Annotated in this window: 84 protein-coding genes, 1 tRNA gene and 2 pseudogenes; 52 read left to right on the top strand and 35 right to left on the bottom strand. The window is 62.1% G+C overall.

Features of this window, described 5'->3' with window-relative positions; genetic code table 11:
• The first annotated feature begins 474 nt into the window (after positions 1-474).
• The 4 genes from KHP60_RS15655 to KHP60_RS15670 all read left to right on the top strand — a co-directional run bounded on the left by KHP60_RS15655 (position 475) and on the right by KHP60_RS15670 (position 3,880).
• Positions 475-948, top strand: a complete 474-nt coding sequence (locus KHP60_RS15655) for a DUF4145 domain-containing protein (protein WP_213565259.1) — start codon at positions 475-477, stop codon at positions 946-948.
• Positions 949-1,075: 127 nt separating this feature from the next.
• Positions 1,076-1,711: a recombinase family protein gene (locus KHP60_RS15660; RefSeq protein WP_213565260.1), complete on the top strand. Its 636-nt coding sequence runs from the start codon at positions 1,076-1,078 to the stop codon at positions 1,709-1,711.
• Between the two features lie 316 nt (positions 1,712-2,027).
• Complete coding sequence (locus tag KHP60_RS15665) at positions 2,028-2,552, top strand: hypothetical protein (protein ID WP_311925041.1); 525 nt, start codon at positions 2,028-2,030, stop codon at positions 2,550-2,552.
• Positions 2,552-3,880: a hypothetical protein gene (locus KHP60_RS15670; RefSeq protein WP_213565262.1), complete on the top strand. Its 1,329-nt coding sequence runs from the start codon at positions 2,552-2,554 to the stop codon at positions 3,878-3,880. Before KHP60_RS15665 ends, KHP60_RS15670 begins: the two co-directional genes overlap by 1 nt.
• Positions 3,881-3,968: 88 nt before the next feature.
• On the opposite strand, the gene arsH is transcribed toward KHP60_RS15670, so the two are convergent.
• The 4 genes from arsH to KHP60_RS15690 all read right to left on the bottom strand — a co-directional run bounded on the left by arsH (position 3,969) and on the right by KHP60_RS15690 (position 6,954).
• The gene (arsH, locus tag KHP60_RS15675) at positions 3,969-4,721 is read right to left on the bottom strand and encodes an arsenical resistance protein ArsH (RefSeq protein ID WP_213565263.1); all 753 of its coding nucleotides are present in this window, start codon (positions 4,719-4,721) and stop codon (positions 3,969-3,971) included.
• Positions 4,693-5,760 carry an ACR3 family arsenite efflux transporter gene (gene arsB, locus KHP60_RS15680; protein WP_213565264.1) on the bottom strand — a complete coding sequence of 356 codons (1,068 nt, stop codon included), beginning with the start codon at positions 5,758-5,760 and terminating at the stop codon, positions 4,693-4,695. Before arsB ends, arsH begins: the two co-directional genes overlap by 29 nt.
• Before the next feature lie 80 nt (positions 5,761-5,840).
• A complete protein-coding gene (gene arsC / locus KHP60_RS25865; protein ID WP_213565265.1) occupies positions 5,841-6,605 on the bottom strand; it encodes an arsenate reductase (glutaredoxin) in 765 nt (254 codons plus the stop codon).
• Entirely contained in the window at positions 6,598-6,954 is a 357-nt protein-coding gene (locus tag KHP60_RS15690; protein ID WP_213565266.1) for a helix-turn-helix transcriptional regulator, read from the bottom strand. The genes arsC (KHP60_RS25865) and KHP60_RS15690 overlap by 8 nt, the downstream gene beginning before the upstream one ends.
• 86 nt (positions 6,955-7,040) lie before the next feature.
• Between KHP60_RS15690 and KHP60_RS15695 the strand changes: the two are divergent.
• Both KHP60_RS15695 and KHP60_RS15700 read left to right on the top strand, forming a co-directional pair.
• Positions 7,041-7,943 (top strand): annotated as a pseudogene (locus tag KHP60_RS15695) (YifB family Mg chelatase-like AAA ATPase); the annotation flags it as partial.
• A 290-nt stretch (positions 7,944-8,233) separates the two neighbouring features.
• Positions 8,234-9,166 (top strand): GNAT family N-acetyltransferase, encoded by a 933-nt coding sequence (locus KHP60_RS15700; protein ID WP_213565268.1) that lies wholly within the window; start codon positions 8,234-8,236, stop codon positions 9,164-9,166.
• A 4-nt stretch (positions 9,167-9,170) separates the two neighbouring features.
• On the opposite strand, the gene queG is transcribed toward KHP60_RS15700, so the two are convergent.
• Positions 9,171-10,415 (bottom strand): tRNA epoxyqueuosine(34) reductase QueG, encoded by a 1,245-nt coding sequence (gene queG / locus KHP60_RS15705; protein WP_249688829.1) that lies wholly within the window; start codon positions 10,413-10,415, stop codon positions 9,171-9,173.
• Positions 10,313-11,005 carry a glutathione S-transferase family protein gene (locus KHP60_RS15710; RefSeq protein WP_213565269.1) on the bottom strand — a complete coding sequence of 231 codons (693 nt, stop codon included), beginning with the start codon at positions 11,003-11,005 and terminating at the stop codon, positions 10,313-10,315. Before KHP60_RS15710 ends, queG begins: the two co-directional genes overlap by 103 nt.
• Positions 11,006-11,184: 179 nt before the next feature.
• On the opposite strand from KHP60_RS15710, the gene KHP60_RS15715 reads away from it, so the two are divergent.
• Complete coding sequence (locus KHP60_RS15715) at positions 11,185-11,982, top strand: undecaprenyl-diphosphate phosphatase (protein WP_213565270.1); 798 nt, start codon at positions 11,185-11,187, stop codon at positions 11,980-11,982.
• Here KHP60_RS15715 and KHP60_RS15720 read toward each other — a convergent pair.
• Positions 11,973-12,275 (bottom strand): hypothetical protein, encoded by a 303-nt coding sequence (locus KHP60_RS15720; protein ID WP_213565271.1) that lies wholly within the window; start codon positions 12,273-12,275, stop codon positions 11,973-11,975. The genes KHP60_RS15715 and KHP60_RS15720 overlap by 10 nt on opposite strands.
• A 111-nt stretch (positions 12,276-12,386) precedes the next feature.
• Complete coding sequence (gene nth / locus KHP60_RS15725; protein ID WP_213565272.1) at positions 12,387-13,130, bottom strand: endonuclease III; 744 nt, start codon at positions 13,128-13,130, stop codon at positions 12,387-12,389.
• 20 nt (positions 13,131-13,150) lie between these two features.
• On the opposite strand from nth, the gene KHP60_RS15730 reads away from it, so the two are divergent.
• Complete coding sequence (locus KHP60_RS15730) at positions 13,151-13,660, top strand: DUF2244 domain-containing protein (RefSeq protein WP_213565273.1); 510 nt, start codon at positions 13,151-13,153, stop codon at positions 13,658-13,660.
• Between the two features lie 723 nt (positions 13,661-14,383).
• Positions 14,384-15,289 carry a bifunctional helix-turn-helix domain-containing protein/methylated-DNA--[protein]-cysteine S-methyltransferase gene (locus KHP60_RS15735; RefSeq protein WP_213565274.1) on the top strand — a complete coding sequence of 302 codons (906 nt, stop codon included), beginning with the start codon at positions 14,384-14,386 and terminating at the stop codon, positions 15,287-15,289.
• A 264-nt stretch (positions 15,290-15,553) separates the two neighbouring features.
• On the opposite strand, the gene KHP60_RS15740 is transcribed toward KHP60_RS15735, so the two are convergent.
• Entirely contained in the window at positions 15,554-15,958 is a 405-nt protein-coding gene (locus KHP60_RS15740) for a hypothetical protein (RefSeq protein WP_213565275.1), read from the bottom strand.
• 309 nt (positions 15,959-16,267) lie between these two features.
• Here KHP60_RS15740 and KHP60_RS15745 point away from each other — a divergent pair, with 309 nt between their 5' ends.
• Complete coding sequence (locus tag KHP60_RS15745) at positions 16,268-17,071, top strand: phytanoyl-CoA dioxygenase family protein (protein ID WP_213565276.1); 804 nt, start codon at positions 16,268-16,270, stop codon at positions 17,069-17,071.
• 72 nt (positions 17,072-17,143) lie between these two features.
• On the opposite strand, the gene KHP60_RS15750 is transcribed toward KHP60_RS15745, so the two are convergent.
• Positions 17,144-17,572: a GFA family protein gene (locus tag KHP60_RS15750; RefSeq protein WP_213565277.1), complete on the bottom strand. Its 429-nt coding sequence runs from the start codon at positions 17,570-17,572 to the stop codon at positions 17,144-17,146.
• Between the two features lie 341 nt (positions 17,573-17,913).
• Between KHP60_RS15750 and dnaK the strand changes: the two genes are divergently transcribed.
• The 10 genes from dnaK to KHP60_RS15800 all read left to right on the top strand — a co-directional run bounded on the left by dnaK (position 17,914) and on the right by KHP60_RS15800 (position 26,913).
• Positions 17,914-19,836 (top strand): molecular chaperone DnaK, encoded by a 1,923-nt coding sequence (gene dnaK / locus KHP60_RS15755; protein ID WP_213565278.1) that lies wholly within the window; start codon positions 17,914-17,916, stop codon positions 19,834-19,836.
• Positions 19,837-20,041: 205 nt separating this feature from the next.
• Positions 20,042-21,193: a molecular chaperone DnaJ gene (gene dnaJ, locus KHP60_RS15760; protein ID WP_213565279.1), complete on the top strand. Its 1,152-nt coding sequence runs from the start codon at positions 20,042-20,044 to the stop codon at positions 21,191-21,193.
• Between the two features lie 182 nt (positions 21,194-21,375).
• Positions 21,376-21,999, top strand: a complete 624-nt coding sequence (locus KHP60_RS15765; RefSeq protein ID WP_213565280.1) for a methyltransferase domain-containing protein — start codon at positions 21,376-21,378, stop codon at positions 21,997-21,999.
• Between the two features lie 8 nt (positions 22,000-22,007).
• On the top strand, positions 22,008-22,736 hold the full coding sequence (gene pyrF, locus KHP60_RS15770; RefSeq protein WP_249688830.1) for an orotidine-5'-phosphate decarboxylase: 729 nt from the start codon (positions 22,008-22,010) through the stop codon (positions 22,734-22,736).
• Positions 22,737-22,790: 54 nt separating this feature from the next.
• The gene (locus KHP60_RS15775; RefSeq protein WP_213565282.1) at positions 22,791-23,078 is read left to right on the top strand and encodes a DUF1330 domain-containing protein; all 288 of its coding nucleotides are present in this window, start codon (positions 22,791-22,793) and stop codon (positions 23,076-23,078) included.
• Between the two features lie 4 nt (positions 23,079-23,082).
• Positions 23,083-23,385 (top strand): DUF1330 domain-containing protein, encoded by a 303-nt coding sequence (locus KHP60_RS15780; protein ID WP_213565283.1) that lies wholly within the window; start codon positions 23,083-23,085, stop codon positions 23,383-23,385.
• 314 nt (positions 23,386-23,699) lie between these two features.
• Complete coding sequence (dapB, locus tag KHP60_RS15785; RefSeq protein WP_213565333.1) at positions 23,700-24,506, top strand: 4-hydroxy-tetrahydrodipicolinate reductase; 807 nt, start codon at positions 23,700-23,702, stop codon at positions 24,504-24,506.
• A 39-nt stretch (positions 24,507-24,545) separates the two neighbouring features.
• Positions 24,546-25,166 carry a 2,3-bisphosphoglycerate-dependent phosphoglycerate mutase gene (locus KHP60_RS15790; RefSeq protein WP_213565284.1) on the top strand — a complete coding sequence of 207 codons (621 nt, stop codon included), beginning with the start codon at positions 24,546-24,548 and terminating at the stop codon, positions 25,164-25,166.
• Positions 25,167-25,308: 142 nt separating this feature from the next.
• On the top strand, positions 25,309-25,929 hold the full coding sequence (locus KHP60_RS15795) for an alpha-ketoglutarate-dependent dioxygenase AlkB (RefSeq protein ID WP_213565285.1): 621 nt from the start codon (positions 25,309-25,311) through the stop codon (positions 25,927-25,929).
• Positions 25,930-25,974: 45 nt separating this feature from the next.
• On the top strand, positions 25,975-26,913 hold the full coding sequence (locus tag KHP60_RS15800) for a hypothetical protein (RefSeq protein ID WP_213565286.1): 939 nt from the start codon (positions 25,975-25,977) through the stop codon (positions 26,911-26,913).
• Here KHP60_RS15800 and KHP60_RS15805 read toward each other — a convergent pair.
• From KHP60_RS15805 to KHP60_RS15815, 3 genes are all read right to left on the bottom strand, one after another.
• The gene (locus KHP60_RS15805; protein ID WP_311925042.1) at positions 26,910-27,545 is read right to left on the bottom strand and encodes a trimeric intracellular cation channel family protein; all 636 of its coding nucleotides are present in this window, start codon (positions 27,543-27,545) and stop codon (positions 26,910-26,912) included. The genes KHP60_RS15800 and KHP60_RS15805 overlap by 4 nt on opposite strands.
• Positions 27,546-27,753: 208 nt before the next feature.
• On the bottom strand, positions 27,754-28,377 hold the full coding sequence (gene grpE / locus KHP60_RS15810; RefSeq protein ID WP_213565287.1) for a nucleotide exchange factor GrpE: 624 nt from the start codon (positions 28,375-28,377) through the stop codon (positions 27,754-27,756).
• 64 nt (positions 28,378-28,441) lie between these two features.
• Positions 28,442-31,192: a [protein-PII] uridylyltransferase gene (locus tag KHP60_RS15815; RefSeq protein WP_213565288.1), complete on the bottom strand. Its 2,751-nt coding sequence runs from the start codon at positions 31,190-31,192 to the stop codon at positions 28,442-28,444.
• A 263-nt stretch (positions 31,193-31,455) separates the two neighbouring features.
• On the opposite strand from KHP60_RS15815, the gene KHP60_RS15820 reads away from it, so the two are divergent.
• Genes KHP60_RS15820 through KHP60_RS15835 form a run of 4 tightly spaced genes read left to right on the top strand, consistent with a single transcriptional unit; the run spans position 31,456 to position 34,619 of the window.
• Complete coding sequence (locus KHP60_RS15820) at positions 31,456-32,424, top strand: aliphatic sulfonate ABC transporter substrate-binding protein (protein ID WP_213565335.1); 969 nt, start codon at positions 31,456-31,458, stop codon at positions 32,422-32,424.
• A 23-nt stretch (positions 32,425-32,447) separates the two neighbouring features.
• Complete coding sequence (locus KHP60_RS15825; protein ID WP_213565289.1) at positions 32,448-33,302, top strand: ABC transporter permease; 855 nt, start codon at positions 32,448-32,450, stop codon at positions 33,300-33,302.
• Complete coding sequence (locus KHP60_RS15830; RefSeq protein ID WP_213565290.1) at positions 33,302-34,090, top strand: ABC transporter ATP-binding protein; 789 nt, start codon at positions 33,302-33,304, stop codon at positions 34,088-34,090. Before KHP60_RS15825 ends, KHP60_RS15830 begins: the two co-directional genes overlap by 1 nt.
• A 19-nt stretch (positions 34,091-34,109) precedes the next feature.
• Complete coding sequence (locus KHP60_RS15835) at positions 34,110-34,619, top strand: OsmC family protein (RefSeq protein WP_213565291.1); 510 nt, start codon at positions 34,110-34,112, stop codon at positions 34,617-34,619.
• A gap of 167 nt (positions 34,620-34,786) precedes the next feature.
• Here KHP60_RS15835 and KHP60_RS15840 read toward each other — a convergent pair whose 3' ends face one another.
• Positions 34,787-36,070 carry a penicillin-binding protein activator gene (locus KHP60_RS15840; protein ID WP_213565292.1) on the bottom strand — a complete coding sequence of 428 codons (1,284 nt, stop codon included), beginning with the start codon at positions 36,068-36,070 and terminating at the stop codon, positions 34,787-34,789.
• A gap of 139 nt (positions 36,071-36,209) precedes the next feature.
• Here KHP60_RS15840 and rsmI point away from each other — a divergent pair, with 139 nt between their 5' ends.
• A complete protein-coding gene (gene rsmI, locus KHP60_RS15845; protein WP_213565293.1) occupies positions 36,210-37,148 on the top strand; it encodes a 16S rRNA (cytidine(1402)-2'-O)-methyltransferase in 939 nt (312 codons plus the stop codon).
• A complete protein-coding gene (locus KHP60_RS15850; RefSeq protein WP_213565294.1) occupies positions 37,145-37,522 on the top strand; it encodes a YraN family protein in 378 nt (125 codons plus the stop codon). The genes rsmI and KHP60_RS15850 overlap by 4 nt, the downstream gene beginning before the upstream one ends.
• Here KHP60_RS15850 and KHP60_RS15855 read toward each other — a convergent pair.
• A complete protein-coding gene (locus KHP60_RS15855; RefSeq protein ID WP_213565295.1) occupies positions 37,519-38,391 on the bottom strand; it encodes a LysR substrate-binding domain-containing protein in 873 nt (290 codons plus the stop codon). The genes KHP60_RS15850 and KHP60_RS15855 overlap by 4 nt on opposite strands.
• A 104-nt stretch (positions 38,392-38,495) precedes the next feature.
• Between KHP60_RS15855 and KHP60_RS15860 the strand changes: the two genes are divergently transcribed.
• Positions 38,496-38,705, top strand: a complete 210-nt coding sequence (locus KHP60_RS15860; protein WP_213565296.1) for a DUF1127 domain-containing protein — start codon at positions 38,496-38,498, stop codon at positions 38,703-38,705.
• Positions 38,706-38,776: 71 nt separating this feature from the next.
• On the opposite strand, the gene KHP60_RS15865 is transcribed toward KHP60_RS15860, so the two are convergent.
• Positions 38,777-39,658, bottom strand: coding sequence for a lipid kinase (locus KHP60_RS15865; protein ID WP_213565297.1), 882 nt, complete (start codon positions 39,656-39,658; stop codon positions 38,777-38,779).
• Between the two features lie 163 nt (positions 39,659-39,821).
• Between KHP60_RS15865 and gshB the strand changes: the two genes are divergently transcribed.
• The gene (gshB, locus tag KHP60_RS15870; protein WP_213565298.1) at positions 39,822-40,766 is read left to right on the top strand and encodes a glutathione synthase; all 945 of its coding nucleotides are present in this window, start codon (positions 39,822-39,824) and stop codon (positions 40,764-40,766) included.
• A gap of 243 nt (positions 40,767-41,009) precedes the next feature.
• On the opposite strand, the gene hemW is transcribed toward gshB, so the two are convergent.
• Entirely contained in the window at positions 41,010-42,170 is a 1,161-nt protein-coding gene (hemW, locus tag KHP60_RS15875; RefSeq protein WP_213565336.1) for a radical SAM family heme chaperone HemW, read from the bottom strand.
• 313 nt (positions 42,171-42,483) lie between these two features.
• Here hemW and KHP60_RS15880 point away from each other — a divergent pair, with 313 nt between their 5' ends.
• Together KHP60_RS15880 and KHP60_RS15885 are read left to right on the top strand one after the other, a co-directional pair.
• Complete coding sequence (locus KHP60_RS15880) at positions 42,484-43,152, top strand: TetR/AcrR family transcriptional regulator (RefSeq protein ID WP_213565299.1); 669 nt, start codon at positions 42,484-42,486, stop codon at positions 43,150-43,152.
• A gap of 74 nt (positions 43,153-43,226) precedes the next feature.
• Positions 43,227-43,703, top strand: a complete 477-nt coding sequence (locus tag KHP60_RS15885) for a DUF2852 domain-containing protein (protein ID WP_213565300.1) — start codon at positions 43,227-43,229, stop codon at positions 43,701-43,703.
• Between the two features lie 627 nt (positions 43,704-44,330).
• On the opposite strand, the gene KHP60_RS15890 is transcribed toward KHP60_RS15885, so the two are convergent.
• The gene (locus tag KHP60_RS15890) at positions 44,331-44,972 is read right to left on the bottom strand and encodes a non-canonical purine NTP pyrophosphatase (RefSeq protein WP_213565301.1); all 642 of its coding nucleotides are present in this window, start codon (positions 44,970-44,972) and stop codon (positions 44,331-44,333) included.
• Positions 44,969-45,682 carry a ribonuclease PH gene (gene rph / locus KHP60_RS15895; RefSeq protein ID WP_213565302.1) on the bottom strand — a complete coding sequence of 238 codons (714 nt, stop codon included), beginning with the start codon at positions 45,680-45,682 and terminating at the stop codon, positions 44,969-44,971. Before rph ends, KHP60_RS15890 begins: the two co-directional genes overlap by 4 nt.
• A gap of 148 nt (positions 45,683-45,830) precedes the next feature.
• On the opposite strand from rph, the gene hrcA reads away from it, so the two are divergent.
• The 3 genes from hrcA (at position 45,831) to KHP60_RS15910 (ending at position 49,723) form a co-directional block, all read left to right on the top strand.
• Entirely contained in the window at positions 45,831-46,922 is a 1,092-nt protein-coding gene (gene hrcA, locus KHP60_RS15900; protein WP_213565303.1) for a heat-inducible transcriptional repressor HrcA, read from the top strand.
• Between the two features lie 86 nt (positions 46,923-47,008).
• The gene (locus tag KHP60_RS15905; protein ID WP_213565304.1) at positions 47,009-49,141 is read left to right on the top strand and encodes a sensor histidine kinase; all 2,133 of its coding nucleotides are present in this window, start codon (positions 47,009-47,011) and stop codon (positions 49,139-49,141) included.
• Positions 49,142-49,264: 123 nt separating this feature from the next.
• On the top strand, positions 49,265-49,723 hold the full coding sequence (locus KHP60_RS15910) for a hypothetical protein (RefSeq protein WP_249688833.1): 459 nt from the start codon (positions 49,265-49,267) through the stop codon (positions 49,721-49,723).
• Positions 49,724-49,815: 92 nt separating this feature from the next.
• On the opposite strand, the gene KHP60_RS15915 is transcribed toward KHP60_RS15910, so the two are convergent.
• Positions 49,816-51,183 carry an APC family permease gene (locus tag KHP60_RS15915; protein WP_213565305.1) on the bottom strand — a complete coding sequence of 456 codons (1,368 nt, stop codon included), beginning with the start codon at positions 51,181-51,183 and terminating at the stop codon, positions 49,816-49,818.
• Between the two features lie 165 nt (positions 51,184-51,348).
• On the opposite strand from KHP60_RS15915, the gene lepA reads away from it, so the two are divergent.
• Both lepA and KHP60_RS15925 read left to right on the top strand, forming a co-directional pair.
• Positions 51,349-53,154 carry a translation elongation factor 4 gene (gene lepA / locus KHP60_RS15920; RefSeq protein ID WP_213565306.1) on the top strand — a complete coding sequence of 602 codons (1,806 nt, stop codon included), beginning with the start codon at positions 51,349-51,351 and terminating at the stop codon, positions 53,152-53,154.
• 276 nt (positions 53,155-53,430) lie between these two features.
• The gene (locus KHP60_RS15925) at positions 53,431-54,666 is read left to right on the top strand and encodes an MFS transporter (RefSeq protein WP_213565307.1); all 1,236 of its coding nucleotides are present in this window, start codon (positions 53,431-53,433) and stop codon (positions 54,664-54,666) included.
• A gap of 23 nt (positions 54,667-54,689) precedes the next feature.
• On the opposite strand, the gene KHP60_RS15930 is transcribed toward KHP60_RS15925, so the two are convergent.
• The 9 genes from KHP60_RS15930 to KHP60_RS15970 form a co-directional block, all read right to left on the bottom strand.
• A complete protein-coding gene (locus KHP60_RS15930) occupies positions 54,690-55,469 on the bottom strand; it encodes an SDR family NAD(P)-dependent oxidoreductase (RefSeq protein ID WP_213565308.1) in 780 nt (259 codons plus the stop codon).
• A gap of 72 nt (positions 55,470-55,541) precedes the next feature.
• Positions 55,542-55,967: an arsenate reductase (glutaredoxin) gene (gene arsC, locus KHP60_RS15935; RefSeq protein ID WP_213565309.1), complete on the bottom strand. Its 426-nt coding sequence runs from the start codon at positions 55,965-55,967 to the stop codon at positions 55,542-55,544.
• 86 nt (positions 55,968-56,053) lie between these two features.
• Complete coding sequence (locus KHP60_RS15940; RefSeq protein WP_213565310.1) at positions 56,054-56,677, bottom strand: hypothetical protein; 624 nt, start codon at positions 56,675-56,677, stop codon at positions 56,054-56,056.
• Between the two features lie 181 nt (positions 56,678-56,858).
• Complete coding sequence (locus KHP60_RS15945) at positions 56,859-57,947, bottom strand: TRAP transporter substrate-binding protein (protein WP_213565311.1); 1,089 nt, start codon at positions 57,945-57,947, stop codon at positions 56,859-56,861.
• A gap of 223 nt (positions 57,948-58,170) precedes the next feature.
• On the bottom strand, positions 58,171-58,344 hold the full coding sequence (locus KHP60_RS15950) for a DUF1328 domain-containing protein (RefSeq protein WP_213565338.1): 174 nt from the start codon (positions 58,342-58,344) through the stop codon (positions 58,171-58,173).
• Between the two features lie 74 nt (positions 58,345-58,418).
• Positions 58,419-59,510: an ATP-dependent RecD-like DNA helicase gene (locus tag KHP60_RS15955; protein ID WP_213565312.1), complete on the bottom strand. Its 1,092-nt coding sequence runs from the start codon at positions 59,508-59,510 to the stop codon at positions 58,419-58,421.
• The gene (locus tag KHP60_RS15960; RefSeq protein ID WP_213565313.1) at positions 59,507-60,373 is read right to left on the bottom strand and encodes a DMT family transporter; all 867 of its coding nucleotides are present in this window, start codon (positions 60,371-60,373) and stop codon (positions 59,507-59,509) included. The genes KHP60_RS15955 and KHP60_RS15960 overlap by 4 nt, the downstream gene beginning before the upstream one ends.
• 359 nt (positions 60,374-60,732) lie before the next feature.
• The gene (locus KHP60_RS15965) at positions 60,733-61,662 is read right to left on the bottom strand and encodes a hypothetical protein (protein ID WP_213565314.1); all 930 of its coding nucleotides are present in this window, start codon (positions 61,660-61,662) and stop codon (positions 60,733-60,735) included.
• Positions 61,663-61,804: 142 nt separating this feature from the next.
• Positions 61,805-62,215: a PRC-barrel domain-containing protein gene (locus KHP60_RS15970; RefSeq protein ID WP_213565339.1), complete on the bottom strand. Its 411-nt coding sequence runs from the start codon at positions 62,213-62,215 to the stop codon at positions 61,805-61,807.
• Between the two features lie 193 nt (positions 62,216-62,408).
• Here KHP60_RS15970 and KHP60_RS15975 point away from each other — a divergent pair, with 193 nt between their 5' ends.
• Positions 62,409-63,575, top strand: a complete 1,167-nt coding sequence (locus KHP60_RS15975) for an SDR family oxidoreductase (RefSeq protein ID WP_213565315.1) — start codon at positions 62,409-62,411, stop codon at positions 63,573-63,575.
• A gap of 408 nt (positions 63,576-63,983) precedes the next feature.
• On the top strand, positions 63,984-64,895 hold the full coding sequence (mepA, locus tag KHP60_RS15980; RefSeq protein WP_213565316.1) for a penicillin-insensitive murein endopeptidase: 912 nt from the start codon (positions 63,984-63,986) through the stop codon (positions 64,893-64,895).
• An 80-nt stretch (positions 64,896-64,975) separates the two neighbouring features.
• Here the strand turns inward: mepA and msrA are convergent, their stop codons facing one another.
• Together msrA and KHP60_RS15990 are read right to left on the bottom strand one after the other, a co-directional pair.
• Positions 64,976-65,635: a peptide-methionine (S)-S-oxide reductase MsrA gene (gene msrA, locus KHP60_RS15985; protein ID WP_213565317.1), complete on the bottom strand. Its 660-nt coding sequence runs from the start codon at positions 65,633-65,635 to the stop codon at positions 64,976-64,978.
• 84 nt (positions 65,636-65,719) lie between these two features.
• The gene (locus KHP60_RS15990; RefSeq protein WP_213565318.1) at positions 65,720-66,040 is read right to left on the bottom strand and encodes a PetM family of cytochrome b6f complex subunit 7; all 321 of its coding nucleotides are present in this window, start codon (positions 66,038-66,040) and stop codon (positions 65,720-65,722) included.
• A gap of 208 nt (positions 66,041-66,248) precedes the next feature.
• On the opposite strand from KHP60_RS15990, the gene KHP60_RS15995 reads away from it, so the two are divergent.
• The 12 genes and pseudogenes from KHP60_RS15995 to KHP60_RS16045 all read left to right on the top strand — a co-directional run bounded on the left by KHP60_RS15995 (position 66,249) and on the right by KHP60_RS16045 (position 79,459).
• Positions 66,249-66,338: transfer RNA gene (locus KHP60_RS15995), tRNA-Ser, on the top strand.
• 98 nt (positions 66,339-66,436) lie between these two features.
• Positions 66,437-66,601 (top strand): annotated as a pseudogene (locus KHP60_RS25870) (DUF6538 domain-containing protein); the annotation flags it as partial.
• 207 nt (positions 66,602-66,808) lie between these two features.
• The gene (locus tag KHP60_RS16000) at positions 66,809-67,759 is read left to right on the top strand and encodes a tyrosine-type recombinase/integrase (RefSeq protein ID WP_213565319.1); all 951 of its coding nucleotides are present in this window, start codon (positions 66,809-66,811) and stop codon (positions 67,757-67,759) included.
• A gap of 178 nt (positions 67,760-67,937) precedes the next feature.
• A complete protein-coding gene (locus KHP60_RS16005) occupies positions 67,938-69,377 on the top strand; it encodes a hypothetical protein (protein ID WP_213565320.1) in 1,440 nt (479 codons plus the stop codon).
• A complete protein-coding gene (locus tag KHP60_RS16010) occupies positions 69,374-69,970 on the top strand; it encodes a hypothetical protein (protein WP_213565321.1) in 597 nt (198 codons plus the stop codon). Before KHP60_RS16005 ends, KHP60_RS16010 begins: the two co-directional genes overlap by 4 nt.
• Positions 69,971-70,185: 215 nt before the next feature.
• Positions 70,186-70,650: a thermonuclease family protein gene (locus tag KHP60_RS16015; protein ID WP_249688834.1), complete on the top strand. Its 465-nt coding sequence runs from the start codon at positions 70,186-70,188 to the stop codon at positions 70,648-70,650.
• Positions 70,651-71,096: 446 nt separating this feature from the next.
• Entirely contained in the window at positions 71,097-72,173 is a 1,077-nt protein-coding gene (locus KHP60_RS16020; RefSeq protein WP_213565322.1) for an ATPase, read from the top strand.
• Positions 72,174-72,184: 11 nt separating this feature from the next.
• On the top strand, positions 72,185-73,246 hold the full coding sequence (locus tag KHP60_RS16025; RefSeq protein ID WP_213565323.1) for a hypothetical protein: 1,062 nt from the start codon (positions 72,185-72,187) through the stop codon (positions 73,244-73,246).
• A 35-nt stretch (positions 73,247-73,281) separates the two neighbouring features.
• Positions 73,282-74,811 carry a serine protease gene (locus tag KHP60_RS16030; protein ID WP_249688836.1) on the top strand — a complete coding sequence of 510 codons (1,530 nt, stop codon included), beginning with the start codon at positions 73,282-73,284 and terminating at the stop codon, positions 74,809-74,811.
• A gap of 11 nt (positions 74,812-74,822) precedes the next feature.
• Positions 74,823-75,080 carry a hypothetical protein gene (locus KHP60_RS16035; protein ID WP_213565324.1) on the top strand — a complete coding sequence of 86 codons (258 nt, stop codon included), beginning with the start codon at positions 74,823-74,825 and terminating at the stop codon, positions 75,078-75,080.
• A 34-nt stretch (positions 75,081-75,114) separates the two neighbouring features.
• Entirely contained in the window at positions 75,115-75,414 is a 300-nt protein-coding gene (locus KHP60_RS16040; protein WP_213565325.1) for an SH3 domain-containing protein, read from the top strand.
• A 310-nt stretch (positions 75,415-75,724) separates the two neighbouring features.
• Positions 75,725-79,459 (top strand): EAL domain-containing protein, encoded by a 3,735-nt coding sequence (locus tag KHP60_RS16045; RefSeq protein WP_213565326.1) that lies wholly within the window; start codon positions 75,725-75,727, stop codon positions 79,457-79,459.
• Positions 79,460-79,738: 279 nt separating this feature from the next.
• On the opposite strand, the gene KHP60_RS25515 is transcribed toward KHP60_RS16045, so the two are convergent.
• Positions 79,739-82,741 (bottom strand): calcium-binding protein, encoded by a 3,003-nt coding sequence (locus KHP60_RS25515; protein WP_213565327.1) that lies wholly within the window; start codon positions 82,739-82,741, stop codon positions 79,739-79,741.
• Between the two features lie 588 nt (positions 82,742-83,329).
• Between KHP60_RS25515 and KHP60_RS16055 the strand changes: the two genes are divergently transcribed.
• Positions 83,330-84,019, top strand: a complete 690-nt coding sequence (locus tag KHP60_RS16055; protein WP_213565328.1) for a hypothetical protein — start codon at positions 83,330-83,332, stop codon at positions 84,017-84,019.
• 1,009 nt (positions 84,020-85,028) lie between these two features.
• Here the strand turns inward: KHP60_RS16055 and KHP60_RS25520 are convergent.
• Positions 85,029-86,195, bottom strand: a complete 1,167-nt coding sequence (locus KHP60_RS25520) for a calcium-binding protein (protein WP_283770716.1) — start codon at positions 86,193-86,195, stop codon at positions 85,029-85,031.
• A gap of 157 nt (positions 86,196-86,352) precedes the next feature.
• Between KHP60_RS25520 and KHP60_RS16065 the strand changes: the two genes are divergently transcribed.
• Entirely contained in the window at positions 86,353-87,093 is a 741-nt protein-coding gene (locus tag KHP60_RS16065) for a M48 family metallopeptidase (protein ID WP_213565343.1), read from the top strand.
• Positions 87,094-87,192: 99 nt separating this feature from the next.
• A complete protein-coding gene (locus KHP60_RS16070; protein WP_213565329.1) occupies positions 87,193-87,708 on the top strand; it encodes a hypothetical protein in 516 nt (171 codons plus the stop codon).
• Between the two features lie 108 nt (positions 87,709-87,816).
• Here the strand turns inward: KHP60_RS16070 and KHP60_RS16075 are convergent, their stop codons facing one another.
• Both KHP60_RS16075 and KHP60_RS16080 read right to left on the bottom strand, forming a co-directional pair.
• The gene (locus KHP60_RS16075; protein ID WP_213565330.1) at positions 87,817-88,239 is read right to left on the bottom strand and encodes a hypothetical protein; all 423 of its coding nucleotides are present in this window, start codon (positions 88,237-88,239) and stop codon (positions 87,817-87,819) included.
• A 145-nt stretch (positions 88,240-88,384) separates the two neighbouring features.
• Positions 88,385-89,797 (bottom strand): tetratricopeptide repeat protein, encoded by a 1,413-nt coding sequence (locus KHP60_RS16080; protein ID WP_213565331.1) that lies wholly within the window; start codon positions 89,795-89,797, stop codon positions 88,385-88,387.
• Between the last annotated feature and the right edge of the window lie 1,122 nt (positions 89,798-90,919).

Consider the following 90,919-nt stretch of genomic DNA (forward strand, 5'->3'; position numbering starts at 1 on the left):
TCTCAACTTGAGGAAGGTCGCCGCGCGCACCGGCGACCAGAACACGCGCACGCAGATCAGCGGAATAGGGCTGGGGCATGGCTTGCCTCCCGGGCCATATGCCTGTCAACGCACAGCCCACCCGAATGGATTCAAGTCCAGATCAAAAGCGCTTTAGCTCCTCACAAGCAGCCGAGCCCTTCGAAGCTGCCTCCCAAAGGAACAAGGTGAATGTCCACACCCATACCTCCTGGCCCGAAGAAGGAGACGACAACAGGAAGCAGCGGCTTGCGGACGACATCAACTCTTCGAGCAGTCCATCCAAAATACCGAGCCCCCTTCTTCACCTGCCCGCACTGCGGGGTCGCGTCAACGCAGTGGTGGATCGACCTCTACAGGATCGAGACGACGGTGAAAGATGGTCGCAGAACAGAGGTCTCCACGAAGTTCGATGACCTCGCGCTGAGCCGGTGCCAAGCCTGCGACGGTAGAGCATTGTGGTTCGAGAAGCAGCTTGTCCATCCTGAGGACAATGATGCTCCGCCGGTATCACCTGACATGCCTGCTGAACTGCGTCGCGACTACGAGGAGGCTGCTGCGATCTTTTCGAAAAGTCCTCGGGCGGCAGCCGCACTACTCAGGATGTGTGTCGAGGGGCTCATCAAGAAGGTCACAGAGAAGGACAGTTTCGACAAGGCCATCACCGCTTTGCAAGCAAGGGGTCTTCCGTCTCAAATCCAGTTGGCATTGGACGTCATTCGGCAGAACGGCAACGAAGTTCTTCATGCCGGTCAGCTCTACGGCGAGGACGATGAGGCGACCGTTGCGATGCTCTTCAAGCTCGTGAACTCCGTCGTGACTTGGTCGATCACCGAGCAGCGACAGCTCCAGGAACTCTACGAGCAAATCCCGGAAGCGAAGCGCAAACACCTTGAGGATCGGCGGGCAAAGGATGCTGCCAAAGGCTGAGGTGTCCGTAGGAGTATGCTCTAACGGTCAGACGATACGGTGTACTAAAGGGCGTCCGTAAGGGTTGACCTCGATCAACGGACAGGCTTATGTACGGACAGGTCCCTAACGGACACCCGAGAAAGCCATGACCAAGACCATCCTTTATGCCCGCGTCTCCACCGCCGACCAGACCCTCGCCCACCAGAAGACCCAGGCAGAGGCCGCAGGGTTCACCATCGACGAGGTAGTGGCCGACAACGGGGTCTCAGGGGTCAGCACCGCACTGGCAGATAGGCCCGAGGGGAAGCGCCTGTTCGACATCCTGCGCCGTGGCGACACCCTCGTGGTCCGCTGGGTGGACCGGCTGGGCCGCGACTACCGCGATGTGAGCGATACCATCGGTGAGTTCATGCGGCGCGGGGTCGTCGTGAAGACGGTCATCAACGGCATGACGTTCGACGGTGCGACTACGGACCCGATGCAGCAGGCTGTGCGGGACGCTCTGATCGCCTTCATGGCGGCAACCGCACAGGCCCAAGCGGAGGCGACGAAAGAAGCCCAGCGGGCCGGGATCGAACACGCGAAGGCGCAAGGAGGCCGCTACAGGGGCCGCAAGCCGTCCTATAACCGCGAGCAACTCCAGGCCGTGCAGAACCTCCTCGGACAGGGCGTGGGAACGAGCGAGATTGGAAGGGCAACCGAGTTGTCCAGGCAGACCGTACTGCGGATCAAGGCCGATCCCGTCGAGGCCGAGGCGAACCTCGCAGCGTGGGGGCTGTGACGTACGATCAGGTGAAGCCGATAGGTGTCGTCGAAGACACCAATCATCGGTGCAGTGACTGCACTTGCTGTACTAACCGGCCAATCCCGCACCTCCACGCCAACGCCTTCGCGTCTCCCCGCCGCATTTCTTTTCGTGTCTGTCCGTGGGAGGACGGGCGCAATAAACGGAGCATAAGTTGAGAACCTGCCGCGTCCCTGGATGCACCGAGCCCACCACGAGGTTCGGGGCCCACTGCACGACCCACAAAGCAGCCATGAGGCGTCATGGCGATCCCCGCCAAGAGGGCGTTACGAAAGCTCAGTTGGAGCCCTACGTGAAACTCGTTGAGGCGCGGATCGCGAAGAACGCAGCCAACCCCGTATGGACGCAGTTGGATGACCGCTGGCAGGCGTTGACCCGGTCAGCAGAGGCAATCCTCGCCGCGTACCACAACGGGCGTCCTGGGCTTCGCCAGGAGGTCAGAGCGGCGAGCGAGGTCAAGAAGCTCGGTCAGGCCGTCGAGCCCCGCGAGGTGATCGTGACGGCTCTCGCCATGTACCTCATGCTGTACCAGGAGCCGAGGAGGTTCCGGTCAGATGATGCGTTCTCCACCCAGCTCGTCCGCCGTGTTCGCGGTCTGTCGGATGTCAATGTGGGGGTGTGGCACGACAACAAGACCAACAAGATGCGTCGTGTTTATCGCGAACTTCCTCCTCGGGTCGTTCAGGTCATCGCAGGCTGGATTGTCCCTGTCCTCGGCGGCGTCGGAATGAAGCTCGTCGAGTTGGAGAAGGCTGACTGGGAAGCCCAACAGCAGAAGGTCAAATCGTTTCATCAAGCCGTGTCGGACCTCACTTGATGACCGCAGCACATCAGGCCAAGACCGCTGACGCCCAGAGTGTGAGTGGCCAAATCGAGCTGGACGATGATCGCTTCTTCGACCCCTGGAGGATGTCGCGTACCCCGAACGCGCAGGCGCTTGTCGCGGACGTGATCCGGCAGGTGGAGAGCTACGAGCGACACGGCAAAATGCGGGCGCGGAAGAGGCGACCAGTAGACCAAGCGATCTTCGAGGAGACCATCGCAGCCATCATCTGCGACCTAACCCACGCCTACTTGTCCGGCCACGAGGACGGCATTGCCATCACACGGTCGAACCGTGACCTCGCGAAGAAGTCGCGGTATCACCCGAAGGCGCTCGGTATGACCCTGCCACGGGTTCTCGACCACTTGGCGTCCCGTGAGATGGAGTTCATCGGGCAGCAACTCGGCTTCAAACACGAGTTCGCTGACCGACACCAGCGGACCCTCATCTGGCCTGGGGCTCGGCTCACAACGAGGATCAAGGAACGGAAGCTCGATCTGAGTGACTTCGGGCGTTCATCATCTGAGGAAGTCATCATCCTCAAGGCCGACAAGGAAGACTTCTGGGACAAAGGCGAGTGGATCGAGTACGACGAGACCGACGCGACTGCCCTTCTTCGCTCTCGCCTCCGCCAGATCAACGAGTGGCTCAAGCAAGCGGACATCCACCACGACGATGAGCGCAATGGCACCTACGGTGACCTTGATCATGGGGAACGCCGTCTTCGTCGCGTGTTCACCCAAAGCTCCTTCGAGAGCGGCGGTCGCCTCTTCGGGGGCCTCTGGCAGCGCATGAAGAAGGAGCAGCGGCTGGAGAGCCTCTGGATCAGGGAGGAGCGGGTGATCGAACTCGACTTCGGCCAGATGGCCCCTCGGATGCTCTACGGGATGGTCGGGGTGACGCCTCCGATGGCGGACGCCTACCTGGTTCCTGGTTTCGGAGACCCGCAAGGTTTCAGGGACGGCTTCAAGAAGCTGTTCAGCTCCCTGCTATTCGCCGAGAAGCCCCTGGAGCGGAAGCCGCAGGGCACCAAGGAGTTGCTTCCGAACGAGCCCGTGCAGGTCCTTGTTCAGCGGCTACAAGACCATCACCCGCAGATCGCACACTTCTTCGGGTCGGGTCGTGGTCACGAACTTCAGTTCCGCGAGAGCGAGATGATGGTCGAGATACTCTTGCGTCTCCAGGCCAAGGACATCGTTGCCCTTCCGGTGCATGATGCTGTGATCATTCCTTCCTATGCGGAGGAGGTCACGAGGAAGGTGATGAGCGAGGTGTTCCTTGAGAAGGTTGGTATTGAAGCTCTCATCACCACTACCTCATAGCGTCATCTCTATCAGGTAATCTTCACCCTCTCCTTTATAGGGACCCGTAAGTATAGGGACCCGTAAGCCCTGACGAGAGGAGGAGATGTCATGTCCCCTCCACTTCATGGCTCATGGCGAGGGCTGCCAGCCGCTTGGCCTCCTTCTGGGCGGTTTCCTTTCGCTCGCTGTAGCGGTCCGTGAGGTAGGCCGAGCGGTCTCGGGTCAGGAGCGTGAACTTCATCAGCTCCTCCATCACGTCCACTACGCGGTCGTAGTACGATGAGGGCTTCATCCGGCCCTCCTCATCGAACTCCTGGAAAGCCTTGGCGACCGAGGACTGGTTGGGGATCGTGATCATCCTCATCCACCGGCCCAGCACTCGCAACTGGTTGACCGCGTTGAACGACTGCGACCCACCGGACACCTGCATGACCGCCAGGGTGCGTCCCTGCGTCGGACGGATTGACCCAACCGCCAAGGGTATCCAGTCAATCTGGGCTTTCATGACTGCGCTCATCGACCCATGACGCTCAGGACTGCACCACACCTGCCCCTCGGACCATTGGGACAGCTCCCGTAGTTCCTGGACCTTGGGGTGGTCGCTCGCGGTTGCATCCGGCAAGGGGAGCCCGTGCGGGTCGAATACGCGCGTCTCGGCTCCGAAGTGCTGCAACAGGCGCTCGGCCTCCAACGTCAGGAAGCGGCTGTAGGAACGCTGGCGCAATGACCCGTAGAGGAGAAGGATGCGAGGCTTGTGGGTCGAGACCTGACCGACTTCGAGGCGCTGGAGGTCTGGCATACGAAGCTGATCGTGGTCGATGTTCGGGAGGTCACTCACCTGCTGCAATCCTTTCGACATCTTGCGGGGCGTGTTTCGTCCCTTGCTCGTACCAATGCTGGCTCCTGTTCACGATCCACACGACAGAGAGCATCACGGGCACCTCCACCAGGACACCCACGACCGTCGCCAGGGCGGCACCGGACTGGAACCCGAAGAGGCTGATGGCTGCCGCTACGGCCAACTCGAAGAAGTTCGATGCGCCGATCAGGGCTGATGGACCGGCGACGCAGTGCTTCTCGCCCACCAAGCGGTTCAGGACGTAGGCCAGACCTGAGTTGAAATAGACCTGGATGAGGATCGGCACGGCCAGAAGGGCAATGACCAGCGGCTGCGCCAGGATTTGTTCGCCTTGGAAGCCGAAGAGAAGCACCAGGGTCGTCAGGAGCGCCACCAGGGACACAGGCCCCATGACTTCAAGCAAGCGGCCCAGGGCGGGCTCCCCACCGGACGCCAGGACACGCCTGCGGAGAACCTGCGCCACGACCACGGGAATGACGATGTAGAGGACGACCGACAGGACGAGCGTTCCCCACGGCACCGTGATGGCGGACAGGCCGAGCAGCAGGGCCACGATGGGAGCAAAGGCGATGACCATGATCGCGTCGTTGAGCGCGACTTGGCTCAAGGTGAAGTGAGGCTCCCCCTTTGTCAGGTTGCTCCAGACGAAAACCATCGCGGTACAAGGAGCGGCGGCCAGGATGATGAGCCCCGCGATGTAGGAGTTGATCTGGTCGGCAGGTAGGTACGGCCTGAACAAGTAGCCCACGAAGAACCACCCGAGGGCAGCCATCGAGAACGGCTTGACGGCCCAGTTGATGAAGAGGGTCACGCCAATCCCGCGCCAGTGCTTGCCGACTTGGCCCAGGGCTGCGAAGTCGATCTTGAGGAGCATCGGGATGATCATCAGCCAGATCAGGACCGCCACCGGCAGGTTTACATTGGCGACCTCGGCTGACGCGATAACGTGGAAGACACCGGGCATGAGGTGCCCCAAGGCGATCCCCGCGATGATGCACAGGGCCACCCACACGGTCAGAAACCGCTCGAACGTGGACATCGTGTTGAACCCTCAGAAGGTGATGCGGCGGGCCAGCAGGGTGGCGCTGGACGGGCAGAGGCTGGACGCCTGACGGGTCGTTAGGATCGACCCAGGGGCCTCCTCGCGGTTGATTGCCTTGAAGCCCTGGGCCTCAAAGAACGGACGAGCAGAGGTGGTCGGACGTAGGCGGTACGAGCGCCCTGGTCGAAGGCACGGCGCATCAGCAGGAGGGCCATGTTCCGACCAATGCCCTGGCCCCGCATCTCAGGCAGGACTACCATCGACCGGAGAAGAACATCGGAGCCGTATCGCTCGAAGCCCCCGTAGCCGACCGGGGAGCCGCCCAGGGTTGTGTATTGGAAGAAGGTCCGTTCGGCCTCCTCCAGGTCGTCCGTCGGCAGTCCCTCGGCCTGGAGCGCGTCGCTCATCTCCGTTGGGGATTGGACCTGCTTGTCGGCGAGGAACGGGGCTCCCTCCTCCTTGGCGAGGTCTGGGAGCGATCCCAGCGGCAGGAGGTCGAGAACCAACTCGGAGGGGCGGCAGAGCTTCACGCCTTGCGCAGTCGAGACGATGGGCCGGTTGATCAGGATCGGGTGGGCGATCATGGCGTCCAGGAGGTCATCATCGGTCACGCCAAGAGCATCGAGGCCCAGTTCCTTGAATGGGGTGCCCTTCTCACGCACGACCTCCCGAACGGGGACCCCCATCGCGTCGATCAGCTCGCGAAGCTCGGTCTTCGTTGGTGGCGTCTTCAAGTACTCGACCACTACCGGCTCAATACCGGTACCCCTGATGAGGCTCAGGGTGTTCCTGGACGTGCCGCAGGCGGGGTTGTGCAGGATCGTGACGCTGTCGTCAGCCATTTGCGGTTTCCTTTGGGGGGCAGCAGGGGGTGAGCGCGTCCAGTAGGGGCGCACAAACACCAGGGTGGCCACCGCAGCAGTCCTTGAGGAGGTACGTTACGACCTCCTGCAGTTGACCGAGATTGGCCCTGTAGATGATGGAGCGGCTATGGCGTTCCGAGGTGACCAGTCCAGCGCGGGAGAGGATGTTGAGATGGCTGGACATCGTGTTGTGCGGGACTGCGAGTTCCCGCGCGATGTCCCCTGCTGGCATCCCGTGGGGTTCGTGCTTCACGAGCGCCCGAAATACATCCAAGCGCGTGGGCTGGGCCAGAGCTGCGAGAGCGAGAATGACATCTGTTTGTTCCATGTGTCGAGACTTATGGACATTTCACTGGAGGGTCAAGGGGGAGCGGATGCGGGGGTAAGATCACTCGGGGTCTTGACGTACTCATCATGCTGATGAACGGCCCTCCCGGGGCCGGCAAATCCATGCTCGCCCAGCGCCTCCCGTCCATCCTGCCGCCGCTCTCGCCGCGGGAATTGCTGGAAGTCTCGATGATCCAGTCGGTCGCGGGGTTCCTGGCGGATGGCGCTCTCTCCGATCGCCGCCCGTTTCGAGCCCCGCACCATTCGGCCTCGATGGCGGCACTTGTCGGCGGCGGCCTCAATGCCCGTCCCGGCGAGGCCTCTTTGGCGCATCACGGCGTGCTCTTCCTCGACGAACTGCCGGAGTTCCAGCCCCAGGTGCTCGATTCGCTGCGCCAGCCATTGGAGGCCGGTGAGATCCTGATCGCCCGGGCCAATCATCGCGTCACCTATCCGGCCCGGTTCCAGCTCGTCGCCGCCATGAACCCCTGCCGCTGCGGGCAAGCCACCGAGCCCGGCTATGTCTGCCGCCGTCAGCCGAACGAGCGCTGCATCGCGCAGTATCAGGCGCGTCTGTCCGGACCGCTCCTCGACCGCATCGATCTCGCCATCGACGTTCCGGCGGTCACGGCGGCCGACCTGATCCTGCCGCCGCCCGCGGAAGGGTCGGCCGAGGTGGCGGCGCGTGTCGCCCGAGCCCGCCAGCGGCAGGCGAAGCGCTATGCAGCCCTGAATCTGGACGGTGTCACGACCAATGCGGCCTGCCCGCCGGCGCTCCTGGAGGAGGTCGCCCAACCCGACCCGGAAGGCCTGACCCTCATCCGCGATGCTGCCAACGCCATGCGCCTTTCGGCGCGCGGCTTTCATCGTGTGCTGAAGGTCGGACGCACGCTCGCAGATCTCGACGGGGAGGATCGCGTGCGGCGCATCCATGTGGCCGAAGCCCTGTCCTATCGCGCCCATGCGGATCGGCGCCCGGCGGCTGCGTAAGAGCAAGCCCTGGTCCGCCCCTGCTTCCTCTTGGACGCTTCGCCACTCTCGATATTTTCCATCAGGATATTTATGTTTTCTGTCACAAAACAGTTTGAAATGGGTTTTATGTCATGGTGGAGGCGGGACGGCACCGAGGCTGTCCCGTCGCTAGCGCATCGTGCGGAAAGGTGGATCCCGTTTTTCGCGCCCAACGATGTGCCGCTTGAGGGATTGATCGTAGGATCGATCCCGAAAGTGCATCCCGCTTTGGGTCCGATGCTCTGGAGACACGGCTCGGTGAGGCAGCGATGAATCCTTCCCCGTTGAATGAGGCGGCTGCTCGTCCCGCTTCGCTGGGTGCGCGCCCACACGGCCTCGGCAGGCTCATTCCGGGGACGGCCAAAACCGTCCGCGATTACGGCAGTCTCGATCCTGTGCTCGGCCGGATCGGTTCGCTCGAGGTGCGCCTCGCGACGACGACCCGCGAGATCCGAAAAGCTCAGCGCCTGCGCTTCAAGGTCTTCTACGGCGAGATGTCGGCATCCCCCAATGGCGCTGCCCTGATCTCGCGCCGCGACGTGGATGCCTATGACGCCATCTGCGACCATCTTCTCGTGCTCGACCATGACGTGAAGCCCAAAGCCTTCCGGCCCGCAAAGCCGAAGGTGGTGGGGACCTATCGCCTGCTGCGCCAGAACGTAGCCGACCGCCATGGCGGCTTCTACACCCGGGGCGAATACGACATCGGTCCCCTGCTCAAGGCACACCCGAATCTGCGATTCCTTGAGCTTGGACGATCCTGCGTCCTCGAAGCCTATCGCAACAAGCGTACGGTCGAACTGCTCTGGCACGGCATCTGGGCCTATGTCCTGCATCACCGCATCGATGTGATGATGGGCTGCGCGAGCCTCGAGGGCACGGAACCGCAGGACTTGGCACTCCCTCTAAGCTTCCTGCACCACTACGCCGCGGCGCCCGCCGAGTGGCAGGCCCGAGCGCTGCCGCAGCGCTTCACGGCGATGGACATGCTGCCCAAGGAGGCCGTCGATCCCAAGGCCGCGCTCCATGCCCTGCCGCCCCTGATCAAGGGCTATCTGCGCCTGGGGGCGACCTTTGGCACGGGAGCGGTGATCGACCGGCAGTTCGGCACCACGGACGTACTCGTCCTCCTGCCCGTCTCGGCGATCAACCCGCGCTATATCGACCATTTCGGACAGACGGCGAATCGCCACGCGGCCTGAAGGCTCAGGCCACGACGTCGGCAGGCGTGTCCATGGCGCGGCGCCATTCCTCGCGCACGTCCGGATCGTCCTCGCGCTCCAGCCGCTCGGCAGCGTGACGGGCAACCGCGTCCGGGGAAAGCAGGCGACCGATGGCCCAGACCGCCATGGCCCGCACGAGCGGCGAGGCATCGTCGAGGAGGCGCAATGCTTCGTCGGCCAAGGCGACATCGCCCGAATTGCCGATGGCGATGAGCACGTTGCGGATGAACCGGTCGCGCCCGGTGCGCTTGACCGGCGTGCCGGCGAACCGGACGCGGAAGGCGGGATCGTCGAGTTGCGCCAGCTCCCTGAGCGGCAGCACCGCCAGATCCTCCCGCTGCACGAGCCGCGCCTCACGTCCCGCCTGAGCGAATTTGTTCCAGGGACAGACGGCGAGACAATCGTCGCAGCCGAAGATCCGGTTGCCGATGCCCGGACGCAGCTCCTCTGGGATATGTCCCTTGTGCTCGATGGTGAGATACGAGATGCAGCGCCTCGCATCGAGCTGGTAGGGCGCGGGAAAAGCGTTCGTCGGGCAGATGTCCAGGCAGCGGCGGCATGAGCCGCAGCGGTCGCGCTCGGGCTCGTCGGCGGGAAGCTCTGCCGTCGTGAAGATGGCGCCCAAAAACAGCCAGTCGCCGAACTCGCGCGAGACGACGACCGTATGCTTGCCCTGCCAGCCGAGCCCTGCGGCCTCCGCGAGCGGCTTTTCCATGATCGGCGCCGTGTCGACGAAGACCTTCACGTCGGAGGACGCCTTCGACGCGAGGAAGCCCGCCGCCTCCTTGAGCTTACCCTTGATGACGTCGTGATAGTCGCGGTTGCGGGCATAGATCGAGATGTAACCGCGATCCGTCCGCGCCAGATCGACCAGCGGATCCTCCGTGGGGCCGTAGTTCAGTCCGAGCAGAATGATGCTGCGCACCTCCGGCCAGAGCGTGCGCGGATCGGCACGCCGCTCGGCCGTCTCGGCCATCCACTCCATGGTTCCGTGATGGCCGGCCTCGAGCCAGGCCTTGAGCCGCTCCGGTGCGAGCGGGATTGCGTCAGGTCTGGCGACGCGGATCGTATCGAAGCCGAGCGTCTTGGCGCGTTCGACGACAGCTTGCTTCAGAGCGTCGCCGTCTAGAAGTCCAGGTCGCCGTAATGCTCCGCCGGCGCCATCCCCGGCACCCGGTCCGCGAGGAGCGCGCGAAAGGACGGCCGGGACTTGATCCTGGCATACCAATGCTTCGCTGTTTCGTCCTCGTCCCATGGCACGTCGCCGAGATAATCCACCACCGACAGATGGGCTGCCGCCGCCAGATCCGCATAGGTCATCTGGTCGCCGGCGAGCCAATTCCGCTTGGAAATCAGAAAACCGATATATTTGAGATGGTATCGCACATTGGTCTGGGCTGCGCGAATCGCGCCCATATCCGGCGACCCGCCCCCCAGTTCGATGGGCATGAACCGCTTGTAGATCTTTTCTGCGGCCAGGTAATCCGAGACCTCGCCGTGAAACTTGACCAGAAACCAGTCGAGCAGGCGGCGGACCTCGACTCTCTGCGCGAGATCCCGCGGCAGGAAGCGTCGATCCCTCAGATCCTCGCCCCGGGTCTCGTCGAGATATTCCGCAAGACTTACGGGCCCCGCCACCGCAAGGCCGTTATCGTCGATGAAGAGCGGCAGGTTTCCGGCCGGGTTGATCTCGAGATAGGGAATGCGCCGATCCCACGGTTTCTCCTCGACCATATCCGGCTCGTGGCCGAGCTCCGCGAAGATGAGACGCGCGAACCGCGACTGCGGACAAAACGGATAGGAATGCAGGATGGCCATGAATCTATGTGTGACGCGAAACAGGCGGCGAGAATAAGGCCGTGCTTCGTTAAGGGTTGGTAAGGAATATTGGTGAATCTCATGTCTATGATGCAGAAGGGTTACGCCGTCAGCGCAAACCTTGCTTGACAGACTTGCGATCGCCCCCGCATCTGGCGCCGTTTTCAGGATTTTCAACGATGTCGCAAATCATCGAGGCGCTCTTTCTCGGCCTCATCGAAGGACTGACGGAATTTCTTCCGGTCTCCTCCACGGGCCACCTGCTCCTCGTCGGCCACTTCCTCGGCTTCGAGTCGACGGGCAAGACCTTCGAGGTCCTGATCCAGCTCGGTGCGATCCTGGCGATCCTGTCGATTTACTTCAACAAGCTCTGGTCCATCGCCAAGGCCCTGCCGCACGATCCGATGGCGCGCCATTTCGTCATCGGCGTCCTCATCGCGTTCCTGCCTGCTGCCGTGATCGGCGCCTTGCTGCACGGCTTCATCAAGGAGGTGCTGTTCGATCCCTGGATCGTGTGCACGACCCTGATCGTCGGCGGCTTCGTGCTTCTCGCCATCGACCGCATGCCGCTGGAGGCGACCAAGACCGACGCGACCCGATTTCCCCTGTCGATGTATTTCAAGATCGGCCTCATCCAATGCGCCGCCATGGTTCCCGGCGTCTCCCGCTCGGGTGCGACCATCGTCGGCGCCATGCTGATGGGTGCATCGAAGCGGGCCGCAGCGGAATTCTCGTTCTTCCTCGCCATGCCGACCATGGCGGGCGCCTTCACCTACGATCTGCTGAAGAACTACAAGATCCTCTCCGCCAACGATGCGGCGATCATCGTGGCGGGTTTCCTCTCCGCCTTCGTCGCGGCGCTCCTCGTGGTGAAGCTGCTCCTGGACTACGTCTCCCGCCACGGGTTCACGCCGTTCGCCTATTGGCGCATCCTCGTCGGTGCCGCGGGCCTCGCCGGCCTGATCGTCTACGGCTGACCGATGCTCTCGCGCGACGAGGCTCTCGCAGTCGTTCTCTCCGTCGCGGTCGCCCTGCTGATGGTGGTCGTCGCCGTCATCGCGGGTGCAAGCGCCGGTCCGCCGCCTGCGACCGAGGGCGGGCCTCCGGATCCCGCCTGCGTCGAGTGGACCGACAGCTGCGTGGTCTGCTCTCGCACGGCGGAAGGCCTTGCCTGCTCGACGCCCGGCATCGCCTGCACCAAAGGTGCGCCGCGCTGTTTGAGGCGATAGAGGATCTCGACGGATCCACCGACCTTCAACCTCTCTGTCATGGCTGGCCTTGTGCCGGCCATCCCGATTCGAAGCGCGTTGTGCCTTTCGCGTCGAGATCACCGGCACGAGGCCGGTGATGACGGGGAAGGGACCGAGACGTCGGTATGGGCCTAGGGAATCGTCTTGTCCGGATAGCGGCACAGGTCGTTCACAGGGCAGCGCCAGCATTCGGGTCGGCGCGCCTTGCAGATGTAGCGGCCGTGCAGGATCAGCCAGTGATGGGCGTGGAGCCGGAACTCGTCGGGGATCAGGGCTTCGAGCGCAACTTGCGTGTCCAGCGGCGTCTTTGTGATCGCCAGCGGCAACCGGTTGGTGACGCGGAAGATATGGGTGTCGACGGCGACACGCGGATCGCCGAAGGCGATGTTGACCACGACGCTTGCGGTCTTGCGCCCGACACCCGGCAGGGTCTCCAGGATCTCGACGGAATTGGGCACCGCGCCACCGAACTCCTCGACGAGGCGCCGCGCGGCCGCCATGACGTTCTTCGCCTTGGTGTTGAAGAAGTTCAGGGTCCTGATGTGCTGGCGCAGGCCTTCCTCGCCGAGATCGAGCATCTTCTGCGGCGTGTCGGCGATCGGGAAGAGGTTCCGGGTCGCCTTGTTGACGCCGACATCGGTCGATTGCGCCGAGAGCGCCACGGCCACGAGCAGGGTGTAGGGATTGGTGTAGTCGAGCTCGCCCTTGGGCTCGGGATTGGCCGCGTGCAGACGGCGGAAGATCTCGACCATCGTCGCCCGGTCGACGGGCTTCGGGGTGCGGGCCCGCAGGGCCTTCCCGACTTTCTTCGCCGGGACGGCAGGCTTGGCTTTCGGCTTGGCGGTGCGGCGGGAGGACGGCTTCAGATCGGACATTTCTGCGTTATACTTAAGGCATGGCAAGCGGCAAAGCGACATGTGGCGAGATCGACCGGTGCGAGCAGCCGGTGTTCTCGGCCGTGATCCGACCGCACAGGTCCCTGAGCCCGCAGGGCTTCAGGATCCTCATGGTGCTGGTCTGCCTCACCTCGGTGGTGGCGAGCCTGCCCTTCGTCATCATGGGCTTCTGGCCGGTGGCCGGCTTCTTCGGCCTCGACTTCCTCGGCCTCTACATCGCGTTCCGCCTCAGCTACCGCCAGGGCGAGGGGTTCGAGCTCCTGGAGCTGACGCCGATCCGCCTCCTGTTCCGCAAGGTGAGCCCCCGGGGCGAGGTGAAGGACTGGCAGTTCAACCCGCTCTGGACCCGTCTCGACCGGCAGGTCGACGACGAATACGGCATGCAGGAACTCGCACTCACCTCCCGCAACGAGCACGTGGTCATCGCCCGCGACCTCTCCCCGCCGGAGCGGGAGACGCTCGCGGAGGCTCTGAGTCGGGCCCTGGCGGATGTGAAGCGGGGTCATTGAGAACTTTCCAGCACCTGTAGGCCCAGGGCTTGGGAGCCCTGAGCCGTCAGGTTGATCGAGGGAGGTGCGACGGGCCACCCGGCTCGATGTGTATGGGAATGGGAAGAGCCGGACGGCGCTTCGCACGCGGTACTTTTCAGGCGGACCTCCTGCGCTGTCAGCCCAGGGTCGGCCTCCCGCGATCACAGGCGTGCGAGGCCTGCGGCGGGACCGCTCCCCGCCCCACATCTGCGACGCCTCGCGAGCGCGCCCCCGTCGGGCCGGGATGAGCACGGGTATAGCCCAGGTGATACACTGTGTCAAGAACAAAGTGAGAACATAGCGTTACATCCGCTCTCCCCCGTCATCACCGGCCTTGTGCCGGTGATCCCGATAAAGAGAAGCGCCNGTCGGGCCGGGATGAGCACGGGTATAGCCCAGGTGATACACTGTGTCAAGAACAAAGTGAGAACATAGCGTTACATCCGCTCTCCCCCGTCATCACCGGCCTTGTGCCGGTGATCCCGATAAAGAGAAGCGCCGCGCCTCACCTGACCGTCATGGCCGGGACAGGCCCGGCCATGACGGTCAGGTGAGGTGAGGAGCGTCGCATCTGGGGGACATATTCCGCAAGCAATGAGAATGCTCTCTTCCGCCCAGCACTTAAGATAATCCTGTCACAGAAATCGGGTGTCTCCGCCCTCCCCGGCTCGCTAGGATGATCGCCAATAAGGATTCAGAGTCATGCTCAATACCTTGCGCGACATCACCATCGAACCGGGCGCGATCACCGTGCCGGACGAGCCCCATTCGGATTACGAGCGGGTGCGCCGGATCATCGCGTTCATCTCGGAGCGCTGGCGCGACCAGCCCTCCCTGGAGGCGATCGCCGACCATGTGGGGCTGTCCACCACCCATGTGCACCATCTCTTCCGGCGCTGGGCGGGCCTGAGCCCGAAGGCGTTCCTGCAGGCGCTGACCCTCGACAACGCCAAGGCGCTGCTCTCCGATTCCGCCAGCGTGCTCGACGCCACCTACGAGGTCGGGTTGTCGGGACCTGCCCGGCTGCACGACCTCTTCGTGACCCACGAGGCCATGACCCCGGGGGATTACAAGGCGGGCGGCCAGGGTTTGACCATGCGCTTCGGCTTCCACCCCTCCCCCTTTGGCGAGGCGGTGCTGATCGCCACCGACCGGGGCCTGGCGGGCCTGGGCTTCGTGGACGACGGCGACCGGCAGGCGGCGCTCTCGGACCTGATTCGCCGCTGGCCGAAAGCTGAGTATGTGGAGGATGAAGCCGCCACCGCCCCGCTCGCGAGGCGCATCTTCAGCCCGTCGCAATGGCAGGCGGAGCAGCCCCTGCGGGTGGTCCTGATCGGCACCGATTTCGAGGTCCGGGTCTGGCAGACCCTGCTGCGCATCCCCCGCGACAAGGCGACCACCTATTCCGACATCGCCCGCCATATCGGCAGGCCCGCCGCCTGCCGGGCGGTGGGCGCGGCGGTGGGCAAGAATCCGGTCTCCTTCGTGGTCCCCTGCCACCGTGTGCTCGGCCGCTCCGGGGCGCTCACCGGCTACCATTGGGGGCTGACCCGCAAGCAGGCCATTCTGGGCTGGGAGGCCGGGCAGGCTTTCGGGGCCGCCGCCTAGGGATTCGATTGCCCGGCACAACGCGATCGCTGCCGCTTCACCTCGTCATGGCCGCGCTTGTTGCGGCCATCCACGTCTTCAAACCTCGGCGCCGTCAGACGTGGATCCCCGGCACGGGGCGGACATGACGGCGGAGGGTGTCGTTATGTTGAGCGTGCGCAATGTAAGGGAGAGCGGCGGGCACCCCGGACCCGAAACGGCTTCCGGGCATCCTTAGGAATCCCGACAATCGGATTTAAAGAACCAGGAGTCGGGCGGTCGCGATTACGGTTCACTCTCAAGTGGATCCGGCGAACCATCCGAGGGCCCCGGCGATCCCGACAGCGCCGCGGTGCTCGGTGGCAGCACCGCACATTGCGTGACGTGGAACACGCTGTTGTCGACCTTCTGATAGCTGCGCCCGCACCAGTGTCCCCCGCCCGTCCGACCGGCATCGCCGCTCAGCGCACGGTACTGGATCGTGTAGCCGGGCACCTCGACCCACTCCCCGTCGACAAGCATCTGCACGCCCATCGGGGTGACCCGGTAGGGTGCCGGCCGGCAATCCTCGTCGTTGCAGCAGCTGTTGCCCCACGAGTCCCTGAGATGCGAGTAGATGTCGTGGGCTTCGGCCGGGAGGGGGAACCCCAGCGGGAAAAAAATCGCGGAAAGGATAAGCCTGATCCACATGGGCCGCTCTCGCAGGTGACCTTCAACGGCGCTCGTCGGAGCGTTGGAGAACGCGACGAACGCTTATCCTAGCGTAAGCAGACGGTCGGGACCACATGGAAGCGGACAGGTTGACTTTAGCCCTCCAAGCCGCACAATCGCCCTGCCATGATGACGCTATTCCTCAACACCGCATCCGCTTTCTTCCAAGGGAAGTAAGCCCAGGCCTGCCTCGGCGCGGGCCTCGAGACGGGTGTCATGCACCCGGGATGCCATTTGCCGGCTCGTTTGCACAGCAGACGGGAGAGCCGGTCTGTTGAGAGATTTTCCATGCCTTCGAACCAGGAGACGCGCGCGCTGAGCGCCGCGCAGATTCAGCATTTCATCGACAGCGGCTTCGTCAGGGTCGACGACGCTTTCCCGCGCCGGCTCGCCGACGAGGCCCGTGCCATCCTGTGGCGCGACACCGGATGCGATCCGGACGATCCCGCCACCTGGACGCGGCCCGTGATCCGCCTGAACCAGTATGGGCAGGAGCCTTTCGTCCAGGCGGCCAACACGCCGGTCCTGCATCGCGCCTTCGACCAGCTCGTCGGACCGGCCCGGTGGGTGCCCCGCGCCACCTTGGGGACTTTCCCGGTGCGGTTTCCTTCGCCCGACGATCCGGGCGATGCCGGCTGGCACATCGATGTCAGTTTCGGAACCGAGACTCCGGACTTCCTGTCCTGGCGCGCGAACGTCACGTCGCGCGGGCGGGCCCTGCTGATGCTCTTCCTGTTCTCCGATGTGGGGGAGAATGATGCGCCGACGCGGATCCGGGCCGGCTCCCATCTGGAAATGGCCCGCATTCTGGCGCCGGCGGGAGAAGCCGGCCTCACCCTCGGCGAGATGGCGGCCGACGGCTTTGCGGAGACCGCCCATCTCGCCGAGGTGGCGGCGACCGGGGATGCGGGTACGGTGTATCTGTGCCATCCCTTCCTCGTTCATGCCGCTCAACCCCATCGCGGCACGAGGCCGAAATTCATGGCCCAGCCGCCCCTCCTGCCCGCGCAGTCCCTGCGTCTCGAGCGCCGGGGCGGCGCCTATTCTCCGGTCGAGCAGGCGATCCGGATCGCCCTCGGGATGATTCCTTAAGGCAATGGCCCGGCAGTCGAGCTGCCGGGCCTCACGGCCGCACCTGCTCGACGCACCCTGCGCATGCAAAGCCTAGTCCGGTTCCCCCGGATAGTGCCGGTTGCCCTCGGGGATGATCACGCCCCTCAGCTTGCGGGAGGTCCAGATGTGGATCGCCTCGGTGAGATCGACCGGCTCGTCGAGGGAGCCCCCCTTGATGCTGATCTCATCCTCCCGATCCTTGTCCCCATGCCACACGCGCGAGCCGCAATCCGGGCAGAAGAAGCAGGTCAGGGACCGTCCGGCATCGGTCGCACGCGTCCAATGGCCGAGCCTGCCGGCCAGGAGCAGGACATCGGCACTGCGGGCCATGACCGAAGTCCCGAAGGCGGAGGCCGACTGCTTCTGGCACTCCCGGCAGTGGCAGACATAGATCTCGTGCGGCGGCTTCGTGAGCTCGTACCGCACCTGGCCGCATTGGCAGCCGCCCTTGAGAGAATAGGCTTGCTTCGACGTTCCCATGACCGCTCCCCTGCTGCGACGGTTCCTGGCTAGGTAGGGCACAAGGTCTCGCCGACGCACCCTGCCGCAACGACGTATCGTGTCTCTCCGGGGAGATTTCGTGTCCCCCGGCCCGCAGGGCTCCTCCTATTGCAGCCATGCAACAGACCCCGGCTCCGACGAAATGAGTCGATCTAGCCTTCAGGATCGTCTTGCGGCGCTGAAAAGCCCTTCTTATATCAGCGCCAGCACAGGGCACGGCTCGGGTTGAGGCGGTCCTTGCATTTAGTCATCAACATGTAAGCCATGGGCCGAGCTGCTTTTAGGGCTCGGCGGTCTGCTTGAAAGTGAGGGATCCCGCCATGGGTAAGGTCATCGGTATCGACCTCGGCACCACCAATTCCTGCGTCGCTGTCATGGAAGGCACGACGCCCAAAGTTATCGAGAACGCAGAAGGCGCCCGGACGACCCCGTCCATCGTGGCCTTCACGGATGAAGGCGAGCGCCTCGTCGGCCAGCCGGCCAAGCGCCAGGCGGTCACGAACCCGTCGCGCACCTTCTTCGCCATCAAGCGCCTGATCGGCCGCACCTTCGACGATCCCATGACCAAGAAGGACATGGGCCTCGTTCCGTACCACATCATCAAGGGTGCGAACGGCGACGCCTGGGTCGAGGCCGACGGCAAGCAATATTCGCCCTCGCAGATCTCCGCCTTCACCCTTCAGAAGATGAAGGAGACGGCCGAGTCCTATCTCGGGCAGCCGGTCACGCAGGCCGTCATCACGGTCCCGGCCTATTTCAACGACGCCCAGCGTCAGGCCACCAAGGACGCCGGCAAGATCGCCGGCCTGGAGGTCCTGCGCATCATCAACGAGCCCACCGCTGCGGCCCTGGCCTACGGCCTGGACAAGAAGCAGACCGGCACGATCGCGGTCTACGACCTCGGCGGCGGCACCTTCGACGTCTCGATCCTGGAGATCGGCGACGGCGTGTTCGAGGTGAAGTCCACCAACGGCGACACCTTCCTCGGCGGTGAAGACTTCGACATGCGCCTCGTCGAGTACCTGGCGGCCGAGTTCAAGAAGGAGCAGGGCATCGACCTGACCAAGGACAAGCTCGCCCTGCAGCGCCTGAAGGAAGCCGCCGAGAAGGCCAAGATCGAGCTCTCCTCCGCGTCGCAGACCGAGATCAACCTGCCCTACATCACGGCGGATGCCTCCGGTCCGAAGCACCTCGCGATCAAGCTCTCGCGCGCCAAGTTCGAGCAGCTCGTCGACGACCTGGTGCAGAAGACGATCGAGCCCTGCCGCAAGGCCCTCAAGGATGCCGGCCTCTCGGCTGGGGACATCGACGAGGTGGTCCTCGTCGGCGGCATGACCCGCATGCCGAAGATCCAGGAAGTCGTGAAGACCTTCTTCGGCAAGGAGCCCCACAAGGGCGTCAACCCGGATGAGGTCGTGGCCATCGGCGCGGCGGTCCAGGCCGGCGTGCTCCAGGGCGACGTGAAGGACGTGCTGCTCCTCGACGTGACCCCGCTGTCACTGGGCATCGAGACGCTCGGCGGCGTGTTCACCCGTCTGATCGACCGCAACACGACGATCCCGACGAAGAAGAGCCAGGTGTTCTCGACCGCGGAAGACAACCAGAACGCGGTGACGATCCGGGTCTTCCAGGGCGAGCGCGAAATGGCCGCGGACAACAAGCTGCTTGGCCAGTTCGACCTCATGGGCATTCCTCCCGCACCCCGCGGCGTGCCGCAGATCGAGGTGACCTTCGACATCGACGCCAACGGCATCGTGAACGTCACGGCGAAGGACAAGGCTACGGCCAAGGAGCACCAGATCCGCATCCAGGCCTCCGGCGGGCTGTCCGACACCGACATCGAGAAGATGGTGAAGGACGCCGAGGCTCACGCCGAGGAAGACAAGAAGCGCCGCGAGCTCGTCGAGGCCAAGAACCAGGGCGAGAGCCTGATCCACGCCACCGAGAAGTCGCTGACGGAATACGGCGACAAGGTCTCGGAGGGCGACAGGCAGGGCATCACGACCGCCATCGACGCGCTCCGTCAGGCCCTCGCCGGCGAGGATTCCGAGGTCATCAAGGCCCGCACCACGGACCTGATGCAGGCTTCCATGAAGCTCGGCGAGGCCATGTACGCGGCTCAAGCTGCCGCGGGCGAAGGCGGCGGCGAGCAGCAGCCCGAGGGCGAGGCCGCCCAGAAGGAAGACGTCATCGACGCCGACTTCCAGGAAGTCGACGAAGGCGACAAGAAAAAGCGCGCTTAAAGCATGAGCGCTCTGTAAGGAATTCGGCACCCGGTTTCATGACCGGGTGCCGTTTTCGTGAATAGGCTCGACACAATAATGACCGATCAACCAACCGATTTTCGCACCCCTTCGGCAGAAGCTGCCGGGGCCTCTCCCTTTCGGATGCATGCGAAACGGTCCGGCAGCATGATGGAGCGGCCGACCGCTCCCAGGGGCGCCTGATATGTCCAAGCGCGACTATTACGAGGTTCTCGGCGTCTCGCGGACCGCGACCGAAGCGGAGATGAAATCCGCCTTCCGCAAGCTCGCGATGCAGTACCACCCGGACCGCAACCCGGGCGACCACGAGGCCGAGGTCAAGTTCAAGGAAATCAACGAGGCTTACCAGACCCTCTCCGACGGCCAGAAGCGCGCGGCCTACGACCGCTTCGGCCATGCCGCCTTCGCCAACGGCGGACCGGGCGGCGGCGGACCGGGCTTCGGCGGCGACTTCTCCGACTTCATGTCGGACATCTTCGAGAATTTCTTCGGTGATGCCGGGCGCGGCAGCGGACGCGGGCGTGGAGCCGGCGGCGGGCGCGAGCGCGGCGCCGACATGCGCTACAACCTCGAGATCTCCCTCGACGAGGCCTATAACGGCAAGACCGCCGAGCTGAAGATCCCGACCTCCATCACCTGCGAGGCCTGCTCCGGATCCGGCGCGAAGCCCGGCTCCAAGCCCAAGGCCTGCCCCACCTGCGGCGGCGCGGGCCGGGTGCGGGCGACGCAGGGCTTCTTCTCCATCGAGCGCACCTGCCCCAACTGCCACGGGCGCGGCGAGGTCATCGACGATCCCTGCGGCCAATGCGGCGGCGCCGGCCGCGTCACCCGGGAGCGTACGCTCTCGGTCAACATCCCGGCGGGCGTCGAGGACGGCACGCGCATCCGGCTGGCGGGCGAAGGCGAGGCCGGCCTGCGCGGCGGGCCTCCGGGCGATCTCTACATCTTCCTGTCCCTGAAACCCCATCCGTTCTTCCAGCGCGACGGGGCCGACCTGTTCTGCCGGGTTCCGATCTCCATGGTGACGGCGGCGCTCGGCGGCGAGTTCAGCGTTCCGACGCTCAGCGGCACCGACGCGCTCGTGAAGGTTCCCGAGGGCACCCAGACAGGCAAGCAGTTCCGCCTCAAGGGAAAAGGCATGCCGGTGCTGCGCTCGCGGGACGTGGGCGACCTGTACATCCAGGTAGTTGTGGAAACTCCGCAGAAGCTCACCAAGCGCCAGCGCGAACTCCTGACGGAGTTCGACCAGGAATGCTCCAAGGAAAACCACCCGGAAAGCTCGGGCTTTTTCTCGCGTTTCCGGGAGTTTATCGACGGGCTGGGTGGATCAACTTAACTTGACGGTCGTTTTCCTCAGCGCATCGTGCGGAAGAAGTGGATCCGGTTTTTCCGCTCTAGACGATGCGCCCGTTAAATGAGAAGCATCGGGTTGATCCCAAAAGTGGCTTCCACTTTTGGGTCCGAGGCTTCGGGGTTCTAAACAGCCAACGTGATCCGTCGCACAAGGGGTCCTGATCAGTGCTTCAGTCGTTCCAACGGCCAACGGCCCGGAAAATTCCCCTCAAGAAGGATCGTTTCCAAGACGAGGCCCGGTTCCTGCGCTCCTGGCTCGAACGGCCCCTCGTCGTCGGCGCCGTCACCCCGTCCGGCAAGATTCTGGCCAGGACCATGGCCTCCTACGTGGATCCGCGCATTCCCGGTCCAGTCATCGAGCTCGGCCCCGGCACGGGTCCGGTGACCGACGCCCTGATCCGGCGCGGGGTGGCACAGGAGCGGCTGGTCCTCATCGAATACAGCCCTGAATTCTGTCAGCTCCTGAAGCGCCGCTTCCCCAAGGCGACGATCATCCAGGGCGATGCCTACGATCTCAAGGAAACGCTCTCCGGGATCCTGAAGGAGCCGGCGGCCGCCACCGTGTCCAGCCTGCCGCTCTTCACCAAGCCCATGGACCAGCGCCTGGACCTTCTGGAAGCCGCTCAAGGGATGATGCACCCCAACGGGCCCTTCATTCAGTTCACCTATGCGGTGGTGCCGCCGATCCCGGCGCGCTCGCAGGCCTACAAAGCCAAAGCCTCCAACCGGATCTGGCGCAACCTGCCCCCGGCCCGCGTCTGGATCTACAACAAGGTCAACCATCCATGAGCGCCGCGATGTCTCTTTCGACGAATCCCATTCCCGCAGGAGACATTCGCGACAAGCTCATCATCGGCCTCGACGTTCCGTCCGTCGAGGAGGCCCGCGCCGTCGTCGGCCGCATCGGGGAGGCCGGCACGTTCTACAAGATCGGCTATCAGCTTGCCTACGCGGGCGGTTTCGAGTTCGCCCAGGAGCTGATCGGACAGGGCAAGAAGGTCTTTCTCGATCTCAAGCTCCACGACATCGGCAACACGGTGGAGAAAGGCGTGCGCTCCGTGGCCCGCCTCGGCGCCACGTTCCTGACGGTCCATGCCTATCCGCAGACCATGCGCGCGGCCGTCGCCGGGAAAGCCGGAACGGACCTGAAGATCCTCGCCGTGACCGTGCTCACGTCCTATGACGACAATGACCTCGTCGAGGCGGGCTATGCCCACACATCGGCCGCGGACCTCGTCGCCCGCCGCGCCGGGCAGGCGCGCGATCTCAACGTGGACGGCGTCGTCTGCGCCGCGCCGGAAGCGCAGCGCGTGCGCACCGTCGTCGGCCCCGACCGGCTCATCGTGACGCCCGGCATTCGGCCTGCGGGTGCGGATGCGGGCGACCAGAAGCGCATCGTGACGCCGGCGCAAGGCATTCGGCTCGGAGCCGACCACCTCGTGGTCGGCCGCCCGATCGTGAAGGCCGCCGATCCGCGTGCGGCCGCGGAAGCGATTGTGCGGGAAATTGCCGACGTGAAGGCTTGACGATAATGCCCCTCTGGCGTTCGCTGCCTCCCCGAAAACCAAGAGGAACGCTTCATGCCTAAAGGCTATGTCATCGCCCGCGTGACCGTCACGAACCCCGAAGCCTATGCGGAATACGCTAAAGGCGCGACGGAGGCGATCCGCAAGTATGGCGGGCGCCCGCTGGTGCGCGGCGGCGCCTACGAGGCGCTGGAGGGCGAGGCAAGGCCCCGCAACGTGGTGATCGAGTTCGACTCCGTCGAGCAGGCCCGGACCTATTACAACTCACCGGAATATCGGGCCGCCAAGGCCAAGCGCGAAGGCGCCTGCGTGGCGGAATTCGTTCTCGTGGAAGGAGCCTGAAGCGATGAAGGGTTATTGGATCGGCCGCGTCGACGTCTCGAACCCCGACGCCTACCAGAATTACGTGAAGGCCAATGCCGTGCCGTTCGCCAAATACGGCGCCCGCTTCCTGGTGCGCGGGGGCAAATACCGGGTCGCCGAAGGCGAAGCCCGCGCCCGCAACGTGGTGATCGAATTCCCGACCTACGAGGCGGCCCTGGAATGCTGGGACTCGCCCGAATACCAGGCGGCCAAAGCCGAGCGCGACGGTCATGCCGTTGCCGACATCATCATCATCGAGGGCTACGAGGGCCAGCAGCCGGGGTGAGTTCCCTCAACCGTCATGGCCGGCCTTGTGCCGGTGATCCCGATGATGAGAGACGCGGTGCTTTTCTGACCGAGATGACCGGGACTGATCCCCGGATCAAGTCCGGGGACGGCCATGACGCGGTGGATGTCATTCCCGGCCGGAGCGAAGCGGAGGGAAAGGGAATCCAGAGCGCTAAGCGTGTCATTGGATCCCCTTCCCGGTCCTTGCGGACCGCCGGGGATGACAAGAGGAGCGCGATCCTCCGCGCTTCTCAGCCGTTCCCCGAGCGGCTATACCCGACCGTCTAACAACAGGAGAGCGGCATGAGCGAGATGCGACTCGTCGTGGTAGGTGCGGCCGGACGCATGGGGCGCATGCTCATCAAAACCGTCGCCGAGACCGAGGGCTGCACCCTTGTCGGCGCCATCGAGCGGGAAGGCTCTCCGGCGCTCGGGCACGATGCCGGGCTTCTCGCCGGGGTCGGCCTGCTCGACGTGGACGTGACCGACGATCCGCTGACCGTCTTTGCCCAGGCCGACGGCGTCCTCGATTTCACGGCGCCGGCCGCCACCATCGCGTTCGCGGCGCTTGCCGCCCAGGCGCGCATCGTCCATGTGATCGGGACCACCGGCCTGCAGGACGCCGATTTCACCAAGCTGGAGGCGGCCGCGCGCCACGCGCGCATCGTCCAGTCCGGCAACATGTCGCTGGGCGTAAACCTGCTCGCCGGCCTCGTGCGCAAGGCGGCGGCGACCCTGGGCGAAGACTTCGACATCGAGATCCTCGAGATGCACCACCGCATGAAGGTGGATGCGCCCTCGGGCACCGCTCTCCTCCTCGGCGAAGCGGCCGCAGAGGGACGCAAGATCCCGCTGAAAGAGCGCTCGGTGCGCAGCCGCGACGGCCATACCGGCGCGCGCAATCCAGGCGACATCGGCTTTGCCACCCTGCGCGGAGGCTCCGTGGTGGGCGAGCATTCGGTGATCTTCGCAGGCGCCGGCGAGCGCCTGGAACTCTCGCACCGTGCCGAGGATCGCACCATCTTCGCCCGCGGCGCGGTAAGAGCCGCCCTCTGGGGCTTCGACAAGAAGCCGGGCTATTACACCATGGCCGATGTTCTTGGCCTCGATCAGCTCTAAAACACGCCATTCACGGGTATCAATCGGAGACGCCAAGACATGAACCGCCTTCTCGTCCTTGCACGCCACGGCCAGAGCGACTGGAACCTCAAGAACCTGTTCACCGGCTGGAAGGATCCGGGGCTCACCGATCTCGGCATCGAGGAGGCGCGCAATGCCGGCCGTCGCCTGAAGGAAATGGGCGTCCAGTTCGACATCGCCTTCACGTCGGATCTGTCGCGCGCGCAGGCCACCTGCAAGCTGATCCTCGAAGAGATCGGCCAGCCCGATCTGAAAACCATCGCGAACCTGGCCCTGAACGAGCGCGATTACGGTGATCTCTCCGGCCTCAACAAGGACGACGCCCGCGCCCGTTGGGGCGAGGAGCAGGTCCATGTCTGGCGCCGCTCCTACGACGTGCCTCCTCCCGGCGGCGAGAGCCTGAAGGACACGGTGGCCCGCGTGCTGCCCTACTACATCCGCGAGATCCTGCCCCGGGTGATGCGCGGCGAGCGCGTGCTCGTGGCGGCCCACGGCAACTCCCTGCGCGCCCTCGTGATGGTGCTCGACGGCCTCACCTCGGAGACGATCCCGAGCCTCGAGCTCGCGACGGGCATCCCGCTGGTCTACACCCTCAACGAGGATACGACTGTCGCCGACAAGAAGGTGCTGGAGGGGTGAGATAGGCCTTAACGTCTCGTCTTGTCATGGCCGGCACAAGGCCGGCCATCCCGATCCTGTGAAGCGCCGCGCCTTTCCGATCGGGATCACCGGCACAAGGCCGGTGATGACGTGGACGGATCGGACGTGCCAAAATAACCGCATGTCTCCCATCACCCTCAGTCCCGGCCTCACCTATTATCCCGACTACCTCGACCGTCCTGCGCAGGAGCGGCTGCTGTTATCCCTGCGCGGGATCACGCGCCAGGCGCCGCTCTACACCCCGCGCATGCCGCGCACCGGAAAGCCGTTTTCCGTGCGGATGACCAATTGCGGGCCGCTGGGCTGGGTTTCGGATGTGGAGGGCTATCGCTACCAGCCGACTCATCCCGAGACCGGCCAACCCTGGCCCGCTATGCCGGACCAGGTGCTGCGTGCCTGGAAGGAACTGAGCGACTACCCGCATCCGCCCGATGCCTGCCTGATCAATTTCTACGAGCCCACGGCCCGGATGGGGATGCACCAGGACAAGGACGAGGAGGAGTTCGCGGCGCCTGTCGTGTCGCTGTCCCTCGGCGATACGGCGCTCTTTCGCTATGGCGGGCTGGAGCGCAAGGATCCCACCCGCTCGGTGAAGCTTCGCTCCGGTGACGCGATCGTGTTCGGCGGGCCGGCCCGGCTGATCTATCATGGCATCGACCGGCTGATGCCAAGAAGCTCGGACCTGCTGCCGCAGGGCGGGCGGCTCAATCTCACCTTGCGCAGGGTGGAGAAGGCGATTTAGCCTCAAGATCATGATTACCTGCAGGTTTCCTTCGAAGAGGCATCCATGAAAGCTTTTGCAGCCGCTGCCTTGGGCTTCATCCTGTCGGCCCAGGCCGCCCTCGCAGCCGAGCCCGTCTATCCGCCGGCCTCGCGGATCGGCATCGTCCCGCCCGCGGACATGATGGTCTCGAAGCGCTTCAGCGGCTTCGAGAGCGAGGAGAAGGCCGCGGCCATCAACTTCGTGGAAATGCCCGCTGCGGCTTATGCGCAGCTGGTCAACGGGCTCTCCAAGGACGCCCTGAAGCGCCAGGGCCTGAGCGAGACATCGCGCGAAAACCTGAAGCTCGGCGCCAGGACGGGCGTTCTGATCGGCGGCACCATGGCGGGCCCCGTTCCGGGCCGCAAATGGGTGATGGCGGTCAAGGACGAGGACCTCACCGCCCTCGTGATCGCGCAGGTGCGCGGCGGCCAGGACGGCTACAGCGAGGCGCAGATGCGCGAGGCCTTGAAGAGCATCGCCCTGCGCGGCCCCGTGTCGATCGAAGAGCAGATCTCCGCCCTGCCCTTCCGGCTCGGCGACAAGGCCGGATTCCGCCCGGTGCGGGTGATGGCCGGCAATTCGGTCCTGTTCACCGACGGACCGCAGGACACGATCAAGGCGGTGGAGCAGCCGATCGTCATCATGGCGGCCACCGTCAACGTCCCGGTTCCGCCGCAGGAGCGGCGCAACCAGTTCGCCCATGCGGCCCTGAACTCCAACCAGATCCTCAAGGACATCAAGATCGAGCGCTCCGAGTCCTTCCGCTTCAAGGGCCAGGACTGGCACGAGATCGTCGCCAAGGCCGTGGAGGCGGAATCGGGCCAGCCGATCGTGGTGATGCAGACGCTCCGCTTCGAGCCCGACCGCTACGTGCGCATGGTCGGCCTGACCCGGGTCGAGCAGCGCGACCAGAATCTGCCCCGCTTCCGGACGATGATCGACGGGGTCGACATGAATCCTTAATCGCGGCGGGGAAAAGCCGGCAGCGACCAGCCGCGCAGGAGGGCGAGCGCCCTTAAGGAAAAGGCCGCGGCGAAGCCAGCCACGGCGCTCAGGAAAGGATCGAGGCCCGTTGCCTGAAGGGCGACCATGACCGACGCGCCGAGGGCCGCGGCCGTGACATAGATCTCCTGGCGCAGCACCAGGGGCGTGGTTCCGGCAAAGATGTCGCGGATGATGCCGCCGAAGGTGGCCGTGGTGGTGCCGAGCGCAACGGCGGAAAGCGCCGGAACGCCGGCCGCCAGCGCCTTGCCGGTGCCCGAGACGGCGAAAAGGGCCAACCCCAGGGCATCCGCCCAGAGGAGCAGGCGTCCCTGCCGGCCGCCCTCGAGGATCGCCACCCGCTTCGGTCCGAGGGCGAAGACGAGTTCCGCCACGATCAGGCAGACCAGAACGTCGGTCGGATCGCCGACCCAGAACACGGGGCGCGTGCCGATGAGCAGGTCCCGGATGGTGCCGCCGCCGACGCCTGTGAGCGTGGCAAGCAGGGCGAAGCCGAACGGATCCATGCCCTTGCGGGCCGCCATCAGGGCGCCGGACAGGGCGAAGACGGCGACGCCGATGGTTTCAAAAGGGATGCTTCGAAGGAAGTCCACCGGGAAAACCTGCCATAATCCCGGATCTCATCCTGAGGAGCAGCCATGAGGCTGCACCCTCGACGATCCGGTACGCACTGGAGCCGCCCTGATCCTTCGAGACGGCCACTCGCGTGGCCTCCTCAGGACGAGGGCTCATGGGGTGTTCGCTTACAGCATTTTCAGGCGAAGCGGCTATGGTTCACAAGAAAATCCGTTGACCGATCCCTTACGAAGCCGCGGACGAATTATCCGCAGCCTCGGCGCCGTTGCCGTTGGTCGCGGCCTTGGGGCCGCCCTTGGAGACGCCGACCAGGGCCGGACGCAGGACGCGCTCGCCGATGACGTAGCCGGACTGGACCACCTGCAGGACCGTGCCGTTCGGGACCTCCGCGTTGGGGATCTCGAACATGGCCTGATGCACGTTCGGGTCGAACTTCTGGCCCTGCGGGTCGAGCTTCTTCACGCCGTGGCGCTCGAGGTTCTTCAACAGATCGCGCTCGGTGAGGTCGATGCCCTCGATGAGGGCCTTGAAGGCGCCCTCGGCGGTGCCGCGGGCCTCCTCCGGCACGCTCTCGATAGCGCGGCGGACATTGTCGGCCACGTTGAGCATGTCGCGGGCGAAATTCGCCACCGCATAGGTCCGGGCATCGGCGACCTCGCGCTCGGTGCGGCGGCGCAGGTTTTCCATATCGGCCATCAGGCGCAGCATCTTGTCCTTCAGATCTGCCTTCTCGGCCTCGAGAACGGCGATCGGATCGGCCTCAGGCGTGGAAGCCGCCTCGGGAGCGGCGTCATTGGCGGGCTGGGCCTGCGGGGCCACGTTCTGGTTTTCCGTGTCGTTCGGATTCATGGTCGATCAACTAAAGGTGGGAAAGAATGGTTCGGGCCACATATCAGGTCCCTTGCCCAACAAATCAAGCACTGCGCCTGTGGAGGGGCTCGGTTTCCTCGGTCTTGAACACGTCGAGAAGGGTGCGGCTGATGGTGGCCTGGCGCCCCGCATGGGTGATCTTGGTACCCGTCAGGTCCGTGACGTAGAACACGTCCACGGCCTTTTCGCCGAAGGTGACGATGTGGGCCGAGGCGATGTTGAGGTTGAGCTTCCCCAAGGCCGTGGTGAGATCGTAGAGCAGGCCCGGCCGGTCGAGGCCCGAGATCTCGATCACCGTCTGGCGGTTCGACAGGGAATTGTCGATGCTCACCTCCGGCGGCACATGGAAGGCCTTGGAGCGCTCCTTGGCCGGGCGCTTGCCGTCCACGAGATCTGCGATCTTCACCTCGCCCTTCAGGGCCCGCTCGATGGCCTTAGCGACCCGCTCGGCCCGGCGCAGCTCGTCTTCGTCGCGGTCGAAGGCGCGGGAGAGCACGATGGTATCGAGCGCGATGCCGTCCGTGGTGGTGAAGATCTGCGCATCGACGATGTTGCCGCCGGACGCCGCGCAGGCGCCGGTGACGATGGCGAGCAGGCGCGGATGGTCGGGCGAGAGGATGGTGAGTTCGGTCACGCCCCGGAACTGGTCGGTCTCATAGGCCGTGGTGACCGTGCGCCCGGCCTTGTCGGATTCCCGCAGGAGCCTTGCCTGCTTGGCCCTTCGGGTCTCGTCGGTCTTCAGCCAGTAGCCCGGCGTGTGGCGGGAAACGTAGGTCTCGAACTCGGCATCCAGCCAGTCGGGCAGCTCGGCACGCAGCTGCTCCTGCGCCAGGCGCACCCGCTCCGAGCGGGCCAGATCCACCGCGCCGCCGCCGAGGATCACTTCCGTTTCCTGGTAGAGGTTGCGCAGGAGCTGCCCTTTCCACCCGGTCCAGGTGCCGGGGCCCACGGCCTTGATGTCGGCGATGGTGAGCACGAGCAGGAGCTTCAAGCGCTCCATGGTCTGCACCACCTCGGCGAAGCTCTTGATGGTGGCGGGATCCGAGAGATCGCGGCTCTGGGCCGTGTTCGACATGAGAAGATGATGCTCGACGAGCCATGCCACCGTGTCGGTCTCCGCCTCGGTGAGGCCGAAGCGCGGTCCGAGCTTGCGGGCGATCACGGCGCCCGCTTCCGAATGATCCTCCGGCCGGCCCTTGGCGATGTCGTGAAGGAAGACCGCCACGTAGAGCGCACGGCGGTTGCGGATGGTGGGAAAGATCTGGTTCGCCAACGGATGCTCGCTGCCGAGCTGACCGGCTTCGATCTCGGTGAGCACGCCGACCGAGCGGATCAGGTGCTCGTCCACCGTGTAGTGGTGATACATATTGAACTGCATCATCGCGACGATGCGGCCGAAATCCGGAATGAAGCGCCCGAGCACGCCGGTCTCGTTCATGCGCCGCAGCACCACCTCCGGGGCGTTCTTGGAGGAGAGAATCTCCAGAAAGAGCTTGTTGGCCTCCGGATCGTTGCGCAGGTTGTGTCCGATGAGCTTGAGGGAGCGGGTGGCCCTTCGCGTCGCATCGGGATGGATCGCGAGGTTGCGCCGGTCGGCGAGCCAGAACAGGCGGATCAGGTTGACCGGATCGCGTTCGAACGCCTGCTCGTTCTCCACATTGAGGCGGTTATTGTCGATGACGAAGCCTTCGCTGACGAGCGCGCCGCCGCTGCGGCGGCGGAAGCGGCCGAACACCCGGTCGAGCATGGGGCGACGCTTGGTCTGGCGCGCCTCGAGTTCGGCGCAGACGATGGCGGTGAGATCGCCCACATCCTTGGCGATGAGAAAGTAGGCCTTCATGAAGCGTTCGACGGCCGACAATCCGCCTCTCGGAGGAACGCCGATGCGCTCGGCAATGGCGCGCTGCAGGTCGAAGGTCAGACGCTCTTCGGCGCGGCCGGTGACGAAATGCAGATGGCAGCGCACGCGCCACAGGAACTCCTCGCAGCGTGAGAAGAGATTGAACTCCGCTTGCGTGAAGAGCCCGGCCTTGACCAGCTCCTTGGGCTCCTTGACCCGGTAGACGTATTTCGCGATCCAGAACAGCGTGTTGAGATCGCGCAGGCCACCTTTGCCGTCCTTCACGTTGGGCTCGACGAGGTAGCGCGACGCGCCGGCCTTGGCGACGCGGGCATCGCGCTCCTTGAGCTTGGCGTCGACGAATTCCGGCGCCGTGGTCGCGACGATTTCCTGGTCGAAGCGCTTCCCCAGATTGTCGAAGAGCTCCCGGTCGCCGAAGAGGAAGCGGGCCTCGAGCAGGGAGGTGCGGATCGTCATGTCCGCATGGGCCTCGCGCAGGCAATCCTCGACCGAGCGGGTCGCATGCCCGACCTTCAGCTTCAGGTCCCACAGCACATAGAGCATCGCCTCGACGACGCTCTCGCCCCATGCCGTCTGCTTGTAGGGCAGCAGGAACAGGAGATCGACATCGGAGCCGGGCGCCAGGGTTCCGCGCCCATAGCCCCCGGTCGCCACCACGGCCAGGCGCTCGCCGGCCGATGGATTGGCCGCAGGATACAGATGCTGGACCACGGCGTTGTGGACGATCTGCACCAGCTCATCCATCCGCTCGCAAAGATAACGGGCGCAGACGAGCCCGTTCTGGCTTTCCAGAAGCTTCTCCTGAGCCTCCTCATGTCCCCGGTCGAGCAGCTTCTTCAGCTCGGGAACAAGCTTCGCGCGCAAGTCGACCGCATCGCGGATCGGCTGGCTGCCGAGGCTTTCTAGAACGCTCTGGGGGCTATCGATGGTCATGGAACAACCGCGCACGAGGAACCGTTTGACTTATCACCTGATCGGTCCTCCGCCCAAGGGCGGACTGGCATTATCCGTCGGAGCCGATAGAGTGTTCTTTATAAGAGATAGTGTTTGACATAACAAACACACGGTTCTATAAACCGGACACGCGCCGATTTGAGCATGCAGATTGCGGGCGCGAAACAAGTGCAGCTAAAGCGCCGGGCGCGCGAAGACCCGAGGGTCCAAGCTCCCATGCGCACAACATGGGACTGAACACGATGAGCCTCACCCGCCGCCTTCTGCTCGCCGCTTCCCTCGCCACGGGCCTTGCCTCCTTTGCAACCGCCGCCGCCGCGCAGGTGAAGGAAATCCGCATCGATTACGCCACCTACAACCCGGTCAGCCTGGTCCTTAAGGATAAGGGCCTCCTTGAAAAGGAACTGGAGAAGGACGGTATCAGCGTGCGCTGGGTGCAGTCGCTCGGTTCCAATAAGGCGCTCGAATTCCTCAATGCCGGCTCCATCGATTTCGGCTCCACCGCCGGCGCCGCCGCCCTGATCGGCAAGATCAATGGCAACCCAATCAAGTCGATCTATGTCTATTCCCGCCCCGAATGGACGGCGCTCGTCACCCGCAAGGATACGGGCATCACGAAGGTCGAGGAGCTGAAGGGCAAGCGCGTCGCCGTGACCCGCGGCACCGATCCGCACATCTTCCTGGTGCGCGCTCTGCAGGAAGCCAAGCTCACCGAGAAGGACGTGAAGCTCGTTCTCCTGCAGCATCCCGACGGCCGCACCGCTCTCGAGCGCGGCGACGTGGATGCCTGGGCCGGCCTCGACCCGCTGATGGCAGCGGCCGAAGTGGAAAGCGGCGCGCAGCTCTTCTACCGCAATGCGGGCGCGAACACCTGGGGCGTGCTGAACGTCTCCGAGGCCTTTGCCAAGGACAACCCGGCTCTCGTCCAGCGCGTGCTCAAGGCCTACGAGGAAGCGCGCAAGTACGCGCTCGCCAACCCGGCCGAGCTGAAGAAGTCCCTGATCACCTACACCAAGCTCGCCGAGCCGGTGATCGAGCGCCAGCTCGAGCGCACGGAACTGAGCCATTCCAACATCGGCCAAGCGCAGATCGACACGATCCTCGCCGCAGGCCTCGCCCTGCAGCAGGCCGGTGTCATCACCCCTAAAACCAACGTGCGCGCCGCGGTCGATTCCCTCATCGACCGCCGCTTCGCCACCGCATCGCGCTGATGCTTTCATCACGGGAGAGCGCCGTGACAGGCCAAGCCACAAGCAACGCCTGGTCCTCCCATGAGGGTGCCGCCGCTCTCGCGGCCCCCGCCTTGACCGAGAAGCGACGCGCCTTCGACTGGCGTATCCTTCTCGGCTTTTTCTTGCCCATCGCCGTTGCGCTTCTCTGGGAGGGGGCCGTTGCGCTCGGCCTCGCGCAGGGACGTCTCGTTCCGCCGCCAAGCCGCATCATCGCGACGCTCTGGGGGCTGGCTCAGACCGGAGAATTGTGGACGCACACCTGGATGACGCTGTGGCGCGTTCTGGTCGGCTTCGTCATCGGCGCCGTTGCCGGCATCGTGCTGGGTGCGCTCTCCGGTTCCAGCAAGACCACCCGCCAATTGCTCGATCCGACCCTGCAGGCCCTGCGTGCCATTCCCTCGATCGCCTGGGTGCCGCTGTTCATTCTATGGCTCGGCATCTTCGAAGCCTCGAAGGTGGCGTTGATTGCCGTCGGCGTGTTCTTCCCGGTCTATCTCGGCATCGCGGGCGCGATTCTCTCCGTCGACCGCAAGCTCGTGGAGGTCGGCCACGTGTTCCGTCTCTCGCGCGTTCAGTTGGCGCGCCGCATCCTGCTGCCGGCCGTTTTGCCCGAAGCGGTGATCGCGCTGCGCTCGGGCCTCGGCCTCGGCTTCATGTTCGTCGTCGCGGCGGAATTCATGGGTGCATCCGAGGGCCTCGGTTATCTGCTCGTCGATGGCCAGCAAATGGGCAAGCCCGACCAGATCCTCGCCGCGATCATCGCCTTCGCGCTGCTCGGCAAGATCGCCGACAGCCTGCTCGTTGCAGGCACCAAGCCGCTCGTTCGCTGGCAGGACACCGTGCGGGAGAGGTTGTAATGCTTGCCCTCGAACACCTCTCCAAGACCTACGCCGACGGCACGCGCGCGCTGTCCGACATCAATCTCACCGTGCATGAAGGCGAGATCGTCTCCCTGATCGGCGGCTCGGGCTGCGGCAAGACCACGTTGCTGCGCCTCATCGCCGGTCTCGACCGGGCAAGCGCAGGACGGATCCGCCTCGACGACGAGGTGCTCACAGGTCCCCATCCTGCCGTCGGCATCGTGTTCCAGGAGCCGCGCCTCCTGCCCTGGCTGTCGGTTTCCGACAATATCGCCTTCGGCCTCGACGGCGTGGGCGCCGCCGAGAAAAAAGCACGCGTGTCGCATGCGCTCAGCAAGGTCGGCCTGATCGAACACGCCGACCGCTGGCCGCGCGATCTTTCGGGCGGCCAGCAGCAGCGCGTGTCCATCGCGCGGGCCTTCGTGACGAATCCGAAGGTGCTGCTCCTCGACGAGCCCTTCTCGGCGCTCGACGCCTTCACCCGCGCGAGCCTGCACGAGCACCTGCTCGGACTGTGGGAGGAGACGCGCCCGACCGTGGTGCTCGTCACGCACGACGTGCAGGAAGCGGTGACCCTCGCCGACCGGGCGATCGTCATGCAGCCGAAGCCCGGCCGGATCTTAGACGAATTGCCGCTGACCCTGTCGCGCCCGCGCGACAGGACGGGCCTTCCCTTCGAGACCTCCGTGCGCCGCATCTTGACGGCCCTTGACCATTCCCTCAAAGCTCCGCAATTGCAGCCTCAGCGTGAACGCGACCGCCAGGCCGCCGCGCTGTGGTGGTAGGAACCAAAAGGACTTCATCATGGATGCGACAGCCCTTCGCGCCCTCCAGGCGCCGTTGAAGGATCAATACCGCAACGATCCCGACAAGGCCGTGATCACCCTGAAGGCGCAAGGCACGCTCGACGACCAGCACATTGCATGCAAGGTCGAGACAGGCCGCGCGCTCGCCGTCGCGGGCCTTCACCCGGCCACCGGCGGCTCCGGGGCGGAACTCTGCTCGGGCGACATGCTGCTCGAAGCGCTCGTCGCCTGCGCCGGCGTGACGCTGAAGGCCGTCGCGACCGCGCTCGAGATCGACCTGCGCCACGGTGCGGTGAAGGCGGAAGGCGACCTCGATTTCCGCGGCACGCTCGGCGTCGACAAAACGGCGCCGGTGGGCTTCAGGAACATCCGCCTGTCCTTCGAGATCGACACGGACGCACCGCAGGAGAAGATCGACCAGCTGCTCAAGCTCACCGAGCGCTACTGCGTGGTGTTCCAGACCCTCAACAACAAGCCCGAGCTGAGCACCACGCTGACGCGCAAATAGGCCTGTCTGTTTGCTCGATCAGTGTGAGATTTCCTCGTCATGGCCGGGCTTATCCCGGCCATCCCGATAAGGAAACGCGCGGCGTTTCAATCCGTCGGGATCACCGGCACAAGGCCGGTAATGACGTGGTGGATGCTGTGGATGAGGGCGAGGATACTGAAATGCCGTCAGTTTCCAGCCACCAGGGTTCGCGGTGCGCCGCTGATCGCGACCGCGGTGCCGCCGCGAATTTCCTGCACGGTCAGCGCGCGGTCGTTGGTGCCGTCGGGATTGAAGCGGAACACGCCGTCGGCCCCGGCGAAGCCTGCAGGGTTCGTGAGCATGGCATCGGTAAAGGCCTGTGCGCCCTGCATCCGCGCGAGCGCGGCCGCGAGCGTCACGGCATCATAGGACAAAGTCGCCAGCCTGATCGGATCGACATTGAAGCGCGCGCGATAACGCTCGGCGAAGGCCGTGAACCCGCGCTTGTCGGGTGCCGCGAACCAGCCCGCCTGCAGGATCGGAAGGGCGGCCACGCGAGGTTCGTCCCACAACCCGGTGCCGAGCGGCTTGACCCGCAGCGGATCGAACCCGGCCATCTGCAGTGCCTGGGCGACGGCCGGCAGGCCGTCCCCGTTGTCGGGAAGGAACAGCGCATCCGCCTGCGGTGCGGAACCGCCGATGATGGGTGCCATGCGCTGCACGGCCGTCTGCGGCTGCCCCGGCGGATAATACTCGAGCGCCGCGATGCGGATGCCCTGCTGCGCCGCCGCCTGCTGCAGCCGCGCTCCGGCCACGCGGCCGTACTGGGTCTCCGGGATCAGAGCGGCGACAGAGCGGCGCCCTTGGGTGGCGGCGAACGAGACGATGCGGTCCACCTCCTCCTGCACGAGGAAGCTCAGGAGATAAACGCCCTGCGTGGCGACGCTCGCATCCGTCGAGAAGCCGATCACCGGCTTGCCCCCTTGGCGCGCCGCCTGGCCGGCGGCCTGAACGGAGCCTGCGAAGAGCGGGCCGATGATGAGTTCGGCTCCTTCAGCCAGCGCCTGCCGGGCCGCAGCCTGCGCGCCCTCCGGCGTGCCGTTGTCGTCCTTCACGAGAAGGGTGAGATCCGAGCCCTGGAATTCGCCGAGGGCCAGCTCCGCCGCGTTGCGCATGCTCTGCGCCACCACGGCCCCCTGCCCTGCTCCGGTCATGGGCAGGATCAGGGCGACCTTGACGGGACCGTTGCCGAGGGTGGTGCCGGCCATGGCCGGTCCGAGCGGAGCGTCCGGCATCGCGGCGCCGGATGGCGCGACGCCTGCCGCGTATGTGGGTTCGACGGGAACCGATTGAGGTCTGCTCGCCTTCCGCGGCGGCGACAGGCTGCCGGAGCCGACGCAGCCGGACAGAACCAGCGACCCGGCGATGACAAAAATCCAAGCACCTTGGCTCGTAAAGCCTCGGGCCGCACCCCACGACACCCGCGCCATCTCCGCCCCCTTCTGGAAACAGCTATCCGTCCATGGGGAGAAGCGTGACAGCAAAAGGTAAACATTGTTTCCAATGCAGGATGATGGTCTCAACAACCCCGCTTCCGCGACGGCGTCCCCCATGCGACAGTGAAAAACGATGAGCCAGAGAATCGACAACCGGACCAAGCGGCGCGAGCCGAACGAGCGGATCGCCACCTTCACCGCCTTCGGCCTCGCCGCCGAGGCGAAACCCCTGTCGCCCGGCCTCTACGTGGTCGCGACCCCCATCGGCAATCTGCAGGACGTGTCCTTCCGTGCGCTGAACGTGCTTGCCGCCGCGGATACGGTCCTTGCGGAGGACACGCGGGTGACGAAGACCCTGCTCGCCCATTACGGCATCACTACGCCGCTGGTGGCCTATCACGAGCATTCCAACGATGCCGTGCGCGAGCGCATGGTCCACCGGATCCGTGAAGGCCAGGCGCTTGCCCTCGTGTCGGATGCCGGCACGCCGCTGGTGTCGGATCCCGGCTACAAGCTCGTGCAGGCGGCGATCGAGGAAGGATTGCCCGTCACCCCCATTCCCGGTCCCTCGGCCGTGCTCACCGCGCTCGTCGCCTCGGGCCTGCCGACCGACCGTTTCTTCTTCGAGGGTTTCCTGCCCTCGAAGAGCGCCGCGCGCCGTACGAGGCTGGCCGAGATCGGCGCGATTCCCGGCACGCTCATGCTCTTCGAGGGACCGCATCGCCTGCCCGAAATGCTCGCCGACGCCGCCGCCGTGCTGGGCGAGCGGCAGGCCGTGGTGGCACGCGAGCTCACGAAGATGTTCGAAACGATCCGGCGCGGCACCCTGCCGGAACTGGCACGGCAATTCGCCAAGGAAGGTCCGCCCAAGGGCGAGATCGTGGTCCTGATCGGCGAGGCGACGAAAGCCATGCACGCGGCGGAAGCCGATGCGGCGCTCGACGGCAAGCTGGAAGCGGCACTCAAGAACCACTCGATCAAGGACGCGGCGGCGCTCGTCGCGGCGGAGCTCGACCTGCCCAAGCGGGAGGTCTACGCCCGGGCGCTGACGCTTGCGAAGAAGGACGAATGACGAGCGCGCTCGAACGCCGCCGCGCGACTTTTCTGCGCGGCCATCGCGCCGAGTGGATCGCGCTCCTGTTCCTCGTGATGAAAGGCTACCGTCCGCTCGCGCGCCGTTATGCGGCATCGGGCGGCGAGATCGACCTGATCGTTGTCCGCGGCGACACCATCGTGTTCGTCGAGGTGAAGGCGCGCGGCCTGATGGACGGTGCCCTGTCCGCCATCACCGCCCGCAAGCGCCAGCGCTTCTCCCGCGCAGTTCGCACGTGGCTCACGCGCAATGATTGGGCGCGAAGCAGAACATGGCGCGCCGACGCGGTGTTCATCGCGCCCAGGCGATGGCCGCAGCACATCGTATCGGCGTTCGAGCTGGAGATGCCCTAAGCCGCCATCCGGTGCCGGTCGGCAACCGCCTCGCGGATGAATCGCGCCAGCTCCTGCACGACGTGATTGCCGCCGTCGCGCGGCAGATAGAGATTGACCATGAAGGGCGGGAGTGCAGGCAATCCCGATTCAGGCCCCAGCACGTCGAAACCGCTCGGCACGGTCGAGGCCATCCAGGCCATGACGGCGATGTCGGCGGCAACCGTCGCCACTTGCGCCGATGTATTCGTCACTTCCGAGACCGAGCGCCATTCGATCCCGGCCTTCTGCAAGGCCTCGCGGACCGGCGCGCGGAAGGCACAGTCGGAACAGCCGATGGACACCGGCAACGGGCGCTGGCGCGCCGCATCGCCGCCGCGCCCCCCCACCCACACCAGACGGTCCATTACGAGGTTCTCGCCGTCGGAATCGCAGGCCATCTCGGTGGCGAGCACCACATCGACCTTGCCGTCATAGAGCTTGGCGCGGAGGGAGGCGCTGGAGCCGCTGTTGAGCGAGATCTGCACGCGCGGATAGCGGCACGCGAAATCCTTCAGGAAGGTCGGCAGATAGGTGGTGATGATGTCGCTCGGGATGCCGAGCCTCACTTCGCCCTCGAATTCCGGAGTGGTCATCTCGGTCCAGATTTCATCGTTCAGGGCGAGCATCCGCTTCGCACGCCCGAACAGGCGCTCGCCTGCGGTCGTGAGCTTCATACCCCGCCGATCACGGGTGATGAGCTCTTCACCCAGCGTCTCCTCCAGGCGCTTGATCTGCTGGCTCACCGCCGCCTGGGTCAGGTTGAGAACCCCGGTGGCGGCGGTCATGCCGCCGGCATCCACCACCGCCACAAAAGCCCTGAGCAGGCTGACATCGAGATTCCGGGCCATGGCCGACCTCAATAAACAATCGTTATCGTCGATATAATGAACATTCGTTTCACTTATGCAAGGGGTGAGCTCATCATCTCCTCATCGAACTTGAGGAGACAGCCATGACAGCCCATACCACCCCCTGCGATTGGACCTCCGAGCATCCGTCCGCCAAGCCCTCGCGCGCCAAGAGCTTCTTCGCATCGCTCCTGCGCGAAATTCAGATCCGTCGCGCCCTGCGTGACGTCAGCTCGCTCGACGAGGCGATGCTGCACGATATCGGCCTCACCCCAGGAAACATCGAAGATGCCGTCCGGTGCGGCCGGCACTAGAGCATCGGATCCCAAAGGACATGCACTTTCGGGATCCATCCGATGCTCATCCTCTGGGTCCGCACGATGCGCTAGGCCCCGGGCTTCGGTGCAAACACCGTCACGGCCGCGGGGCGGATCGAGAAATGGGCGGGCGTTTGGGTCACGATCTCGCCATCCGCATTGACGGGCTTCGGCTTGCGGGTGCGGATGTCGAATTCCTTGGCCCGGACCGCCCGCACCTCTTCCCAAGCGCCATGCTGCCCGTAGCGGAACGACCGCGCCATAAGGGCCAGTTTCCAGGCGCGCTCCAGTTCCAGGCTGTAGAGATCGAGATGCTGGTCGTCGATGGCCGCGTCCTTCTCGACCGCATTGCCACCGCCATAGAAACGACCGTTGCCGACCGCGATCTGCAGCGTCTTCACGCGAACGGATTCGTCCTCACCGTGGATGGTGGCCCGAAAGGGCTTGGCCTGGGCCAGAACCTTCAGGGCCACGATCGCGTAGCCCAGGCGTCCCCAGCGGCGCTTGATGTCTCGCGTCAGCTTCTGCGCCAACTCGGCCGAGAGGCCGATGCTTGCGACGTTGAAGAAGGGCTCTCCGTTCACGATGCCGAGGTCGATCCTGCGGGTGAAGCCATCGGCAATGACCTGCGCGGCTCCGTCGAGATCGAAGGGAATGCCGAGGGTCCGCGCCAGATCGTTCGCGGTGCCGAGCGGCAGGATGCCGAGCGGCAGCCCAGCCTCGATGACCCCGAAAGCCGCGGCATTCATGGTGCCGTCACCCCCGCCGACGACGGCACAATCCACATCCTGGGCATGCTTGACGATGAGCGGTGACAGGTCCTCCCGGCGGCCGCATTCCAGATGAATGGGCTCGATGCCATGCCCCTTCAGGCGTTCGATGGCGATATCGCACTGGATCGCGCCGCTGCGGCTCTTGGTGTTGACGATCAGAAGGGCGCGGCGGGGCATGGACTATCACATGGAAAAGCTTGAGGGCATCCGCAAGGGGCAACATGGAAGCGGGGCCGTTGGATAACCCGGCTCCCCCGTTTTCGTTCACGAAGCCGCGGATCGAGAGTTGCCATCCTCGATTTTAAGGCCAATAACCCTGCTTCCCAAGGAGGCTTGACGCATGACCCTGACCGTTGCGTTCCAGATGGATCACATCCGAAGCATCAAGATCGCAGGCGATACGGGCTTTGCGCTTCTGCTCGAGGCCCAACGGCGCGGACACCGGATCCTGCACTACACGCCAGACCGCCTGTCCCTGCGCGATGGGGCAGTGGTCGCGATGGCGGAAGCCATCGAAGTGCGCGACCTGGAGGGCGACCATTTCACGCTTGGAACACCCGAGCGGGTCGATCTGTCGGCTGTCGACGCGGTGCTCATGCGCCAGGACCCGCCCTTCGATTTGGCCTACATCACCGCCACTCATTTCCTCGAGCGCATCCATCCGAAGACCCTCGTGGTCAATGATCCGACCCATGTGCGCAATGCGCCTGAGAAGATCTTCGTCACGCATTTTCCGCACCTGATGCCGCCGACGCTCATCTCCCGCGACAAGCAGGAGATCGAGGAGTTCCGGCGCGAGCACGGCGACGTGGTGATGAAGCCGCTCTACGGCCATGGCGGTGCGAGCGTGTTCAAGGTCGGGCGGGAGGATCCGAATTTCGGCTCGCTCTACGATCTGTTCTCCAACCTGTTCCGCGAGCCCTGGGTGATCCAGCGCTTCCTGCCCAAGATCACGGAAGGCGACAAGCGCATCATCCTCATCGACGGCGAGGCGGCGGGCGCGATCAACCGTGTTCCGGCGGCGAACGACATCCGGTCCAACATGGTTCGCGGCGGCGCGGCGAAGCCAACCGACCTGACGCCGCGCGAGCGCGAGATCTGCGAAACCATCGGCCCTGACCTCAAGCGCATGGGCCTCATCCTGGTGGGCATCGACGTGATCGACGGCAACCTCACCGAGATCAACGTGACCGCCCCCACGGGCATCCGCGCCATCAAGCGGCTCGGCGGGCCGGATCTCGCGGTGACGGTGTGGGATGTGATCGAGAGCAAGGTGGGGCGGTAGACATCATGCGCGTTCCACCGTCATGCCCGCACTTGTTGTGGGCATCCACGCCTTTATGAAGCGATAACCCTGAGCCCTCCTCCTGAGGAGGTCGCAAAGCGACCGTCTCGAAGGAGTTTCCAGAGAGCGCCGGACCCTCCTTCGAGACGCAGCCTGACGGCTGCTCCTCAGGATGAGGTTGAGCGAGCACAAGACGTGGATGGCCGGGACAGGCCCGGCCATGACGGGTTTAGGCTCGTTATCTTAAGCCGCCAGTTCCGCGATCACCGCGTTGAGTACCGGAAAACCCTTCGGCGTCACGGCGAGGCGTGAGCCGTCCACCTGAATGAGACCTTCCTCTTCTAGGTTGCGCAGGCGCCTCTGGTTGAGCGACCGGCCGGTGAACGCCTCGAAGCGCCGCGGATCGACGCCTTCCTTGAGGCGAAGCCCCATGAGCAGGAACTCGTCACCCTCGGCCTCGGAGGTCAGGACCTCCTCGTCGATGACGCCGTGGCCTTCGCGCTCCACCAGCTCCAGCCAGGTTTCCGGATGCTTCTCGGTCGCGGTGGCCAGCCGCGCGTTGCCGGTCACGAGGCGCCCATGGGCGCCGGGGCCGATGCCGGCATATTCGCCGTAGCGCCAGTAGAGCAGGTTGTGCCGCGATTCCGCGCCGGGCCTCGCATGGTTCGAGATCTCATAGGCCGGGAGGCCGTGCCTCTCGCACGTCTCCTGCGTGATATCGTAGAGCGCCCGGCCCGTCTCCTCGTCCGGTATCGTGATCTTGCCGGCATCGTAGAGACGCTGGAACCAGGTGCCGGGCTCGATGGTGAGCTGATAGAGGGAGAGATGCTCGACCGCATGGGAGATGGCCTGTTCCAGCTCCGCGCCCCAGGCCTGCGGGGTCTGGCCCGGGCGGGCATAGATGAGGTCGAAGGAATAGCGCTCGAAAATGGACGCCGCGATCTTCACCGCCCCCAGGGCTTCGTCGACGGAGTGCATGCGACCGAGGCGCTTGAGATCGGGATCGTTGAGCGCCTGGACGCCGAGCGAGACCCGGTTGATGCCGGCGCCGCGATAACCGCGGAAGCGCTCGGCCTCGACGCTGGTGGGGTTGGCTTCCAGCGTCACCTCGGCCTTGGGGTCGACGGACCAGGCGCCGCCGATGGCATCGAGGATGGCCCCCACGGTTTGAGGCTTCATGAGCGAAGGCGTGCCGCCACCGAAGAAGATGCTCGTGACCGTCCGCCCCGGAATACGCGAAGCCGTGTGGGCGATTTCGCGCCGGAAGGCCGCCAGAAACCGCTCCTGATCCACCAGCTGGTGGCGGACATGGCTGTTGAAGTCGCAATAGGGACATTTGGAGGCGCAGAAGGGCCAATGGACATAGACGCCAAAGCCCACGTCGCGCGTCGGATGATCGATCATGGGGCGTATATGGCAGTTCACGGGCTCTGCGTCACGGGTGCTGGTGTCGCGATCAGAACACGCCGTCATCCCGGGACTGCGCGGCATCATCCGGAATCGTGGCACGATCACCATGACGATGCGAAAAGGCTCGATGCTTCACATAATCGAGATCACCGGCACGAGGCCGGTGATGACGGCTCTTAGACAGCATCAACGAAGAACTTCTCTGAACCTCTTCGCCCACAAGGTTGTTCACCCTTATAGAGCCTTCGGTCCTGGCTTCCGCCGCGGCGGGGTCCTAAGATCGCTAGGCAGACAACAGGAACTCATCATGCGGCATTGGCGCGGCCCGTTCGACCGGCAGGGCTACCACCACGGCAATCTGAAGGAGGCGCTGATCGAGGCGGCGCAACGCTTCATCGCCGAGCGGGGGATCGGCGGGTTCACACTGGCGGATGCGGCCAAGCTCGTGGGCGTGACGCCCGCGGCCCTCTATCGCCACTTCCGGGGCCGGGATGCGCTCGTAGCCGAGGTCGCGTTCCGCGGCTACGACGAGCTGGCGAAACGGCTCGGACGGGCCCTGCAGAGCGAGGGGACGGCGCTGGAGCGCTTCACCCGCATGGGCGAGGCCTATCTGGCCTTCGCCGAGCAGGAACCGGGCTTCTACACGGCCATGTTCTCGGCCCGGCCCAGCGAGGGCGAGACTTGCGGCCCATTCTGGACCAAGGAGATCAAGAACGGCGGCAAGCCCGTGGGCAACGCGTTCGACTTCCTCGTCCAGGCGCTGTCAGAGACGTTTCCCGACGGCTTCGAGAGCGTCGATGTGCGCTTCATCGCCATAGAGGTCTGGGTCCTGTCCCACGGCATCGCGACCCTCGACGCCGCAGGCCAGCTGCCGAGGGGTCCGGGCCTGCCGGACAAGTACGAGTTGCTGCGGGCAGGCGTGCTCGCCCTCGTCCACGGCGCCTTGAAGGGCCGCGCCGGCCATTCCGGAAAATAACGACGAAACCTCTCTTGAAAGCGCCAAAATCGATCCGCATGTTAATGTTGTTAGCATTAACATAGGGACCTCCAATGTCTGACTCTGCCTCTGCCGCCTGGAACGCGGGCCCGCATGCGGGCCCCTGGAACAACGGCGCTCATCGCCGCTGCGGGCGCAAGCCCGGACGCGGTTTGGAGATCGTCGGCATCATTCTGGGCTTCATCTTCGTCTGGCCGCTCGCGCTGGCCTATCTGGTATGGAAAATGTGTGGATATCCGAAATACGACGAAGCCAAGAGCTTCTTCCGTGACACCTTCGGCCGGGCCAGGGACGACTTCTACGCCTCGCGCGGTCCCGCCGGATTCGGTGGCTTCACCAGCACGGGCAACGCGGCTTTCGACGAGTACCGCCGCAGCGAGCTCGAGCGCCTCGAGGAAGAGCGCCGCAAGCTCGACGAGGAAGCCCGCGACTTCCGGAACTTCGTCGAGGAGCTGAAGCGAGCCAAGGACCGCGAGGAGTTCGACGCCTACATGGCCAAGCGCCGCGGCAACGGCACGACGAACGTCTAAATCCAGTAGCAGCTCAAGGAGCGCCCTTCGGGGCGCTCTTTTCTTTTGAACGGCGCTCCGCCATGGCCGGTCCCGGACCAGCTCCGCCTTATTACCTCTTCGGTTGTCATCACCGGGCTCGTCCTGACCATCCCAGTCGGCTGACCGCGGGGCCTTTCACATCGGGATCACCGCTCCTGGCTCGGCCTCCCCGTCATGGCCGGCCCTGTGCGGGCCATGACGCTGCTGGGAGGTGCCGTGCTCTTCGTGTCGGGATCACCGGGTCAAGCCCGGTGATGACGTCGAAGGATCCGAGGGCCGATGATGACCGGGCGGGAACGGTGATGACGCGGTGGAGCATGACACTGTCCTGGTCACAACCTTTTTCGTCCCGCCCTCGTCCTGCACCTGCCTTCGCCCTGCACCCTCCTTGGTCACCCCTCTGCCGTCATGGCCGGGCTTGACCCGGCCATCCCGATGCGGTGAGGCGCCGCGCTCCAAGCCATCGGCATCACCGGCACGAGGCCGGTGATGACGTCGTGGAGTGCGAGGGCTGAGGGTGCAAGGGCCGGACGGCGCACGCCGATCGGGACGTGAAAACCGGTCCGGCACCGTCATCCCGGCCGAGGAGCCAATTCTCGCGAGGCGCTAAATCCGGTGCAAGCAACCCGCCGCCAGCTTCACGAAAGCGCGGGCCCGGTGGGACAGGCCGGAAGGTTCCGGCTTTGACCAGTCGATGCCGTGCTTCTCCTCCGAGGAGATCTCACCGAACGTCTCGGTGAAGCCGTCCGGCTGGAACATGGGGTCGTAGCCGAAACCCTTGTCGCCGCGCGGCGGCCACACGACCTGGCCGAAGACGCGTCCCTCGAACAACTCCTCATGCCCGCCGGGCCAGGCGATGACGAGGGCGGAGACGAAATGGGCCCTGCGGTCCGTCGCCTCGCGCTTCAGCAACTCGCGCTCCACCCGCTCCATGGCGGAATGGAAATCCTTCTTCGGGCCGGCCCAGTCGGCCGTGAACAGGCCCGGCGCGCCGTCCAGAGCATGGACGCACAGGCCGGAATCGTCGGAAAGCGCCGGCAGGCCGGTGGTGATCGCCGCCGCATGGGCCTTGATGGCGGCGTTCTCGGCGAACATGTGCCCCGTCTCGTCGGGAACCAGCAGGCCGAGTTCGCCTGCCGACACGGCCTCCACGCCGAAGGGAGCGAGCAGTTCCTGCATCTCGCGCAACTTGCCCGCGTTGTGGGTGGCGATGACGACCTTGCCGGTCAGGGAACGATGAATGCTCATGCCACCGCCTTCTTCTGCAGATCCACCAGCTGTGCCACGCCGGCTTTGGCGAGGCGAAGCAGGCTCAGGAACTCCTCTTCGGAGAAGGGCTTGCCCTCGGCCGTGCCCTGCACCTCGACGATGCCGCCGGAGCCCGTCATCACGAAATTGGCGTCGGTCTCGGCGGCGGAATCCTCCGCATAATCGAGATCGAGCACCGGCTGGCCCTTGTAGATGCCGCAGGAGATCGCGGCGACGGGCTCGCGCAGGGGATTGATCGAGATGATCGAGCGGTTCTGCATCCAGGTGAAGCAGTCGTGCAGCGCTACCCAGGCGCCGGTGATCGAGGCGGTGCGGGTGCCGCCGTCGGCCTGGATCACGTCGCAATCGACGACGATCTGCTTTTCGCCGATGGCCGGCAGGTTGACGACGGCGCGGAGGCTACGACCGATGAGGCGCTGGATTTCCTGGGTACGGCCCGAGGGCTTGCCGGAATTGACCTCGCGGCGGGTGCGCTCATGGGTGGCACGGGGCAGCATGGAATATTCCGCCGTCACCCAGCCCCGGCCGGTGCCGCGCAGCCACGGCGGGCCCTTTTCCTCGAGCGAAGCGGTGCAGATCACCTTCGTGTTGCCGAAGGAGACGAGGCAGGAGCCTTCCGCGTAGCGCGCGACGCCGCGCTCCAGGGTGACGGGACGCAGTTCGTCGGGCGCGCGGTTGGAAGGACGCATGGCGGGATTCTCCTGAAAGATCTTGCGATTCCCCGCCTGTTTGAAGCGGCGGGGCGGTTTAGGCAAGCGAAGGCTTGCCGAAGAGACTTCCGATCCGCACATAATACTGACTTGCAGGGTCGAATTGTGAGAGCGTAGAACCCTTCGGATGCATCCCACCGGTCCCTTTTCCCATCTGTCGGAAACCCGCGCCATCGCGGAGCTGAACGACCGTTCCCGCGAAATCTTTCGCCAGATCGTCGAGAGCTACCTGACGACGGGAGAACCCGTGGGCTCGCGCCATCTCTCGCGCATCCTCCCGATGACGCTCTCCCCCGCGTCGATCCGCAACGTGATGGCGGATCTGGAGATGGCGGGCCTGATCTTCGCGCCCCATACCAGCGCCGGGCGCCTGCCGACGGAGACGGGTCTGCGCTTCTTCGTCGATGCCATGATGGAGATCGGTGACGTCACCTCCGAGGAGCGCTCGCGCATTGAGGCGCAGATGCGGGCCGCCGCCTCGGGCCATACCCTGGAAACGGCGCTTGCCGAAGCCTCCGCGCTGCTGTCGGGCGTCTCGCGAGGCGCCGGCGTGGTCGTGACGTCCAAGTCCAATGCGCGCCTCAAGCACATCGAATTCGTGCGCCTCGACCCGGCCCGCGCCCTGGTGGTGCTCGTCTCCGAGGACGGCTCCGTGGAAAACCGCCTTCTCGACCTGCCCGCGGGCCTGCCCGCTGGCGCCCTGGTCGAGGCCGGCAATTTCCTCAATGCCCGTATCCAGGGCAAGACCCTCGGCGACGTCAAGCGGGAGATCCAGACCCGCCGCGAGGACATGGAGCGGGAGCTCGACGCGCTGACCGCGAGGCTCGTGGAAGCGGGGCTCGCCACCACGGTGGGACCGGCGGATTCCCGTCAGCTCATCGTGCGCGGGCAGGCCAACCTCCTCGACGACCTGAAGGCAGTCGAGGACCTGGACCGCATCCGCCTGCTCTTCTCGGACCTGGAGACCCAGACCGACGTGATCGACCTCCTGAGTCGGGCCGAGGGCGGCGAAGGGGTGCGCATCTTCATCGGCTCGGAGAACAAGCTCTTTTCGCTCTCCGGCTCCTCAATGATCGCCGCCCCCTTCCGGGACGGCAGCCAGAAGATCGTCGGAGTTCTGGGCGTCATCGGTCCGACCCGACTGAACTACGCCCGCATCGTCCCCATGGTCGACTATACCGCCAAGGTGATCTCGCGCATCCTGGAACAGGGGCGATAGGCTCGAACAGTCTTCGGCTGTGACCTATCAGGATCGGGGCGTGGCCTCGTGCGAGGTGCAGCAGGACTCTTGTCTTTAGGCGTTTTATGGCAAAGATGAACGGCCGCGCCCAATATTTCAGCAACAAGGTCCGGCGCCGGAGCGATCAGACAGTGGGCAAATCCTTTTCCGTGTCGGGACTGGGCGGATGGAAGGCCGCCCGGCAGCATCTCCCGTCCGTGCGGGCACGCCTCATCCTCCTCGCGCTTGTCCTGCTCATTCCGGCACTCGCGACAGCCGCTATAACCGTCTATGCCGGATACCGACACGATCGTGAGGAGATCGAGAAGCACCTTCAGGAGACCTCCCGGGCGCTGTCGCTCGTCGTCGACCGCCAGTTCGGCCAGGCCGAGGCCCTGCTCTGGGCGCTGTCCACGTCGCCCCAACTCATCGAGAAAGACTATGCGGAGTTCGATGCGAGAGCTCGCGCTGCGATCCGCATTCCGGGCACCTGGATCACTGCTGCGGACGATCGCGGTCAGGTCGTCAATACGCTGCTCCCACCCGGAAGCCCTCTGCCGCTCATCCAGAACAAGGATCATCGCCAAGGCCTGAGACCTGGGGTGATCAGGATCAGCAATCTGTTCAACGGCTTGGTGGCGAAGGAGCCGACCGTCGGCATCGACACGCTCGTGACCGCCAGGGACGGGTCCGAGCTTTACATCAGCATCAACATGCTGGCCGAAACGGTGAGCCGGGTTCTGGCGGACCAGGGCCTTCCTTCAACCTGGATCGGCGCCATCGTCGATCGCAACGGCACGGTGGTGGCGAGAAGCCGCGACGCCGGTCGGTTCGTCGGCAACCCAGCGACCCTTGAAAACGTGGCGCGGGTCCGGGCCGAGGTCAGGCAAGGTGTCTTCGAGAGCATCTCCCTGGACGGCATACCGACGCTGCTGGCTCTGTCGCGCTCCCCCGGCTCGGGGTGGTCGACCATCGTGGCTGTACCGCGTTCGGAGATCACGGCGGCGCCTTGGCGCTCCGCCCTATATCTGACGGCGGCCGGAGGGCTCCTCCTTACCCTTGGAACCTTCATGGCATGGCTGGTTGGTCGCAGCATTGCAGCGCCGGTCGAGAAGCTGGTCACTCTGGCACAGCATCTCGGGCGCGGTGAACCGATCATGGTTTCGGCAAGCGGATTGGCGGAGATCGACCGGGTCAGCGACGCACTCGCCTCAGCCTCGACGGAGCTTCGGCAACGCGAGGCCGCCCTGCGGGCAAGCGAGGCACGCCTGCGCGCCACCCATGAGAACGCCGCGGTGGGGATCGCCGAAGTGGATCGGCAGGGCCGGTTCATTTCCGTCAACGAGGCCCGCTGCAAGTTGACGGGCCACAGCCGCGAGGAGCTGATCGGACAGCACTTCAGCCATGTCACGCAACCGGGGAGCGTGAATCAGGATCTGGCCCTCTTCTCCCGTCAGGTTGCGGGCGAGCTGGACACCTATACCACCGAAAGCCTCTTCACCCGCAAGGACGGCAGCAGCGGATGGGCCCGCGTGACGAGCACCGCCCTGCGGGATGCATCGGGCCACTTCCTCTATGCCGTGCGCGTGGTCGAAGACATCACGGAGCGCTGGGCCGCCGACCGCCGTCAGAGACTGCTCATCGACGAGCTGAATCACCGGGTCAAGAACACCCTCGCCACCGTCCAGTCGCTGGCATGGCAATCGAACCGCTCCGGCGCATCGCCCCAGGTGGCGCAGGAACGCTTCCAGGAACGCCTGCTGGCCCTCTCGCGCACGCATAACCTCCTCAACGAGACGCACTGGGAGGGCGCTTCGCTCAAGACCATCCTGGAAACGGAGCTTGGGCCTTATCGGACCACCCCGTTACGCGTCACGATCAACGGTCCGGACGTGCATCTCGTGCCCAAGTTGGCGGTGGTCCTGGGCATGGCATTCCATGAGCTCACCACCAATGCCGCCAAGTACGGGGCGCTCTCGACGGCGTCTGGCAGGGTACAGGTCGACTGGACGATCGAGGGAGCGATCCTGACCGTCCATTGGTCCGAGCGGGGCGGGCCGATCCTCGAAACCCAACCGGTTCCGGGCTTCGGCTCGCGCCTCTTACGGCAGACCATCACCAGGGAGCTTGCAGGACAGCTCGATATGCGCTTCGAGCGGGAGGGCGTTTGCTGCACCATCGAAATCCACATCGAGGCGGCCGAGCAGCAAGCCGCTTAAGCTCCGGGTCAGTCGGCGACCGGTCCAGGTCTCACCAGCGTCACAGGAAGCGATCAGGTCGTTGAACTTTCCTCTGCTTCTGCCCAGAGTCAGCCGGATAGGAAATAATCTTCTCCTGAGGCGTTGAACCTCCGACCCGCGGAAAGCGGCCATGTTTCCCTGACTGAGGAGATTACCGCGAAGGCACTGACACTCATCGCCAGCACCGGTCTCATGGTGCTCGGCACCATCGGCTTGGCCCAGGCCCAGACGAGCGGCACACCCGGCTCCCCTTTCCCGAACGCTGCTCCGCATGAAATCCGCACGATCAACGGCGTCCCCTGTCGCACCATTCTCGACCGCGAGAGCAACCAGCGCATCCCCGTTCAGTGCGCCAGTTCGGCCGGCATGGTCGGCATGGACCCGGCGACAACCGGCAGCGTCCTCGTCGGCCTGCCTGCCGGAGCTCCCGTGTCCGGTACGCCGGCCTCCGCCTTCCCGACGACCGCCCCGCATGAAATCCGCACGATCAACGGCGTCCCGTGCCGGACCGTCCTGGTCCAGGGCACCGACCAGCGCGTTCCCGTCGAGTGCGCCCGGTAATCGTGCCTCTATCCGGCAGGCGCGGACGGCTGGTTCCGCGCCTGCCTCACGTCAATGAGGAGGAGCTGACAGCCAAAGCTTGACCGGCTGGTCTAAGCCATGTGCCGCTGGGTTTTGGGCCGATACAGCGCATAGAGCACGAAAATGCCGGCAAGCAACGCTCCTGCGAGAGCCGGCGCCCGCCAATCGCCGGTGACCACCCGGACGATCACCAGACCCGCGCAGACGAAGCACCCGAGAAGCGGCAGGATCAGCGGGATCTCGAAACGCCCGTGCGGCTCCCCTTCCCTGTTCTTCAGCAGCACCAGCGCGCCGTTCAGCAACGCGAAGACGAGGAGCAGCAGGAGCACGGTGGCAGCGGCAAGTTGGCCGATGGTGCCGATGAGAGCGAGCGGAGCCACGACCACGAACAGGGCGAGAATCGCCAGATGCGGAGTGCGCCGGCTCGGATGAACGCGACCGAGCCAGGACGGCAGGAGACCCTGATGGGCCATGCCGTAGGCCAGCCGCGAGGCGGTCACGTAGTTGACGAGCGCCGTATTGGCGACGGCAAACAGGGTGATCAATGCATAGACGATGGGCGGAAGCCACGGGGCCGCCTTTTCCATCACGGCCGTCAGAGGACCGGGTGCCGCGGCGAGCTCCCGCCAAGGCAGCACGGAAACGGCCGTGACCGCGACCCCCATATAGATCACCGCCGCCATGCTCATGGCGGCGATCAAACCGATGGGAATGGTGCGTTGAGGATCATGACATTCCTCCGCAACATTCAACGAATCCTCGAAGCCGATGAAGGCGAAGAACGTGAGCACGGAGCCCTGCAGCACGAGCAGGATCATCACGTCGCTGGCGCCCTCTCCCGGCGGCGGCGTCTCCAGGAGATCGACCGTTCCCCAATAGCTGATGCCCACGGCGACCACGAGCAGCAGGCCGCCGGCCTCGATGCAGGTGCAGAGCACGTTGACCCACATGGATTCCCGGATGCCGCGCAGCACCAATCCGGTCAGGAGCAGGAGGAATCCCAGCGCCAGCCAGGTCACGGTCTGCCCGCCAGTTCCCGTGAGGGAGGCGAGATTGGCGGCAAAGACCCGGGACTGGGTGGCCACGGAGGTGAGCGACGAGCAGGCCACCGCCAGCCCCACGACGAAGCCGACGAGCGGCGAACGATAGGCCCGCTCCGCCACGTAGGCGGCGCCTCCTGCCCGCGGGTAACGAGAACCGAGGGAGGCATAGGTGAGTGCTGTCAGCAGCGCCGCCACGAGGGCCACGAGGAAGGCCAACCAGACCGCATTGCCCACCTGTCCCGCCGCCTGCCCGATCAGCCCGTAGACACCGGAGCCGAGCATGCTGCCGAGCCCATAGAGCGCCAACTGGAAGGAGCCGATACTCCTGTGAAGATCGGGGCGCCCCGTGCCGTCGAGATTGTCCGCACCTTCGGTAACGACTGGAGTTCCGGCCATGGCGTCTTCCCGGATTGTTGTCCTCTTCGAAGGAATGATAGGGCGCGCCGGACGCTTGGCGACGGGAAGGTCCTTCCCGACACGCGACACGGCCTTCCCTTGGCATATGGGGGCCAGGCTGCTATTGCCCGGCCAACAGGGTTTCACACCCGCCAGAGTTTACTGATGACCGCTCGCACCTTCGACAATATCCGCAACTTCTCCATCGTGGCCCATATCGACCACGGCAAGTCGACGCTTGCCGACCGCCTGATCCAGACCACGGGGGCGCTCTCGGCCCGCGAGATGACGGAGCAGGTGCTCGACAACATGGATATCGAGCGCGAGCGGGGCATCACCATCAAGGCGCAGACCGTGCGCCTGGAATACAAGGCGCAGGACGGCAAGACCTACATCCTGAACCTCATGGACACTCCCGGCCATGTGGACTTCGCCTACGAGGTCTCGCGCTCGCTCGCCGCCTGCGAGGGCTCCCTCCTGGTGGTCGACGCCTCCCAGGGAGTGGAGGCGCAGACGCTCGCCAATGTCTACCAGGCCATCGACGCCAACCACGAGATCGTCCCGGTCCTCAACAAGATCGACCTGCCCGCCGCCGATCCGGACCGGATCAAGGAGCAGATCGAGGAGGTGATCGGCATCGATGCCTCCGAGGCAGTGCCGATCTCGGCCAAGACCGGCATCAACATCGAGGGCGTGCTGGAAGCCATCGTCAAGAAGCTGCCGCCGCCGAAGGGCGATCCGGATGCACCGCTCAAAGCGCTGCTCGTCGATTCCTGGTACGACGCCTATCTCGGCGTGGTCGTGCTCGTGCGCATCATCGACGGGTCGATGAAGAAGGGCTCCACCATCAAGATGATGGGGACAAACGCCTCCTACAGTCTCGACCGGGTCGGCGTGTTCTCGCCGAAGATGCAGGAAATGGCCCAACTCGGCCCCGGCGAGGTCGGCTTCTTCACCGCCTCGATCAAGGAGGTGGCCGATACCCGCGTCGGCGACACCATCACCGACGAGCGCAAGCCCACGGCCGACGCGCTTCCGGGCTTCAAGCCCGTTCAGCCGGTGGTGTTCTGCGGCCTCTTTCCCGTCGACGCCGCCGAGTTCGAGAACCTGCGTGTCGCCATGGGCAAGCTGCGCCTGAACGACGCCAGCTTCTCCTACGAGATGGAGACCTCCGCCGCCCTCGGCTTCGGCTTCCGCTGCGGCTTCCTCGGCCTGCTGCATCTCGAGATCATCCAGGAGCGGCTGGAGCGCGAGTTCAACCTCGACCTCATCTCCACTGCGCCCAGCGTGGTCTATCACCTGAAGCTGCGCGACGGCTCGACCATCGAGCTGCACAACCCGGCCGACATGCCGGACGTGATGAAGATCGAGACCATCGAGGAGCCGTGGATCCGCGCCACGATCCTCACGCCCGACGATTATCTCGGCTCCGTCCTCAAGCTTTGTCAGGAGCGGCGCGGCATCCAGATCGACCTGAACTATGTCGGCAAGCGCGCCATGGTGGTCTACGACCTGCCTCTCAACGAGGTGGTGTTCGATTTCTACGATCGCTTGAAGTCGATCTCGAAGGGCTATGCCTCCTTCGACTACCACATTTCCGACTACCGCGAGGGCGACCTCGTCAAGATGTCGGTGCTGGTCAACGGCGAGCCCGTGGATGCGCTCTCCATGCTGGTGCACCGCGACCGCGCAGAGGGCCGCGGCCGCGCCATGTGCGAGAAGCTGAAGGAGTTGATCCCACCGCACATGTTCCAGATCCCGGTTCAGGCGGCCATCGGCGGCAAGATCATCGCCCGCGAAACCATCCGGGCGCTGCGCAAGGACGTGACCGCCAAGTGCTACGGCGGCGATGCCTCGCGCAAGCGCAAGCTGCTCGACAAGCAGAAGGAAGGCAAGAAGCGGATGCGCCAGTTCGGCAAGGTCGACATCCCGCAGGAAGCCTTCATCGCCGCGCTGAAGATGGATTCTTAAAAGAAAAGCCGTCGAAGCTTCCGCTGCAAACTCTTTGACAGGCCCGGCTCGGTCGCAAGCCGGGCCTTTCTCTTGCCGTTTGCACTGCAGCAACAAACGCTGGAACCTGCCCTCCCTCCCAGAGTTCAACCCAGGCACGGGGCTTGGTCTCGCACATGTCGCAGGCTGAAGAACGGGGTCTCCGGACGCCGGGCTTCGGCACGTCCATGCCAGGAAGGCCGAGCCTCTCACAAACCGCACATCCGAGCCACAGGATCTCGCTTCACAGGAGAGCCCATGTCTTCGCCCCTGCGGGCCACGCTGCCGACCCTCTTTGCGCTTCTTCTCGGCTACGCTCTCATGCAGGTCGGCAATACCTTGCAAGGAACGCTGCTCAGCGTGCGCGGTAGCATCGAGCAGTTCACGCCGACGGAGATCGGGGCCGTGGGCTCCGCCTTCTGGGGCGGCATCGTGATCGGCTCCCTTTATGCCGGGCGGGTGATCCAGCAGGTGGGCCACACCCGCGCATTCGCGGCGCTGGCAGCCGTCGCGGCATCGACAGCGCTCTTTCATCTTCTCGTGATCAGTCCGGCCGTATGGATCGCCGCGCGGGCCCTTACCGGCTTCTGCTTTGCCGGCCTCTTCATCGTCGTTGAAAGCTGGCTCAACGCATCGGTCACCGCACAGACGCGCGGGCAGGTTCTCAGCGTCTATGGGATGACCGGCCTGATCGCAGGGATCGGCGGGCAGATGCTACTGCCGGCAGGCGATCCCTACGGCTATCGGCTGTTCTGCTTCGTCGCCATCCTCATTTCGCTCGCTCTCGTTCCGACGGCCCTGTCGCGGGCTACGGCACCGGCTCATGCGGTCAGCGACACCAAGATCAACCTGATGAAGCTCTATCGCCAATCACCCTTCGGCGTCGTGGCAGCTGTTCTCTGCGGTGTCACCACCAGCTCGTTCTTCGCGCTCGGACCCATCTGGGCGCAGGAGCGCGGTTTAAATTCGGCGGAGATCGCGATCTTCATGGCCTGCGGCACGCTCGGCGGCTTTGCCACCACCTATCCTCTCGGCTGGCTCTCGGACCGCATGGACCGGCGCCATGTGATCATCGGCGCCTCGGGAATGGCGGCTGCGATCCTGCTCGCGCTCATCCATTTCGTGTCGCCGACGGTACCGGTCTGGCTGATCTTCCTCTATGTCGCTATCTTCGGCGGCAGCGTGATCCCCACCTACAGCATCGTCACCGCGCATGTGAACGACATGGTGAAACCGGGCGAGTTCGTGGCAGCAGCGGGCGGCCTCCTGATCCTGCAGGGCGTCGGCGCCACCATCGGACCCATCATTGCCGGCATGGCCATGACGGAGTTTGGACGATTGGGCCTTCTCTACGTCGTCATCACCGCCCAGGCTCTCATGGCGATCTGGGGCGCTTATCGCAGCCTGCAGCGCGCTGCGCCTCCGACGGAGGAAAAGGAGAGTTTCAGCATCGAACCTGCCGTTCCCGTCGGAACGCAGCTGGAGGCGTCATAGCGCCTCCAGCTGAAGCGGGAAACCTACACCAGCAGCGACTGCCCGCCATCGATCCAGACGGGCGTACCGGTGATGTGCCGCGCTCGGTCGGAGGCGAGGAAGAGCACGAGCTCGGCCACCTCCTCGCTTGTGCCGGGCTCCTGGCCGGTGAGTGGGATCGGGCCGGCCGGATATTCGGCCGGAACCTCCGCCTCCTGCGTATCGCGCTTCTCGGTGTTGTCGGAAATCTCCGTATCGATCTTGCCGGGGCAGACCACGTTCACGCGGATCTTGTGCTTCGCGAGTTCGACCGCCAGCATCTGGGCCATCGCCACCTGGGCTGCCTTGGTGGCGGAATAGGCGGTCGCGCCGGCACTCGTGAAGGTGCGCGATCCGTTGATGGAGGCCGTGATGACGATGGAGCCTCCGGCCTTCTTCAGATGCGGCACGGCATAGTGAAGCGTGAGATAGGTGCCGCGCAAGTTGGTGTTGATGGTTCGGTCCCATTCCTGCGGCTGCAGCTCGTCGATGGGCGCCCAGACACCGTTGATGCCTGCATTGGCGAAGACGATGTCGAGCCGGCCATGGGCCTGCACCAGATCGGCCACCGCCTTGCGCATCTGGCCTTCATCCGCCACATCGGCCACGAGCGCGATGGCCCTGCCGCCCGCTCGCTCGATCTCCTCGGCGACCTTTCGGATCTCATCTTCCGTGTGGCTGAGCACACCGACCATGGCGCCCTCACGCGCGAAGCGCAGGGCCGTCGCCTTGCCGATGCCCGATCCTGCGCCTGTGACGAGCGCGACCTTGCCTTGAAGCTCCATGATGCTGCCTTTCCTTCAAGCGGGATTGTCCTGTCCCTGAACCGGAGGAAGAGCGGCTTGTTCCCTTGCGCCCTAGGCCAGACCGATGCGGCGCCCGGAGGCATCGACCACCGGCTCGCCGTCTTCCTTGATGAATTCGCCCTGCTGCGGCGGCAGGATGTCGAGCACCGTCTCGGACGGGCGGCAGAGCCTGACGCCCAGGGGCGTGACCACGATGGGCCGATTGAGCAGGATCGGATGCGCCATCACCGCGTCAATCAACTGATCGTCGCTCAAGGAAGGGTCGCCGAGGCCGAGTTCCGTGTAGGGCGTACCCTTCTCGCGGATCACGTCGCGGACGCTTACGCCCATGCGTTCGATCAGCTGGTGCAGGAGCAGCCGCGTCGGCGGCGTCTTCACATACTCGATGATATGCGGCTCGATCCCGGCGTTGCGGATCAGCCCAAGGGTGTTGCGGGAGGTCCCGCATTGCGGGTTGTGGTAGATGATCACGTCCATGGTTTGTCCTGACGATCGCACGAAGTGGCATCCAGGGGTGCCATTGCATGTCGGGAATGGCTAGCGGCTAATGCCGTTGCAGGAGATCAGCTCCGGCAGGCCGCCCTGCCCTGCACCTTCAATCGCGCGAGCAGGTGCCGTGCGAGACCATTGTAGGCTTCCTGAGTCTCGATGCCGGAGAGGGACAGTTCGAGCACCCATTCGCTCGAGAGCGGCACGATCAGGGTCTCGATCGTCATGGCATGCGACGCCGCCGGCAGACTGGCATCGACCCAGGTTGCGGACCAGCGGGTCGCCCCAGCGTCGGAAGACAGGGATACCGATTGTGCGGGACGCCCGAGAAGCTGCTCGTAGTCCTCCTGCAGGACAGCGGCATCCCGGGTCGCGAGATCCGGCTGCGGCATATCGCGAAGCTCCTGGGAGGAGCGAAGGTTTATGGAAAGCTCCCCATCGGAGAGAAGAGCCTTGACGCCGTCGTCGGTCCGCCGCCATTCATCCGGCAGAGAGAGCGAGAAGCAGAGATCAGGCGCAGCCCGACCCGTCACCCATGTCTGGCGTGTAACTGGATCGAACCGAGTCTGAACGGAGCCGTTCACGGTGGCAGTATCCGGCGGGCCATTGGCTGCCTGCGCGACGGAGGCAATGGCAAGTCCTGCCAGAACGACCGCTCTGCGAGCCCATGCCCCCAACTTCTTTGCTCTGCGCACCATGGCCTCCAGCCGTAGCGCCCCCTCACATTCATGGCAACGCGTCCAAAGGGCAACGGTTGCCTGTCCACAGCTACGGCCCTGAGCCGTCATGGCTGGGTCCGGTGGCGGCTGCCAGCCGGGATTACTGGCGAGCCAGTATTTGTCCAAGAAAAAGGCGGGCCGAAACCCGCCTTTTCATCGCTCATCCGCGGGCGCGGGCGCGGATCATGAAGGTGTCGTAGGCGTATTCGGCCACCTGGAACCAGAGGTATTCCTCACCGCGGAACGCCTTGTAGCTGTCGTAGATCTTCTTGAAATCGGCGTTCTTGGCCGAGATCTCGTCGTAGACCTCGTTGGACGCCTTGTAGGCCGCGTCCATGATCTCCTGCGAGAAGGGGCGCAGCTGCGCGCCGTTGCCGATCAGGCTGCGCAGAGCGGCCGGATTCTTGGCATCGTACTTGGCCTGCGTGTCCACGTTCACATAACCCGCGGCAGCCTGGACGGCGGACTGGTAATTCTTGGGAAGCTCGTTCCACTTCTGCAGGTTGATGTAGAGGTGAATGGCAGGGCCGCCCTCCCAGAAGCCGGGATAATAGTAATAGGGCGCGACCTTGTTGAGACCGAGCTTCTCGTCGTCGTAGGGCGCGACCCACTCGGCGGCATCGATGGTGCCGCGCTCGAGGGAGGGGTAGAGATCGCCGCCGGCGATCTGCTGCGGCACGACGCCGAGCTTGCCCATGATCTGGCCGGCAAGACCCGCGATTCGCATCTTCAGGCCCTGCAGGTCCTGAACGGTCTTGATCTCCTTGCGGAACCAGCCGCCCATCTGCACGCCGGTGTTGCCGGCGGGCAGAGCATACACGTTGTGCTTGGCATAGAACTCGTTCAGCAGGGCATTGCCGCCGCCCTGGTAGAGCCAGGCGTTCATCTGACGGGAATTGAGGCCGAAGGGCAGACTCGTGCCGATGGCGAAGGTCGGGTCCTTGCCCACGTAATAGTAGGAGCAGGTGTGCCCCATCTCGACCGTTCCGCCGCCGATGGCGTCGAGCGCCTGAGGCGCGCCGACGATTTCGCCGGGCGCGAAGGTCTGGATGATGAACTTGCCGTCGGTGGCTTCCGCGACGAGCTTGGCGAAGGTCTCGCCGCCGCCGAACAGGGTGTCGAGGGATTTCGGGAAGGCCGAGGTCAGGCGCCAGCGGATCTCGGGGTTCGACTGGGCGATGGCCGGCTTGGCTACGGCTCCGGCGGCTGCACCGATTGTGGCGGCCTGGAGGAATGCACGACGTTTCATGGGCGTCCCTTTCGTTCGTTTACGTTTTAAGGCGCGCATGAGACAGAAAGTTTCAACACGGCGCGCTCAAACGAATAGTTGAGATGCCCCTATAGCGGGCCACACGGAAGAAGGGAGGGCTTCCGGAGCAGGGACTTCATGCATCCAGTGCATGCATGGGCCGGCTTCAGGCCAAAGCTCAGAGTTGGTTTTCGATCGGCATGGGACTAACGCGGTAGGTTCGTCAGAAGATCAACTCGCCCGCTCCCCAGGCGAGGAGGAACAGAAGGATGAAGGCGAGGAGGAACAGGCCGAACAGGATCTTGGCGATGGTCTTGGCGCCGGAGGCGACGCCCGTGAAGCCCAGCGCTCCCGCGACCAGGGAAACCACCAGGAAGATCAGAGCCCATTTGAGCATGTCCGTACCCTTGCCGCTTACCGTCCAGCTACGGACATAAGCGCTCACGCCCGATCCGGTTCCGGGCATCCGGTTCAGACCACGACGGTGACCTTTTCGGCGGCCCGCGTCAGGGCGGTGTAGAGCCAGCGGCTGCGATGCTCGCGGAACGCATAGGATTCGTCGAAGAGCACGAGTTCGTCCCATTGCGAGCCCTGAGCCTTGTGCACGGTGAGCGCGTAGCCATAGGTGAATTCGTCGGACTCCTTGCGCAGGACGAACGGCACCTCCTCCTCCGTCCCCTCGAAGAAGGCCTTGTGCACGGCGACCTCCACCGACCGGCGGCGGGCGTCGTCGTCAGGCAGCACGTCCATGCGGATGAAGTCGTTGCGGATGCCGCGCAGGGCCTGGATGCTCCAGGTGCCGCCGTTGAGCAACCCCTTGGTCTTGTCGTTGCGCAGACAGACGAGCTTCTCGCCGGCCGCCGGCATCAGGTCGCGGTAGCCGTTCAATTCGCGCAGGCGCGTGTTGTAGAGGCGTCGCGTCTTGTTGAGGCCGACCAGAACCTGATCGGCCGCCATGACGGCGTTCGCGTCGATCTCGCGTCGGCGGATGATGCGGCTCTCGCCATAGGTGCCCGGCTCCAGCCGCCCGCCTTCGCGAACCTGCATCGAGAGATGAATGATGGGATTGTCCTTGGCCTGCCGGTGCACTTCCGTGAGCATCACGTCGGGCTCGCCTTCCGTGAAGAATCCGCCGCCCTTCACCGGCGGCAACTGCGCCGGATCGCCGAGCACGAGAACAGGCTGCCCGAAGGACAGGAGATCGCGCCCCAACTCCTCGTCCACCATGGAGCATTCGTCGATGATGATGAGGTCGGCCTTGGAGGCCGGACTCTGGCGGTTGAGCACGAATTGCGGGCCGTTCTCATCCGACTCCCGCGAGCGGTAGATCATCGAGTGAATCGTCGAGGCATCGGGGCAGCCTTTGGTGCGCAGCACGAGCGCGGCCTTGCCCGTGTAGGCACCGAAGGCCACATCGCCATCCACGTTCTCGGCGATGTGCTTGGCGAGGGTCGTCTTGCCCGTGCCGGCATAGCCGAAGAGACGGAATACCGGACGATCCCCGCGGCGGAGCCAGTCGGCGACGGCTTTGAGGGCAGCATCCTGTTGCGGCGACCAGGTCATGCGGATTTCGCCTCGCGATGCAGAGAATAGAGAAGCCCCATGATGATGATGCCGCTCCCCAGGAAGACGTATGGATCGAGCGCCTCACCATAGAACTGCCAGCCCACGAAGGCGATCAGCGGGATGCGCATGAAGTCCAACGGCACGACCATGGTGGCGTCGCCCCGGCGGTAGGCATTGGTCAGGCAGTAATGCGAAAGAAGCCCTCCGACGCTGATGCCCACGAGGGCCAGGATATGGGACGGCTGGACCTGAAGCCAGAAGGCGCGGCTCACGCCCGCGAGGTTCATGGGAAGCTGCAGCAGGTTCATGAAGAACAGGATCGAGAAGGTGCTCTCCGTCATCGTCAACCGCTTGGTCATGATCGCCACGAGGGCAAAGCTGAACGCCACGCCGAGCATGAGGAAACTGGCTGGCTGCAAGGTTTCCAGCCCCGGGCGCAGGATCACGAGAATGCCGATGAAACCGAGCACGATGGCGACGAGACGTCCTCTCGTCATCTGCTCCTTGAGCAGCGGGATCGCCAGCAAGGCGACCCACGCCGGCGTGGTGAACTCGAGCGCGAAGACGGTTGCGAGCGGCAGGAGCGTGAGGCCGAACGCCCATCCGTCCGTGCCGAGAAAATGAAGGACGTTGCGCGCGAGGTGCAGCGGGAAGCGGCGCGGCTTCAACCCGGGCCGCAGATCCGGCTTGAGGAGCGCGAGCACGAGCAGGATCAGGACTCCGGCCGCGTTGCGAACGGCCAGCATCTCGAAGATCGAGAAGGTGGGCGAAAGCGCGCGCACCGCAATGGCCGTTGCGGAGAAGGAGAAGAGTGCGCCGCTCATCCAGAGGACGACGGCAAGGATGCTGCGATGAGGCACGGCGTTCCAACCGATGTGAGGGGCTTCTCGCTTAACCTGCCTCCGCGACCGCGTGAAGCCTCCATCGTCATGCCACCAGCAGCGACCAAGGCGCACACGGCGGATGAGCCCGGGAGCGAGTCACGGATGAGGCTCCGCTCATCCCCTCATGCACGAGTCGCGGATCGTGATTCTCGACTCGTGCACGACCCGTGGACCGATTTTCGACTCCGATCGACAAATTTTTTTGCGCTTCACGCACGAGGTCTCCGAAGCGCATGGAAAGCGTCTTCGACCCTCTCCAAGTGAAGAGGTTTCCGGTTGCGACGTTGAACGTTCTTGAACACATCCGAATACTCTGCGGACGTTTAACATCTTCTTTACCCATTGGCTAAGTCTTTGCCACCCAATGTTATTTTCAACTCATCGGAACTGCGCTCCGTCGCGTGCACCGACATCGACGCAACTGAAGAAGAGACCCTAACTGTCTCATCTTGAACCCGATATTGAGTCTTGGATCTGCAAGTGAAGAGAGACATGCCAAGCAACATATCCACAGAAAAAGTGAGCGTTCTACTGTCAACACTTTCCGATAATCGGAACCCCGTTGGTATAACGACGTTGCCTTGCAAGCGTGACGGTTGCACGCGAAGGCCCTTGAAGGAGGCGGCAATGCCGACAGACACCAAGTCAAACCCGCTGACGATGCTGTTCACGGGAGACACCGGTGCGACCAGCACCAAGAAGACCGCTAAGAAGAGCAGCGCACGCCGCAGCTCGACCAGCACCGCCAAGAAGGCTGGAACGAAGAAGACCGCTGCCAAGAAGACGGCAGCGAAGTCGACCTCCCGGTCGGCAACGAAATCTTCGGCCAAGTCAGGCGCGAAGAAGACCACTGCCAAGAAGGCCGTCGCCAAGAAGACCACGGCGAAGACCACGGCAAAGAAGACCGCTGCCAAGAAGACCTCGGCCCGTCCGTCGGCCAAGTCGGCAGCTAAGAAGACCACCGCCAGGACGGCCGCCGCCAAGAAGACGACCGCCAAGAAGACGACTGCGAAGAAGACTTCGGCCAAATCGGCCGCCAAGAAGTCCTCTGCTCGTTCGGCTTCGACGTCGGCTCGTTCGACGGCCCGGAAGTCTGCCTCTCGCAGCTCCAGCCGCGGTGCGGTGAAGACGGCTTCGAAGTCGCGCAACGCCTCCAAGTTGACCCCGAAGCGTGCAGCGGCCGCTTCGAGCCGGACCTCTGCCACGAAGAAGTCGGGCACGGTCGCCAAGCGGTCTTCCGGCTCCCGCTCCTCGAGCGCTCGCAAGAGCCCCTCGAAGTCGCGGAAGCGCTAAGACAAGCATGCCGCAAGCGCCGGGAGTGGATCTTTCCTACCGCCCGGCGCCTGCGCATAGAAAATCGCCCGGCGAGAGCCGGGCGATTTTGTTTTGACAGGATCGCCGTTCGGGCTATCGACCGGTGCTCATCGGGTCGCTTCCGCCCCAATAGGGCGTCGCGTTGTAATAGCGATGAACGTGCTCTTCCCATTCGCGGTCGTAGGAAGCGTCATGCCCTTCCGCGCTGCGGCGCGGCGCCCCACGCAGCTGATCCTCCGTGAGGTTCAGCTCATAGGCGTCGAGCTCGATGTTGTACTTCAGGACGCTCCAGGGAAGCGTGTAGTATTCCTCACCGAGCCCCATGAAGCCGCCGAAGCTCATGACCGCATAGGCGACCTTGCCGGATCGCTTCTCGATCATCACGCGCTCGATCGTTCCGATCTTCTCGCCGTCCGAGCGGCGCACCGGCGTTCCTTCGACCTTGTCGCTGGCAATCAGGCTGTGGGTTTCGCGAACGTCGCTGCTTTGTGCCGTCGTCTGCATCATTTCGCTCCCTTCGTGTGTGAGATCATAAGGCAACGCCCGGGTTGAAAGGCGGGTTCCGGTTTCGGGCCGGAAGCCCAGGGTTTCCAACACTCTCGTCGGGTTTCTCCCACCAAGCGCTGCCGTAGGAACCCCCTTCCCGACCTTACGTTGACCCACGTTTACGAAACTTGAGGCTATGAAGGAGAGTGCCATGGCGGTTCGCCAGAAGCCGGTTGAAGACCAGGTCGTCGTCATCACCGGCGCATCCAGCGGCATAGGACTTGCGACGGCCCATCTGTTTGCCGAACGCGGCGCCAAGGGTCTCGTCCTGGTCGCCCGCAACGAAGACGCCTTGCGCAAGATCGCCGACGAGCTCGGCCGCGGGTCGACGCGTGCGATCGCGGTTGCCGCAGATGTCAGCAAGCGCGAAGATCTCGAGCGGGTGGCACGCACCGCCATCGAGACCTTCGGCGGCTTCGACACCTGGGTGAACGATGCCGCAGTGGCCCTGTACGGGAACCTCAACGACATCCCGCTGGAGGACCAGCGCCAGCTCTTCGACGTGAACTATTGGGGCGTGGTCAACGGCTCGATGATCGCGGCGGACCACCTGCGCCAACGCGGCGGCACCATCATCAATCTGGGGAGCGTCCTGTCCGAGCGGGCCATGATCCTCCAGACCCAGTATTCGGCCTCCAAGCACGCCGTGAAGGCTTTCACGGAGGGCCTGCGCATGGAGCTGGCAAACCAGGGTGCGCCGGTCTCGGTCACGCTCATCAAGCCCTCGTCCATCGACACGCCTTACGTCGAACATGCCCGCAACTATCTCGATCGGGAAAACGCCGTTCCGCCTCCGGCCTACGATCCGCATCTCGTCGCCAAGGCGATCGTGTACGCCGCGGAGCACCACAGGCGCGAAATCACCATCGGGTTCGGCGGCTGGGTCATCGGCGCCATGGGCAAGGTCGCGCCTCACCTCGTCGACAAGGCGATGGAATGGACGGGCTATGGTTCGCAGACGACGGATCACCCCGAACGGCCGGGAATGCGGGACAACCTCTATCGCGCCCGCGAGGACGGCGACATGTATTCGTCTCTTCCCGGCGAGCCGCGCAAGACGAGCCTGCTCCTCGAAGCGCAGATTCACCCGATCGTGACGGCCACTCTGCTGGCCGGCGTCGCTGCCGGCCTCGCGGCCCTGTTCCTGCCGTCTCTGGCGGCGAGCCGGCGTCCGAAGCGGTTCAAGCGGCCGACACCCCGCTATCAGCCTCAGCCAGCCATGCGCCGCAGCGGCAATGGTCATGACAAGCGCACCTTCGGGCCAGGTCACATGAGTCAGCGCGGTCCTTATGAAGGCCGTCCGCAGCCGAGGCACTGAGGATGCGGAAAGGCCGGATCACAGGGTCCGGCCTTTCCGAAACTCCCGCGCGTCGTTCGGCCCTTGCTCGGTTTCGCATCCTGGGAGTCTGGCCCACAAATCCGTTCCCCACTCAGGAGCGGGCTTGGGAAGTTGCAGATTTTCGAAGCAGGCTCCGAAGCCCTCGGACCCTCCGACGTCATCACCGGGCTCGTCCCGGTGCTCCCGATTGTTTTGAGCGCAGCGCCGTTCAGTATCGGGACAGCCGGCCCAAGGCCGGCCATGACGGGGGAGGAGGATGCCACCCGAAGTTTGCTTACGGAAGGCTTGTGTGCCCTGGGTTCCGGTTTCCGGTGGATCGTCGAAGAGCGACAAGATGGCCGCATCCGGCACGTTCCGAAGTCGACGGTTGCAGGCTAGCCTTTCTCCATGATCCCGATTCGCTCTCTCGCCATCACGCTCGCTCTTCTCATCGGCGGCTCCGCCACCGCTCAGGATAAGGGCACCCTCGATCCGAAGCCGCTGCCGCCGCTCGCCAACCCGAACGATCCCAGGCTGGCCGCGAAGGAATTGTTCGGGCGGCGCGCCACGCCGGCCGATCTTCGCTCGCGATCCATCGGAAGCTATGCCCGCGGCTGCGTTGCGGGCGCGGCGGCAATCCCAATCGATGGCGACAACTGGCAGGTCATGCGCCTGTCCCGCAACCGCAACTGGGGCCATCCGCAGATGATCGGCTTCCTGCAGCGGTTCGCCACCCGGCTTCCGGGCATCAACGGATGGCCCGGCCTTCTCGTCGGCGACATTTCCCAGCCGCGCGGCGGGCCGATGATCACGGGCCATGCCTCGCACCAGGTCGGCCTCGATGCGGATATCTGGCTCACGCCCATGCCCAATCGCCGCCTCTCGCGGGCGGAGCGCGAGGAGATGTCGGCCACCAACATGGTGCGCGAGGACTGGCTCGACGTCGATCCCGCCAGATGGACGCCGCAGCACACCGCGCTCATCCGTGCAGCCTCTTCGGAACGAAGCGTCGCCCGGATCTTCGTGAACCCGGCGATCAAGAGGGCGCTCTGCCGGGAAGCGGGCACGGACCGGTCCTGGCTGACGAAGGTTCGGCCGATGTGGGGCCACAACTACCATTTCCACATCCGCCTCGCCTGCCCGGCGGGCGAAGCGGGCTGTTCCGATCAGGATCCGCCGCCGCGAGGCGACGGCTGCGGCGCCGAGCTCGACGCCTGGTTCACGCCGCAGATGCTGCATCCGAAGCCCGGCAAGCCCCGTCCGCCGCTGACCCTGGCGCAGCTGCCGAACGAGTGCCGCGGCGTGCTCAATGCGCCTTGAGACGGCTCTGAAACGAAAACGGCTTGCACCCGAAAGGGTGCAAGCCGCCCTCTGACGCTGCTTGAAAGTCGGCTCGGTCCTTATTCGGCAGCCACGCCGACGCCGATCTGGCACGACACGCCCGTGCCGCCGAGGCCGCAATAGCCGTTCGGATTCTTGGCCAGGTACTGCTGGTGGTAGTCCTCAGCGAAGTAGAACGGTCCCGCATCGAGGATCTCGGTCGTGACCGGCCCATAGCCCTTGGCGGCCAGAGCCTGGCCGTAGGCCGCTTTGGAGGCCTCTGCGGCCTTCCTCTGTTCGTCGTCGAACACGTAGATCCCGGAGCGGTACTGGGTGCCCGCATCGGTGCCCTGGCGCATGCCCTGGGTCGGATCGTGGTTCTCCCAGAAGGTCTTCAGCAGGGTTTCGTAGGAGATCACTTTCGGGTCGTAGACCACCAGCACGACCTCGTTGTGCCCGGTCAGGCCGGAGCACACTTCCTCGTAGGTCGGGTTCGGCGTGGTGCCGGCGGCATAGCCCGCAGCGGTGATCCAGATGCCGTCACCCAGCTGCCAGAACTTGCGCTCCGCGCCCCAGAAGCAGCCGAGGCCGAACAGGGCCTTTCCCATGCCCTCGGGATAAGGCGGCTGAAGGGGACGGTCGTTGATGAAATGCCGCTCAGCCGTTGGAATCGCGCTGGTCCGGCCGGGCAGAGCCTCGGCGGCAGTCGGCAGATCGAGTCGTTTGCGGAAGCTGAACATGGAGATCCCTCGCGTGACCTCGCTGATGTAAGCACTGCCTCGCAGTTTCGGGAGTGTCCGGGCCGTCACCTTCCCGTGAAAAGCTCAGCGGCCCGCGAGGTACCCGATCGGCTCCAGCGGCTTCTGGCCCAGCCACATCAGCAGCGCCCCCACCAGGAAGCCCGTGACCGAAGCAGGCATCTGCAGGACGTAAGTCGCGATCGGATCCCACAGCCAGGGATAGCCGCGCTGCGCAATGCTTCCCTCAAGCCCGGCCATTCCGCTCGGGAAGAAGGTTCCGCCCACTTTTCCGATGGAGGCGAACGATACAGCATTGTTGACGATGGATCGGGTTCCATCGATCACCAACCCGATAAATCCCGCCGCGATCAGCAGGAGGCCAAGGCTACGCGCTAGAAACTTCAAGGAAAGACACCTCTATGAACAGAGGGGGATTATCTAGAGCGTTTTGTCGCAATGGCAAAGGCGATTCCGGCTAGTTCGTCACAAGTTCGGTCTTGCCTTTTGCCCCGATTTAGCGATACACGGGCGCTCCGCAGACGCAAGCGGCGAACCTGACCGACCCGTGTCGCGCGGTGAGTTTGAAGGTTTGTGAGCCCGAGAGGCTCATGCTGGAGGGGTGGCCGAGTGGTTGAAGGCGCACGCCTGGAAAGTGTGTATACGGGAAACCGTATCGCGGGTTCGAATCCCGCTCCCTCCGCCATTTATTCCTAACATACTGAAATCAACCGTGTTTTTATCGGCGACCTGAATGAAGGTGGTGACACCGTGTCACCGCTCTGACAGGCAGGATGCAGCCGAGTGGGTCGCTCGGACTACCTTCAATGTCGTCGAGGATGGTGGTTCGTGCGCCTTCGCGTACCAGCCCATCTGATTCCAGTGGTCGGTCAGACGCATCTCGTCCGGTCGCTCGATACGAAAGATGCGGTTGTGGCGCAGCAACGGCGGTGGGTGGCATTGGCCGAGCTATGGCGCTGGATTGGCTCACAAACCGTTTCAGACGGTTGGTCGCCCGCCTGGGCGGCTCATCTCATCGGTCCCGACGGTGCCCTCGAACCTCCAGACCCAGTAATCTCAAGGCCCGCTCTGTCTGGTCCTGGCATACGCAGCCCCAGGAGAGGTCGGTCACAGTCTTTCCATTCGCGCCTGAACATTGACTTCACCATCACAGCCATGATGGAGCAATGGTTGAAAGAGATGAGGGACGAGCACACCCGTCAAACCATTGCCCAGCATCGAGCAGCTATCAGTCAGTTTGTGAAATTCCGTTCGGGAAACATGTCGATCCGAAGTGTAGACCGAAGGGCGGCGGGTGAGTTTGTGAGCAACTTCCTAATGGTATCCGGCTCAGGCCAAAAGACCATAAACCGGAAGATAAGTTCCCTTTCGTCTATGTGGCGCTGGCTCATAAAGCGGGGATTCGTCGAGATAAACCCATGGATAGGCCAAGGTTCCTTCTCCGCACGAGCCAAGCGCAACACGGAGAGAAAGCGCGCCTACCGCAGCGACGAACTCTGCGCGCTCTTTAAATCCTCCCCAGAAAATATCGTGGGTGAGCGCTACGGGCGGATAATCTCCGACTTGCAACGACTGGCTCTATTGACAGGATGTCGCCTTGGGGAGCTTTGCGACATTCATGCAAATGATGTGCTGACATCTCAGAAAGCCTTTCAGATTCCTAGCGGAAAGACGGAGAATGCCCGCCGAGTCATGCCCGTCCATCAGCTTGGATGGCCAATCATAGAGCGTCGTCTGAGCAGCACTTCAGATGGATGGTTATTCTCTGGCCTTACCCCCGCAGGGCCAGACGCTAAAAGGAGTTGGATTGTCGCGAAGCGGTTTGCCACCTTTCGGCAGACTGCTCTCGGGCCTGACAAGGCAGTTGACTTCCATAGTTTCAGGCGGACGTTCGCCACATACCTCGAACGGGCATCAACACAAACCCATGCGGTAAACACGAGCACAATTGCGGAGTTGATGGGGCACGTGAAGCCGACTTTGGCTTTGGCTGTGTATTCGTCGGGCCTCGTCCCCGCCCAACTCCGTTCCGCCATCGATGCGCTCGATCTCGTTTTGGAAACCGAAGTCATCGCCGTATTAGCAGGAGAACGTACTCGTAGCTGATGCTGTGCGACTGCCCCGTCACACCATGCGAGCGTCCGATCCCAATACTCTTTTCCGCTCTTACACCGCCTGCGGCTTACAACTTCTAGTATTTACACCTTGAGTGTCAGCTATCCAGCCCGCAATGATCAGTATAAGTTTACCTTTGAAGCTCCTTGCATACGACAACTGGTGCGTCATGGCCGAAATTCATGATGACGATCTCATTGTTCATACTGTTCATGGGACGTGGCCATATGGGTTTGTTCGCCATGTCGGTAGGCGCATCTTCGGCAGTCGCGCAAGTTCACGAAACAAGCCGTCCTGGTTCGAAGAAGGGTCAGGCTTCTGCAAAGATATAATCGGTCAGGTCAACAGCCCCATCGTATGGGTTCCCTTCTCTTGGAGTGGAAACAATTCTTTCCTTTCACGTCGGACCGCAGCCATTGAGCTTGCTGAACGTCTGAGGCTCTGGTTTCGCGAAAGACCCAATGCCCGCCACATTGTCATTGCACACAGCCACGGAGGTACAGTTGCCATCTCGGCCTGCAATATTTTAGCCAATTCAGACGACCCTCTGCCAGAAATTATAACGCTCGCAACTCCTTTCACGAGAATTTTTATTGCTGATGATCCTATATTCGTGATGGTAGCTAGGTATATGCTACTCCAGTATGGGCCAATCGCAGTAGCTTTGTTTACGGCGATTTGGGTTTATATACATCATTCCGCTGAAACGACACTGCTTACAAGCTTTTTATTGTCATTCTTATTTTTCTGGATTGTAGCTATCGTTGTCTACTTGCCAATTATAATAATTGGAATGTATCGAAAGAATTATATTAAGAAGCTTAGATATACAGACAGCCTATCAATCAAGCGAGCCCTACCTATTCAGAAATACAATCTGCTCGCATTGCGAGGAACTTTCGACGAAGCGAGTCTTTCGATTGCCACCTCCCAGTTTTTGCTGTTTGTTTCAGAAACTGTCATCATGCGCGGAATAGTTTCCCCCTTCTATAAAGTCGGAATATATTATAGATCGATCAAAAGGAGACATTTTGGTAAGAGAGCCAAACTCATTATCATTGGAATCATTGCCATTTTACTTTTACCCAATGTATTGCAAAATATAAATAACATCTATGACTTCTATAAAAATTATACTGATATAAGCGTTGATATTTCCAGCCATAGCAGCATACCCGTCATTGAGTCCGCTGTCTTATTCATTCTCGCTATATTTAACTACATAATATACTGGGGAATATTATTAGCTGACGTTGGCGGAATAATTTTTGCAGCGTACTGCGCTATTCTGCTTGTCGGTGCCGCTCTTCTTTTACCCGCCCAAATTGTTTTAGCGATTGCAGTTGGCAGTGAGGTTTTGAAGACTGCTGGTCTTGGCATTGTTGAGAGTGAACCAATCCCATCCGGCGTATCAGGCAGACTCATGACCATCAGTGCGACTGAGGCGGAAAAGGCTAGTGGTATCCACCTAACAAAAGAGTCCGCATGTACGATACGTGTTGTCGCGCAGTTTCTGAAGCGCCGTCCAAGAGATGCAATATCGTCGCCGGAGGTCATTACCACAATATCCGGATCGTTCTCGGGGATCAGCAGGAATGCCGGAGGATGATCCATCTTCTGAATCCATCGCGAAAAAAAGGACGCAAGATCAGTTTTGCGATTGAAATTTTCGACAGATTGCCGAATGGCCTCCTCAGTCGCCGACGAAACGGTGTTCCGGATAAGAGTGAGGGCAGCATTTGCATCTTTCGCATCAGAGACGCTTTGGAGGCGCGTCAGAATATGCTCATGAACCAAGGCTGGATCGAGATGTTGGATGATCTCAATCTGGGTTGCATTGATCGGGCCGGACTTCTGACGCAGTACATCACGCCTTACGCTGTGCTGCGGGTCGGCAAAAGTCTCGAACACGGTAAAGTAGAGATCGGGATTAGGGAGCGGATTATCGCCGATCCGATTGAGAACACCGAGAAGACCCTCTGGGACTGTTCCGAAGACGCTCCAGACAATCTCCCTCGCCCGATGAGAGGCCATCAAGGCACTGGCAATTCGCCCGTGCGGGTCATCATTGCAGACATGAGAACCAGTGGCTGCAAGGGGCTGGAGACGGGAGGCAAGGCGATCAGGACCGTCTCGGGTCAGGACGGCCAGGGCCGCAAAGATGGCCTGCCGCCGGAGGGTGGATGTGCAGAAGGTGAATGACAGGAAATTTGGATATTTCGTATCCAATTCGACGGCGATGCTCAGAGGCCAACCGGAAAAGGAACGGGGTCGAAGATGTTGGCTCGCCGTGTTTGGTTCCAATAGCAGGCTCCATGATGGTCTCGGATGAGACGAGACTCGCATGGAGGCTATTTTTAGCAACTAATTTCTGCTTCGACGACAGGACTGTCTGATCGACTATTTGGAGTCATCTGTTGCGCCGCCTACTCATATGTCTGCTTCTTATTCCATTACCTGCTTTCGCCCAGCGGATCACCGGTCAGGCAACTGTCATCGACGGTGACACTATCGAGATTGGTAAATCCCGCATCCGCCTACACGGGATCGATGCGCCGGAGAGTGGCCAAACGTGTCAGGATGCAAACAGGCGAGTTTATCGCTGCGGGCAGAAAGCAGCGTTTGCATTGGCCGACTGGATTGGTCGGACGACCGTCTCCTGTAAGCCCCGCGACACCGACCGGTATGGTCGGGTGGTCGCGGTCTGCTATGCCCGAGGGAAAGATATGAACCTATGGATGGTCCAGCAAGGATGGGCCATCGCTTACCAAGAGTACAGCCAGGATTATGTGCCGGACGAACTTACCGCGCGGCGTGTCCGAGCGGGAATGTGGACTGGAACCTTCGTGCCGCCTTCAGAGTGGCGCAAGGGACGACGCTGACTTGCACATAATCAAATAGTTAGAGGCAATGCCACCTGCGTCCGGCGGTAGTGAGCAGCGGAGTTGAGCCCGCACTATCCGAACTTATTGATCCGGCTTGGGTGCAGTTGAAACACTGGCGGCCATCGATAGGATCGAACAGGCCAGCCAAGCTCTGGCACAGTTCAAGATCACCCAAGCCGTCTCTATAAATCTCAATTCTCGGCAGGAGTTGACTCAGGCATATCGACAATTGCGAGGTGACTGCCACAAGGCGTGACCTACACTTTAGATATCTACCAAAGAGCTATGATTTCACCATCTTCAATCCATGACAAAGGCAACGCTATAAGTCATATTTTCCCGTCCAAGAGAAAAGAGACTCCATGGTTGAGACGACAGTACAAGTGAGTCCTCGTGAGCAAGCAGAACAAGCTCGCGATGAAGTTCGTGGCTATCGCATCAACATGAAGTATCTTGGGATCGCCTTCGTCAGCGAAGGGATTGTGATCGTCCTGTCCCTGGTTGGAGCCGTCCTGTTCGCCATCCAGTATGGCCACAATGACTGGGTTTTGATGGGCTTCATGTTCCTGGCTCCCATCGGGTACGCCGTGGTCGAGTTGACCCGCGTCCCGCTGGCGATCCTGGTCCGGACGCAGCCGAACTATTTCCTGAAGCTCCTGTTCTTCATCGGCATCCTCTGCGCGAGCGCCGTGACCACCAAGAGCCTGTCCCAGTTGGGCGAGATGATGTTCCGGCCCCGCATGATGGACGTGAACAAGGCCCGCCACGACTATCACGAGGCCATGGGCAAGCAGAATGCCTTCCAGGGTGCGTATGCCGCCCGTAAGGAGGTTCTTGATCAGGCCAACAAGTCCCTGACCTCTGCCAATGAGGTCGCGGCCAAGCAGGTCGATGCCCTGAAAGATACCGGCAAGGTCCAGATGTGCCCCACGACCTATACCTACCGGGATCGCAACGGCAAGACCCAGCGCGGCACCCGCACGGTTCCCTGCCCCGAGTCGGCAGCCTCCAAGGCCATTCGTGGTCAGATGGCGGACCAGCAGGGCTCGGTGACGGCAGCCCGCCTGGATGTCGATCAGGCCCAGAAGAACCTGCAAGCCCTTGGAACGGCGGAAGAGGTCGATGCCAACGTCATTGCTACCAGGAAGGTCTATGACGACGCCATCGCCCATTCGCAGCTTCACGCCTTCACCGGCATGTTCTTCGCCAAGGACCCGGCGGATGTGACCGAGGGCGAGCTTTTCAACTTCCTGCGCCTGTTCGTCTTCGTCCCGGCAATCTGCGCCTCTCTGGCCTCCACGCTGCTCGCCATGGGCTCCGTCACCCGGATCAAGCCGAAGAAGATCGCCCAGGTCGCTGCCGTCAAGGCCGCCCGCAGCGGTGTTCCGCTGACTGGTGGCCGGTATGTTCTTGACCCCCTCCACAAAGTAGTAGTGGAGAAGGCTATCGATTCTGTAGTTGATGGAGTGAAGAAGCCCGAGCCCTCTCCTCAAGCGACTTCAAACCTCAAAGTCGCATAAGAGAGGCCCTCGTGTCCGCACCAAACTACGTTTTCGAAGGCACGGAAGAGCAGAAGGCCTATGCGGCGGAGATGGTCAACAACCGCCTCCGCTCCGAATCCCGCCTCCTGAACGCCAAGGCCGGGCTCTGGTGGCTCAGTGGGGCAGGAGTGCTCCTGGCCTTGCTCGGCCTGGGTGTCGGCCTCGGCTTCTGGGGATATGCCCGCTACGCCGATGTGAGTTCGACCGCCGACAAGCTCGCCGACACGCTCGCGCAGGTCCTGTCGAAAGTGACTGTCGAAGCTAAAGGCGAGGTCTCCTTGCGGGACGGTGAGATGGTCCTGCTCGATGCCAATGGCCAGACCGTGAAGGTGGAGCCCGGCGGCACTGTTGCCCTTCAGCCCGGTGGTATCGTCGCTCGTCAACCGGGCGGCACGGTGCGCGTCGAGGATGGCCCGGCCATGGTCAGCAGCACCGACCAGACCTTCAAGCCGACCCAGCGCCAGCTTTATGGCTCGAACCCGACGCCGGAGCAGTTGAAGGAGGTCGTGGAGTTCACGCGGTTCACGAGAGCCCAGTACGGCAAGGGGACCGTGCACACCGGCTGGAACTATCAGTCGAGCCGGGACGACGCGCCCTCCGAGCAGTACTGCTACTATATCGAGTCGAACCCTGGCGTTGGGGAAACCAAGATCAATCTCGCCCAAGACGGGGTTCTGATCCCTGGCTCCAGTGATATGGTCAACAAGGCCGACGCCGCACGGTTCTGCCGCTGGTTCGACAGTTCGGCGACCAAGATGACGGCTAACGCGCCCGTCTCCACGCCTGCGGTCACCGGGCCTGCTCCGAAGACGGGACTGAGCCGTCCGATGCCTCCTCCCGGAACGGCCACCGCTGCGGACTGGCGCTCCTGGTGCAAGGACACCTACCCTGACTCGATCCAGAACTGGTGCATGACCACGTTCGCGCCCACGAACCCGAGGCCGCAACCGATCACGGAACCGGCCCCGGCGCAGCCTCCTAAGGCTGACCCCAAGGTTCCCGTGGTCAATGAGCGACTGCGGATGGACCCGGTTCAGCGAAAGGTCCTTTGATCCCGCACCATGCAACGCTGCTGATGGTGAATGGAATGAACTTGAACATGTCGGTTCGGAAATGCTTCCGGGCGGACTATCGATTTTCTATGCAGAAGGTACAGATCGTGAAGCGCGTGTTCGCTACCGCCATTGCCGCTGCCTTACTGACAGTTCCAGCCCTCGCACAGACGGGCAGAGATCGACCCTATTTTAATGATGCTGCGCTCGATTGGAAAGAACTCGATCCCTACCAACGGGTTCGCCTTCAGGTCTATTTGACGGCAGATGGTTATTGGAGCGGTGTACCGAACCAAGACTTTGGTAACCGGCTATACGACGCCATGGCAAAATTCCAGGCCGATCATGGTTTTCCTATCGCCGGTATGCTGACGGACGAGCAGATCGCTGTGCTGACGAAAGAGGCCGAGCCGAACCTGCGCCTCTGGGGTCTGCAAGAGATCGCGCATCCGGATCGGGGCGTTCCGATCTGGGTTCCGATGGGTTTAGGGCTCACTCAGAACCGGACTCGCGAAGGCTACGAATTCAATGACCCGCAGAAGCGGGTGTTCATGGCCTACAAGTACCTCGGCAATGTTGGCCTTAAGCAGGTTCATGACTACCTGTTGCAACAGGCGGTCGCGGATGGTTCAACCGTCCATTACGAGGTCCTGAAGAAGGATTTTTTTGTCGTGGCCGTCTACAAAGACGGTATCACCCGCTACATACGTTACCATCTTGATGGCACCGGCCTGCTTGGCTTCGCGTTCGCCTGGAATGACGACGGCGCGAAAATCTACGGTGAGCGGATCGTGACCCTGGTATCGTCGTCCCTGTGGGCGGTCGCCAACGGGGCTCCCTTTGTTACGCCTCCCACAGTCGTCCAGGAAGCAGCCAATCCCCCGGCGCAGCGCCTTGTTCCGAAAGAAGCTCCAAAGGCTGAGGCAGAGAAAGGCGCGGGCGGCGTGAAGTCCGGGACCGGCTTCTTCGTCACGAACTCCGGCTTCATCCTCACCAACAACCACGTGATTAACGGCTGCTCCAACGTGGCGGTGGTTTCCGACGACTACCAACCTACTCCGGCGAGGATTGTTGGGACCGACCCGACCAACGATCTGGCCCTACTTCAAGCCAACATCGTTCCCGGCACCGTTGCAACCTTGCGGCCTAATGCCCGTCTCGGTGAATCGGTTGCTGTGTTCGGGTATCCCTTGTCGGAGGTCTTGGCGAGTTCAGGCAACTTCACGCTAGGTAGCGTCACGGCATTGGCCGGTCTACGGGACGATACCCGTCACTTACAAATCCAGGCCCCGGTCCAGAGCGGTAACAGCGGTGGTCCGCTGCTCGATGCCAGTGGAAATGTGATCGGCGTTGTGGTGGCCATGATGGATGCCAAGCGCATGCTCGAAGTGACTGACACCCTGCCTCAGAACATCAACTTCGCGATCAAGACGAGCGTGGCGGCGAATTTCCTCGAAAGTAAAGGGGTCCAGTATGCTGTGGCGTCCTCTAACACGAATCCGATGAAGCCGGAGGATATCGCAGAGCGGGCAAAGAAGGTCAGTGTGATGGTGGTCTGCAAATAGGAGAATAGCCTATGTACATCCGTAAGCACGAAGACGGGTCATTCGTCGCCGAACTCGGCTGGTCCGATCCCCTCGTGACATTCCCCTCGTCCATCGACCACGACCGCGTCGTTCTTCATCGCGAGGTCCGGTCCTGGTTGGAGGAGAACACGCCCCTGTCCCAAGTGCGGGAAGGCGAGAAGGAAGTGGCGATTGCCTTCGTGAACGAGGAAGACGCCTGGGCTTTCAACAGCCGTTGGGGCCAGATCGAACAGGTTGCCGCAGAGTAATTTGCGGCCCCACCCCTCAATCCGTGGAGAAAACATGTTCAAGTGTATGGCTGCTGGTACCCTGTCCCTGTTCCTGTTTGCGTCTGAGCCTGCCTTGGCACAGACCACGCTCCGAGTCATGGGAGTTCGCAAGAACGATGTTCTCAACATTCGGGAGTTCCCGACGAACCAGAGCCGGATCGTCGGGGTGATCCCACCCGACGGTACCGGCATTGCGACAACTGGTGAACGAGAAGGCAACTGGGTTTTCGTTCAATACAATGGTGTTGAAGGGTGGACTTATACGGCCTTCCTGTCGCGCGAGGTCCGGCGCGGCGGGCCTATGTCTGAGTAGGAGGCTGCCGCAGAATAATCACGCTGCGGTACTTGCCCCCGATCAGCAGATCGCTCCGATCAAGGAAGGCTCCGGTGTGATGCATCGCACAGCAGCCAGTGTCTCACTGGAGGGCCGGACGGAGTGGCCGAGAGGCGGGGTGAGCGTCGTGAAGGATAAACGTCCCGTCTGGAAGATCACATAGCATCCAAGGTCCGCCCCCGCCGAGGCACCCTCAGCAACTGCGGCATTCCCTTAGTTCGTCGTTCAGCATTTTGAAGTATCGTACCGCTCAAAATGAAAGCAACGTTGTTCTATTGGGCAAGCCCTCATGTCGCCGCCTGTTACCGAGAGTGGCCTCCCTCGTTGGACGGAGTCAGATCGTCTGGCCACTCTTCGAACTTATGAGATTCTCGATACCGAACCGGAGGCTGCCTTCGACAATCTCGCAAAGATTGCCGCCCACGTCTGCGATGCTCCAATTGCTTTCATCTCCCTCGTCGATGAGAAGCGGCAGTGGTTCAAGTGCGAGATCGGCTTGAACGGGCTACAGCAGACCCCGCGCGAGATGGCTATCTGTGCCCACGCCATCCTCCAGTCAGACGTGTTCGTCGTTCCCGATACCACCAACGACCCTCGATTTGCCGGTAACCCTCTGGTCACAGGCGACCTGCACGTGCGCTTCTATGCCGGGGCTCCCCTTGTGACGGACGAGGGCCTACCCCTCGGCACACTCTGCATCCTCGACAACACGCCCCGTCCTAGCGGTCTCACGCCGTTTCAGACAGAGACCCTGGTTGCTCTTGCGGGTACCGTGGTAGACCACCTTAAGTTCAGAAGGATCAACAAGGTCCTCGAGCAGCACAAAAGGGAATTGATAACCCTCACTAACGCACTGCCGCAGATGATCTGGTCGGCTTGCCCGGACAAGCGCTCCGATCATAAGAACAGACGGTGGTACGAGTTTACCGGGATGGAGCCCGGTTCCGCCGGGGCGAACCACTGGGCCGACCTCATTCATCCCGAAGACCGGGAGCAGGTCGCAGCACTCTGGCGGCATTCTCTCCAGACGGGCGAGCCATACGAATGTCGTTACCGCCAGCGCCACCACTCGGGCGAGTACCGTTGGATTCTGTCCCGAGGCAACCCCGTATTCGATGATGAACAGCAGGTAAGACGGTGGTACGGAACCAATACGGACATCCACGAGTGGAAGAAAGCCGAAGAAGCTCTCGTTGAGAGCGAGAATCGTTATCGCGCCTTGATCGAGGCGAGCACCGCACTTGTCTGGCGCGCCGGGCCGGATGGTTCCATCATCCATGGTTCCCCTCAGTGGAAGGCACTCACCGGACAGGAACCTGAAAGGTCCGAAGGACACGGCTGGTTGGAGGCCGTTCACCCGGATGATCGGGATCAGGTGACAGCCGTATGGCATCAAGCTCGCGCCGATTGCCAATTGCTGCTGAACGAGTTTCGCCTCGGCAACAGCAGCGGGGAATACCGCTGGGTCCGCGCCAGAGGCGTTCCGCTGCTCAACGCGGACGGCAGTGTTCGAGAGTGGGTCGGTACCCTAGCCGACGTTCATGACCGGAAGCAGGCTGAGGACAGGCTCCGGGCCAGTGAAGAAAGGCTCCGGCTTGCAATTGAAGCAACATCTCTCGGCATCTGGGACATCGACCTCGTCACAGGTGAACGTCAATGGACCCCGGAGGCCCGAAAAATCCTGGGCATCGCAGCCGATTCTCCGATCACATCCGAGACGTTCCTGCCGTGCGTTCATCCTGACGACCGCGACCGCGTCAAAAAGTGGTTTGCCCGGCGCTCTCCCAATGGAGCACGAACCTATCAGGACCACTTCCGCATCATTCCGCCAGGGGCTGGAGAGGAGAGATGGATTGCCGCACTTGGCCGCGATGCCCTAGATGAGAATGATCAGCCCATTCGAAAGATCGGAACGGTCCAGGACATCACTGAGCGCAAGCGCGCCGAAGCTGAACTTGCTGAGAAGGCGGCGCTTCTTGAAGCGATTCTGGAGCACATGGACCAGGGCCTGATCATGGCGGATGCTGTCGACAGGGTGACGGTCTATAACAGACGCGCTCTAAACCTCCTCGATCTGCCGTCTGAGTTCATGGAAGATGGCCCTCTCGTTCAGGAGGTAAAAGCAGTCCAGAAGCGCATGGGGGATATCGCCCCTGAAGACAATGAGCTTCTGAAGTCAGCACAGACCGGAGGCTTCCTTTCCGATCCAAGCATCTACGAGCGAACCCGGAAAAACGGCACTGTTCTTGAAATCAGGACGGTACCACTCCCTGATGGTGGCGCAGTCCGCACCTACACCGACATAACCGCCAGAAGGGAAGCAGAAGGTGCACTTCGCGCCAGCGAGGAGCGTCTCCGCCTCGCTTTCCAGGCGGGTCGGATGTTCGCCTGGGAGCAGGACCTGATAACGAACCATGTCACCCGCTCGCAGCACACAGTCGAGTGGCTCGGAATTGGTTCTGGTCCGATCTCCGAATTCGTTGAGCGGTTCCATCCTGACGATCAGCATCTGCGTGAGCAATTTCTCGACCGTATCCTGGAGAGCGGCTCCGGCACGATGGAGTTCCGCTACATGCTTCCAGGCGGAAAGGCGTTGTGGCTTGGAACCCGAGGCGAGCGCGCTGGACGCAATCGGGTCATCGGTGTGACATTCGACATCACAGACCGTAAGCTGGCTGAGGAGGAAATCTGGCGGATCGCCAATCATGATCCCCTGACAGGCCTGCCCAACCGCATGCTGGCCCAGAAGAGGCTGGAGCAGGGTCTTGCCGACGCCAAACAACATGGCACCAGCTTCAGCCTTCTGGTCATCGATCTGGACGACTTCAAGGATGTAAACGACTCCTTCGGCCATGATGCCGGAGACGCTCTGCTGAAGGAAACTGCTGTCCGGCTGTCTGCTGTGGCAAGAGACGGCGACACCGTAGCCCGGCTTGGCGGCGACGAGTTCGTCGTTCTGCTGGCGGGCTCCTCATTGGAGCTTGCGGCGACGCTGGCCGAGGGCATCACAAAAAAGTTGAGCCAACCTGTGTCCTATGCGGGCCAGATGATCGCCAGTCGCGCCAGCATCGGGGTTGCTGCCTTCCCCGACCATGCGGCCGAAGCTGCCGATCTGGCGAAGGATGCAGACCTTGCCCTGTATCGCGCCAAGATCGAAGGCAGGAACCGTGTTGTGACGTTCTCGCCGGAGATGCGCGCTGCGACCGAGCAGCGAACCGCTCTCAGACGAGAGATGCGAGAGGCGGTCACCCTCGATCAGATCAAGCCCTTCTACCAGCCGAAGGTCTGTCTCTCGACAGGAGAGATCGTTGGCTTTGAGGCCCTCGCCCGTTGGGAGCACCCGATCAGAGGCCTTCTGACGCCCGCTAATTTCGGGGACATCTTTGACGACCCTGAGCTTGCCACCTTGGTCGGCAAGCGCCTGATCGGCAAAGTCGCCTCGGACATGCGGCGGTGGCTCAACAAAGGCCTGGGCTTCGGCCACGTGGCAATTAACCTGTCGCATGTGGAATTCATTCAACCCGGCTTGGCTGAGGACATCCTTCGTATCCTCGATCTTGCGAAGGTCTCACCAACGCACTTCGAGATCGAGATCACGGAAAAGGTCCTGCTCGATGTGCAAACCGACGCGGTCTCCTCGTCTCTGGAGAAGTTCCGGGCACGAGGGGTCCAGATCGCTCTCGACGACTTCGGCACTGGCTATGCCTCGTTGACCCACCTGAAGCAGTTCCCGGTCGATCATATCAAGGTGGATCGCAGCTTTGTGCAGGACATTGAGGAAGACCCGGATGATGAGGCTATCGTGACAGCGGTGGTCGGTCTCGGGCGCAGCCTGAACTTAAAGGTTACGGCGGAGGGCGTCGAGACCCTCGGGCAGGCGCAGCGGCTACGAGAGATGGGGTGCGCTAATGGTCAGGGATACCTCTATGCCAAGCCCATGGCAGCCGCCCAGGTGCCAGACTTCTTGGGAGGCTGGTCGGCCCGTCTGGTGCCAGCGAAGCGGCTGATCGTTGTGGAGGGGTGATGCAAGTTGGGAGGGCACCTTTTGATACTGCCCCTCGTACAACTCAGATTAAAACGAAGTTTGAAGTTGACCTAAGCTTTCCCTGCTTACCTGTTGGTGGTCGATGAGGAGCGCCAAACCTCGGATAGGGTGTGCAGCCACCAGTGCATGGACAGTTGGCCCCGGCGTCAGCAAAGGACACTCTCATATCCTGTAAGGCATTCGATCACCGCTTCAATCGTGCGACCGGCGGCCTGTAAGTAGAAGAGCCACCTGGAGTTCCAGGTGGCTCTGTTTGAGTTAAATCACGAAGAAGTCCTTGTATGTAATTTTCAGGTTCTTCGAGAGGGTTGCAATCTGCACCTGAGCTTGGGAACCGGTGCCGTCTGCGTCGTAGTACAGTGCGCCCGTCTTACTGTTAAAGATCAGGTGGTCATCCTTATCGTGGGCTTTGGTCCCGGCATAAAAGTAGCCGCTCTTGAGTGCTCCGGGCTTCGCTGTCGAACCCTTTCCAATCGTCTTGAAGATGGCGTTCTCCAAGTAGATTGAGTCATCCTTCACATTGAAGTCTGTGACTTTATCAATGTTGGACGACTTATTTGGTTTGGTGTCGAAGAAGAAGACATCTTTACCAGCGCCGCCAGTCAGGGTGTCCTTACCGGCTCCGCCAAAGAGCCAATCATTTCCGCCTCCGCCAACGATTGAATCGTTGCCGCCCATGCCACGGATCGCATCATTGCCATCAGTACCCGTGATAAGGTCGTTGGACGGCGTCGAATCTCCTTGGATCGAAGGGGCCACTGTAACCGTCACAGTCGGCCCTTGTGGACCCTGCGGTCCGGTCGGTCCCTGCGGTCCAGTTGGCCCTTGGGGGCCTTGCGGTCCCGTTGGCCCTTGAGGTCCTGGGTCACCCTTTGGCCCCTGCGGGAATGTGATCTGACCCTCAGGCATCTTCAGGAGGTCTGCTACGCTCAGCAGACCATCGCGGAAGTGGATCGACTCGATGTTGCGAATAATATCTTCGCCTTCGAAACCATCGAAGGTCCAAGTATCCCGGATTGTGATTGAACCATCACCGTTCAGCTTGAACATGTAGTCAGTCCGAGCACCAGAGAGGTTCAAGTAGTCAAAGCTCTCGCCGCCGTCGATGGTGTCGTTGTCCAAACCGCCGTCAATAGTGTCCGAGCCAGCCCCCCCGTAGAGGAGGTCATTCTCGCTGCCACCACGGATGGCATCGTTGCCCTCGCCACCATAGACGGTATCGTCGCCGCCGCCAGCGCGGATATCATCGTTGCCATCATCGCCAAGAATGGAGTCATCGCCCCAATTGGCATCAATGTAGTCGTCGCCAGCACCACCACTGATCTGATCATTTCCGGGGTTTTGCTGAGTGGTGTAATCGACGACTATGATGTCGTTCCCATCCTCGCCGTTGATCAGGAAGTTGCCGTTGCCGACATTGATCTGATCATCGCCACTGCCGCCGAAGACCTCAGAGTCGCCGTCAAAAGCACGAAGAACGTCATTGCCAGCGCCACCGTCGAGCCGGTCGTTGCCTCCATTGCCTTCAATGAAGTCGTCTCCGGCGAACCCATTGAGGATATTGTCGGCATAGTTGCCCGAGATCGCGTTGTTCAAGTCATTACCGTCGCCATTGAGGCCGACCGATACACCATCGTTGGTGACGTTTTCTTCGAGAATGAGGTTCTCTAGGTTGCTGCCCAGCTTGTAATCTTGGATTGACGATCTGACTGTATCGACACCCTGCGCAGCAACTTCCACGATGTGATCACCAACGTGATCGACACGGTAAACGTCGTTGCCATTGCCGCCTTTCATAATGTCCGCGCCGAGTCCGCCATCAATCGAATCTTCACCATTGCCGGTCGTGATCACGTTATTCTGATCGTTGGCCGTGATGCCAATGTCACCGGTTCCGGAGAATTTGATGTCTTCGATGTGCTCGTTCAGCCAAATGTTATGACCATATGCCTCACCGACGAATTCAACAGTGTCGTGGCCAGCGTTGAAATCTTCCGTGATCTCGGCCCCGCCATTCAGTTCGCCACCATTGATAACAACAACGTATAGGTCGTCTCCGGAGCCGCCTTCGAGATAATCACTGCCTCCCCCGCTGTAGAGAGAATCGTTCCCGTTCCCGCCGACGAGGGTGTTGTCGCGCTCATTGCCATGGCCGACAAAGCTGCCGTTTCCGGAGTATACAAGTCTCTCGATACCGTTGCCGATGGCATATTGGCCAAGACTCGTAACAACTGTGTCAGTTCCCATCCACTGACCACCAGCTTCCGTCACAACATCCCCAACATTGTCAACAATGTAGGTGTCACTTCCCATTCCACCAATGAGGGTGTCCGCTCCTGCCCCCCCATCGAGAGTAAATGCCCCGCCACCGACCGTTGAGCTTATTCTGATGGTATTATCGATGTCGTTCCCGACCAATGTCATTGGTCCCGGCACTGAAATTGCCGAAAACGTCAGGTTCTCGATGTTGTCTCCAAGTACATACCTCGGCTGCGGTTGCGGAGGCGGAGGAAGAGTCGGATCGGTAACGGGAACATACGGCGCATAGACGCTCGTCAGGATGACAGTATCAATTCCTTCGTTCGCACTCTCGATAACGATAGTGTCGGAACTGACCTTGTAAGTATCGTTGCCAGCGCCACCCTCTAGTGTGTTCGCCAAAGGATTGTTGTAGGTGTTGAGGGACAGGAAAACGTTGTCGAGGTCATTCCCAATCCCATGGAAATTTGACAAAGACATCGTGCCATTGCCGAGAGTTAAATTCTCAACATTTTCAGCCATGGTATAAGCCGATGTCGGCAAAGGTCCCATCATCGACTGAAAGACAATCGTATCTACACCAGCCCCTTGATCCTCGACTACGACCGTATTTGCATCAACGATGAAGGTATCATCGCCTAAGCCGCCTGCGAGCGTATCAGCAATTGGAGTGCCATTTGGATAGCTGCTGTTATTATAGCCGCCATCAAGAGTATCGTTGCCATTGCCGCCAAGAATGTTGTTGGCAAGACTATTTCCACTCCCAATGAAGTTGCCAATCCCGACGAACGACAGATTCTCGATTGTATACAGTGTTCCGGTGGGGCTCATATTGTTGAGCGAATAGGTATTCAGAGAAGTTTGGATACCGTCAACTCCGCCATTATCGTAAATTGTAACGTTGTTATGAGTGATTACATACAGTGTATTCTGCGGGCTCATGTAGTCATCGCCGCTAAGACTCTGACCGTCAAACTCACTATTGATTGTCTTGTCGTACATGCTCGCCCCTGAACTTTGTTTGCATTAGCCGCCGGGCATCTTTCGGTGATCGTTGGTAGCTGCTCATTAGAGCAGGCAGGTCATAGGTTCCTGCCAAATCAAAACTACCAATTGATGTAACATCACTTAAATCAATGCCTTGATCTATGGCAGAATCCTGCCGCAGATCGGACACATTTCTAGCAAGTTTCGTGGAATGTTTTCTCTAACATATGTTAGGTTGATGTACTTAATTAACCAAAGGCATATGTGTACCTTTATATCACATCGCCCTTAGGTTGCTTTAGGGAGAAGTATGAGGTCAGTCTGGGGCTTTAGCTCTCTGCTCCTCAGTGGCTATGAGGAGCGCATAACCTCAGCCTCCAAGCCCAATTACGGAACTATCGTGTTTGACATCCTCGTTGACCTCGACGGCACCACCATCAACTCCACGCCGGGGATTATCGGCTCCTATCAACATGCTGGAGAGCGCTCAGGCCGCTCACTGTGGCGCATTTGCCCCTTCGATGCTGACTTGAGTACTGTGGCCCAAGAGGTCGCGAGACTACTTGGTGCAGTTGAAACCGCCCAAATATGAACTGGTGTGGAATGCGAGAGATCGAGAACGCACTATTCGACCGCTGGGTTGATCACCGCTATCCTGGCTTCTTGAAGGATGGGGCAGGAAAGGATTTCGCGAGCCAGTCTTTTCGGATCGTATATCTTCTGAAGGAAGCCGTCTGTGAGCCAGCGACTGATCCCTTGATTCGGTTCAAATGGTGGGATTACCGGGACTTCATGAATGGTGGGGGACAAGCGGCGACTTGGAATAACCTGAGCCGCTGGACGGCTCACCTGTTGGACGGCGCTTCATATGGGGATGTAGCCGATATGCGAAAGGAGCAACGAACGCGCCTGCAACGTCGTATCGCGGCGGTTAATTTAAAGAAAATTCCTGGCACGAGCACGTCAGATATGAGTGAGATTGAGCACTTCGCTCTTGAAGACGCCCAATTTCTACGTGAGCAACTCTCGATCTATAGGCCCGACCTAATCGTGGCGTGTGGCACATTCGAAATTGCTGAGCGCGTACTCAATCTGACTCCGGCGGATCGAGTGAAGTGGGGAGAACGCCACTTCCATAGGAGGCATCCAGACTTTGGGGTCCTCACCAGCTTTTGGCATCCTCAATCGCGCCTTTCGAAGAAGAAGCTGTTCAGGTCCTTTACTGAGATGGTAGCTGCTCTGAAAGCCGATGGCATGCTGATGGCGAACTCGTTCAGTTCAGACGCTGCATGAGTCTGGTACCTAATCTCCATCGCCTGCTTGGGAAGGAATAACACATGGGAGCGTCTTCGGGCCTAAACATGTCTTTCCCTAGCCGCCTTGGTCTCTTCTGGTTCGTGGCTGATGGGTCTACCAAGTCTCAGTTTTTATCTTTGTCCCGGCCTTGGGCTGAGATTCCTGAAATCGCTGGCTTCAAGACCCTCGATGAGGGGCATGTGGATGTCTGGCCCTTACTCCGGCGGCAGAGTCATTTCTTACGATCCTTCGAGTATGAAGCATTCCCACGTGGCCGCGTGAATTGGGCGGCAGAGGACAATACATGGCTCCTTCTGCTCGACCCGAAACTGAACAGCCGTCCTTTTGTCTCACATATCATCAGCCTGTGGCACCTGCCCACGGACCGACTCAAGGTCATGACCGATCCGCACTACCGCAGTTCGGAACAGGTGGGACCGCCGCCGGAGACAATCCCTTGAGAGGCCGCATACCCTTGCGAGAAACGATGTTTGCGCTCCTCGACTTGGGTTAATCGCCTCTCCGGCGCGCATCGATGATCGTGATAAGGTCTGACCTGTACTTCTCCCGAAGCTGGCGGATTAAGGTCCCTGCCGATCTTTGGCCGTCAAATCAGAAAACGCCGCATTTTTCCTTTCTCCACCCGACATTTCCGGAGCGCATTATCAACGACTGCCACTGAGGATTGCCTGAATTCGATCCGTGGCCTCACATAAGCAGCCCAGGAGACCGGCGCGGACGGCGACCGTCCAGAGGTTCAAGGAGCAGGTCTGCGCCGAGATCGTAGCATGATCGATAAAATCAAGTTTGGCACAGCCTGGGAGATCAGCCTTTACGTCACCGTGCTCCAGACACATGGATCGAAGTGGCGAAGGGTACAACCCTGCCGCTCAGGATGAACGAACATGAGAAGCGGGCTCTCTTCGGTACGCCCGATTTGGTTTTCGAGATCATGAAAAGCCCCAGATCGCTCTGGGGCTTTTTTCTTTTTCTGAGGACGCTCTCGTCAAATGACGACGAAATCCTTGTTAGTCAGTGCATGGTTTTTGCTAATCGTGGCGAATGCTACGGAAGCGCCCTTCCCTGACCCATCAGCGTCGTAGTAGAGGACACCACTATCTTTGTCGTAGACGATCCGGTCATCCTTATCGTGCGCCTTACCGGTATTATTGGTCCAGAAGGCCGACGACTTCAGGGTACCATTGGAACCCACCTTCGTGAAAACGGCGTTGTCTAGGCGGATCGTGTCATCGACCACCTTGAAGTCCAGGATGGCATCCTTGTTCGTGCTTTTATGTGGCTTGGTGTCGAACACGAACGAATCTTTACCTGCGCCACCATAAAGCTTGTCGTTGCCGATCCCTCCGTAAAGGAAATCGTTTCCTTTGCCGCCCTTCAGAATGTCGTTTCCAGCGTAGCCCTTGAGATGGTCCGCACCCGCCGTGCCGTTGAGGCTATCGTGTCCCGCGTAGGTCTCTTCCGGAGAAGGCGGGGTAGGAGGCAGCAGGACGACCGGTGGCGTGACGGCAGGGAGCAATGCAGAGATGTTGAACACGCCGTTCGAGAAGCTCACCAATTCAGCATCATAGACCGTGTCGGAGCCGGACGCCCCGGTTAGGTCAGTGATCTGGATCGACCCGTCATAGTTACTTGAGAAAACAAAGTTTGAGCTAAGCCCATTGTAGTAGATCAGATCGGTACCTGCACCAGCATTGATCAAGTCGTTGCCAGCGCCGCCGTTGATTTCGTCATTTCCACCATACGTGTAAACAAAGTCATTACCATTTCCGGCGAACACGTAGTCGTTGAAATCATTGCCGTCGATGGAGTCGCCATCGGCCATGATGACATCGTAGGAAACGTTGAGGCCAATCACCGCCGCCGACGAGCCAACTAGGTTGAGGTTCTTGCCCTCGAACAGAGTGACACCATTCTTGCCTGCGCGAATCATATCGACAGCGTAATAATCCACAGCAAGCCATTTATAGTGGATATCGTACTGAGTAATGACCGGATTGTAGTTCATCCCGAATAGTGCGGTCCCATACCCAGTCGACGAGTCATACTGGTCATCAATCCAATAAGAGCTTTCTCCCTCGTAGGACAAACCGAACGCGGCATAGCGCATATCAATGCCTTGGCCTGCGAGATTTGAGATCGAAAAGTTCGCCATAATTTGAAGTTCGCCCTAATACTTGTTTGTGGACACACATCAGCCCAACGCTAACATAGCTAAACACCATTAATCGGCAACAAATCCGGTCAGCAACTTTCGTCGCAAGGTGGTGCCGGGTAGTGGATTTGAACCTCAGGCTTCCCGCTGTGTGACAATGCCGGTCCTGACAGTCGGCACCACGGACATCTCCTACACGCTCAAGCGATCTGGGGCGGCGAGGCGGGCGCGGATTACCGTGACGCCGGGGGCTGTCGAGGTCGTGGTGCCGACCTCGGCGACGGACGATGAGATCGCCGGGGTGCTGCACCGCCGCCGGGAGCGGCTGCTCGACCAGACGCGGAGCATGGCGTCTCGTGTGACGATGACGCCGAAGGTGGCCCACTTCGTCACGGGAGCCAAAATTCCCTACCGAGGCCGATTGATGCGGCTCAGGGACGAGCCATCCGATGGAAGCTTCGTCGAGGTCTCATTCCGGAACGGGTTCCTGGTCGGATGCCCGCGCGCCATGCTCGAAACATCCCGCGACCCGTTGATTGAAAGTGCATTGCGACTCTGGCTGCGCAAAAGGCTACGAGAAGATGTAACGGCCTTTGTCCGGCAGCATGGGGAGCCCAACGGTCTCAAGCCGACGCGGCTCGAGATCAAGAGCCAGAAACATCTCTGGGGAAGTTGTGGGCGGGACCGGGTTGTCAACTTGAACTGGCAGTTGATCTTCGCGCCGAAAACCGTCCTGGAGTACGCAGTTGTCCACGAACTCTGCCATCTCCGGCATCGTACTCATGACCAAGCGTTCTGGAATTTGGTCGGCAGCATCCTGCCTGATTGGGAGAGCCGAAAGACGTGGCTGGACAGGAACGAGCACTTCCTGGAACTGCAACGAGTGGAGACCGAATAGACTCTGTTCCACTCACATGGTCGGTGTAGTACATCGTGAGTCAGATTGGTAAGCGCGCTTCGCCGGAGAAGTACACTCATGAGCCCTAGAACCGAGCACATGACTTTCAGACCAGGATACGAGACTGCCGTACACAATCTCGTGGTCAAGTTGGTTGGCGAGCTAACGCTATACCAAGATACCGCGTTATCGCGAACAGTGGAGATTGTAGAGCAAACGGAAACATCGCTTGTCGTTATATGCGAAAGCAAAATGCTGCTGGATGGCAGCGATGATCTTCCCGCAATAGGCTTGAAGAGCGAGGTATATGTCGAGACATGGACAATACGTCTGACGTGGCCCTCTCGGGACGAATGTGAGGCGTTGTCTCAGGATTTTGAATGGGAGATGGTTCAGCAGAAGGACAGTGGGCTCACCTGGGACGATCCCGCAATCTCGGATGACCTCGTTCAAGAAGCCATCGAAAGGCTTTGGGAGCCGGACGTTGCTGACAATCTGATTGAATGGTTTGGCGATAGCTCCAAGGTTCAATGGGACCTGTATCCGGCGCGGCTACGCCCCTTTCTTCAATCCTGCCTGGAGAAGCATGGAGGGACTGGTGCGACGAACGCCTAGCCGCCGTCGCCTCTCTTCACCGCAAGCGGGTCCGGCTCCATCCTCCTGGTTCACTGGTACTATAGAGATAGCCTCACACGAAACGACGTTTTCGGTCCAAAGTCGGGACTAATCGCCGTTCCGGCGCGCATCAATGACGGTGATCAGGTCTGAGTGGTACTTCTCCCGAAGCTGGCGGATCACAGTCCCTGCCGACCTTGCACCGATCTTCCCAGCCAAAAAGCGCCGCATCCTCCCTTCCTCAACCCTACATTTGCGGAGGGCATCCCCAACGACCTTTGTTGAGGGCTGCCTGGACTCGATCCGTGGCCTCACATAGGAGGCGGCGCAGGCCTGCCAGCGGTCATTGATTGGAGCCGCACCCCTAATTGCAACAAGCACATCGAACTCGTCGGCAAGAGCCGGGCGTGAAGGTCCAAGGAACGCCAATAGGGTTACAGCAGCGAAGAGTTTTCGGTTTAGCCTTGGGGATTTCATCGGCGGACACCGGGGGCCTGCCCGCCGCTCAGGTCGCTTCGCCCAGTTCGCCATGACATTCCCCTTCTATGGAGGCAATCGTCAGGCCTTCGGCTTAAGGAAGCACTACTTTGTTCATGTCGATGGCGCTTATCAATCCAGGTGAAACTTGCATCGGACCACCTGCACGGTCCTCAGGGTGGCAGTGGGCAGCGTCACTTCAATTGTCCCTGCGGTCAATTTCGTCGATCCCGTCTCGGACCCCCTCCACAAAGGCCAACCTTTTCTCGCGAAACAAAGGGTCTGCTCCGTCAGCGGCCTCTTCCATTCCCGTATCAGCATCCTCATCCAGGTACCCCCGTCGCTCTGCCAATCTAGTCGCTCGGGTTCGACTTTCCGACAGGTGAACGAAACGATCTGTCTCGGAGATGAACTGGGCCGCCGAGCGGTTCCGATCTATACGCTGACAAGAGCGTAGACATTGTTTGCCGAGTCTCAGGCCGAGGGCGTAGATGTCTGACCATTGCGCGGCATCGAGCGGAAGTAGGTCGCCTCCGAAAATCAATCGCGTTCTGGCTTGCGGCAAAGATTTTCTGTCTTTGGGCTCTTCGTGATCAGGGGTGAGATTTGGATTTACGGTACCATTTTGGTCAACCGTCCATGCTGGCTCAGAAGGCTGTTCGTTTGTGTCGAGCGCGGATTGCGGAAGAGCCTGTACAGCAGGAGGGCGGAGTCGGTCGAGAGCGCGACCAGCCTCACCGTGCCCCTTCAGTGCGGCGCGCTTATACCAGCGCCGAGCGGCAGCCAAGTCCATTGGGAAAGCCTTGCCCTCCTCGAATAGAACCGCCACTCGGAACTGTGCATCGGCATCCCCGCTTCGGGCGAGGTTGAGGAGATGCTCTGGATCGAGACTGCCTGAACCATCGTTTTCCGATTCCGGAGTTGCCGGGATTTCATCTGTCGCATTGGGTGAGCCATTTTCATCTGGACTTGTAGAATCCTCCGATGCCGTTGGGGCGACTATGGCATGATCCTCGGGATCGGGGCTGCCATTGAGGATGAAGCCTTTCGGTGCCTTAGATGAGTTCCGGCGATTGTACGGAGAAATATAGATCGTCGCTAAATGCCGCCCTGTCGGGTTTGCAATGGCATATCCATCGATAGGATGAGACGATACCTGTGATATCCAGGAGCCCCTCCTGTCATAGGTGATTGTCGAGCCGTCCGGTGTTCGCAAACGTTCTAGGTAGGCTCTGCTGCCGAGGATTCCCTTGCATGGAATTGGGTTGCTAACCTCTAAGCCGCCAAACTCGCCATAGCTGCCCGGCAGTTGGTCCGTATCCACACCAGCACTGCTCATCATCTCCATCAGGTCGGTAAGTTCGCGCTTTGGCACTTGCCGTGAAGGGCGGTTCTTTGTTGCCCTTGCTGCGGATGGAACGAGTACTGGCCAAAAGAAGACGACTCCGAGAGCTAGAATGAGTGAGAAAGCAAGCAGCTTCCATTTCGGAGGATGTTGTAGCTTAATTGACGCTAATTCTTCTCGCAGTGCTACAGCGGCAGGTCCGACAATAACCAGGGTTGCGCCAATAGTGATATACATAACAACAATTATGGCGAGCATGTCGGTCATCTTGAATCTTCATAATTGATTGTTATACCAGACGCGACGCTACCAGTTTTGTTTCCACTTCGAATATGCCCAGAAGGAACTACTGCTTCTGGACGAGGGTAATGCTGCCTTTGGATAACGGACGAGAAGTCCCCAAAATGCCGTCCAGGGTTGTAAGAGGGCGGAGCGCCCCACGTATCCCGCTACATTGCGTCATAGCTTCGGAAAGCCCAGACCAATGAGGCTGGAGTTAGCGCTTCCAAATTGGGAATGGATGCTGCTATCCTGGCTTGAAAAGATGTTGCGTCTGTGGGGGAGCAATGGACGTTTTTGCCTTTCGTGACGAGCTTGTCACGGCTTACGAGCGGTTCACACGGTCTTTCGTCCGAATTCAAGCCTCAGACATCAAAGCCCATGTTGATCAGGGCCTCACACGCGACTAGCTTCGCTATATCTTGGACCCTACCGACATTTACGGCTCGGACTTTCCCTCTGAGACGTTCCGTGTCCTCAAGGACAGGGAACTCCGGCAGTTTGGCGGCGATTTCCGCATCGCTCGACTTGTGCTTCAGGCATGGGATCGGTTCTCGGCAGATGGAACATTCACGAGTTTTGCAGGCGGCGGGCTGCGTACTGTAGCTTAATATCTTGACCGAATAGGTAATCTCCAGAATGAGGCGCACACTACCGGTAGAGTATGGACGTAAGTCTCCTCAGGAAATCAAAGAGGCTCGCGAGGCAATCAACGGACTACGTGTATTCCGAGACCAACTCCTGCACGTAGTGCAGGGCGACGCAGAGTTCTTTGATCCAGGTTTTCACTTAGACCTTGAGTCGAGAAAAGAGATCGCCCGAAAGTTGAAGCACGTCAACCAAACATGCTTTGGTCATTTCTTGCTCCTCAAACATGAATTTAGCCTAAAGCTGATCTATACGATTGATGGGTACTTGGCAGCAGTCGAGGTTGAAAACCCTTTATCGACATACCTCTTAGAGGCTGACTGAAAAAGGTTGGGTGGCCTCAAGCCCCTGTGATTCCGTCGGATTTGCGAAGATTCGATGGAGGTCAAGATGGTTTGGACCGAGGCCACTCGCCGACAGTATCGGCGAGATGAACTGCGCTATGCAAGCAATCTCACGGAT

Origin of the sequence: Microvirga sp. 3-52, from assembly GCF_018383585.1 — a bacterium.
GTDB lineage: Bacteria > Pseudomonadota > Alphaproteobacteria > Rhizobiales > Beijerinckiaceae > Microvirga.

Coding starts and splice junctions, on each gene's coding strand:
- mepA (WP_213565316.1), top strand. CDS start 63,984: ATGATCCCGATTCGCTCTCTCGCCATCACGCTCGCTCTTCTCATCGGC.
- KHP60_RS16020 (WP_213565322.1), top strand. CDS start 71,097: ATGAAGTATCTTGGGATCGCCTTCGTCAGCGAAGGGATTGTGATCGTC.
- dapB (WP_213565333.1), top strand. CDS start 23,700: ATGCGACTCGTCGTGGTAGGTGCGGCCGGACGCATGGGGCGCATGCTC.
- KHP60_RS15730 (WP_213565273.1), top strand. CDS start 13,151: ATGGCAAGCGGCAAAGCGACATGTGGCGAGATCGACCGGTGCGAGCAG.
- rsmI (WP_213565293.1), top strand. CDS start 36,210: ATGAGCCAGAGAATCGACAACCGGACCAAGCGGCGCGAGCCGAACGAG.
- KHP60_RS15885 (WP_213565300.1), top strand. CDS start 43,227: ATGTCTGACTCTGCCTCTGCCGCCTGGAACGCGGGCCCGCATGCGGGC.
- arsC (WP_213565309.1), bottom strand. CDS start 55,967: ATGGACGTGATCATCTACCACAACCCGCAATGCGGGACCTCCCGCAAC.
- KHP60_RS16000 (WP_213565319.1), top strand. CDS start 66,809: ATGATGGAGCAATGGTTGAAAGAGATGAGGGACGAGCACACCCGTCAA.
- KHP60_RS16010 (WP_213565321.1), top strand. CDS start 69,374: ATGATCCATCTTCTGAATCCATCGCGAAAAAAAGGACGCAAGATCAGT.
- KHP60_RS15715 (WP_213565270.1), top strand. CDS start 11,185: ATGTCGCAAATCATCGAGGCGCTCTTTCTCGGCCTCATCGAAGGACTG.
- KHP60_RS15975 (WP_213565315.1), top strand. CDS start 62,409: ATGGCGGTTCGCCAGAAGCCGGTTGAAGACCAGGTCGTCGTCATCACC.
- KHP60_RS16005 (WP_213565320.1), top strand. CDS start 67,938: ATGGCCGAAATTCATGATGACGATCTCATTGTTCATACTGTTCATGGG.
- gshB (WP_213565298.1), top strand. CDS start 39,822: ATGACCCTGACCGTTGCGTTCCAGATGGATCACATCCGAAGCATCAAG.
- KHP60_RS15775 (WP_213565282.1), top strand. CDS start 22,791: ATGCCTAAAGGCTATGTCATCGCCCGCGTGACCGTCACGAACCCCGAA.
- KHP60_RS15840 (WP_213565292.1), bottom strand. CDS start 36,070: ATGGCGCGGGTGTCGTGGGGTGCGGCCCGAGGCTTTACGAGCCAAGGT.
- KHP60_RS15945 (WP_213565311.1), bottom strand. CDS start 57,947: ATGAAACGTCGTGCATTCCTCCAGGCCGCCACAATCGGTGCAGCCGCC.
- KHP60_RS15710 (WP_213565269.1), bottom strand. CDS start 11,005: ATGGCCATCCTGCATTCCTATCCGTTTTGTCCGCAGTCGCGGTTCGCG.
- nth (WP_213565272.1), bottom strand. CDS start 13,130: ATGTCCGATCTGAAGCCGTCCTCCCGCCGCACCGCCAAGCCGAAAGCC.
- KHP60_RS15820 (WP_213565335.1), top strand. CDS start 31,456: ATGAGCCTCACCCGCCGCCTTCTGCTCGCCGCTTCCCTCGCCACGGGC.
- KHP60_RS15865 (WP_213565297.1), bottom strand. CDS start 39,658: ATGCCCCGCCGCGCCCTTCTGATCGTCAACACCAAGAGCCGCAGCGGC.
- KHP60_RS15740 (WP_213565275.1), bottom strand. CDS start 15,958: ATGTGGATCAGGCTTATCCTTTCCGCGATTTTTTTCCCGCTGGGGTTC.
- arsH (WP_213565263.1), bottom strand. CDS start 4,721: ATGTCGAAAGGATTGCAGCAGGTGAGTGACCTCCCGAACATCGACCAC.
- KHP60_RS15860 (WP_213565296.1), top strand. CDS start 38,496: ATGACAGCCCATACCACCCCCTGCGATTGGACCTCCGAGCATCCGTCC.
- KHP60_RS16055 (WP_213565328.1), top strand. CDS start 83,330: ATGCGAGAGATCGAGAACGCACTATTCGACCGCTGGGTTGATCACCGC.
- pyrF (WP_249688830.1), top strand. CDS start 22,008: ATGTCTCTTTCGACGAATCCCATTCCCGCAGGAGACATTCGCGACAAG.
- KHP60_RS16045 (WP_213565326.1), top strand. CDS start 75,725: ATGTCGCCGCCTGTTACCGAGAGTGGCCTCCCTCGTTGGACGGAGTCA.
- dnaJ (WP_213565279.1), top strand. CDS start 20,042: ATGTCCAAGCGCGACTATTACGAGGTTCTCGGCGTCTCGCGGACCGCG.
- KHP60_RS15835 (WP_213565291.1), top strand. CDS start 34,110: ATGGATGCGACAGCCCTTCGCGCCCTCCAGGCGCCGTTGAAGGATCAA.
- KHP60_RS15720 (WP_213565271.1), bottom strand. CDS start 12,275: ATGACAGAGAGGTTGAAGGTCGGTGGATCCGTCGAGATCCTCTATCGC.
- KHP60_RS16080 (WP_213565331.1), bottom strand. CDS start 89,797: ATGACCGACATGCTCGCCATAATTGTTGTTATGTATATCACTATTGGC.
- KHP60_RS15735 (WP_213565274.1), top strand. CDS start 14,384: ATGCTCAATACCTTGCGCGACATCACCATCGAACCGGGCGCGATCACC.
- KHP60_RS15890 (WP_213565301.1), bottom strand. CDS start 44,972: ATGAGCATTCATCGTTCCCTGACCGGCAAGGTCGTCATCGCCACCCAC.
- KHP60_RS15940 (WP_213565310.1), bottom strand. CDS start 56,677: ATGGTGCGCAGAGCAAAGAAGTTGGGGGCATGGGCTCGCAGAGCGGTC.
- KHP60_RS15780 (WP_213565283.1), top strand. CDS start 23,083: ATGAAGGGTTATTGGATCGGCCGCGTCGACGTCTCGAACCCCGACGCC.
- KHP60_RS25520 (WP_283770716.1), bottom strand. CDS start 86,195: ATGGCGAACTTTTCGATCTCAAATCTCGCAGGCCAAGGCATTGATATG.
- KHP60_RS25515 (WP_213565327.1), bottom strand. CDS start 82,741: ATGTACGACAAGACAATCAATAGTGAGTTTGACGGTCAGAGTCTTAGC.
- KHP60_RS15670 (WP_213565262.1), top strand. CDS start 2,552: ATGACCGCAGCACATCAGGCCAAGACCGCTGACGCCCAGAGTGTGAGT.
- KHP60_RS16070 (WP_213565329.1), top strand. CDS start 87,193: ATGACTTTCAGACCAGGATACGAGACTGCCGTACACAATCTCGTGGTC.
- KHP60_RS15970 (WP_213565339.1), bottom strand. CDS start 62,215: ATGCAGACGACGGCACAAAGCAGCGACGTTCGCGAAACCCACAGCCTG.
- KHP60_RS15700 (WP_213565268.1), top strand. CDS start 8,234: ATGAATCCTTCCCCGTTGAATGAGGCGGCTGCTCGTCCCGCTTCGCTG.
- KHP60_RS15750 (WP_213565277.1), bottom strand. CDS start 17,572: ATGGGAACGTCGAAGCAAGCCTATTCTCTCAAGGGCGGCTGCCAATGC.
- lepA (WP_213565306.1), top strand. CDS start 51,349: ATGACCGCTCGCACCTTCGACAATATCCGCAACTTCTCCATCGTGGCC.
- KHP60_RS15850 (WP_213565294.1), top strand. CDS start 37,145: ATGACGAGCGCGCTCGAACGCCGCCGCGCGACTTTTCTGCGCGGCCAT.
- KHP60_RS15880 (WP_213565299.1), top strand. CDS start 42,484: ATGCGGCATTGGCGCGGCCCGTTCGACCGGCAGGGCTACCACCACGGC.
- KHP60_RS16065 (WP_213565343.1), top strand. CDS start 86,353: ATGCCGGTCCTGACAGTCGGCACCACGGACATCTCCTACACGCTCAAG.
- grpE (WP_213565287.1), bottom strand. CDS start 28,377: ATGAATCCGAACGACACGGAAAACCAGAACGTGGCCCCGCAGGCCCAG.
- hemW (WP_213565336.1), bottom strand. CDS start 42,170: ATGATCGATCATCCGACGCGCGACGTGGGCTTTGGCGTCTATGTCCAT.
- arsC (WP_213565265.1), bottom strand. CDS start 6,605: ATGGCTGACGACAGCGTCACGATCCTGCACAACCCCGCCTGCGGCACG.
- KHP60_RS16030 (WP_249688836.1), top strand. CDS start 73,282: ATGAACTTGAACATGTCGGTTCGGAAATGCTTCCGGGCGGACTATCGA.
- arsB (WP_213565264.1), bottom strand. CDS start 5,760: ATGTCCACGTTCGAGCGGTTTCTGACCGTGTGGGTGGCCCTGTGCATC.
- msrA (WP_213565317.1), bottom strand. CDS start 65,635: ATGTTCAGCTTCCGCAAACGACTCGATCTGCCGACTGCCGCCGAGGCT.
- KHP60_RS16075 (WP_213565330.1), bottom strand. CDS start 88,239: ATGGCGAACTGGGCGAAGCGACCTGAGCGGCGGGCAGGCCCCCGGTGT.
- rph (WP_213565302.1), bottom strand. CDS start 45,682: ATGCGTCCTTCCAACCGCGCGCCCGACGAACTGCGTCCCGTCACCCTG.
- KHP60_RS15660 (WP_213565260.1), top strand. CDS start 1,076: ATGACCAAGACCATCCTTTATGCCCGCGTCTCCACCGCCGACCAGACC.
- KHP60_RS15745 (WP_213565276.1), top strand. CDS start 16,268: ATGCCTTCGAACCAGGAGACGCGCGCGCTGAGCGCCGCGCAGATTCAG.
- KHP60_RS15925 (WP_213565307.1), top strand. CDS start 53,431: ATGTCTTCGCCCCTGCGGGCCACGCTGCCGACCCTCTTTGCGCTTCTT.
- KHP60_RS16035 (WP_213565324.1), top strand. CDS start 74,823: ATGTACATCCGTAAGCACGAAGACGGGTCATTCGTCGCCGAACTCGGC.
- KHP60_RS15955 (WP_213565312.1), bottom strand. CDS start 59,510: ATGACCTGGTCGCCGCAACAGGATGCTGCCCTCAAAGCCGTCGCCGAC.
- KHP60_RS16040 (WP_213565325.1), top strand. CDS start 75,115: ATGTTCAAGTGTATGGCTGCTGGTACCCTGTCCCTGTTCCTGTTTGCG.
- KHP60_RS15795 (WP_213565285.1), top strand. CDS start 25,309: ATGTCTCCCATCACCCTCAGTCCCGGCCTCACCTATTATCCCGACTAC.
- KHP60_RS15930 (WP_213565308.1), bottom strand. CDS start 55,469: ATGGAGCTTCAAGGCAAGGTCGCGCTCGTCACAGGCGCAGGATCGGGC.
- KHP60_RS15950 (WP_213565338.1), bottom strand. CDS start 58,344: ATGCTCAAATGGGCTCTGATCTTCCTGGTGGTTTCCCTGGTCGCGGGA.
- KHP60_RS15830 (WP_213565290.1), top strand. CDS start 33,302: ATGCTTGCCCTCGAACACCTCTCCAAGACCTACGCCGACGGCACGCGC.
- KHP60_RS15790 (WP_213565284.1), top strand. CDS start 24,546: ATGAACCGCCTTCTCGTCCTTGCACGCCACGGCCAGAGCGACTGGAAC.
- KHP60_RS15690 (WP_213565266.1), bottom strand. CDS start 6,954: ATGGAACAAACAGATGTCATTCTCGCTCTCGCAGCTCTGGCCCAGCCC.
- KHP60_RS15800 (WP_213565286.1), top strand. CDS start 25,975: ATGAAAGCTTTTGCAGCCGCTGCCTTGGGCTTCATCCTGTCGGCCCAG.
- KHP60_RS15905 (WP_213565304.1), top strand. CDS start 47,009: ATGGCAAAGATGAACGGCCGCGCCCAATATTTCAGCAACAAGGTCCGG.
- hrcA (WP_213565303.1), top strand. CDS start 45,831: ATGCATCCCACCGGTCCCTTTTCCCATCTGTCGGAAACCCGCGCCATC.
- KHP60_RS15855 (WP_213565295.1), bottom strand. CDS start 38,391: ATGGCCCGGAATCTCGATGTCAGCCTGCTCAGGGCTTTTGTGGCGGTG.
- dnaK (WP_213565278.1), top strand. CDS start 17,914: ATGGGTAAGGTCATCGGTATCGACCTCGGCACCACCAATTCCTGCGTC.
- KHP60_RS15915 (WP_213565305.1), bottom strand. CDS start 51,183: ATGGCCGGAACTCCAGTCGTTACCGAAGGTGCGGACAATCTCGACGGC.
- KHP60_RS15815 (WP_213565288.1), bottom strand. CDS start 31,192: ATGACCATCGATAGCCCCCAGAGCGTTCTAGAAAGCCTCGGCAGCCAG.